This is a genomic window from Pseudoalteromonas sp. ECSMB14103 (assembly GCF_000813065.1).
GTDB lineage: Bacteria > Pseudomonadota > Gammaproteobacteria > Enterobacterales > Alteromonadaceae > Pseudoalteromonas > Pseudoalteromonas marina.
In genome coordinates this window covers 56,276-171,618 of record NZ_JWGY01000007.1, presented here as the reverse complement: position 1 = coordinate 171,618, position 115,343 = coordinate 56,276, and the positions used below count along the sequence as shown (strand labels likewise).

The following is a 115,343-nucleotide window of genomic DNA, read 5'->3' as shown; positions in this document are numbered from 1 at the left end:
GGCACAAGCGAATGTATCATCGTAAAAAGCGCCGCCCAGTAGCAGAAATTAATGTAGTACCTTATATCGATGTAATGTTGGTGCTGCTTATTATTTTCATGGCGACTGCACCACTAATTACTCACGGTGTAAAAGTAGATTTACCAAAAATGGAAGAATCTGATTTAGTTGATACAAAAGATACACCACCAATCATTGCGTCTATTGATGCTGAGGGTAAATATTACGTCAGTGTAGGTACTGATCCAGAGGAACCAATGGAAGCACTCGATGTAGCCGCTGTGATTAAATTGCAGTTAATGAAAAATCCAGATGTACCTGTAATGATTAAAGGTTCTGGTAAAGTTTCTTATCAAGAAGTGTTATTGCTAATGGATTTTTTGAAAAACGCAGGTGTGCCGTCAGTGGGATTAATGACCGAATCCTTTGAGGGGAATTAACTGGATGAGTAGTGCATTAGTAAAATCGGTGGTATTGCATTTAGGTTTGGGCGGATTGTTGTACGCGTCAGCTAACATTCATGCACCAACCCCTAAAGTAATGGAAGTGACGTTAAACACGGCTATACCTGAACCCGACAATGCTGTTTCTGCGGTAACAGTTGACCAAAAAATGGTTGAGCAAAAAATTGCTGAGCTACAAAAAAAAGAAAAAGATAAAAAGCGTGCTGAAGATAAGCGGATACGTGATTTAGAACGCAGGGCTGCTGATGCTCGCAAACAACGTGAATCTGAGGCTCGAAACATTAAAAAACTTGAGCGTGAACGCAAAGCCAAAGAGAAAGAAAAAGCGCAAGCTGAAGCTCAAGCAAAAAAGGCGCGTGAGATAGAGCAAAAAGAGCGTGCCAAAGCTAAGCAAGCAGAAAAGCAAAAACAAGAGGCTGAAAAGGCAGCAAAAGCCGCGGCAGATAAACGTAAGCTTGAAGAAGAAGCGCTAAAAAAAGCAGAAGCTGAACGTATTAAGCGTGAGCAAGAAGCTAAAGAGCGTGCAGCCGAAGCTGAACGTAAGCGTCAACAAGCATTACAAGAACAAATATTACAAGAACAACTTGCTAAAGAGCAGGCTGCACGTAGTAAAATACGCCAGCAACAAGTTGCGAGTGAAGTTGACAAATACCGTGCTTTGATTATGGCGCGTATCCAACAAAACTTGTTAATTGATGAAAAAATGAAAAACCAACAATGTCGAGTGAATATTCGTCTTGGCTTTAATGGTTTAGTTACGCAAGTTAAGTCTTTAGGTGGTGATAAGCTAGTGTGTGAAGCCGCGCTCAGAGCGGTTCGTATGGCCGACACATTACCTGTGTCTAAAGACAGAGACGTGTTTGACCAGCTAAAAAATATTAACTTAACAATCAAGCCAGAATTTTAAAGGAATGATATGTTCAATAAACTAAGAGTAGCCTGTGTAGTATTGCTACTAGGGTTTCAAGGCATTGCAAATGCTGCACTTGAAATTGTAATTACCGAAGGTGTTGATGGCGCAAGGCCTATTGCTATTGTGCCATTTAAATACACCGGAATAGGTCCGATCCCACAAAAACTAAGTGATGTGATTGCAGCTGATTTAGTCCGAAGTGGTAAGTTTAAGCCGGTTGATGTTGCGCAAATGCCACAACAACCAAGCGAGGACCAAGCAATTGATTATGCCTCATGGGTTAATCAAGGGGTTGAGGCCGTTTTAGTTGGCCAAGTTGAACAGCAAACCGATGGCCGATACTTAGTCCGCTATGAATTAGTGGATGTAATTCGTGGTCAAATCACGGGTGGTAACACCCAAATGATGTCTAATGGGCAATTAGTAAAAAGCCAAGACCACATTTTAGAAGCCAGAGAAAGCGTTATTTCCGAAAGTGGGTTTCGCCGCTATTCACACCGTATTAGTGATGTGATTTATGAAAAACTAACAGGCGAAAAAGGTGCATTTTTAACTAAAATTGCCTATGTGATTGTGCGTGACGAAGACGATAAGCCGTATCAACTCGTTGTTGCCGATTACGATGGATTCAACGAACAAGTACTTTTGCGCTCTAAAGAGCCGTTAATGTCACCCGCGTGGTCCCCAGATGGTACCAAGCTTGCTTATGTAACGTTTGAAAATCGTCAAAGCCAAATATATATCCAAGACTTATATACAGGTAAGCGAGAAGTGGTAGCCAGCTATCGTGGGATTAATGGTGCTCCGCAGTTTTCACCTGATGGTAAAGAGCTTCTATTAGTCCTTTCAAAAGATAAAACAGGTGCAACGGAAATTTATTTACTAAACCTGGCAACGCGTAAAGAAACACGCCTAACAAACCACCGTAGCATAGATACTGAACCATCTTGGTACCCAAATGGTCAAGATATAGTGTTTACCTCGGAAAGGGGTGGTAATGCTCAGATTTATAAGTTAAATTTAAAAACTGGCAGATCAAAGCGCCTAACGTTTGATGGCGATATGAATCTTGCAGGGTCAGTTACGCCTGACAGTAAAGAATTAGTGATGGTTAATCGTACGAACGGTAAGTACCATCTTGCTAAAAAAGAGCTAGCTTCTGGCGCGTTTCAAGTATTAACGCGAACTCGCTTAGATGAATCACCGAGTATAGCGCCAAATGGCTCGATGATAATATACAGCACGCTCCATAATAACAAACAGGTACTGGCGTTAGTATCGATGGACGGCCGCTTCAAAGCACGATTACCTGTGCTAGACGGACAAGTAAAGGCGCCAGCTTGGTCGCCATATTTACAGTAATGTTACTGGTTTACTCAAAATAGGAATCTACTCAATGCAACTTAATAAAATACTTAAAGGCCTGCTAATTGCTGTGCCAGTAATGACATTAGCAGCTTGTAGCTCGTCTTCAGATATCGACGAAGGTGCTGCAAACCAATCTAATCAACCTGCTGTTGAGCAAACAACTAGCAACGATACAGTTGAAGTAGCAACAATTTCGCCTGAAGAACGTGCTGAAGAACAACTTCGTCAAAAATACGAAGCACTTCGTCAAGAGCAAGTAATCTACTTTGATTTTGATAAAGCGACAATTGAAAGCAAATATGCTGATTTACTTCGCGCACATGCTGACTTCTTAGTAAAAAATCCATCGGTTAAAGTATTAATTGAAGGCCATGCAGATGAGCGTGGCACGCCAGAGTACAATATTGCACTAGGTGAAAACCGTGGTCAGTCAGTTGAAAAATACCTGCTAAGCTTAGGTGTATCAGCTAGCCAAATGTCAGTAGTGAGCTACGGTGAAGAAAAACCAATGGTTAAGTCTCGCACTGAATCAGCTTTCGCTAAAAACCGCCGTGCGGTATTAGTTTACTAAGATAAGAGATATTATGAAGCCGAAAATTATTTTGGCAGCAATGATATTGAGCGGGAGCACCCAGTTATGGGCTGCTCCCGCTCCTGTTTCAGAAGCTGCGAGTTCACAGTCAAGTATTGAGAAGCGCTTAGCGTCGTTAGAAAGTATGATGCAATCGCGTAATTTCTTGCAAGCCGAGTTACAACAGCAACTTAATTTACTTCAAGATGAAGTAAGTCAAATTCGTGGTGTGACGGAAGAGCAAAGCTATAAACTAGAAAAAGTACTTCAGCGTCAGCGTGAGCTTTATCAAGAGATTGAAAACCGTGTTAGTCAGGCGTATTCACAGCCTGCAGCAGTGCCTGCAACCGACTATGCACAACCTAATGACTCACAAGCATATAGCAGTGATTTATCTGAGAATGAGGCTTACGAGCGTGCTGTTGCACTTATAATGAAAGATAAACGCTACGACCAGGCTATTCCAGAGTTTCAAACGTTCTTAAAAACATATCCAGAATCTGTGTATGCGTCAAACGCACACTATTGGTTAGGTCAATTATTAACAATTAAAAACGATGGAGTTAAAGCGGTTGATCACTTTAGAGTGGTTGTAAACGAATATCCAAATTCAAATAAACGCCCAGACGCCATGTTAAAATTAGGCACGCTTTTAAAAGAGCAAGGACTGACAGACGAATCGTTAAAAATACTTAACGAACTTGTTACGCAGTACCCAAGTACAACGGCTGCAAAATTAGCCACAGATCGCCTGTCTAATTAATTGAATCAGCTCGATTAGACTGCTTTTTGTCATAAGCGGTCTAAAATTGGTCAACTAGGCATAAAAACTTAAAAAAAGAGACAATTTCGGTTGCACTCATTTTATAAATAAGTATTATAAGCGCCCGCAGCAAACGAATGGTTACCCCACTCAAAATGTTGCAAAAAGAGCGGGTCATTAGCTCAGTTGGTAGAGCAGTTGACTTTTAATCAATTGGTCGATGGTTCGAATCCATCATGACCCACCATTTTAAAATGGTCTTTTATCGGCGGATTTACGTAGTATTCAAAGTTGTAAAATTAGAGCGGGTCATTAGCTCAGTTGGTAGAGCAGTTGACTTTTAATCAATTGGTCGATGGTTCGAATCCATCATGACCCACCATTTTTATAATGGTCTACAACAACTTTAATACAGCAGTTATACCAGAGCGGGTCATTAGCTCAGTTGGTAGAGCAGTTGACTTTTAATCAATTGGTCGATGGTTCGAATCCATCATGACCCACCACTTTTAAAGTGTCTGGATCGGCGGATTTACGCATTTATATTATTGAATAAATTTATGAGCGGGTCATTAGCTCAGTTGGTAGAGCAGTTGACTTTTAATCAATTGGTCGATGGTTCGAATCCATCATGACCCACCACTTATTTTTAAGTGGTCATTTACTAAAGCATTAATTGAACTCAATAATCTAAAAATTATAGGATGGGTCATTAGCTCAGTTGGTAGAGCAGTTGACTTTTAATCAATTGGTCGATGGTTCGAATCCATCATGACCCACCATTCTATAAAACTCTAATCGGCGGATTCACGCAAGTAAGCTTTTAAGTTTATATTTGAGCGGGTCATTAGCTCAGTTGGTAGAGCAGTTGACTTTTAATCAATTGGTCGATGGTTCGAATCCATCATGACCCACCATTTTCATGGAAATATATATTTATTAGTTAACACCAAGAGCGGGTCATTAGCTCAGTTGGTAGAGCAGTTGACTTTTAATCAATTGGTCGATGGTTCGAATCCATCATGACCCACCATTTTTGCTTTGTAAGTAAAAACTGGAACATCGGCGGATCTACGCAAACACTATCTTTTTAGTACGTACAATATTAGAGCGGGTCATTAGCTCAGTTGGTAGAGCAGTTGACTTTTAATCAATTGGTCGATGGTTCGAATCCATCATGACCCACCATTTTTGCTTTGTAAGTAAAAACTGGAACATCGGCGGATCTACGCAAACACTATCTTTTTAGTACGTACAATATTAGAGCGGGTCATTAGCTCAGTTGGTAGAGCAGTTGACTTTTAATCAATTGGTCGATGGTTCGAATCCATCATGACCCACCATTTTTGCTTTGTAAGTAAAAACTGGAACATCGGCGGATCTACGCAAACACTATCTTTTTAGTACGTACAATATTAGAGCGGGTCATTAGCTCAGTTGGTAGAGCAGTTGACTTTTAATCAATTGGTCGATGGTTCGAATCCATCATGACCCACCATCTGCTACATTCTTTTTAAAATCCCATTCTTTTTTTTTATAAACAAGCTTAAGCAGTTTGCTGTTATTTATGTTTTTATTCTCGTATAATTCGCCGTAATTTATACACTGTAAATAAGTGGTCGAGAACATGAGTTTAGCGCAAACTATTATGCCTGAAGGCTATATTTTCCCTCCAAAGCCAGCACCGTTAACAAACGACGAGCAAGGCGAATACAAAGCACGTATTAAGCAATTACTTAAAGATAAAAACGCGGTACTCGTAGCGCATTATTATACTGATCCTGAAATCCAAGCCCTTGCCGAAGAAACTGGCGGTTGCGTTGCCGACTCTTTAGAAATGGCGCGCTTTGGTGCAAGACACGACGCTGATATGATCATCGTTGCAGGCGTTCGTTTTATGGGTGAAACTGCTAAAATTTTAACGCCAAACAAAACGGTTGTTATGCCAACACTTGAAGCAACATGCTCGCTAGACATCGGTTGTCCGATTGATGAGTTCTCAGCATTTTGCGACCAGCACCCTGAACGTAAAGTGGTGGTGTATGCAAACACCTCTACAGCGGTTAAAGCCCGTGCAGATTGGATTGTAACCTCATCGTGCGCGCTTGAAATTGTTGAGCACTTAGACGAGCAAGGCGAAAAAATTATTTGGGGCCCAGACAAGCACCTAGGCAGCTACATTCAAAAAAATACCGGCGCTGATATGATCATGTGGAATGGCGCATGTATTGTTCACGACGAGTTTAAAACTAAAGCATTGAAAGAGTTTAAGGCACTGCACCCAGATGCTGGCGTTTTAGTTCACCCAGAGTCACCTGCAGAAATAGTTGCACTTGCTGACGCCGTTGGATCTACAAGCCAGCTGATTAAAGCAGCGCAAACAATGCCGAATAAAAAGTTTATTGTTGCGACTGATCGCGGTATTTTTTATAAAATGCAGCAGCTATGCCCAGAGAAAGAGTTCTTTGCCGCCCCTACGGCTGGTGAAGGCGCCTCTTGTAAAAGTTGTGCACATTGCCCGTGGATGGCAATGAATGGCTTAAAAGCGATTGAGGAGGCTTTAATAGACCCTCAAGGTAAAGAGGTATTTGTAGATATGGACTTGCGTGAAGGTGCACTTAAGTCACTTAACCGCATGCTAGACTTTACGGCGAGTATGGCTAAATAGTTTTTAGCAAATGTAAAGTAACTAGACTGATATAAAAAACGGCTAAGCCTTATGGTTTAGCCGTTTTTTATTGAAAAAGTAAATAACTGCACGATTAATAGCCATTCAACAGTACATATTTAAAAAGGCCTTGCACCTGCGTAACCTATTTCATACTATAACGCGCTGTTGCTAGGCAACACCGTGGAGGAATGGCTGAGTGGCTGAAGGCGCACGCCTGGAAAGTGTGTTTAGGTTAATCCCTAACGAGGGTTCGAATCCCTCTTCCTCCACCATCATTCAATATTAGGACGCCTTTGGGCGTCCTTTTTTGTGCTTTAAATCTGCTGGGTGGTATTGTGGTTAGTAGGCGTATTATTTTTACGAGCATATTTTGCCGCATACATTCTTTCATCAGCTAAAGTAAAACATGCCTTATAATCTGTGCACTCACTGCTGCTAGCAATGCCAAAGCTTAAACCAGATTGCGGCCACGTTTGCTTTAGTTGAATATGCGCTTTATTAAGTGCTTTAGTTGTGTTGTCCGCCAATTTTTCTAGCTCGTTTAACGACGAAGCACAACACAAACATATAAACTCATCGCCTCCAGTTCTATACACATCTCCTAGGTTGGCCAGTTCTTTTTTAATTAATTCAGTGACATTGATAAGTAGTTTGTCGCCACTGGCATGCCCTAGTTGATCGTTTATTGATTTCATACCATCGCAGTCAATAAATCCTATTAAATAATAATGGCCTATGGAATTTAGCTTTTCTTGTAGTAATAAACGATTGCCTACTTTTGTGAGTGGGTCAATACGGGATTGCTCAAGGGCATTAATATAATCGTTTTGCTTTATTTTCAGCCATTCGGATAATGAAAGTAATATACAAATACAATCAATCGCGAGGGCAACAAGCACCCAAAGTTCAGCTGAAGCCGTTACGAATAAATTAAGGTGAGATAAAATAAAGACAACAAGTGATAGGCTGTAAACAATATTACCGGTTAAAAAGTACTTTGCTCTAAAATCGTTTAAGCTCAACATTTTAAAGCCGAGCACTAACGTTAGTACCACCCATATTGCTGCTAAAGTGTGTGCTAAATAAAATACCCAATGAAAGGGTAGTACTAGGTTTATAAAGCCACTAATAAAAGCGACATAAGAAAAATACTTTAAAAATTGGCTTATTCGTGTTTTTTCAACCGTATGAAAATTAAATAAGTAATAGGCAAAGGCGCTGGCTGAAGATATCGCAAACGAAAAAATATACATACCAAAATAATGCGAGTTTATGCTTTTAAAGCTGTAAAACACGCCAAAAACTCCAGCCGCAAACGCCCAACCAATTCCGTGTAAGCCAATATAACCTGCACAATATAACGCAACGTTTTGACCTGTTTTTAAATAAAGAATGAATGCCATGCAGGCAAGGGTGAGCATAATGGTGATGGACATTATACTGAGTGAATTTATAAAAAACTGCTGGTATATAAATGTAGGCTCATCTAAAAATGTTACACTCACTGGTTTGGCGTAATGACGTGCATTTAAATAAAGCCACAGTACGCCTTGAGAATTTGTTTCTAGGTTTAATTGAAACGCTTGTCCATGCATTATAATTGCTGACTGCGACAAATTACCCTGAGAAAAATCAGCAATTAAACGAATTCCCTGTGTATCTTGCCAATAAGCAAAACCACCATCTAGGTAGTTTGCTTGGGGTAATACAAACCAGCGCTCTTCATTCAGAGTCGACAGTGGTATTTTAGCAACAGCGGGTCCACGCATTCCAGATAAAGAAACAAGAGGGCTTTGCTTATTTTGATATGCACTGATTATTTGTTCACCCGAAACAGGTGACTTTATATTAACTTGTTGCCAAATAGCTGGCCCAATTTTTTTAATTTGTTCATCATTGAGCGATTGAGCTAATGTACTAAAAGACAATAGGGTCAACAATATACATAAATATAAACTAAATAATCTAAGCATACTCCCCCTTTAATTTGCTTATGTGCTTTTGTAAAAAATACTTTATAAGTATTTATATAACCATTTAATACCCAATATGTCAGTTTTTTAAGGTATTTCGGCTTTAGCTATTTTTAATATGTAATGCGTTTATTAGTTTTTGTTTTTCAATAGGTTTTGATACGTACCCATCAAAAAACTGTTCATAAAGTTGCTTTTGTTCAGAGAGTACATTGGCTGTAAGTGCAATAACTGTTTGTGATGCATCTATCCTTTTTATGGCTTTACACGCTTCAAAGCCATCCATTTTTGGCATTTGTATGTCCATTAAAATTATATGAGGTGATACCTTTTTGTATAAATCTATTGCTTCATAACCATTATTAGCAATGACTAATTTAGCACCTGTAGGCTCAAGAAAAGAGCTCACAATTATTTGGTTAATTTTATTATCTTCAGCAATCAAAATAACTTTATTACTTAGATCGGGAAAATCTAAATTTTCAGTATTATCATTGCTTGGTATTTTGTCAGCTTGTTCTAACGGTAGGTATACATAAAACTGGCTACCCACACTTTCTTCGCTTGTTACTTTTATGTCACCGTTCATAAGGTTTATTAGCGACTTCGTAATTGGCAATCCAAGCCCTGTTCCACCATATTCACGCGTGGTTGAAGACTCTGCTTGTTCAAATCGTTCAAAGAGCCTGTTTACAACATTTTTTGGAATACCAATACCTGTGTCTGAAACAATAGCGCAAACTTGTTCATCGTCAGTTAGTTTAAACTCAACCGTTACACCTCCTTTGTGTGTAAACTTAATTGCGTTGTATATTATGTTTAAAAACACCTGCCTTATTCTTACAGCATCACCACGCCAGTATTTATGATGAATCGTTGATTTAAATTTTAGATAAATATTCTTTTCTTGGGCAGGTACTAATAAATCAGACTCTAAATGATGAATTAATTCGTCTAGCTCAAACACCTTCTGCTCAAGAGAAAGTTTACCGGCTTCGATTTTAGAAAAATCCAGTATATCGTTAATAATAGTGGTTAATGAGCGAGTAGAGTAGAGTGCTTTTTTTAAGTAGTCTGTTGATTTATCATTCATCGGTTGCTCTTGCAGTAACTGCAGAGTACCTAAAATACCATTCATGGGTGTACGTATTTCATGGCTCATGTTCGCTAAAAATTCAGATTTAGTCTTAGAGCTTTGCTCTGCGAGTTCTTTTGCATGAGCAAGCGCGTGCTCGTGTTTTATTTGCTGCGTTAAATCAAACGCTATACCTAAAAAACCAACAACTTGAGCCCTGTTATTCAATAGCGACGTAACACTTAAGCTCACTTGAATATGCCTACCTTTAGAGTCTACATAGGTCCATTGATTAACATCGGGTTCTGTGGGGGTTGCTTTTACAATTAATGTTTCAAATCCAGGACTCACTATTTTATTGAGCTCAATACTCAGTTGTTTTGCTTTGCTTATCAGTTCTGTTTCTAAATGAAATATGCCACAGGTTTTTTTACCCACTACATCAAATGCCTTGTAGCCCAGTAACTTCTCTGCGGCAGGGTTAAACTCGGTGATTAAACCGTTTATGTCGGTAGCTATAATAGAGTAGCTAGCACTGTCTAAAATACTACGCTGTAGCATACTAATATCAGCTATTTGCTGAGTTCGCAGTTTTACATCGGTTTCTAGTTTTAAATTGGCTTGTTCAAGAATATTTTTATGTGCTTGTTCGGCTTCACGTCTTAAGTTTTCTTTTTGGGCTTTTCGAAAAAATTGTAACTGTATTGCAAGCACAACTAACATAGCAATGAGCGTTAAAAAAATACCATTCACGAGTGCTTGATACTGATAGGGCAAATGCAGGTTTTCTACAAACGGGTAAGAGCCATGCAACGTTATTTGCCACTCACGACCAATCACTTTAGTCACAGTGGATACTTTAAATTCAGTGTTATTTGCTGGATTGCCGTATGTAAAAAAGGCCACATCAGTTGCATCGTTGAGATCGCTAATGGTTAAGTAGTTTTCATCAATATCAAATAATGAGTTTAAAATATTGTCTATAAGCAAAGGGGAGTATGCCCAGCCATGCAGTGCTTCAAGGCGTTCATCGTTAGATGTAGGAGTGATCTTACTATTATAAATGGGTAATAAAATCAAAAAACCATGGTGAGCTTTCTGATCTGCTTGGACTAACGTAATAGGTGCAGATAATTGCGCATTATCTGCAAAAACTGCGCTTAATGCTGCACGTTTACGAATAGTTTCTGAGCCAATATCTAACCCTATTGCTTGTTTATTACCACTTTCAGGAAAAATATATTGGATCACAAAATGATCATTTTTGTTTTCAGAAAATGTTTTATAATTAAATAGGCTATCGGGGCGTTCGCTTTGTGCTTTATTTATAAACTCGGCAAGTTCGTTATGTGTTACTTTTTTTATGTACCCAACGCCGTTAGCACCAGGAAACTCTTGGGCGTAATCTCTTGCGTTTGAATAACTCTTAATTGCGGTGTAGTTTAAATTTTCTATTCCAATACCCTGTATAAACCCTTTGAGGCCAAATAACCCGTATTGATATAACTCCATTCTGTTATTTATGCCTACGGATAAACTGGTTAACTTGCTATTTAGCGCAGCTGTTACTTTTGAGTCTAAGGTTTGTTGATGCTGAATTTGTTGAAAGTAAGTTAAAACAATACCTGTAGTGAGGATTACAACCTGAAGTAAAGTACTTAATAGCACCCCTTTATTAGCTCTACTTTGCAAAGCCATTTAGCAATCCTTTTGTATTATATTTTTTGCGGCTGTATTACTGCCTAAGAGCTTTGAATATAGCATTTAATAGTTAAGTTACAAGCTAATAATTAACTAAACTCTTTGTTAAATAGTACGTTGCTTAATACTTTTATTTAGCGTGGGTTCCCAGTTAATACCGTATTTATAGGTATTTTTGTAATGAAAAAGGCTTTCTTTTAATCTATGCGTTAAAGCTTGCTGGTGATTTTTCGAAGTTTATGGGTAATTGTGTTACAACAATTAAATACAAAAGTTCTGGTTCATAACATGTATACACTTTCACAATGGCAATTAAACGGTCAATTTATACATATAAACGGGCATCAAATTTTTACTAAAACGGCAGGGAATACAAATAACCCCGCGCTTGTTTTAATTCACGGTTTTCCAAGCGCAAGCTGGGATTGGGAAGGTATGTGGGATGAACTTAGTAAACACTACTTTTTAATGACACTTGATATGCTGGGATTTGGGCTTTCGGATAAGCCATTTAAAGCGGATTATAAAATTGCAGAGCAAGCTGATTTATACACACATTTTTTACAGCGTTTAAATATAAGTAATGTACATATACTTGCCCACGACTATGGCGATACCGTTGCCCAAGAGCTATTAGCGAGGCAAGTGGCTAATCAAAGTGAAGTACATATACACAGTGTGTGCTTTTTGAATGGCGGGTTGTTTCCTCAAGCACATAAACCGTTATTTATACAAAAGTTGTTACTTTCAAAGCTGGGCTGGATAGTCCCTAAGCTAATGAGTAAGCAAAAGTTTGCCAAAAATTTAACCTCCATATTTGGTGCAAACACGCCACCCGCACCTGTAGTTATAGATACGCTTTGGGCGCTTTTAAATCACAATAATGGTTTACGTGTTATGCCAAAGCTAATTAATTACATTACACAGCGAAAGCAAAACGAGCAGCGCTGGGTTACTGCAATTATTAATAGCGATATACCGGTTACATTGATTGCAGGTGAGCAAGACCCAATATCAGGGAAACACATGCTCGAACAGTATGAAAAAATAATACCTAATGCCCACACACAAGGCTTTGCTGAGCTTGGGCACTATCCGCAAGTTGAAGATGCTAAGGCAATCACTCAGGCATATTTAAATTTTAGAAAGCAGATATAAAAAACGCGGCTATTGTAAAGCCGCGTTTATAAACTAAATAAAGTTATGCTAGTTACTTAGTATTTTTTCTTTGGTGCTTTTAGTTGCCTTTCAAATTCATCAGGAAATAAAATAGTGCCGTCGTCTTCCTCTGTCGGGAATACGGCAATAAGTAAGTCGTCTTCTTCAAGGCCAGGTGTCCATCGGCTGAACCAGTCATTAGTAGGGATTGCTTTAGGTGTGCATCCTTCCCAGTCGCCCGTTGCCCATGCTTGTGCAAATTCTCGTGTAGGCCATACAGGCACACAATCGTCATCTTCGTTAGTAAGCATTACACAGCCGTCGTCGTCATTTAAAATCCATACTTGCTTGTACTGTTGTACGGTTTCAAACATAAAAGCGAGACGCTTTTTGGCTCCAAGGCCTAAAATTACGTCGTGTTCTTCGGTTGCATTTACGCGTGTCATGATGGGCTCACTTTTGTTGCGGTCAATTTATATTTATAGCGTACAAGTATATCGAGTTATGTGACATCGTGTTGAAAACTTCACAATTATTTTTGTTATTTAGATCTGTTTTATGGGTTAGTCAGTATATTTTGAGCAAACATTCAAAATTGATCTTGAATGTTGCCTAAATGGCCGCACTTAGTATGCATACACTTAATCAAGGATTTATAAAATGAACACAGATTTACTTACACCATATCGATTAAATGACACGATTGAACTTAAAAATCGTGTATTAATGGCACCGCTTACACGTTGTATGGCTGACGAAAATTTAGTGCCAACGCAAGATATGGTTGAGTATTATGCTCGCCGCGCAGACACAGGTCTTATTATTAGCGAAGCGACAATTATTCGCCCAGACGGGCAAGGTTACCCAACTACGCCTGGTTTGTTTACACGCGAGCAAATTCAAGGTTGGAAAAAAGTGACCGACGCTGTGCATGCAAATGGTGGTAAAATGTTTGCTCAACTTTGGCATGTTGGCCGTGTAGCGCACCCTCATTTTTTTGATGGTGAAGTACTCGCACCTTCAGCAATTGGCGTAGAAGGTTCGGTACCCCGCATGCGCGAGCTGACTTACATCACGCCAAAAGCCGCGACAACTGACGATATTAAATCGTTAATTGCAGATTTTGCCAAAGCCGCCGAAAACGCAATTGAAGCCGGTTTTGATGGTGTAGAAATTCATGGCGCAAACGGTTACTTAATTGATCAATTTTTACATTATGAAGCCAATGTACGTGAAGACGAGTACGGCCAAACACCGCAAAACATGGCTCGCTTTGCACTTGAGGTTACCGATGCAGTTATTGCTGCAGTAGGTAACGAGCGTACAGCACTGCGTGTAACACCTGGCGCGTACTTTAATATGAGCGAAGATAACCGCGACAAAGCAGTATTTGACTACTTACTACCTGAACTTGAAAAACGAAACCTTGCTTACTTGCACGGTGGTATTTTTGACGACAGCACAACATTCGAATCGCTAGAAGGCAAAACTACATCAGAGTTTTTACGTGCGGGATACAAAGGAGTACTTGTTGGTGTTGGTAGCTACAGCTTTGAGTCAGCTAAAGAGGCAATTAATGAAGGTAAGTTTGATTTAATTGCGATTGGCCGCCCGCTAATTGCAAACCCAGATTATATTAGCAAAGTCACTAACGGCGAAGAGTTAGTGCCTTACAGCGACGAGATGCTTGCTGAGCTTAAATAACGTTTAGCAATTAAATAAAAAAAGACACTTAATAGCCTTATTAAGTGTCTTTTTTTTTACATATTTTCGCCATTATTTTCTCATATTTGTTTAATCTTTATGTCAATAAAACAAAGCGTTATTGTCATATTTAAAAATCATACTGTGCCCGTTTTCATAATAAACCATTAATAAAATCAAACGGGACAACAATGTACGCTTTAAAAAGTAAATCGATTTTGAGCATGGCCATTGCCATGGCGGTATCAACATCTGCTTATGCTAACGACGAAACCACTATTGAAGAAGTAACGGTTGTGGCAAAGCCAACTAGTTACGCTAATAATGTGATTGAACCTGCCATGTTAGAGCAGCAAAGCACGGTTTCAAGTGTGTTGTCAGTCATTGATAATTTGCCAGGCATTAGCATAAATGAAGGCGACGCATTTGGCGGTGACGATTGGTCTACCACAATTACGATGCGTGGTTTTAGTATTGACGGGAATCAGCAACAGTTAGGTATGACGGTTGATGGCATTCCTAATGGTGGCTCTAACTATGGCGGCGGTGCAAAAGCAAACCGCTACTTAGACTCTGAAAACCTTGCAACCGTTGAAGTAGGACAAGGCACGTCTGATATTAAATCGGCTTCACTTGAAGCACTTGGCGGTACATTTAACTTTGTCAGTAAAGCACCAAGCCTTGAAAAAAGCACTACTTTTGCTTACACGTCGGGCAGTCACGATGCTACACGATATTACTTAAAACACGAAACGGGTACATTATTTGATAACACCCAAGCTTACGTTAGTTACTCACAAACTGATACTAGCCGTTGGATTGGTTCGGGTAGCAATGGTGGTAAAGATAACCAGCACGCTGAAGCTAAATTTGTTACTACATTAACGGATTTAACCATTACCGGGCGTATATCATACGATGACGTAATCGAAACAAATTACAACAGCGTGAGTCTAGCCCAATTTGAGCAAACACCAGACTGGGATCAACTAACGTGGAATTGGACGGGTGTGCCGCATTTTGACCAAATGTTTGCAGAAGGTTGGGGTACACTTCGCGAAAATACGTTAGCATATTTAAAGTTTGAATACGCTATTTCGCCAACGTCATTACTTACTGTTAGCCCTTATTATCATAAAAATTCAGGACGTGGCGATTGGATCCCACCTTACCTAACAACCCCAGTTGATGAAAATGGTAACCCAACAACCGAAGGTGGCTCAAATGCCGGGTCTTACGGTTTTACCGACAGTGAAGGTAATCCGCTTGCACCCAACGCAGATTGTACAGCTAGCTTAAGCTGGCCATGGGAGTCTGGCCCGGTGTTAAACCCTGCGTGTTACGATGCAGGTGCAACACCGGTTATGTCGTATCGTCATACTCATTACAATAAAGATCGCTTAGGCGTAACAGCCCATTATGCCGCTACATTTGGTATGCACGACATAGAAGCGGGCTTTTGGTATGAACAAAGTGACCGCGACGAATCGCGCGATTGGCACAAAGTGATAGATGCACGTATTTATCACCACTACGACAGCACGCCTTACTGGACTCAATATAAAAATACCTTTGAAGCCGATACACTAAAATGGTACGCACAAGATTCAATGGCATTTGGCGATTTAACGCTTAACGTAGGTGTCAAAAAATACCTCGTTGATATTGAAAAGTTCGACCATTACCAAAATGCAACAACTGCAAAAGTAAATAGTGACTCAGATATACTGTTTAGTGGGGGTATTGTGTACCAGTTAAATAACTCAACAGAGCTATTTGCTAGTTATAGCGAAAATTTTGCAGCTATAAAAGATGGTGTGCTTGAGCGCGACAGCTCTGATTTATCAGCCATTGAGCCAGAAACAGCTGAAAATATTGACTTAGGTGTTCGTTACCAAAATGATGCTCTTAAACTCACTGCTACAGCTTATTCAATTGAGTTTGATAACCGTATTACCTTTATTGCACCTGGCAGTGATACTGGCGGCATTGACTATACCATTGGTACTAACGGCTCTTACTTAAATGTAGGCGGTATTGAATCACAAGGGCTAGAGCTTTCAGCAAGTTACATGCTTAGCCCTGAGTGGAGTTTTTACAGCTCGTATACAAATAATAACTCAGAGTACAAAGGTGATGCGCCAGGTTTTGAAGCGGGTGATAAGGTTATAGACTCAGTAGATGACTTATTTGTGCTTTCTACCGATTATTACAGTGGCGATTTTCGCTTTGGTTTGTCGGCTAAATATACCGGTGAGCGTGGCGACGTAGATAGCTACACTGTTCTTGATTTAAATGCGGGTTACGCAACACAAGTTGATGCAGGGCCATTTAAAGCTATCGATATTGCTTTTGTTGTTTATAACGTAACAGATGAAAGCTACTTAGCCGGCGGCACAGGTAATGGTTCAACTTACTTTATAGGCTCGCCTCGCACTGCGGCAGTTACCTTTACAGCTGCGTTTTAGGCAATCAATTACGTAAATAAAAGCCCGTCACTTTGATGGGCTTTTTATTTAACGTGAGGTGAAAAATTCATGCATAAAATATTAAAAGTATTATTGGCGAGCTTTATTTTATTTGCCAGCTCTGTGTGTGCGAGTGACGCAAACGTTGTGCTTGTGACCCTTGATGGCGTGCGCTGGCAAGAAGTATTTAGTGGTGCTGATAAAAACCTTATTAGTAATAAAGACTTTGTTAAACGGCCGAGCGACTTAAGTAATGAGTTTTGGAATGAAAATCCACACAAGCGTCAGCAATTATTAATGCCTTTTTTAACGCAAGTAGTGGCTAAACAAGGCGTAATTATTGGTGACAGAACAAAGGGATCTACAATGTCGGTTAGTAATCCGTGGTATTTTTCGTATCCCGGTTATAACGAAATCTTAAGTGGCGAAGTAGATGAAAATATTAACAGTAACGATAAAGTGTATAACCCAAATAAAACTATTTTAGAGCGTTTAGACGCGCAAGCTGAATTTAAAAACAGCACTGCGTTATTTGGTAGCTGGGATGTGTTTCCATACATTGTAAACACCAAGCGCAGTAACGTATATGTAAATGCAGGGTTTATGCCTATTGCAGAAGATTTATTTGCAGATGCCCCACTTTTAAATGCACTGCAAAAAGAAATTCCCAGCCCGTGGACAAATGTTCGATTAGACAGTTTTACCTATCGTTTTGCCAAAGCCTACATGTTGGCTAAACAACCGAAGTTGCTGGTAATTAGCTTAGGTGAAACAGATGATTTTGCTCACGATGGTCATTACGATGCTTACTTAAAATCAGCGAAACAAAGCGATGCATTTTTAAAAGACTTATGGCAAACCATTCAAAGTACCCCTGGTTATAAAAACAAAACAACGCTTATTATTACTACTGACCACGGCCGAGGGAGTCATGCAAGCGATTGGCAACACCATAGCTCTAAACAGGCCTTAGCCAATTCACCGCAAGGTAAAAGGGCATTCCCAGAGGGAATTGTTGGTTCTGAGCATATTTGGCTTGGCGCAATTGGCCCTGCCATTAAAGGAAATGGCCTAATAAAAATTAAAAATGTTAAACAAGCGCAAATTGCCGCTACAGTGCTTGCGGCACTTGGTCAGCAACCACATATAATTAACCCCAATATGGCACCCGCTATTAAAGAGATTTTAAAATGAAAATGCTATTAAACCCTATTTTATATTCAACGCTTGCGTTGGTTGTTAGTGCAAGCGCGATGGCTGCACCATCAAAAATATTGTTTGGTTCGTGCGGGCATCAAGACAAAGATATCCCAATATTCGACACCATAAATAAAGAGCAGGGCGATCTATTTATATTTTTAGGCGACAATATTTACGGCGACACCAATGACATGTCAGTGCTTGCTAATAAATATCAAAAACTAGGTGCAAAACCCGGCTTTAAAACCCTAAAAGAAAACACACCTATTATTGCAATGTGGGACGATCACGACTTTGGTCAAAACGACGCGGGGAAAGAATACCTTCACAAAGAAGAATCGCGACAAATTATGCTCGACTTTTGGGGCGAGCCTAAAAACACAGAGCGTAGAACACGCTCAGACGGTATTTATACCTCGTATATGTATGGTGAAGGCGAGCAAACGGTGCAAGTGATTATGCCCGATTTACGTTGGAACCGTGACACACTTAATCATGTAAGCGAGCTTGAATATTACACCAAGCGTAAATTAAACAACCAAGGGCCTTATAGCCCAACAGAAGTTAAAGGCGCATCAATGCTAGGTGAAGCGCAATGGCAGTGGCTCGAGCGCGAGCTTAAAAAACCTGCTGCTATTAAGCTTATTGCATCAAGCTTGCAGTTATTGCCTGATTTTACAGGCTGGGAGTCATGGGCAAACTTTCCAGAGGATCGAAATCGTTTATTTACGTTAATTAAAAAACATAAAGTAAATGGCGTGGTGATCATTAGTGGCGATACGCATTGGGGGGAAATATCTAAATACAATCAAAACCTAGATTACCCGCTTATTGAAATGACCAGCTCAGGTTTGACTGAAAAATGGAAAGACGTCAGCCCAAATAAGCATCGCGTGGGCGATTACACGCACAATGTAAACTATGGTGATTTAAGCATTGATTGGAAACAACCCGACCCAGCTATTTCTCTAAAACTCAAAGGCATTGACGGCAAGGTCATTATGCAAAGTAACTTTAGCCTTTCAAGTATTAGCCCTTATAAATAAAGCGCGATATAAATAATAAACGCACAGTGATTAAAAAGTGATTAAAGTAAGTTCTGTGCGTTTATTTTTTGTTAAGCTACCTTCTAACTTGCTGTTTTATTAACGTCATTTTCCCCTTATTGCTACCCCTATAATTGAAAATATCTTACACTGGTTTTACTTCAAGTAAGGACAGTGTCGTATGCTCAATATTATTCAATCAAACCGTATGGAAGCCCTGCAAGCACAGTTTCATCAACTGTTAAAGGTAAGCCCATTGCAAAGCCCTTTCGATAAAGAAGTGGTGCTGGTGCAATCTCCGGGTATGTCGCAGTGGCTAAAAATTGGCTTGAGTGAGCATTTAGGTGTGGCTGCTCAGGTTGATTTTCCGTTGCCATCGAGTTTTATTTGGCAACTATATCAGCAGCTATTACCTAATGTGCCTAAAGAGTCGGCCTTTAACAAACCTAACCTTGCATGGAAATTATTTTCAATTTTACCCACTTGTATTGACGAACCGCTTTACTTACCCCTAAAAACCTACTTAGAGGGCGATATTGATGGCCAAAAAACCTTTGCTCTATGTGAAAAAATAGCTGATGTGTACGACCAATACCTCATGTATCGACCGTATTGGATAGCAACATGGGATAGCGGCAATGATGAACTTGATGACGTAGATGTGACCATTGCACCATGGCAGCCTGATTTATGGCGCCGAATTGTAAAATTAAGCAAAGCGCTGGGCCAAAGCCAATTTCACCGCGCAAATATGCAGGGGCAATTACTTGCTGCGTTGGAAAGTATGGACAACAGCTTATTACCCAAACGCATTAGTTTATTTGGTATATCAGCCATTGCTAATTCTCAGCTTGATGTGTTTGAAGCATTGAGCAAAAAAACAGAGGTGTTTTTATTCTTTTTTAACCCGAGTGAGCATTACTGGGGTGACATAATTGACGAAAAAACAGCGGCCAAAATAAATGCTAAATACGCCAAAATGCCGCTAGTGGAAGCGCAGCAAAAAAAACAATCTAACCCAGATGAAGACTATTACTTTATAGGTAACCCACTTTTATCATCGTGGGGGAAGTTAGGTCGCGATTATTTTGAACAGCTAGTGCAACTTGATGCCCGTTGGATTGATGGCTTTATAGATGCGTTTGACACTACATTACTTGGGCAAGTACAAAGCGAAATTTATCAGCTTGCGTTTAAAGGGGAGTCGCTTACCGATAACAAAGAATGGTTTATAAACGATGAAGGTAAATTACCAGTAAGTGCAAACGATACCAGTATTACCCTTAGTGACTGCCATACACCGCTTAGAGAAGTTGAGCGATTACACGACTATTTACTTAATTTGTTTAACCAAAACCCTGCGCTTACCCCTAAAGACATTATTGTAATGATGCCCGATGTAGGCACATACAGCCCCTATATAGAATCTGTATTTGGTGGTGCGCAAGGCAGCCGCTATATTCCCTACGCGTTAGCTGATTTAGCCATAGAGCAAGAAAAACCAGTACTAAGCTCGTTTGCCAGCTTAGCTAACTTACCGTTCTCGCGGTTTGGCGTATCAGATATTTTAGATTTACTACAAGTAACCCAAATAGCCGAAAAGTTTGGCCTTGAAGCGCACGAATATGAACAAATACAATACTGGCTTGAACGCGTAGGCGTTAAATGGGGCATCAATGCCGAACATAAACACAGTTTTGATTTACCTGCCATTGAACTAAATACATGGCAGCATGGTTTAAATCGTTTATTACTGGGTATTGCCATGCGCGACGAGCAATGCCCATTTAATGGTATTTACAGCGCCGACGAAGTAGAAGGAATGGCACTTGATACGCTTAATAAGCTGGTAGATTTTATTGATGTGCTACAAACCTTTAAAGCCAAGCTTACCCCCGACGACACCCTGACCAATAAGGCACAAATTTTAAGCGAGCTACTTGGCGCTGTTTACGAGAGTGAAAGCGACGACAGTTGGGATTTATTAGTGCTGCAAAAAGTGCTTGAAGATATTCAAAAGCATCACGATAACGGCGACTACAATCAAGCGGTGTCGCAGCGCATAGTTAGCTATTTAATAAAACAGGGTATACAAGAAAAAGGCGTCGGTCAGCGGTTTTTAGTGGGGCAAGTAAATTTTTGTACGCTTATGCCCATGCGCGCCGTGCCATTTAAAGTAGTGTGCATGCTAGGTTTAAACGACGCTGACTACCCACGTAATGTGCAGCCTATTGGGTTTGATTTAGTACCACACTCTAAAAAACAAAAAGGTGACCGATCACGAAAATTAGATGACCGTTACCTATTTTTAGAAGCGCTACTTAGTGCCCGTGAAAATCTTTATATGAGCTATATTGGCCGCTCCTGCTTTGATAACCAACCCCGTATGCCATCAACCCTGGTGAGCGAGTTATTAGAATACATAGGGCGTAGTTTTACGCTGGGTGACGACTCATCTAAAGCATTACCGGCATGTTTGATTAGCCAGCAACACTTGCAACCCTTTAATAGCCACTACTACCAAGATAATAAAAATAGTACCGTGCTTAATGATCATAGTTATAACCCAATTTGGTTGCCAAATGAGCCCATATTACCAGAGCCAGTTAGCGCACTTGATGTAAAACCACCTGAACAGTTAGAGCTTGATGTATTTATACGCAGTGTTTGCAGCGCACAAGAGAGTTTTTACAATCAAACCTTGGGTTTACGTTTGCCGCAATTTAACGAAGTAGCAAAAGATGAAGAGCCATTTAGTATTGATGCGCTGCGCCGTTACTTTTATTTAGACGAAATATTAGAAGCCACAATTAACGATACGCCAATGAGTACTGAGCAAATTTTGCAACGCGGCGAGTTACCGCAAGCGAATGTGGGAAGTTTAGTTTTACAAAGCATGCAACACCGCGTTGACGCGCTTGCAGGGCAGGTGAAAGAGCAAATAAAAGCGGGTAAAAGTGAGCCTGTAGAGGTGTCGTTTAATATTCAAGGAACACAAATTCAGGGCTGGCTTAACCATATTTTTATGCAAAAACAGGTGTTTTACCGTAGCGCCAGTATTAAAGCCAAAGACATGATTAGAGGCTTTATTTATCACCTTGTGGCACAAAGTTTGGGGCATAACCTCGAAACGTTATTACTTGGGCTTGATAAACAAATTAGCTTTGCGCCTATGGGCAAAGCCGACGCTGATTTAATTTTGGCGGATTGGTTTGAATTATACAAAGCACTGCGTAAAGAGCCTGTGGCGTTTTATCCGGTAAGTGGATACGAATACATAAAAACCGGTGGCGATATGGCAAAAGCGATGAATAAATTTAGCCCGCAATACATAGGCCGAGGTGAAGGTGAAAACCCCTACATTAGATTAACGGTGCAATCACTTAACGACTGCCAAGACGAGTTTATTAGCTGGAGCGAAAAGCTACTCGCGCCGTTATATGAGCATGCTAAGGAGAGCGACCATGCAAGCGCTTAATCCACTTACTATGCCCCTTAAAGGGCAAAGTTTAATAGAAGCCAGTGCCGGAACGGGTAAAACGTATACCATTACCGGGCTATATTTACGCTATTTACTTGGTATGCAAATACCGGGTGAGCTTAATGCTCCTCTAAGTGTAGAACAGATTTTGGTAGTAACGTTTACCGACGCTGCTACTCAAGAAATCAAAGACCGTGTGCGTAACCGTATTATTGCAGCCAGAGATGCATTACTTGGGCAAAACCCAAACGATGAGTTAATTGAAGGGGTTATTGCTGCTATAGACGACAAACACAGAGCCTTTGATTTACTGGACGCTGCCGCAAAATCGATGGATGAAGCCGCTATATTTACGATTCATGGCTTTTGTCAGCGAATGTTAAAGCAACATGCGTTTGAATCAGGTGTGGCATTTAATTTAGAGTTTATTTTAGACGAGCGCGACATACTGCTCGAAACAATAAAAGACTTTTGGCGTTCGTTTGTTTATCCACTGAGTGAAGACAGAACCGATGCTATTTTAGAGGTATTTTCAGCACCCGAGTCTTTATTTTCTCAAGTAGCCAGTATTTTAAATAAAGCCAATGCGCACATAACACCGCAAATAAACTTAGATGATGTATGGCAAGCTCGTGATGAATACTTAACTCTCATCCCACAGTTTAAAAAAGATTGCCAAGAACACGCATTTACTGATGCTATTAAAGGCTCAGGCCTAAGTGGTGCTAAAACACCCGCTCGCAAAGCAAGCCTTGCAGCGCTTGATGCATTTTGTGCAAGCGGTGACGTGTTTTTTGAGTTTGGTACCAATAAGTATTCGTTTGAAATATGGAGTACCGAGAACTTAAGTGACACCACTAACTATAAAAAAAATCAGCCTTTGTTTACGCATCCGTTATTAAGTCAGTTTGATACCTTATCAGCGCTTAACAACACCATGAACCAAGGTTTAAAAATAGCGTTGGTACAAGAAGCTGCACGCTGGGTAAAATCAGCCATTGTTAAGCGAAAGCAAGAGCAAAGTGTGATCACCCCCGACGACTTACTCACTAATTTATACACTGCACTTAATAATGAGCAAGGTGATGTGCTTGCGCAAAAAATTGCACAGTTATTTCCGGTTGCTATGATAGATGAGTTTCAAGACACCGATCCGATTCAGTATGGTATTTTTAGTCAAATTTATGGCCAAGCCAATACTACACTTGCCATGATAGGCGATCCTAAACAAGCTATTTACGGTTTTAGAGGCGCAGATATATTTACGTATATAGGCGCAAAAAAGGCGGTAGACGAGCCTCAACAATTTACACTGGGCACTAATTTTCGCTCAAGCAGCGATATAGTAAACAGCGTAAATAGCCTATTTAGCAAACACGACAACAGTTTTATTTATAACGATGTTATTCCGTTTAACAAAGTGAGCGCTAAGGGTAAAAAAGCAGATGAATCGTTTTTAATTGATGGTAAACCGGCTAACGCCTTTGAATTTAACGTGTTTGTAGATGAAGCCGCCGATGAAAAAAATAAACCCACCAGTAAAGGATTAGGGCAAGCACACCTAGCCACTTACTTTGCTAATAAGATAGTCACTTTATTAGAACACGCTAAACAGGGCACTGCGTGCATTGGCAAAACGCCAATAAGTGCGGCAGACATATGTATTTTGGTACGTGACCGCGTTGAAGCGCAAATAATGAAAAAGGCTTTGAGCGAGGCTAAAATTGCCAGTGTATACCTATCCCGCGACAGCGTGTTTAGCCAAGAGTTGAGCCATCATTTACTTAATTTTTTAACTGCATTACATGGTCAATATGACGAGTCATTACTTCGTGGTGTGCTCGCAGGACCGTTATTTTGTTTAAGCTATAACGATGTATACGCACTTGCCGATAACGAAAACGCTTGGCAAGAGCACTTAAACTTTTTTGCTCAGCTTAGCCATATTTGGCATAAGCAAGGGGCAATGGCCATGCTTGAGCGATTACTAAGCCATAATCAGTTAAGTGCTAAATGGCAAGGTTTAGGCTACAACGTGGAGCGGTGGCTTACCGACTTTAGACACCTTGGTGAAATATTACAGCAAAAACAAATTGAGCTTGAAGGCACATTACGCTTACTGCGCTGGTTTGCGCAAAAGGTGAGTCAACAAGATGGCGAAACCGTACAGGTACGTTTAGAAAGTGATGCCAACTTAGTTAAAATTGTGACAATGCATGCTTCAAAAGGGCTCGAATATCCATTGGTATTTATGCCGTTTGCCAGTGGTTATCGTGAAACTAAAGAAGCGCTTTATCATAAAAATGGCAAACTTATTTATGATTTAAGTAAGGATGAAGACGCACTCCAGCAGGCTGAAAAAGAGCGCTTAGCCGAAGATTTACGTTTATTGTATGTAGCGCTTACGCGCGCAGTGCATTTTTGTGCGCTGGGTGTTTATAACATAGGGCAAGGGCAAAGTAGTCGGTTAGCAATTCAAAGTAGTGCGCTTGGGCATGTGCTGTTCTCAGAGCTCGAAATTTCAAGCAGCCAAATATGGCGAACACATTTAAGTGAGTTTTGCGACAAGCACACATTTATGTGTTATCAGCAATTTACCTCTGAAGAATTACGACAACAGGGAACCTTACAGTTTGCTAATACCGAGGCTGCTCAGCAAATTCTGAGTGTAAACAATAGTAAGGCGCACATAGAACGAGATTGGCGTGCAACCAGCTTTAGTGCATTGAGTTTTAAAAAGCACAGCGATGAATTAGCCCCAGGGCGAAGCGATGAAGATCACGAGAAAGACGAGTTTGCCGTTCAACAAGACGAACTCCCTTCACCTTTTAGTTTTCCTAAAGGGGCAAAGCCAGGAAGCTGTTTACACGAAATTTTTGAACAAATTGATTTTACAAGTCCAGTTACTCACCCCACAAACAGCGAGCAAAATTTGTCACAGGTAATTAAACGGGCCTTTGAAAAATATCACATTAGCGACACATGGCAGCCAATTGCCCAGCAGTGGGTGCTTGATGTACTAAATTGCCCATTGAATGCTCAAACTGATTTAAGTTTAAGTAAGCTATCGCCCAGTGACTGCTTAGTCGAAATGGAGTTTAATTTACCGCTGACCAGTTTAAGTGCCCCCAAGCTTAACGAAGTGCTAATTAAACACTTTGGCTTTGTACAAAGTAAGCTGGATTTTTCTCATGTTAAAGGGCTTTTAAAAGGCTTTGTGGATTTAATATTTTGCTACCAAGGGAAATATTATATTTTAGATTATAAATCTAATTACTTAGGTAATACGCCTAAAGATTATGAACCCGAGCAGCTAGAGCAAGCCATGAGCAGCCATCAATACCATTTACAGTATTTAATATATACCGTAGCGCTGCATAGGCTATTAAAGCAACGCATTAGTGACTACTCAATTGAGCGTCACTTAGGGGGCGTGTATTACACCTTTTTACGTGGCATGCCAGCAGGGCAAGGTGTTTTCTTTAATCAATTAACACTAGAGCAAGTAACTATCTTAGATGGCTTATTTAGCCAAGGAGCCATGTTATGAGTGAGTTAAATCAACAGCCGGGTTTATTTGACGCGCTAGAAGACAACGTTGAACAGGCGCCTTTAGCGCATGAGCAACAGGCAGTATCTAATAGCGTGGTTACTGAAGTGCCGTTACTGGATTATTTACTGGGCGAAAATAGAATACGCGTCGTTGATGTAAAACTTGCGCAGTTACTCTCAAATACGGATGAAAGAACACATAATGAGCTTTTTTATATTGTATTGTTGTTATGTATAGCCCAACAAAGCCAGCACAGTTGCTTAACATTAAACACCATAGACTGGGCCAATCCGTTTAATTTACGCCAAAGCGACTTTAATAAAGTTGAAGGGAATATTCCCACTACGTATAGCCCATTTGTGCAAGGGTTTAACCAACAAACCGCGTTAACCTACTTACAAAATCATCAAAGCGTTGGGGATGCCAAACCACTTCAGTTATTTGACCAACGCCTTTATTTTTCGCGTTTGGCAGCTTATGAGCACATACTTGCAGAGCGGCTATTAGCCATGAGTGAGCGAGCGCTTAATATTGATAGTCAAACTCTTACTGCTTTATTGCAGCATTATTTCCCAGAGCCCCCCGTGGACGACGTTGACTGGCAAAAAGTGGCGTGCGCCATTGCAGCAACTAAAGGGTTTAGTGTAATAACCGGTGGGCCAGGAACAGGTAAAACAACCACAGTAACTAAGTTGCTGGCTATATTGCAATCGCTTTACAAAGCAGCGCCATTAAGCATAAAGCTGGTGGCACCGACGGGTAAAGCTGCGGCAAGGCTAAGTGAGTCTATTTTAGGGGCTAAAAATCAGCTAAGTAGTATACCCGACGATATAAAAGCGCTGATCCCTGATACTGCGCAAACTATTCATCGCTTATTGGGGGTAAAACCTTTTACTAATAAATTTAGACACACTCAAAGCAATCCTCTGCACCTAGATGTGTTAATTATTGATGAAGCAAGCATGGTGGATTTATCGCTAATGGCGAAATTAATTGAAGCTTTGCCTGCTCATGCTCGATTAATACTGCTTGGTGATAAAGACCAGCTTGCCTCGGTTGATACAGGCAGCGTTATGAGCGATTTGTGCCAAGGGCTTGCACTTGGGCGCACACCAAACTACTCAAAGCAGCGGTGTGATGAACTAAATGCGCTTTGTTTTGATGATCAGCCTACATTAATATCGCAGGGAAATAGCCTATTTAAACTAGCCGATTGCATTGCCTTTTTACAACGCAGTTACCGCTTTGACGCTAAAAGTGGCATAGGGCAACTAGCATTGGCAGTTAATACAAATAATAGTGGCTTATTAAATTATGTAGAGCAGGAAAGTGTTGAAGGGCGTTTTAGTGATGTTATTTTGGATTACGACTTTATAGGTAAACCAATAGAAAACCTTGTAAATCGAGCAGCCAAACATTATGCACATTATTTAAATTTAATTGCCCAAGGTGAGAGTGTAGCCAAAGTGCATGCTGCGTTTGCAGGTTATCAATTACTGGCCGCAGTAAAAGAGGGCGACTACGGCGTTAATAGTTTGAATCAACGCATCGAACGGACCCTGCAGCAACAGGGTTTAATAAACGTAAACCCAAACCAGCGCCACTATAGTGGTATGCCTATAATGGTGAGCCAAAACGATTACCAATTAAAGCTATTTAATGGCGATATTGGTATTTTAATGAATGATGAAGCTGGGCAGCTTAAGGCTATATTTATTGACGAGCAGGGCAGCACACGTGCATTTTCACCGGCTCGTTTACCCGCACACGACAAAGTGTTTGCAATGACAATACATAAGTCTCAAGGGTCAGAATTTAGCTATACCGCAATGGTTTTACCGCCACTACAGCAGGCAAGTGTTGGGGTTAATCGCCAGCTTGTTTATACCGGAATTACCCGTGCTAAACATACTTTTGAGTTAGTTGCCGATAAAAAGGTACTGCAGTTAGCAATGAATAAAACTGTATCGCGCTCATCTGGTTTATATGAGCGGTTACAAGTGAAATAACCTTATGAAAACCTCATTTACAATAAATCGCATTACTACAAGTTTTGGCATATTTAGAGTAAAAGGGCTGTGGTGCACTCAATACGAAAACATCGATAGCGTAGAAATAACCTCGCTACAAATAATGGGAACAGACGGTTGGGTACGTATAAGTCACCAATATGAAGAAAACGCCCAGTGCATAGAAACGTTATTACCTGCACTATTACTGCATTTAAAAGCGTAAATGGGGCTTAAACAGTGATTTTAGTAAAATAGCCAGTTGTAAAGTTTGACTTATATGGAGGCTATATTAAAGTAATAAATGGTCCCAAATGTGTGTTAAGTGTTTACTTTACCATGTAAAAGTCTTGGTTTTGGTTGAACTTTAAGCAAATTATTTAACGCTAGGGCAAATTTCATTTATCACGTAGATAAATTAGCCTCTGCATTTATAAATTTCATACCTCGAGTATTAGTAAGGATATTAATGTTTTTTTCTAATAGTAAACAAAACGAAATAGCATCTTTAAAAGCAGAGCTTTACCCACTACAACAAGTTTGGGAAGGCCTTAATCGTGAAATGCTAGTAATTAATATTCTTTATGACGGACGAATCTCCCACGCAAACGAGCAGCTCCTTAATATGCTGGGCTATCGAGAAAATCATATTATTAATACTCCGCTTTTAGATATTATTTCTGAACATTCTCAGCACTCAGACGAGTACAAAAGCTTACAAAAAGCGATTAAAAAAGAGGGCCATTGGGGGGGCGCGTTACAATTTATTCGCCAAGACGGTCAAGTAGAGTGGTTACGTTTAATTGTTCACCCTGTAAAAGGAGAACAAGATCAGCTTTTATATTTTTCTATTTTTTGTACTGTATTAACCAAAACAATTTCAGCATCGCGTGAGCAAAGTGACACAATCAAGGCGATTTACCGATCAATGGCGGTTATTGAATTTGATTTAGAAGGACATGCATTAAAGGCTAATCAGCAATTTTTAGATGCAATGGGCTACAAAGAAAAAGAAATATTAGGCCAACATCACCGTATTTTTTGTGAGCGCGAAGAGTCAGAATCACAAGAGTATCAGGCCTTTTGGTCAAAACTCAGGCAAGGACAGTTTATAGCGTCTCGATTTAAGCGTGTTGATAAGCATGGCAACATTGTCTGGTTAGAGGCCTCTTACAATCCTATTTCTAATGATGCCGGAAAGCTTTATAAAGTAATGAAGTTTGCGACTGTTATTACGGAGCAAGTAAACCGAGAAATTGCGATTTCTCAAGCTGCCGAAATTGCCTACAGCACCTCAACACAAACAGATAAAAAAGCAGAACAAGGCGCTGAAGTAATTAAAGACACAGTGGCTGTTATGACAGAGCTTGCTATAAATATGGAGCAAGCGGCCAGCGAAATCTCTGCATTGGATCAACAATCTCAACAAATAGCGAGCATTGTGCAAAGCATTAGTAGTATTGCTGAGCAAACTAATTTACTTGCACTCAATGCAGCTATTGAGGCCGCCCGTGCTGGTGAGCAAGGTCGGGGGTTTGCCGTTGTAGCAGACGAGGTTCGTTTACTCGCATCACGTACATCTAAAGCAACAGAGGAAATTGTTGAAGTTGTACAGCGTAACCAATCGCAAACCCAAAACACGGTAGATGTAATCGAAAAAGGAAAAGAAAAAGCAGAGCAAGGCTTAGCTTTATCTAAAGAGTCGGGCAATGTGATGAGTGAAATACAAAATGGTGCTCAAGAAGTTGTAAATGCTATAGGGCAATTTACAAGCGAGCTTAAAGGTCAATAAAGTCAGTTAAAAATTTTTGCCAAGGCTAAACCACGTTTAGGCTTGGCAAAATAGATTGCACTCCTCAGCTATATTTTTTACAAACCCACCATATAATTCCAAAAAAGACAATTTTTAAATTATTGATTAAAAATAAATTTTGTTTTGATCCAATATAAATGATAATAAATTGTTGCATTTTTGTTCTTTGTTCCTAATACTGGTCATTGTCTGGACTGATCAGTCATACTAATTTGCTTAACTAAGTACATTACCTAAGGCAGGTAAAATAGAGTTATAACTCGCTGATAGTAGAGTCAGGTTATTTTCTCTAATGCTTAATATTGCAGATAAGTAAAAAAAGACACTAATAATGAATACCTTAACAAATAATATTTAACACACACATTAAGGAATTTTATGAACAACACACACACACACAAGTGGATAAAACCTCAGCATATAGTGGGCGCATGCCTTGCTATGCTAATGAGTTTTTCAGCTGCAAGTAAAGATCACAAAATAATATTAATTCATGGTTTGCAGGTATCTCAAATAACCAATAAATCAGGTAGCGACGTTGTAAATGATGGCGAAACATATTGGCAGTCGTATTGGAATAACAGAGCAGATGAACGAATTGATTGGCCTGCCTACGAGCGTGTTGAAGGTAAAATAGCAACAGATTGGGTTTGGCCTAAATTAAAGCAGTTATCTCGCTCAAACTTATGTGCTGATGGCTGTGTATTAGTGACACACTCTACTGGGGATTTAATTGCTCGCCATATTATTGATAACCAAGCAAACTGGTTAGAAAACGCAGGGCTTTCGCCACTCAATATTGTTGCTACATTTGATCTAGCCGGTGCTGGTGGCGGTAGTGAACTTGCTGATGTTGCTGTAAGCGCACTTACAGGTGCATCGTGGAATTTTGCTATAGATGCTGCACTTAGATGGTGGCTAGGAAGCGATGTTACCGAAGCGGTTGGCGTGTTACACGATTTAAAAGTAAATAATGCGCGTAAAATATCTCCATTTCCAGATGCGCGTACACCTCGTTTACGTTTTGTTGCCGACGGTAATGAATACTTAGGGATCACAGGCGCATTTTTAAAAGGTAATGATGATTCGGTTGTTGCGTCGCACTCATCATGTGGTGCAAGCTCTGCACGGTCATTTGGTAGCTGTAGTAGCAGTATTGATACTGATGGTCGATTAAAATCACAAAGTGATGCGGTAAATAGTTTTATGCCTAACCATTACCCTATGATGATGAGTGACAGCTACAGCCATAATGAAATTCATAATGCTCAGCGTAAAGGTAATGTAACCATTGCTATGAATAACATTAATGTCGACGGACAAAATGTTGGCTTTAATACATTTGATCAAACAACAGGGTCGTGGTTTTGGAAAAAGAACTACCGTTATATTAAAAACTCAAACACAACGAGTGCTTCTGCATTAATTTATAATGTGATCCCATAAACGTTAAATGTGCAGCTTAATTAAGCTGCACTTTTTATAAGGATTGAGCTATTAATGATAAAAAAAATCCTAGTAGTCGTTTCGGTAATGGCTTTACTGGCTTTATTAGTTTGGCCCTCTCAAGAAGAGGCTAAAGTTGAAGTCGCTGTTGTTAAGATAAAACAGCCTTTGCCCGCTGAGAGTAAATTAAACATACACGCAACTACTGCACACTTACCCGCTAAATCACCACCAAAACAAAAAGTAACAACAGATTATAATAGCAACTTAGCAAAAGCAGCAGAGCAGGTAGCTACTCAATACGAGCGTGCGCTTAAATATCCGCCATATTCACAACCATTGTCTGAATTTGATGAAGACCGTTTAAAACCTAATCAATTTTATCCTGTTGAAAGTCCAATAGACGACAAAGGAAATGCGGTTACAGTCAGCCTTAGTAAATATAGGTTTGTGTATCCAGAAGAAATAACATTAAAAGTCAGCGCAGGTGGCCTTAAAAATGTGAATGTAGAGCTTGCCAATACAGATACAAAAGAGACTGTAACAACCTATAAAAGTAATGCACAAGATGGCGAAGCCAATGTTATTTTTAAAGCTGAGGAAGACTATCCGCGAAATTTACAAATATTTGTTGAAGCAAATGTTGATGGAAAACAAATCCCTGTAGTGGCGCAAATTCAATATATGCCACCGAGTGCGACACTTATTGGTTTTGAGTCGGCATACCCACAAAGCGAAAACATGCTTATACCCGCCAATTTAAAAGTAGTAAAAAAGGGCTTGTACCGTATTCGGGCGAACCTTTTTACTGGCGACACACCACTTGCGCACTTGGTGAGTAAACAACGTTTAAGTGAAGGAAGCCAAACTATTGATTTAAAAGCGCACTGGTCAATTTTGCCGCAAGGCATGGCTGATATGCGTTTGAGTGGATTTGTAATTGAAAGGATGTCGCCAAGTCCTGGCGAGCGAAACAGTTTTGGTAACAGTGAAATTAGCCACTTTGATATAAATGACTTTCCTTTTGACAGTTTACAACAGCTGCCATACCAACCTAATGAGCAAGAAAAATTAAGCTTGGAGTTTTTAAAAGGATTAGCCGACGGTTAAACTAGTTTTGGGTTTGCTTTAATGCAAACCCAAAAATACAACTTAGTTAGCTTAAGTTAATTGTAACAACGCCAGCGTTTTCTTCGTCTGTATCGCTGTTGACAGGCACTTTAGGAATATCTGGCTTGTCGAGTGCAATATCGCCGCCATCAATCACTTCACCCGTTTTTAGGTTTTCAAAATCAAATAATTCAGCATCAGCTAAATGAGATGGAACAACATTTTGCATGGCTGTAAAAATACTCTCAATGCGGCCCGGATGATCTTTATTCCATTGCGCTAACATGTTTTTTGTATGTTTACGCTGCAAGTTTTCTTGAGAACCACACAAGTTACACGGAATGATAGGATAGCCTTGAGTAAACGCGTATTTGCTAATGTCTGCTTCTTTACAGTAGGCAAGCGGGCGGATAACCATATGCTCGCCGTTGTCGCTCATTAATTTAGCAGGCATACTTTTTAGTTTTCCACCATAAAACATGTTTAAAAACAGTGTTTCAATCATGTCGTCACGGTGATGACCAAGAGCAATTTTAGTTGCACCAAGCTCTTTAGCTGTGCGGTATAAAATACCACGGCGTAAGCGAGAACATAGCGAGCAGGTGGTTTTACCTTCAGGAATTATGTCGGTTACAATACTGTAGGTATCTTCTTCTACAATTTTGTACTCTACATCGAGTTTATCTAGGTACTCTGGCAATACATGTTCAGGGAAGCCGGGCTGCTTTTGGTCTAAATTAACAACTACAAGATCAAATTTAATGGGGGCAACACGTTTAAGGTGCTGCAGCATTTCAAGCATTGTATAGCTATCTTTACCACCAGAGAGGCAAACCATTATACGGTCACCTTCTTCAATCATGTTAAAGTCCATAACCGCTTGGCCAGTTAAACGGCGTAAACGCTTTTGTAACTTATTAAAGTTATATTGAGCTTTGGCTTGAGCTGAGTTAGACACTACGCCCCCTTAGTAAACAATGCAGCAAATTACTTGCTAGAAATAAAGGGGCGTATTATATGTTATTAGCATATCGGGAGCTACAGCAAAATTATTAATCTTTTGCCAGTGGGCTAACGTAGCCGTCTGGTTTTAGTGCTAATACATCGCAGTCTAGGCTATCTATTACATGCTCTGCAGTATTGCCAACTAGCGCAGCACTTAACCCAGTACGGCCAACAGTTCCAATAACCACTAATTCACTATTCAAACGATTTGCAATATCAGGAATTACATCTTCTGGTAAGCCTTCTTCAATAAAGCATTGCTCAGTAGTTAATGTAAATTCAGTAGCCAGTGCATTAGTTGATTCTATATGGTGTTTTTTAACTGATTCGTTGTAAAGACTTGGATTAAACTCTGGTATTTCAATAGCTATATTAATAGGGGTAGCAGGATATGCATTGACTAAATTAAGCTTTGCGTTAGCAAGTTCGCATAGAAATTGCGCGTCTTTGATTATACGTTTGTTTAACGCAATATGCTGATCATTCTCACTCACTGCGTTAACAGCAGCTAAAATATTACCATTTTCAGGCCATGCCATTTCTTTTACAAATAATACTGGAGTAGGGCATTTACGCACCAAATGCCAATCTGTAGGGGTAAATATCACCGATTTTAGTGCGCCATGTTGATGAGTACTTTTAATGACTAAATCGTAATTTTGATCGATAACTGTTTCAATAATGGCTTCGTAAGGGCGGTTATGCCAAACAACTAATGTTTCAATATTTAAGTTATTGTAAGGTGAAACTAAATCGTTGAGCCAGAGTTCGCGGTCTTTTAAAACGGCTTCGCGCATCGCTTCACGCTCATCGCCTGAAAGCATCGTTGTCATTTCATAAGAGAAGTCATAGACCGTCATGAATGCTGTAATTGTTGCGCCAGATTTTTTTGCCAGTTCGACTGAGCGCGCTAAACCATGTTGATCGTCTTTGGTAGGGTCAATAACCGCGAGAATGCGTTTAATTGTGTTCATGTGCTACTCCATTTATCTAACTGGTGTACTTTTAGTGTAACTCAAATACAAAACAGTTAAAGGCTTAGCACATAAATTGTTGTTCTATATCAAGGTATACCTATTTAACAATGGCTGCTGCTTTAGCGAGTGCATCATTATCTAAAATAGTAATAAACTTGCCTTCTACTTTAATTAAATCGGCTTTTTGAAAGCGACTTAATAAACGGCTAATGGTTTCTACTGTAAGGCCTAAGTAATTACCTATTTCACCACGGGTCATAGTAAACCTAAACTCTTTACGCGAAAAACCACGCTCACCAAATCGCTCAGACAAGTTATAAATAAAACTAGCTAGGCGTTCTTCTGCCGATTTTTTGTTAAGCAGTAAAAGCATTTCTTGATCGTAGGTAATTTCACTGCTCATTAAACGCATTATTTGCTGGCGTAGTTTAGGTAATTTACCTGCAAGCTCGTCAAGAGTGTCGAAGGGAATTTCGCAAATCATTGAGGTTTCTAGGGCTTGAGAAAAGCTCTGATGTGCCATTTTACTAATGGCATCAAAACCAACTAAGTCACCTGCTAAATGAAAGCCAGTAATTTGCTCATCACCTTGTTCAGACAAGGTGTATGATTTAAATGAGCCAGAGCGTACAGCATAAATCGCTTTTAGTGGTGCACCCGATTCAAATAAATAGTCACCTTTGTGTAATGGTTTTTTTCGCTCAATAATTTCGTCAAGCTTATCCATTTCTTGGCCATTTAACGAAAACGGTAAACACAATTGGCTTATGCTGCAGTTATTACAGCTAATAGCACAATTACCTTTAGCGCGACTTTGAGTGAAATCCATAATTTTATCCGTTTTAGTTTTTATATACAGGGGGAAATAAACCTGAAAAGGTTAATACATTTTAACATTAATGTACTAACTTGTCGGTTGCAATAATCAATAAGTAGATACCATACCAAATTATAACACTGCCTAATACTATTCGGGTCCAAGGATGATTTATAATGGTATTGAGTTTTTGCGCAGTGATCCCTACTGTGATCATGGCAGGAAATGTACCTAGTGCAAAACATAGCATAACCATTGCGCCATCAAATGCTGTGGGGCTCGTCATTGCCCAGGTTAGCGCTGAATAAACCAAACCGCACGGAAGCCAGCCCCATAAAGCCCCATAGCCTATGGCTTTTACTGTTGAGTCAACCGGCATTAAATATTTGTTAAGCTTAACAATATGCTGCCAAATAAGTGTTTTACCCACTTTTTCAAGCCATTGAAGTGTAGGTCCTAAGCGCATTATGTAAACGCCTACTAACAGCATAAAAATTGCTGCAATAAATGAAAGCGTTATAGAGAATGATGTGTTTTGTTTAGCAAATTGGCTGCTTATACCCGCAACGAGTGTGCCTGCAAGCATGTAACTTATTGCACGCCCTAAATTATAAGCAAATGAATAGGTAAGTGTTCTACGTTTGTCGCTGGCTAATTGTAACGAGCTGGCAATCCCTCCACACATTGCTATGCAGTGGCCGCTGCCAATCAAACCCATTAAAAATGCGCTAATGTATAAAGGGTCAATCATTACTTTTGTTATGCTGCTCTTTGTCATCTTCAAACAAAATACTGTGGCCTTGTTTGTTCAAATCAGAAAACTGCTCGCTTCTTACCGCCCAAAAAAATACACCAATGGCAATAAGCACAAACAATATGGCAATGGGGATCAAAATATAAATTATGCTCATAACTTTAATAGCCTTAGTGAATTACAAATCACAATAATTGAGCTGGCAGACATACCAATGACGGCCATCCATGGAGCAACTAACCCAAGTGCTGCAAGCGGTAATATTGAACCATTATATAATAAAGACAATGTTAGGTTTTGTTTAATAATACGCCGGGTCTGTTTAGCTATATTGAGTAAGTGATCAATAGACGCTAAATCGCTATTTAGCAGTACAACATCGGCGCTGTTTTTTGATATATCAGCGCCAGTTTCCATTGCAATAGACAAATGGGCACTTGCAAATACAGGGCTATCGTTTATGCCATCACCCACCATAGCGACCACCTCATTTTGAGATGAAAATGCTTCTACGGCTGTTTGTTTATCTTGTGGTGAGCAGCCAGATTGCACGCTATCTAAGTTCAATTGTTTAGCTACTTTTTTGCCCGCATCTGACGCATCGCCAGTAAGCATGTGGCAAGTTAATTGCTGCGCATGTAACGATTTAATTAAACTTTGAGCATCGTGCTTTACTTTATCGACAAAATAAAAACGTGCCACAACGTGTTTGTTTATATACAAACTGGCTTGCGCGTTTGTTTTTTTACTGTCAAACCAACCACTTTTACCTATAGCGTAGTGGGTGGTTTCATCTTGTGCACTAATCCCTAAACCTGCGTGCACTTCAATGTTATGAAGACTATGCTTTGCTGGAGTGTAGCCGTCAAATGCACTTGCAATCGGGTGCTCAGAAAAGCGCTCCAACATTGCTGCAATAGCCATTACATCATCTTTTGAGTAGCTGTTGTCGATAATATCTACTTCATCAAGGCTAAATTTACCTTGTGTGAGTGTGCCTGTTTTATCAAATGCAAATAAAGTTAGTTTTGAGAGGGTTTCAAGTACATGGGCTTGTTTAATTAAAATCCCCTTTTTGGTTAGGCTGGCAATTGCACAGGTTAGGGCTGTCGGTATTGCTAGGCTTAAAGCGCAAGGGCAGGTTGCGACTAATACTGAAATAGTAATCCAAAAAGCATGCTCGGGATCAATTTGATACCAACCAATGGCGGTCAACGAGGCAAATATCAATAAGCAAGCTACAAACCCTTGTGCTACTTTATCGGTTATTTCGACCAGCTTAGGCCGTTTTGTGAGCGCATTGTGTTGCAGACGAATAATTTGATTTAAAAGGGTGTTTTGGCCTATTTTATTTATTTTAATTTCAATAACACCGTCGTGGTTTACACAGCCGGCATACACATTATGGCCTATGAACTTGTTAACCGGTTGGTGCTCGCCGGTCATCATTGATTCATCAACCGTCGTTTTACCTTTAATGAGTTCGCCGTCGGCGGGAATGGTTTCACCTGCTTTAATAAGTACAACATCATTAAGTTTAAGCTTTTTAGCCGCAATAATGAGTTCTTCACCACTATCTGTAAGCGTGCGAGCTGTTAGAGGTAATAGCTTTTGAAGGTTTGCTGTGTATTCACTCGCTTTTAAACGCGCTCTAAATTCTAAATATTTACCTAATAATAATAAAAAGGTAAACATGCAAATAGATTCAAAATATACCTCACCAACTTGCATAACGGTTGCATAACAACTGGCTCCGTAGGCGCCAAAAATTGCTAAAGAAACAGGTAAATCCATATTAAGCTGTTTAGCTTTTAAGCCGTTAATTGCGTTGGTTAAGAAGGGCAGCGCACTATACAAAATAACAGGAGAAGCTAATACAAGGCTTATCCATCTAAAATACTGTTCAAAATTACTATCCATACCTGAAAACATGCCAAAATACATGGCAAATGCAAACATCATTACTTGCATGGTCATTAGGCCTGCCACACCCAAGCGGCGAATATACGCTTTTGCAGTTTGTTGTTTTTGTTGTGCTTCGGTATCGGCCTGAAATGGATATGCTTTGTAGCCTAATTTAGCTAAGGCGGTAATAACATCACTCAGTGGAGTCGCTGTTTTGTCCCATTGGATCATTGCACGGTTAGTTGAGGTGTTTACATCTACCCGTTTAACAGTGTTTAAACTCAATAATTGCTTTTCTATAAGCCACGCACATGCGGCGCACGTAATGCCTTCAACACTCAGTAATACCTCTGAAATATTGTTGCTTGTGGCTATAAATTCATCTTGAATATCTTCGTTGTCGTAACTTTTAATAAATGCCAATTGCTCAGGAACAAGTTGCTCTACTTTACCCGCACTGACTGTGCGGTATTTGTAGTAATCAGTCATTCCTTGCTCAACAATATTTTGCGCTACGGCCTGGCAGCCAATGCAACACATTGGCTGAGAGGTATGGTCTATTGTTACTGTGGCGCTAAATCCCTTTGGCACACTTTCAAGGCAATGAAAGCAAGAATTAGACATAATAATAACTACTTATAGTTAGGCGTAACTAAAACGGTTTCAACCGTAGGTAGGGTAATGTTTTCTTTTAGTTTCCATGTTTTATCGATAGGTTCAACAAAAATGGAATAGGCACCTTCAGTGTAATTTTCAAGAAGTGCGGTGAATTCTTTGTTTGCATTAGCTGTAAGTGTTGCTTCAAAGTCGTGTGCTTTGATTGTACGGTGGTAAAACGACACTTTTAAAGCCGATACATTACTGCTATCGCCTTTGGTAAATTTAAAACTCACTCGGTCGTTAGTTACGGCTAATTCACCATGTAAGTAAAGTGCTTTTGCTTTCTCAAACTTACTGAGCTCTAAATTAATTGCTTTACCTTTTTTATAGTAATCATCAACGACCATATCTGGGCCATTGCCAATTGCCGTTATTAGTAAAGTAATACAGCCAACAATAGCTGCTAGCGGGAAAAAAATTAAAAACCAAGGCCAAAAGTTTTTATACCACGGAGTAGGTTGCATAGTGACTCTAATATTAGTTTCGAAGAGGTTATTTTATAGTAATTGTACGTAAAAGACTAAAAAAAAGCCTCCAAGTGGAGGCTTTTTTGATCTGGATTAATCTATTGAATTTAATAAATTAATTTATAAACATTCTATTAACAGCGTGCTTATTTATCTTGCGATAAGTTGTAAACGTACGCAGTTAAAAGGTGGATTTTATCTTCACCTAAAATGTCTTTCCACGCTGGCATTACACCGGCACGACCGTTAAGCAGTGTTTCTTCAACGGCACGTTGAGAACCACCGTATAACCATATGTTATCGGTTAAGTTTGGTGCGCCAAACGGTAGGTTATGAGCAACAGAGCCTTTGCCGTCTGCACCGTGACACGCTGCACACATAGCAAACTTAGCTGCACCAGCGGCTGCATCTTTTTGGTTTACTGTACGACCAGAAAGGCTTAGCACGTGTGCTGTCATTTCTTTTATACCTTGTTCACCTAATGCTGCACCCCAAGGAGGCATAGCTGCAACACGACCAATTAGGAGTGTTTCTCTAATTTTGTCTGGTGTACCACCGTATAACCAATCTTTATCAGTTAGGTTAGGGAAGCCAATGCCGCCACGTGCATCAGAGCCATGACACTGCGCACAGTTTTGTGAGAACAAACGTTGACCAATTTCTAACGCTAATTGACCATCTGTTTGTTCATGCTCTGTGCCATTTTCAAGAGCTAGCTGCTGCGCTGCATCACCATCAATTTTAGATTGAACCAAATCTAAAACAGGTACTTTTGCAAGTCGGTTAAAAATAGGACCAAAACGCTCTTCTGCTGCTTCGTACTCTTTATCAAGCTTTACAAAACGGCCTTCTTCAGCTGCTAACTTAACGGCTTCTTTCGATTCCGCTAAAGAGGTAATACCCTGATTAGAGCTTGTCCATTTACCTAACCCTTCCCAGTTACCTAAACCTGGGTATGCTGCTAGGTAATAAACAGACCAAATAAACGTTGCGAAGAACATGTAAGTCCACCACTTAGGTAGCGGATTGTTCAGTTCGGTAATACCGTCATACTCATGCCCACAATCTTCACCTTCTTCAACACCAGCGTAGTTTTTTAAGTTCCACACTAATAGGCCAAAGATAATAAGTAAGCATGCTAGGGTTAAAACAATAACCCAAATACTCCAAAAGCTAGTCATTTTTCAGACTCCTTTTCCTCGTTAGAGAGTGTGTTGTTATGTTTTTTTTCATCTTCAAAAATGGCATTAGCAGCGTCGTCAAAACGATTTTTGGTACGCTTGCTGTATGCCCATACAACAATCACAATAAACAATACTAAAATTACCAGAGTTAAAATGCCTCTGTATGTTCCGTAATCCATAATAATTACTTCAAGTGCGTGCCAAGCTGTTGCAAATAAGCGATAAGGGCTTGCATTTCTGTTGCACCTTTACCGTCATTCATTGCATCAACTTTGGCAACGTCAGCTATTAGTTCTTCATCGCTACCGTAACCTAAACCCGGATGTTTTGGATTTTCTGGGTTAATAGCGAATGTATCACGGAAAATTTGTAGTTTTTTCAGAGTTAAGCTGGTATCAACTGTGTTCTCTGCTAACCAAGGGAAACCTGGCATATTAGACTCAGGAACCACATCACGCGGGTTCACTAAGTGAGCATAATGCCAATCGTCCGAGTAACGTTTACCAACACGAGCAAGGTCAGGTCCAGTACGTTTAGAACCCCATTGGAAAGGGTGATCCCATACTGACTCGCCTGCTACAGAGTAGTGGCCGTAACGTTCAACTTCGTCACGAAAAGGACGGATCATTTGTGAATGACAGTTATAACAACCTTCACGCACGTATATATCGCGACCTTCCATTTCTAATGCATTTAGAGGACGTAAGCCATCTACTGGTTTTGTTGTGTCGTCTTGGAACATAAGTGGAGTAATTTCAACTAATGCACCAAAGCTAATAGCAAAAACAGTCAGTATGGCCATAAGGCCAACGTTTTTTTCTACTATTTCATGTTTGTTTTGTGAATTTTTATTGCTCATCATCTCACTCCGTTATGCTAATTGTGCTTGCGCGTCTAACTTCAGTGATTCTTTTTCAGCTGAAATTGTACGGAAAACGTTATAAGCCATAACTAACATACCTGTTACGATGAATACACCGCCAACAAAACGCATTATGTAGAAAGGATGTGATGCTTCTAAAGACTGAACAAAGCTATACATTAATGTACCGTCAGCATTTACTGCACGCCACATAAGACCTTGCATTACACCTGAAATCCACATTGCAACAATGTATAAAACAACACCAACAGTGTGTAACCAGAAGTGTGTATTAACAAGCTTAATGCTGTACATACGACCTTGTGCAAATAGTGCAGGGATAAGGTGATAAATAGCACCAATAGAAATCATAGCTACCCAACCAAGTGCACCTGAGTGAACGTGGCCTACAGTCCAATCTGTGTAATGAGATAACGCGTTCACAGATTTAATTGCCATCATTGGGCCTTCAAACGTAGACATACCGTAGAAAGAGAGTGATACAACTAAGAAACGAAGTACTGGGTCAGTACGCAGTTTATGCCACGCACCCGATAAGGTCATTATACCGTTAATCATGCCGCCCCAAGATGGAACAAATAAGATAATAGACATAACCATACCTAAACTTTGCGTCCAATCTGGAAGTGCAGTGTAGTGAAGGTGATGAGGACCAGCCCAAATATAAAGAGATACAAGTGCCCAAAAGTGAACGACCGATAAGCGGTAAGAGTATACAGGGCGACCTGCTTGTTTAGGTACAAAGTAGTACATCATACCTAAGAAACCAGCGGTTAATAAGAAACCTACAGCGTTATGACCGTACCACCATTGAACCATCGCATCTACTGCACCTGCGTAGATAGAGTATGATTTAGTTAACGATACAGGCACTGCCATGCTGTTCACAATGTGCAATACTGCAACAGTGATGATAAAGCCAGCATAGAACCAGTTAGCAACATAGATATGCGATACTTTACGTTTAATTAAAGTACCAAAAAATACAACTGCATAAATAATCCAAACAACAGCGATTAAAATATCGATTGGCCATTCTAGTTCAGCGTATTCTTTAGAGCTTGTAATACCTAATGGTAAGGTAATTACTGCTAATACAATAACTAGCTGCCAGCCCCAAAATGAAATTGCGGCAAGTTTGTCTGAGAAAAGGCGCGTTTGACAAGTACGTTGCACGACGTAATAAGACGTCGCAAAAAGTGCACTTGTACCAAATGCGAAAATTACTGCGTTCGTGTGTAACGGACGTAGTCGAGAGTAAGTTAACCATGGTGTATCAAAGTTAAGTGCTGGCCAAGCTAATTGGGCAGCAATCAGAACCCCAATACTCATGCCAACGATGCCCCAAATCACTGTCATAATAGCGAATTGGCGTACAACTTTATAGTTATACTCAGTTTGTGATGCTACTGTTTGGCTCATTTTCTGGCTTCCGCTGCAATAAATGCGTTTAGAAATGAATTACCCACTTAAAAAGTGGGGCCTACTATTACTTCACAAGCATGTTACCTAAAACGTTCAAAGCATGAATGCTTCAGAAAACAAACTCGAGAAACCCTAATTTTTGCGAGGGAAATAATAAATTTTTTGGCCTAAAAAAGATAGGTCAATTACGTAATATTATGACATCAATCAAACTTTGTGGCTTTGTTGTCTATTTTTTGATTAGCTGAGTGCCTAAATTTGATTATTTAGTGGGCCATGCTTGTCATTTATAAGCTTGATTATTAGTATCTGCTTTTATTCGGAGCGAATTTTTATGAAAGCAACCCAATTATGTTATGTGTTTTTGCTACTTTTATTGTTGACCGCCTGTGATTTTGATAATCAAAAAGACGCAAGCATACATAAAAATTCAAACTGCGAACCTAACCAAGAATGTACCTTCCCAAATAAAGTGAAAGTGTGGCTCAGTGATCAATCTCTTTCACCTGAAACACCTTTTACAATTTTCAGCAAATTACCCAACAATACAAAAATCAGCCAAGCAAAATTGAAAGGCATAACTATGTACATGGGATTTATCCCGCAGCAGTTTGTACAGCGAGGGGATTTGTGGCAAAGCGAAACCATGGTTGGCATTTGCTCAGAAAACAATATGCTTTGGACCCTTGAATTAACTGTTATAAATACAATCACTTCAACCGAAGATACCCTTAACTATTACTTTTATGTTACCTACTAAAGAGCTTTAATAATATTACGAATTAACCAGTTAACCGATCACGTTTTATCCCAAATTTGTTGTTTACCTAAGCTTATAAACTTTTCTTTTTGATAGGTTCAAACTTGAACCTGTAATGCCAATGCGCAGCAAAACGTAATTAATTAAATGCACTAACCCTTTAGTCATTAGTGCTAAAATTTCAAAAAATACATCTAAAACTAATTTTTTAATTAGTCCTGTCAAAAGTGTGTAGTCAAAAAGTTAAGCTTTCTCAAATGCCGTATTTGTTCCAGCCAACTAATTTGATTTATAACCATAGTTAATATCAACATCTCACATTATTCATATAGTGTAGACCAAATTTTGAGCTGTTATACCCAAGCAAAATAAGCGAACTTATTATTCACTATGAACCAAAAGCTTTTCTTATGAGTTAGCAACTTTCAGGTGCTTTTACCTTTTTAATAATGGGGTGTGATTAAGTTGTTAATACCTGAATTATTGCTAAACAACAGGTGTAATTACATTTGATTACAAAGTAGAGGTGTTTGATTTCATCTGTACTTTAATTGTATAAAAATTATTTTAACTTATTAATTTTAAATTGTATTTTTATATTAACAATGAAACAAGTAGTAACCTTTGTACCTTTTTTAGGTTGGTCTTTTTTGTCTTTGTCAAAAACCACTCAAGCGTTAAGTTTTCGTTCAGTTAAGTGCGCTTAAGTTGCCTGCCGACTCATTCTTCTTATAACAAATGAGTTTTACCAATCTTGGTAAATTCCAACAAGTAGGATTCTTTCATGACTAAATCGACTCTTGGTCTAGCTGTTGTAGCAGCCATCCCAATGTTTTCAAGTGTACATGTACTAGCAGCAGACGAAGCTGCAAATTCAATCGAAAAAATTCAGGTCACGGGTTCACGTATCAACCGTACTGATATGGAAACAGCCAGTCCAATTACCGTTATTGGCGATGACTTTATTGCAAAAAGTGGTTTCACTTCTGTTGCCGATATTCTCTCAACTCAGCCATCTGCTGCGGGTATAAGCCTTGGTGCTTCAAGTAATAATGGTTCAGGTGGTTCTGCAACTGTTAACTTACGTGGCATGGGGTCACAACGTACCCTAGTGTTATTAAATGGTCGTCGTATGGTTTCTTCTGGAACCGGTGCAGACTCTTCGGTTGATTTAAATACCATTCCTGTTGCAATGATCAAATCAATTGAAATCTTAAAAGATGGTGCATCAGCTGTGTATGGATCTGATGCAATTGCTGGTGTTGTTAACATTATCACTAAAAAAGATTTTGAAGGTACTGAGCTTAATGTTGAAGGAAGTCGCACAACTAAGGGTGATGGTAACAACTACGGTACTAGCTTATTACACGGCATGCAGGTTGCCGATGGTAACTTAGTTGTTGGTACACAGTTTTCAAGCCGTGGCGAGGTGATCCAATCAGATCGTAGCTTTGTGCCTGCAGGGCAGTCTTCGTTTATTCCACAAGGTACGCTAGGCGGTAAAACATACGAAGGTAATGGTGAGTTTGCAGATAGAACAACATCGTACGACTTTACTACATCGAGTTATGCACAAACACCAAACGATCTGTACAGTTTATTTACAAGCTTTGATAAAGAGCTAGACGCTGATACCACATTCAATGTTGACCTTATGTATACACGCCGTGATTCATCACAGCAATTGGCACCTCAACCAGCCAGTGTAGATTTACTTACAGCAAACCTTGATAACGAATACACCAATGCGTTTATTGTCGACGGTGAGCTTGCCGATTCGCTAGAGTATCGCAGAAGAATGGTTGATGCTGGCCCACGAATATACGAGCAAACAACAGACACATACCGTGCATCAGTGGCATTACAAGGTGTCTTAGATAACGATGCAAGCTGGGATGTAAGTGCTACATACGGCAGAAACGATTCTAAAGATAAAGTACAAAACTCGATTAATGCAAGCCAAGTAGAGCAAAGTATTTACGCAAACCAAGCAATTTGGTTTAGTGGTGATGCACTTAGCCGTGACTTTTTAACTGCTAACGATTCTATTTACACTGAAAGCAATGAAGGTGGAAATGAGCAGTTTATCTTATCTGCAGGTTACAGCGCACTTACTGATAACGATATTGGTTACGCAATAGGTATAGAGAACCGTTTTGAAAGTGGTTTTTACACACCCGATTTAATTACACAATTGGGCCAAAGTACAGCAGCACAGCAAGATCCTACTGAAGGTGACTATTCGGTACAATCTATCTACTTTGAAACATCGATGCCGGTATTAGAAGTCGTGACACTTGAAGGGGCTGCACGTTACGATAATTACTCTACCTTTGGTGGTGAAACAACCTGGAAACTGGGTGCTACATGGGATGTAACAGATTCATTTATGGTTCGTTCTGTACTAGCCACCGGCTTTAGAGCGCCAAACGTTGCTGAACTATTTGGTGGCAACTCGGGCTCTTACGATTACCTAGCCGATCCATGGGGTAACGAGCAAGACGCACAAATTTTGGTAAATTACACTAGTGATGCAGACTTACAAGCAGAAGAAAGCCGTTCGTTTACATTTGGTATGGTGTGGGAAGTTGTTGATGGTTTATCTACAACACTTGACTACTGGAAGTTTGACATTACAAACGCCATCACGCGTTTAGATGTACAAAACGAAATGAACAACTGTTTTGCGGGCGACACGCAATCGTGTGATTCGGTAAATATTACCCCAGCGGGTGATTTATCAAACTTAAGCTCTGCATTAACTAATGTTGGCTCTCAAAAAACGTCAGGTATTGATTGGAACATTGGTTATACCGCCGATAACTACCGTATTAACTTAGATACAACCTACTTGGTTGAATTTGAGCAAGATGATATTGATTACACGGGGACTATTGACGGTAACATTGGTGGCTATTCTAAAATCAAATCTAACTTATCTGTAAACTACGATTTGTCTGATGCGTTTAGTGTGCTTTATAACGCACGCTTTATTCGTGGTATGAGTGGGGACTACTACGGCGAGTCGTTCAGCACAGATAATATTGTTTATCACGATATTTCAATGACGTACAACCTAAATGAGTCACTAAAAGTGACAGGTGGTATGAATAATATTTTTGATAAAGAGCCAGAAGAAGTACTTGGCGGAAATGACATGGGCACCGTACCTGAGATTTACGACGTAATTGGTTCACGAGTATTCGCAAGTATTAACTATAAGTTTTAACTGCAAACAAATACTTTAACCAAGGTTTAAGTTACATATTTAAACTAGTAAGGCTCCGTGTTTACGGGGCCTTTTTTATTGAACAAATTACTGGAGGCAAGTAAACTAAAACGAATAGAAAAAGGAGAGTTGATTGTTAAAACAAGACGAAAATTTATCTTTTGTCATTGAGCCCGAGTTAAATGCGCGTTCAGAGCAGCGTATTGATCTGTACTTTTCTATTCCTAACGAAATGGGAATAAACCCTAAAACGCTGAGCGAAGAATCTTACTTCAACAATCAGTTTAAATCTCACTTAGCTTACAACGCTAACAATATTCACTTGCCATTAGTACGAAGCCGTTTTGTAAGTAAAAACAAAGGTGAACAGCAAGACTACAGGCAAAATCTAAACTTATTTTGTTACCAAGTGCGTTTAGCGCTCGATGCTGATATTAAGGATGCGCTTAAGTTAAGCGAGGCAGAAGAGTTTTATAATCGTGCAAATGAATTATTTGAGCAAAGTGAAGGCCTATTAAAAAAGCTACGCCGTTATACGCCCGATGACGAAAAGTTACTGCCGTTTTATACAAACGCTGATAACTACCTGAGTTGGCACGTTGAGCAATCATTTTTAAAATTACTAGATGAAGGCCCGCGCAGTAGCGATTTTGCTAAAGAGCGGAACGACCTTTTGCAATTTTGTAAAAGCGAAAACGTGTACAGAGCAGATAAAAACTATAACTCTGAAACCACCCTTCAAGACGCTAATCGAATCACAAATAAAATGCGTTTATTGCAACGCTTAATTGAGCATGGAGTAATACTTCAGCGCAATACTCGCTTTTTAAATAGTTACCTAAAGCGCTTGGTAAAGGGGACGGTAACGGCGGTTATTATGGCGTTTGTGATGCTGGTAATTCTTAATGCACGTTCCAGTTTTACAGAGGTAACAGCGACTCTCATTTTGATACTGGGTGTAATTTATGGTTTGCGTGAAATTTTTAAAGAAGATATCACCCGTGTAATTTGGCGCGCAATAGTTCAAGGGCGGCCAAAATGGCGATTTACCTTTAAAAATAGTATTACCAAAGACAAAATAGCCAGCCAGTTTATTTGGCTTGAGTACACGCGTTTTAAAAAAATACCGAAAGAAGTTCAAACCATTTTTTCAAAACGTCGCCAGCAAAACAAACAGGCTGCGCAATGGCTGCACTTTGCGAGTGAAACGCGCGTGTCGGCCAAAGAGTTTTTACCTGGATACGATACGTTGCAGCAAACACTGCAATTTAACCTAGCGCCATTTGCCCGTTATTTAAAACGTGGTGAAGGTAAGCTTTACCATTTAGATAGCAATAAAATATCAAAACAAGCCGTTGAGCGACGTTATCAATTAAATTTGGTATTGGTGCACACAGAAGGTGATAAAACACTTTATCAGCGTTATAAAATTACCTTAAATCGCAGTAAAATAGTCAACATTGAGCTCATTTATTCTAAAAAATAAAAAAGGGGGATAGACCACAGTCTATCCCCCTTTTTATACTCGATTTTATTGAGTTAAGCCGTGCTTACTGTATAAAGTCACTTTGTCTGAAACGAGTGTAATCTCTATATTTTTAGACTCGTCGCCCCAAACACAGTTAGTATGAAGTGTTTTTTCTACGCAGTTGTCAGCGCTACCTAATACAGCCTCTACTTCAGCTTTATCCATACCAATCTTAATTTTTTCGTAGTTTTCTACTGTTACTTTAGAGCATGCAGCCAGGCTTAGTGTAGCTGCAATAATTAGGAGTTTTTTCATTGTTGTATCCTATTAAGTATTAATGTTTAAATTTTCTAATTTGGACAATCATGCCCATGCGAGGGTGGTCAAAGTAATGAATTTCACCACTTATTACACGTTTAAATTGTGAAAACCGTGATGACTCTACATCACCACTTTGTAGTTTTTGGCTAATATCAAAATCTGCAGTGATAAATAAATAGTGACGCAAGTGAATTTTAAATAACCCTTCTAATTCCCATTTACTAGTTGATTCATCGGGGTCGTTAAATAAGCTAGGTTGGGGCTCTAGTAAACTAACAAAGTCTGGATTTGAATAGCGCGGCACATCAAAAACACGTGTTTTGATAAGCTCACCGGCAAATAAGTGCATGCTTGGCGCACGTGATTTACTTTTTGCCTCAAAACGCCATCCAGTATGTAAAATAGGCGTTAAGCCTTTACGGTCTAGTTGCTCAAACTGCGTTTTAAATTGTAACTGCTCTGGGGCAAGTAAGTAGGGTTGCTCCATGGTATCAAGTGGCGGTGCCACAGGTGTAACAGGCAATGTATCGTAACTTTGAACATAGTCGGTGCTTGCATCGCAAACACCCGAGCGTGGATTGTCGTTAACGAGCGAATCCGTAAATGAACGCTTTTGAAAACGTGTATCGCCATCAATACAGGCTTGCATGGCTTGTTCGGTATAAAGTGGCGTTAATAAATCAAGCGTGTTTTTATCTTCAATAGCCTCGTGTTTTAAACTAAAGTCTTCTTGTAAATAGGGGGCTGGGCGCTGTTTAAATATCAGCACCTCAGCTTCAAACCAACGCTCTGCAACTGCAGTGCTGCTAAATAAGCAACATAAAACTACCAGCGATTTTTTTAGCAACATTAATGGCTAACCTTTTTTTCGAAATCTGCAATCATAGCAGTGACCATTTTTAAGCGTTCGCGGGCATTTGCCTCACTAATAGCGAAGCGCAATTTATTTGCGCCTTCCATTTTATAAATATGCGGTGCACTTTGTATCAGCCCAATAATGAAGCTAGGATTAACCTTGGTATTTTGGCTAAATTCAAAGTAGCCGCCTTTAGGGTTTGCCTCTATTTTTGTTATCCCTAAATTACTGGCTTGCATTTTAAGTTGTTGCAAACTAAATAAGTTTTTAGCTGCATCAGGTAATAAACCAAATCGGTCTATTAGTTCTACCTGTAACTCATCAATGTCGCCTAGGTTAGCACAACTAGCTACACGCTTGTACATACCTAATCGTGCATTTACGTCATGTATATAATCATCAGGCAGTAATGCAGGCAGTTTTAAGTCAACTTCGGTTTGTTTTTGTAAGAGGTTTTCAAGAGTAGGTTCTTTACCTTCACGTAGTGCGTTTACTGCTTGCTCAAGCATCTCCATATACAAGCTAAAGCCAATAGTTTGCATTTGCCCAGATTGATCGTCACCCAATAATTCACCTGCACCACGAATTTCTAAATCGTGTGTAGCAAGTGCAAAACCAGCACCTAAATCTTCCAATGATTCAATTGCTTGTAGACGTTTGCTGGCATCTTTTGATAATGCTTTAGGGTCGCCTGTGAGCAAATAGGCATATGCCTGATGGTGGCTTCGGCCTACACGACCACGCAATTGGTGTAATTGTGCTAAGCCTAGTTTGTCGGCTCTATCCATAATAATGGTATTTGCTGTGGGTACGTCAATACCGGTTTCGATAATGGTTGTACACACAATTACATTGTATTTTTGGTGATAAAACTGGGTCATTATTTGCTCAAGCTCTTGCTCGCGCATTTGCCCATGAGCGGTAATTACATTTGCTTCAGGTACCCATTCACTTAATTCTTGCGCCACGCGTTCAATTGTTTCAACGTTATTGTGCAAAAAGTACACTTGGCCACCACGTTTAATTTCACGTAAAATGGCTTCGCGAATAAGCTCTACATCACGTTGGCGAACAAATGTTTTAACCGCCAAGCGTTTCGCCGGTGGAGTAGCAATAATAGATAAGTCGCGCATGCCACTCATTGCCATATTGAGCGTTCGAGGAATAGGTGTTGCGGTAAGCGTTAAAATATCGACATCTGCACGTAGCGCTTTAATTTTTTCTTTTTGGCGTACCCCAAAACGATGCTCTTCATCTACGATGAGTAGCCCTAAATCGTTAAATTTAATGTCTTGCTGAATAAGTTTATGGGTACCAATAACAATGTCTAGCTTGCCATTCGCCATATTTTCTAGAGTGTCTTTTTGCTCTTTGGTTGAATTAAAACGAGAAAGCACACCCACTTCGATAGGAAAGTCAGCAAAACGGTCTTTAAAATTCTCATAGTGTTGCTGCGCAAGCAGGGTAGTGGGCACTAAAATGGCAACTTGTTTACCATCGTTAACAGCAACAAAAGCTGCACGCATGGCGACCTCGGTTTTACCAAAGCCTACATCACCACACACTAAACGATCCATCGCTTGTTTTGATTGCATGTCGCCTAATACTGCTTCAATTGCATTACGCTGGTCGTCGGTTTCTTCAAACGGAAAGCTTTCACTAAACTGGCGATAGGCTTGTCCGTCTAGAGTAAATTTATTGCCTGGTTTAGCTTGGCGCTGTGCGTATATATCAAGTAACTCTGCGGCTACATCACGAACTTTTTCTGCAGCACGTTTTTTTGCCTTTTCCCACGCATCAGAGCCGAGCTTATGCAGTGGTGCACTGCTTTCTTCGCCGCCTGAATAACGGCTAAGCATATGTAGTGCCGACACAGGCACATACAATTTAGACTCACCGGCGTATATTATGGTCACAAATTCTGTAATTACACCTGCTGCATCAATAGTTTGTAAACCTTGATAGCGGCCAACACCGTGGTCAAGATGCACAACAGGCTGACCTTCTTTAAGCTCGGCTAAGTTACGAATTAGAGCGTCTTGGCTTGCTTCGTACTTATGTTTACGGCGTCTGCGCTGCGAGACTTTAATACCTAGCAGCTCTTGTTCGGTAATAATTGATAATGAAGGTTTAGAGCCAAGCACAACGCTTTGCTCAAGCGGACTTACAATTAAGCCTACATCACTATCGCTTTGGGTAAATTGTTCAAAGGTATCAAACTCTTTAAACTTTAAACCGCTGGGTTTTAAAATATTGAGTAAAGACTCACGTCGACCATCCGACTCAACGCTCAGTAATATGCGACTTTTTTTCTTTTTTTGTGCTGTAACGTAGTCTATGAACGCCGCATAGGGCTCGTGTTGTTTATGATCTATTCTTATTGCAGGTAATTCACATACGGATAAATTTTTATTACCCGCTTTTGTGCCCAGCTTGGCAAGCGATAAACGAATACGCGCAAATTGCCCTAAGTTAGAAAACAGCTCTTCAATTGGCTGATATAAGGCATTTGGTTCAAGTAGTGGGCGCAGAGGGTCCACTTTACGGTTTTCGTAACGAACATTAACATCGTGCCAAAAATTATCCGCAGCGTGTTCCAAATCGCCTAACTGCATAACGGTTGTATTATCAGGCAGGTAGTCAAAAATAGTGGCTAGGCTTTCAAAAAATAACGGCATGTAGTATTCAATACCAGCTGGCCAGTTTCCTTTACTAACTTGCATGTAAACAGAGTCTTGCTCTGAACTTGCACCAAATTTTTCACGGTAACCAATCCTGAAACGCTCAATATCTGACTCATTTGTTGGAAATTCATGCGCTGGCAGCAGTTCAATTTTCTCTACTTTTTCATCAGAGCGCTGCGTTTCCACATCAAATAGACGAATGGTGTCTAATTCGTCATCAAAAAAGTCGAGCCTAAATGGGTGCGGACTACCCATAGGGTATAAATCGACGATTGAGCCACGAATTGCGTACTCACCATGTTCCATAACTTGTTGTACGTTTAGGTAACCGGCTTGCTCTAAGTTTTGCCTAAAATTATGTGTGTCGAGTTTATCGCCTACTTTAAAGTTTATTGTCGAACCATAAATAAACGAGGCCGGAGCGGTTCGCAGCATAAGCGTAGACACAGGCACAATTAATACGCTTTGCTGTTCTTTTTTTAGGGTATTTAATGTAGCTAAACGCGCAGAAATAATATCTTGATGAGGAGAAAAATGATCGTAAGGCAAGGTTTCCCAATCAGGAAATACCATTACCGGATTATTAGGTAATAAATATTCGAGCTCTGTTTCAAGGCGCAGCGCGCTGGGGGTGTCGGGTGTAACAATTAATACTAAGTTCTCTTGCTGTTTAACACCTTCGGCAATGGCAATACTTAAACCACTTCCGCTTAGCTGCCCCCACTGAATTTTATCTTTTTGAGATTTTACCCAAGGCAAGGCTGCCCATTGCTCAAACGCCATTTATTACTCCATTTGATTGGCCCTTAACAGGTAAGAGCCATTCTTTTAGTTAGTCGCGGTATATTTTTGTAAGGTCGCTGTAGTGATCAATTCGGCGATCACGCAAAAACGGCCAGATACGTCTTACGTTTTCTGAGCGTTTTTGATCAACTTCTACCACTAATATTTGTTCATCGATGTTGTTAGCTTGCGCTAAAAACTCACCCTGAGGACCCGCAATAAAAGAGTTACCCCAAAATTGAATGCCGCTGCTATGTCCGCTTGGGTCGCTCTCGTGGCCAACACGATTACAGCTAATCACCGGTACTCCATTTGCGACCGCATGGGCACGTTGACTAATAACCCATGCATCTTTTTGGCGTGTTTGTTCATTTTGGTCGTCATTGGGATCCCAGCCAATAGCGGTTGGGTAAATTAATAGCTCAGCACCAGCCATAGCCATCAAACGCGCGGCTTCTGGAAACCACTGATCCCAGCATACCAACACGCCTAATTTACCTACCGATGTTTGAATAGGCTCAAAGCCCAAGTCGCCTGGGGTAAAGTAAAACTTTTCGTAAAAACCAGGGTCATCAGGTATGTGCATTTTGCGATATTTACCTGCAATACTACCGTCTTTTTCAAGCACCACTGCAGTATTATGGTACAAGCCTGTTGCGCGCTTCTCAAACAGTGACGCCACAATCACAATATTGAGCTCTTTAGCGAGTTCACCTAAGGTGTTACTGCTTGGCCCAGGTATGGTTTCTGCCAGGTCAAAGACATCAACGTCTTCGGTTTGGCAAAAATAAAGGCTACGATGAAGCTCTTGTAAAACAACAAGCTGAGCCCCTTTTTGAGCGGCTTCACGAATGGCTTTTATTGATTTAGCCATGTTTTCATCGGCGTTATCGTTGTTGCTTTGTTGCACTAGAGCAACGGTTAATTTTGCAGGGCTTGTCATTGTGCTGCTCCAGCTAAAAATCCACGCGGTAATTGCATTGTAATACAGTGAAGGCTACCAAATTGCTCAATTATAGGCTGGCAATTCACGCCAATAATAGTGTGCTGCGGATACGCTATTTGAACCTGTGCTAATGCACGGTCGTCGTTTACATCGTTGTATGTAGGCACAAGCACTGCATTGTTAATAATTAAGTAATTGGCATAGGTTGCAGGTAAGCGTGAATTTTCATCGTCATACGCTGCCTTAGGCCACGGTAGTTCAACTAAAGTATATGGGGTGTTACCTGCTGTTTTAAAGCTTTTTAATTGGTTTTCCATTGCTTTTAGTGCGGTGAAATGCTCGTCATTTTCATCATCACATTGTACGTATACAAGCGTATTGTTTGGTGCAAATCGTACTAGGGTATCAATGTGGCTGTCGGTATCGTCGCCAGCTAAATAACCGTGATCGACCCATAAAAAATCGGTGGCACCTAAATGCGTTTTTAATAAGGTTTCTATGTCTTGGTTCGATAAGTCAGGGTTACGGTTTTTGTTAAGCAAACATTCGCTTGTTGTTAGCAATACGCCGTGCTCGTTTATCTCAATACCGCCACCTTCAAGCACCATATCTAGGGTTTGGTAATCATTGTTTGCATGGCTTAGCTGTTCAACAACCGCTTTATTAATTTGGTTGTCGAGTGCGCTTTCAAATTTGTTGCCCCAACCATTAAATGTAAAATCATAGACCTTTAATTTGGTCTCATCATTAATATTTGCACATGTTAGTGGGCCATGATCGCGCGCCCAGGTGTCATTAGTGGGTGTTACAACAAAATGAACACGCTCTAAATTAATATTGGCTTGGTTAAGTAGTGCAGTGATATGTGCTTTTAAGGCTTCGTCGTGAGCAACAACAACTAAAAATTGGTAGTGTGTTATGTGCTTTGCAAGCTCAACATAGACAGGCTCAACACGGGTAAGATTATCGGCCCAATCGGTATGTTTATGTGGCCAAGTTAGCATTACAGCGTCTTGCTCAGCCCATTCAGGTAAAAGTCTAAAGTTCATGGCATTTTTATACAAATAGAGATACTACTAGTTTAGCAGTTGTGCTACTTCTAAGTCACTTGAAAAATAGGTTTGCTTTGCCATATAAACTGTATTGTAAAACCAATTATTCAGAGCTTGAATCGTCTAATGGTTGCTCTAGTTCTTGGCGTTTTTTTAGTTGGCGCGTTTGCGCATGTAAACTTGCTCTTACTATTAATTCTTGATCAGTGTTTCTGATGGATGTAAAAAGCACTGTGTATTGGTAGTGGTCGTTATCTTGTTTTTCTATGGCAACCACTTCAGTGTAGCAGTAAACAGCCGATGCCTCATGATGCAAAAAAAGTTTTGTCCTAAACGATTGGCCAATAGAATACACATCTGACGACGTAAACTTAATACCTCCGCCGCCATAGCTATCGCAGTGTATTGCATTTTCTTGCGCTTGTTCTGAGGCCAAAATATGGCTCATAATTAAATCTATTTTTCGCGATTGCGCCTGCAAAAATGCAGCAAGCTCTTGGGCTACATCGCCTAAGTTTCGAAGTGGACGTAACGAGCTTTGTTCAAGCTCACTCACTTCATTAGCTAATCTAAAAAGAGGCGGGATATCATCGTCAAGTGCTAGCTGAGATTTAGGTACTTGCTCATTAGATACAGCAAACAAATTAACCCTAATGCTCTCGTTTATTTGAAAATACTCTTCAAACTCGCTTAATCTTTGACTATTCATAATTATCTCCACGACGTGTTATTTTAAATAGTAGCGTTGTGAGGGGTAAATTGCTAGCAGTTAAAAGGGCTAAATACATTGTTTACACGCGGTTTTTAGCAATAAAAAAGCGGTCAAACTCTTCCTGAGAATGGCCGCTTGGGTATTGATTTTATAATTTGCGCTCGTTATTTAAGTAGAGCGGCTAATTCATGTAAATCTTTCACAACGTGATCAGGTTTTTTCGCAAGCGGATATAACGCTTTCCCTGGGCGTGCAATAAAAGTTGTTTGTAAGCCCGCTTGTTTAGCGCCCGCTACATCCCAACCATGTGCAGCAATCATCATAGCCTCGTTCGGCGCGACGTTTAACTTTTTAAGTACCCATTCGTAGGCACGTAAATCAGGTTTATATATTTTTATATCTTCAATGCTGTAACGCGCGTCAAAATATGACAATAAACCTGCGTTTTCAAATTGAGTTTTAACGCCTTTATTTGACGAATTAGTTAAGCTTACTAACTTATAGCCCTGTGCTTTTAGTTTTGCCAGTCCGTCTTTCACATCGCTATGTGGAGGTAATGATAAAAGCGGTGTAACAATGGCCGTTTTAGCTTGCTCGTTGGTAATTTCAATATTGTTATTATTTGCCACCATAGCAAGCGAAGCCACACCAATTTGGCCAAAATCGTGATAATCACCGGTCACTGTATCTACTAATGAGTTATGTAACATGGTTGAAAACCAAAGAGGCAGTAAATCTTCTCTGCCACCCAACGCTTTACCAATCGAGGCGCGCATACTTGTTAGATCAAGCAGAGTCTCGTTTACATCAAAAATAAGTACTTTTGGTTTTTCTTTACTTTCTTCAGCGTTCACTGAGCTACTCAGTAAGCTTGCGCCAAGGGCAAGTGTAAGACTTATTAGCTTTAATGATTTTAATAAAGGCATTATTTATTTTCTCCATCAAGTGCGGTCATTACATCACTTGGCTCAGCGCGAAGTGTGTAGTCTTCGTTTAAAAATGCATAAGTGATTACACCTTCTTGGTTAATCACGTAAGTGGCAGGAAGGGGAAGTTGGTATGTTTTATCGCCGTAAGTGTGTTCAAAATCAATACCAAACCCGGTGTATAATTCTTGAATACGTTTATCGAGTGTAAATAATAAGCCAAATTGCTGTGCAACCTTATTACCAATATCTGAGAGCACATCAAACTCAAGCTCATTTTTTTGGGCAGTTGTTAAGGTTTGATCTGGTAGTTGAGGAGAAATTGCCACCAATTGAGCGCTCTTAGTTTTAAACTGAGGTAAAAAATCGTTCAGTGCTTTTAATTCTAAATTACAATAAGGGCACCATGCGCCACGGTAAAAACTAACAACGACAGGGCCTTTATTTAATAAATCGGCCAATTCTATATCTTTGCCTAGGTGGTTTGCCAAAATAAAGTTTTCTATTTTATCGCCAACCTGTAAGGCGTTATTTCGTATGTGCTGAGCAATTAATTCTTCGTTTGTTGTATTCATTAATGCTAAAACGTCTGCGGGTAAATTAGCTTCTTTTTGAACATTAAATGCATCTATTTGTGCCTTTAAACTCATGGCTTAGTCTCATCAATTATTAAACTTGGTCAAAATTATATGGTTTTAAATATTTAAATAAACATTGCAAAACTGAAAGCTTCATTCGAAAATATTAAACATTAAAAAGACATTGTGGGTTTTTATGTATAGTTTAAGTGACCTAGAAACGTTTATTGCCGTGGTTGAAAATAAAGGGGTGCTGGCAGCTGCTCGTGAACAGCGTTTATCACCTGCAACAGTTAGTCACCGTTTAAGTAAATTAGAGCGAGAGCTCGCTACAGTGCTTGTGTTTAGAGATAGCAGAAGAGTGCGCTTATCACCCGCGGGAGAAGTATTTTACACCCGCATAGGTGCCATAATTGAAGCATTACGTGATGCAGAGCACAGTATTGGCGCACGTAGTTCATCGGTAAGTGGGTTATTAAGAGTAACCATGCCACCTTGGGTTTTCTCTAAATATGTAATGCCTAGGCTTAATGAATTTGAGCATGCTTTTCCAGATCTAAAACTAGACTTTTTAATAACCGATCAGTTTGTAAACGTAGTTGATGATGCGCAAGATGTCGCTATTCGTGTAGGGCAATTAAATGATTCAGGTTTGCTTTCTCGTAAAATAGTCAATAACAGTCGTGTATTATGTGCTGCGCCTAGTTATATAAAAAAGCATTCAATGCCAACAACCATCACTGAGTTAGAAAAACATTTTTGGGTCTGTCTGCCATGGCAACGCCAATTAAAGCTTTATGATGCCCAACAAAAAATTCACACGTTTAATGCACAAACGCGCTTTACCATTTCAAATTCAGACAACATGACCCAGGCTGCCATTGCGGGCCACGGCATTGCTATAAAGTCTAGGCTTGCAATAAACGATGAGCTAAAAAATGGCACATTAGTAGAGGTGATGCCTAACGTACTTGCACAAAGCGATGCCCCTGTATGGTTTTTACGGCCACAAAATAGCTTAACAACCCGAAAAACAGATGTGTTTTTTGACTTTATGAAATCGTTATTCGCACGCACTGATTAATCGCATATAAACGCGTTTAATTAAAACCATAAACAAAAAGCCTGTAAGCTCTGCAATAAACGCAATGATTATTGCGGTGATAATTGCTGCGGTAATTGAGTCTGTTTTTAAAATTATTTGCCCTTCAAAACGTTGCCATACTTGCTGTTTTATAGTGTGAAGCTCGCTACGCAGTGTAAACAGATAAGGCGAGTTTGAAAATTCATCAACAGCCCTCGCCAAAGTTTGCTGACGCTGGTTGAGAGTTTGAATATGATTGGCACCTTCTCCCACAATTTCATCGCCTAAATTTTCATAGTGCTTTATTAACTTAGCAAGGTCGTTATTGAAGTATTTTTTAGCGTCTTTTTGAAAAGGCGCTATTGCATTATTTGCCTCCACTAATTGTGCGTTTAGTGCTTGGCCAAAATCACTCACAAACGCGGGTATTTGTACGCCTAAAAGTAGCCCGCAAGCAAAAAAACTCAGTCGGATATAGTCTAAAATTTTACCCATTAATTCTCCTAATAAAAAAATATGACATTTATACAACTAAAAATTTACATTTAACTAGTTTTTTATATTCAAAACTCGTAATCTTACGCTAACAATAATAACAACAGGTGTTTACTAAAGATGACCAAAAAGAATAAATTTGCGTCAACATTTGTTGATATTTCAAGCCAACTTAAACGCTTTGTTTCACGCATAGTTCAGCCCGATGATGTAGACGACATTGTGCAAGAAACATTTATTAAAAGCTACGAGGCTGATTTAAAACAAGATATTCAATATACCCGTAGTTACATGTTAAAAACCGCTAAACATTTAGCATTAAACCATGTTGCTAAGTGGGACAACAAATTTAATGATTCGCTAGATGACGACAGTGAATTACCTGTGTTGCTAAAGTCAATGCAGCTCGAAGATGAATACACGTCAAAAGAACGTTTTTTACTGTTTTGTAAAGCAACTGAGCAGTTAAGCCCATCAACCCGTAAATGTTTTATACTTAAAAAAGTATATGGCATGAGCCAAAAAGAGATCGCAAGCGAGATGCAGCTTAGTCAGAGTACTGTTGAAAAACACATTGCTAAAGGGTTATTAAAAACCATGCTTTATATGCGCGAACACGATCAAAGCCAAGTGGCAAAAACTAAGCACGACAATTCTCTTCATCCGTTAACAGTAAAGAGGGTTGCAAAATGAGCAATGTTCATCAATTTACTTCAAAAGATTTAATATTAGAAACAGCTTGTAACTGGATCAGCGCCATTGACCGCGGCTTATCAAAAGATGAAAAAGAGCAGTTTACATTGTGGATGATGCAGAGCAACGCCCACCAAGATGCGCTTTACGAGCTAGCCCACTTATGGGATGAAATATCTGTTTTAAACGAGCTCAGTAATTTATTCCCTCATCGTAATAGTAAACAACCCAAAAAAAGATGGCTGGTTTCAACGTCTATTGCAGCCAGTTTATTTGCAGCACTTATGGTATGTAGTTATCTATTAATCAACTTAGAAAATGGCTACAGCCAACAATTAGCAAAAGTTAATTACACTAAAATTTATAAAACTAAAGTTGGCGAGCAAGCAACTTACGCATTACCCGACGGCACTATTGTGCAGTTAAATACAAATAGTTTATTAGAAGTTGCCTACAGCAAAGGCCGCAGACAGCTATTGCTCAACAGAGGAGAAGGGCGTTTTAACGTTGCTAAAGATGCATCTCGCCCATTTAGTGTAATGGCTGGCAATAAGAGTTTTACAGCATTGGGTACAGTGTTTAATGTTCAGCGTAATACATCTTCAGATTTAGAACTGGTGGTAACCGAAGGCAAAGTAATGATCACCGATCCGAGTGTGGCGGTGGATGCCAGTGACTTTAAAGCATACCAGTCAGCTGACAAAAACGCAGATAAAATTCGCCAAATTAATGCCAATATAGTTACATCTGGCGAAAAAGCCGTTATAGAAAAAAGCATTACCAAACCAATTACCCAGCTTTCTATTGATGATGTTGAACGTGACTTAGCATGGCAAAATGGCATGCTTGTTTTTAATGGTGAGCCGCTTAGCGATGCCTTAAACGAAGTGAGCCGTTATACTTCTACACGTTTTAAATTATCGTCTGAAGAGCTTGCGTCTATTAAAGTAGCGGGTGTTTTCAAAGCAGGTGATGTGGCTGGGTTGCTAGAAAGTTTACACACTAACTTTTCTATTAACCATGAACGCCAAGGTAAACACACAGTTACGCTTACGCAAAATACAAAATCATAAGAAGCAGCTATGCAAATCAGACATATGTTAGATAAAGTTGCATCTTTAAATCCTGCACGTAAAAAAAAGATTAAAAAAAAGAAACAAAACCATAGAGGATTTTTGTTTGCCAGCTGTTTATATACAGTGCGCAGTAACCAATTGCATTTATTAAGTGGTTTATGTGTGTTTGCACCAGCTATGTTTAGCTTAAATGTGCAAGCCGCAAGTCAAACTACCGGGCAAATGGTGCAATTTGATATAAAAGCGCAGCGAGCAGACAAAGCCTTAATTGAATTTGCTAAACAAACCAAGCAAACCGTGGTGTTTTCATACGAGTTAGCTAAAGAGTATGAAGCAAATTCTGTCTATGGATTCTATACCAAACTAGATGCACTGGAGGCATTATTGGTGGGGACTGAGCTCGATGCGGTTGTTGATCAAAATGGATTACTGAGTATAAAACTCAAACAAATCAACAGGAATGATAACAACATGATGAAGCTTTCAGCAGTCAGTGCAGCAGTATTACCGGCATTACTGGCGGTAAATTCTCAAGGTGTAAATGCAGCAGAAGACGTTGCTCAAGACAAAATCGAAAAAATTGCAATTGTCGGTAGCCGTGTAGCAGGGCGTTCGGTTGAAGATTTACCCGTTCCGGTCGATATTTTAAGTGCTGAAGCACTTGAAAATACAGGACAAACTGAAGTGGGCCGTATGCTACAAGCTATTGCGCCTTCATTTAACTTTTCAAGTTCATCTATTAGCGACGGTACCGATGCATTAAGACCTGCAACATTACGTGGTTTAGGTCCCGATCAAACATTGGTGTTGATCAACGGTAAACGTCGTCATCAAGCTAGTATTATCCATATTAATACCTCGGTTGGTCGTGGTACTGCCGGTACCGATATGAATGCTATACCGGCATCTGCTATTAAGCGTATTGAAGTACTTCGCGACGGTGCGGCTGCTCAATATGGGTCTGATGCAATTGCTGGTGTTATCAACATTGTATTAAAAGATGGTAGTGAAGGTGGCAAAGCAGCCATTAACTATGGTGAATACTCTGAAGGTGACGGCGAAACAGTTAACGTTGACTTCAACAAAGGGTTTGCACTGGGTGACAATGGTTACTTAAACACAACGATTAACTACCGTGACCGTGCGCCAACTAATCGTGCAGGTTTGCATGGTTCATGTCAGTTTTACGGCTGTGAAGAACTTAGCGATGGTACTTTGTTAGCCGGCGATCCGCGTGAATTAACAGCTGATCGTAACACATTTAGAATCGGTGACGCTGATTCACAACAGTTTGGCTTAACGGTAAATACTGGCTACGAGTTAGGCGATGGCGAATTATATGGTTTTATTACGTATTCAACACGTGATAACGAATCAGCCGCATTTTTCCGTCATAATGCTAATGCGGGTGGTAACCCAGTATTGCAAGATGGCGACGCAACAATCCCACTTGGTTTCTTACCAAAAATAAACACCACCATTGATGATATTTCTTACAACTTTGGTTACAAAACAGAGTTTGATAACGATTCAAGCCTTGATTTATCGTACACGTACGGTGAAAACAGCATCGACTACACAACAAGCGATACAATTAATGCGTCATACGCTAACTTTTTGCGTTACGAACAAGGTTTAAGCGCTGCAGATATTCGTACTACTATCCCGCGCGAAGCATACGCATATGGTATGGAACTATCGCTGCAAACAATTAATTTAGATTTCACTAAAAACTTTGATGACTACTCACTTGCGATGGGTGCAGAGATGCGTACTGATGAGTATCGTATTTTAGCCGGTAATGAGTATGCATATCGTGATTACGATACAAATAATGGCGTAAGTATTTACAGCGGTTTAAGCGGCGGTGTTGGCAGCGAAAATGCTTCTGGTGGCACGCAAGGCTTTGGTGGTTCGTCACCTGCATCTTCAGTAGATGAGTCACGCGATGTAATTTCGTTTTACTTAGACGCTGAAGCATATGTTATTGAAGACGTTATTTTATCTGGCGCACTTCGTTACGATAACTACAAAGGCTTTGGTGATACGGTTAACTTTAAGTTAGCAGGTAACTGGGCAATTACAGACGATATTTCATTACGTGGCGCATTAAGCTCAGGCTTTAGAGCACCTTCTATGCAACAGCTTTACTTTAACAACATTAGTACACAGTTTGTTGTAGGTCCAAATGGCACATTAGTAGCCGAAGAAGTGGGCACATTTAGAAACGATTCAACACTGGCGCAAAGTTTAGGTATTCCAAAACTTAAAGAAGAAAAGTCTCAAAACCGTAGTTTAGGTATTGTTTATAACGTTACAGACAGCATTAACGTAACAGTAGATTACTACTCAATCGATATTGATGACCGAATTGTTATTAGTAACCGTTTAGGTAAAGGGCTGTCTACTAGTTTAGACGCAGCGCTTGTTAGCTCTGGTGCAGGTGCTGGTCAGTTTTTCTTAAACGGCGCAGACACTGAAACCAGCGGTATAGATTTTGTTGCAACATATAACACTGAAGGATTTGGCGGCACACTTGATTTTACCCTTGCTGCAAACTTTACAGAGACTGAAGTTGTTTCGTTATTTACACCTTCTGGCTCAGGTCTTGAAACTGTGCCGGTAGAAAGTGTGTTTTCAGATCAAGAAATTTCGATTATTGAAGAGTGGCAACCAGAAGATCGTATTAACCTAAGTGCGCTTTACCAAAACGAAGATTGGACCGTTAATCTGTCGCTTAATCGCTTTGGTGAATACACAGTTGAAGACGGTGGTCGTCAAACTTACGGTGCCGAAATATTAACAGACGTAAAAGTTAATTACTTCATTAACGAAAACCTATCTGTGAATGTAGGCGCTAATAATTTGTTTGATGTATACCCAGACAAAAATGAAATTGGCAACTCTCGTACAGGCACAATTGTAGATGCTAACGGCAATACCGTTGTAAGTAGTAACGGTGTGTTTGAATACTCTCGTCGTTCAGCACCTTTTGGCTTTAACGGCGCGTACTACTATGTAGGCGCAGAGTACCGTTTTTAATAAATAACTCTCCCTTTCGTTATTTAACTCAAAGGGCCGCAAGGCCCTTTTTTTGGGTTTATATTTAAGACTAATTAGCTAACAGGTTTTAGTCAGAAACCAAGCTAATAGCGTAGTTGTCGTACTCTTTAATGCTGTTCATCACAGTCATCAGTGTGTTGTGCTTGCTGTTTTCATCTGCTTTTATAAGCACAGAGCTTATTTTATATTTAGCTGCAAACATGGCTAAGTTGTTCGACACTTGCTCCAAGTCAATTAACCTCCCTGAAAAGTAAACGCCGTTATTTGCATCAATACTGAAAACCGCATTTTTACTTTGTTTTTCAATACTTGGTTTGTCTAATGGGCGATTTAATTCAATGGCGACGGGTTTAACAAATGAGGTAGTAACAATAAAAAATATGAGCAGTATGAACACAATATCAAGCATTGGGGTCATGTCTACGTCGGCGTTATTTTGCAGTTTAGCTGTTTTATTTTTCATATTGGACCTTACTATTTTAATTAAAGCTGCGGCGCCACAGCGAGGTTTTTAGGATCCTATTAACAAAACTAGCACAGCTGAAAAATAATACAGTTAAATAAATATTCTAATAACATTAAATATTTGTATGAATTATGTTCTAACATGTAACTTAAACAGGTTAAATGATTTTAAAGCAATAAAAAACCCAGCCTATCGCTGGGTTTGTATGGGGAATAATTTACTGAATAGCTAAAATACAATTCAGGTTATTTAGCTTTTTTGCATACGGCTCATTTCAGCATGACAGCTTTGCATTGTAAGAAGTGTTGCAGCAAGCGCGGCTTCACAATCTGCGGGTTGTGGCTTATCCATCGCTTCTTTAATTTCTGCTAGTGTTTTGTCTTCAACTTCTTCCAGCTCGCTTACATACGTGCTGTCGTTGTTTGAGCCAAATGTAGTAAGAAGTGCGGTGTATGCTCTGCGCGCTTCTACAGCAAATGAAGAGCCTTCCTCTCGCTCACCTTGCTCGTTAATAGCATAGGGTTGCAGGCGTTCAACGCTGACTCTGCGTGCGTCAATCATGCGCTGGAATAATGCTCCGATAGCAGGGTCTTTTATATTTTCTTGTGCTTTTTGGTAAAAATCGATACCGCTGTTCATTACTTGAATGATGTCTGAAATATGATTAGCGTCTGTTCCTTGAAGGGTGTTCATAATGACCTCTTTAATGTTATGAATGAAACTTATCATAACTAAAGCAAGGGCCATTCCATTTTAAAAAGGTAATTTAAGTTGCTGATATTTATATTTATATTTTGCTTATTAAAAATGGCTAGGCGAAAATACAATATTACGCCTAGCAAATCTTACAAATAACCGTGTAATAAGTTTATTTTAGCTCATCAGCGACTTCAGCTACTTTTTGGCGAAGCCAAATATGGCTTGCATCCCTGTGTAGCAGTGGGCTCCAGATCATATCTAACTCAAAAGGAGGAATAGGAAATGGTGGCTCTAAAATTTTAAGGCCGGCATCGTCTAAATAAATATTTGCGGCCTTTGATGGCAAAGTGGCCACTAAATTTTGCTCTTTTGCCAAGTGAATGGCTACATGGTAATTACGTGTAAATGTGGCAATATTTCGGTGTTTCCCAAAGTGAGCAAGTGCTTCATCAACCCAACCTAGCTTTTGCACATCTTTAGGGTCCATACCAACACCCACACCAAACCCCGTTTTACTCACCCATATATGGCGCGCTTTAAGATAGCTATCAAGGCTGAAGTTTTCAATAATTGGGTTGTCTGCTTTTACAAGGCAGCAAAAGCTGTCTTTCCATATACGTTTGTGGTGAAACGATTGTGGCAGATTTTCAAAGCGGTTGATTGCCATATCTACTTTACCATTTTCAACATCATGAAAGGTCACGTCACTTGGCGTAAGTATATCTAACGTTGTATCTGGGGCTTCTTCGTGCAGTTTGCTCAGTAGTTTTGGTGCAAGTGTGCTTGCTGCATAGTCACTGGCCATTATCCTAAATACACGTTTACTTTGGCTGGCTTCAAACTCTCTATTTGGTGCGAGTGTTTCTTCAAGTGTCATAAGTATGCCACGAATGACTGGCTGTAACTCTATGGCACGCTCTGTTGGTACCATACCATCGCTGGTTCGAACTAAAATAGGATCATTAAAAAGGTTTCGAAGGCGCTTTAGGCCGTTACTCATGGCCGGTTGAGTAATGCTAAGTTGATTTGCTGCGCGTGTAACGTTGCACTCTCGAAGTAGCGTATCGAGGTATACAAGTAAATTTAAATCTATTTTGCTTATATTCATGTGTGTGTCCTTGCGCTTACCAGTGATGGATAAAACGCTGTGCTGTCGGGTACGGGTAAATATGATTTATTAGGCCATTTTTTATATTTTGTTGGGCCTGCTTCCAAAAGTTAACATCAATCAGTTCAGGGTGTGTGCTTATTAAAAACTGTTTGTATGTTGGATTGGGTGTTACAAATGTGCAAAGTTGCTCCGGAAAAACGTCTTGCGGGGCAACAGAGTAAGTTTGTTCATCCATTAAGTAATCATCGTAACTTTTCGCTTTAGGTAAAGCTCTAAAGTTCATGTCTGTTAAATATTGTACTTCGTCGTAATCATAAAAAATAATGCGCTTATGTTTACTTACGCCAAAGTTTTTCAATAGCATATCACCAGGAAAAATATTAACCGCTATCATTTCTTTTAATGCTTGGCCGTATTCCTCTATTGCATCTGCAGCGCTTTCGTCGTCAGCATTTTCCAAAAATAAGTTTAGTGGCGTCATACGGCGCTCAATATACAAATGTTTTATGATCAGCCAATCACCTTCAATGACCATCGACGAGCCAATCGTTTTGTGCAGTTGCTCAAGTAAATTACTATCAAAGCGCGCCAAAGGGAATACGACGTTTGAATATTCTATTGTATCGGCCATTCTCCCAACTCGGTCATGGCTTTTTACGAGTTGATACCTTTTCAAAACTGTATCGCGGCCAAATGGTTTACTCTCACCAAATTTGTCTTTAATGACTTTAAATACATAACCAAAAGAAGGCAGGGTAAACACCATCATCACCATACCTGGAGTACCTGGTGCAATGGTAAATTCGTCATTCGAATGCGTTAAATGATTTAAAAATTCTCGATAAAACTCGGTTTTTCCCTGCTTATGAAAGCCTATAGCGTTATAGAGTTCCGCCATAGTTTTATTGGGCATAAGCTCATTTAAAAAGCGTACCAGCGCAGAAGGCGCGTGCGTTTCAACCATAAAGTAAGCGCGGGCAAAACCAAAAATAACACGCATCTGTGAAGACTTAGTGAGTAGGGCATCTAAATATAAGCCTTTATCTTCGTGATGAAGAACAGCAATTATAAACGGCTGAACACCACTTTCAGATACAACCCGTCCCACTATGTAAGCTGCTTTATTGCGATAAAACGCGGTATGTAAAATATCAAAGCGCATTTTCCAGGGTTGATGATGAGTGTCGGGGGCTTGCTTATAAAATGCTTTTACTAGCAGACGAATATCGCGTTCTAAATCAACAAAAGGTGCTTTAAAGTCAAAGTGGTTAATAATGCGTTTAATTGTGGGTTTAAGACCATCAACAACCGGAAAGTAACTTCGGTATTCTGACTCAACAGGAACCGATGGCGCATCTTTTAGGGTGGCTTGTACAAATATAAAATCGTTATGAAAATAGCGTCTATGGTAAAGCCTGCAAAACACCGAATTATAAAATGTTTCAGCAAGTTCAGCCTGAGGGTGAAAGCACAAGAACCCTTGGTATAGTTTTTTAACTTCAAGCCAAAGGGTTTCGTCAAGTTCGTGCGAAGGATGGTCTTGCTTTAAGGTATGTATTGTTTCGTTAACACGTTCATCGTAATAACTAATACGTAAACGGCTAATATCATTAATTGCTTGCCAGTCTTGTTTGGCAAAGGCAAGGGGCGCTTGAGCGGTTATTTTTTGAAAAAGCTGATAGTGCTTTTTAAAGCCAGTTAAAATTAATTCAGCAATACTACGTGGCTGCATTAGCACTCCTTAATTGACGCTAGAGTTTATACTCTATTTTGTTAAGGGTATGTTATTTTAAGTTTAAAACCAAGCTAAATTAATTAGGGCTAAATTAATCGATAAACTAAAAGTGCAAATTGTAAGTTAAGTAATATGTTTCTAATTACTTTTTTTGTAACGTTCGATTTTTTTCTCAAGCTTTTTAATGCGTTTGGTGACTGTAGATACTTCTTTTTTATATTCTTTATTTATTAGCTTCAGTTTTTTGGTAATGTCTTTTGCAATTCGCTTCTTATCGTCGTCAGCCAGAATATGATTTAGGCGTTCCTTTTGCTTGTATTCATTACGTTGTTTGTTTCTGTCGAGAATAGCAAGCTTATGGTTGTTACTGCGTAGCTCTGCCTCTAAGCCTTTTAAAAGCTGTTCTCGTTCAAGTGCATTTAATTGTTTTGAATAATCAACATCAGGACCTGACTCTGTGACATTAGCGGTAGTCACCTTATAAGCTGTCGCTTGGTTATCGCAAGGGAACTGAGAAAAGGTTGTGCCTTTTTCGGTCACGCATTTGTAGTAGGTAGTTGCGTTGCTGTGTGTACTCAATAAAAGAGTACCAAGCACAATAAAAAGGTAAGTAGGTTTAGTCATAATAGCCATCCATGAACGTATTTTTTTGCTAAGCAATTAACGTGTTATAAAACTATAACCTAGCTTGGCATTATCGCAAGCTAGGTTAACATCATGACTATTCAGAGAAGGTTTTTAGCTTTTTAATACTTTGTACTAAAAATGGGATATCTAAGCGTTGTTCAATAGAAAACCCCTCAGCGGCAGAAATATTTTTAAAGTTACCATCTGAGTCTATTAAAGTGATTCTATCTTTTTTATATGCAATTACAACACCTTGGCTGTAGTTAACACCCATGTCATCTTTTTTCTTGTATAAGTTTACACCGAGCATTGTTTGCTTAGCAATGGCGCTACAATTTAAGTATTTTCCAACGCTTGTTGTAATTAAATCGCTAGGTTGGATAAGCCCATTTCCTTCAGCAATATTCTTATCAGAAGTATATAAGGTAGATGTAGTGATTACTTCAGCGTTATCGCTTGCTAAACTAAAGGCAAAAACATGCGAGTTGTTTCGTGGCGCTTGCTCGGCAGCACCATTAATAACTCTAATGGCATTATTGGTGTGAGCTTGATCATTAATAAAGCTAAGGCTATCAATACCCATAACTTCAATACTACGGCGCTGGCTTTGCCATGCAGGCAGTATTTGTTCTTGTAAAATAGCGGCTTTGTAAAATGAAGGTAAACCATATACTAAACCAAACAGCGTATCGTCATGGTTAGTAGATTGTAAAAACAGTTCTGTTTTATGAAGCTCTTTGTGGTTATTTGCAAACTCAACTAGTTGTGCATCAGTTTCAAATACAAATATGTCTACATTAGCCTGAGTAAAGTCATCACACTTTACCAGCGGAGCCGGTGGCTGATAATTAATATTTTGGTTATTAATTTTTACGCTATGAGCTTGGTTATAAGTTTCTATATCTAGTAAATCGTTTTTAGCCAATAAGCTTTTAGCAGTTGTTGGGTACGAAAGCGGCAACACATTGTCTTGCTTGGTAATATCAAATTTTAAGTTAGCGTCTGCCCAAATATGAATGCTGTGGCTAAAAGCAAAACAGACTACTAAAAACGAAATTGCATAGCGTGCAAATTTAAACTGTTTTAAGCGTGCCAAATGGTGCCAAGTATAATTGCTTACCACTAATTGAAAACCTAAAATCAATAGCACAATACCGCCCGCAAGAAACGTAGTAAGCGCTGGAGAAGTGGTTAAGCGGTTCCAAAGTAAGGAAATGATTTCAGGCAGGGCTGAAGGGTTTAAATGATAACCCAGGTTAACATATACATAGGCGTCTAACGTTAATAAAGACGCGCCACAGGTTGCAATAACAGCGGCCATGCCACGAATATGGCGTGGGTAAGGAAACACTAAACTTAAAGGAAATACCGTCAGCACAAACGCCAAGAAGGCAATAAAGCTAGTATGGCTAAGCCATGTTACTAGCATGTATGTAATGCCCATAAAGCTTGTTGGTGGCGAGTCAGCAAATAAATAGCTTAAGCTAATTAGTAGCGCTAAACCTATGTTGGCAAAGGTAAACCAATGCCCCCAACTTAGCAACTGACTTGCTTTTGATGAAAACTGATTGTGCTGCGATAAATTCATGCGTTTATTTAACCGACTGTGAAAGTGCTTTTGCAAAGTTCTCAGTTACAGCTTGTCTTTTCCCTGTTGGTACATGCTCTTTTAGGATATGCGTGATAGAATTTCCTAAACACATAAGACTTAAATCAACCGGTGCTTTGTGTTGAGTTAGCACATCAATAAGCTGGTCGACGATTTGTTCTACTTCTTCATTAGAGTATTTTGATAAGATTGGCATCAGTTGGTTCAATAAAATAGTTATATTCCCGTATTTTAACACTTGAGGCGTGAAAAACAAAGATGACAACAGACGTTAAAAAATTAGTCGTTCATTATGTAGACAAAAAAGATGACGATACGCAAATTCACCTTCGCAACGACGAAATGATCATTAATGATAAAGTCGCTGTTTTTATCGAACAATTACACCATGCATTCACGGGCAAGCCAGGTAAAGGTTACTGTGCCTTTAGTGGCGAGAAAAACAGTATTGTTGCGTCATCAATGCAAAGTTACCGCAATAACGAGCTGGGCTTTTGGCATTTAACTGAGCAAGCATCTACCGTATTAAAAGAAGAGCTAGATAAATACGCATTTAACGAAACAGGCTACTTGGTATTTTGTCATTACCAGTACGTAGCTACGGATTACATGTTAATTGCCATGATTAATATTAAAGAGCATTACTCAATGACCTCTGAGCTTGATTTAGCAGCATCGCGTCATCTTGATATTTCTCGTATGCAGTTAGCAGCGCGTATAGACTTAACTGCTTGGGATACACAGCCTGAGGATAATCGTTATATTTCGTTTATCAAAGGCAGAGCAGGGCGAAAAGTTGCTGACTTTTTCTTAGACTTTTTAGGCTGTGAAGAAGGTGTTGATCCTAAACAACAAAGCCAAGTTATGCTAAATGCAGTAGAAGATTACCTATCTGAGCAGCAGTTTGATAAATCAGAAAAAGACGATTTACGTAAGCAGGTTTTTGATTACTGTAACGATTGTGTAACGACCGGTGAAGAAGCAAGCGTAACTGAACTATCAGCGGCTATTTCAAAAGGCGATGACAGTCCGTTTGACAGCTTTTGCAAGGACCAAAGTTACGATTTAGAAGAAACGTTCCCAGTCGATAAAAAAACCGTGACCAGTATGGTTAAATTTTCAGGCTTAGGCGGCGGTGTGAGTGTAAGCTTTGAGCGCAAGCATTTAGGTGAGCGTGTAACCTACAACGAAGCAACAGATACGTTAGTAATTAAAGGTATTCCACCAAACCTTAAAGATCAACTGCAACGCTTTATGGAAAGTGAAGGCGAATAAGCCAAGCATTCCCACAATAAAGAGATTTAAAGCGTGATATTTATATCGCGCTTTTTTATTGCCTGTTACGCCAATAGTTAATTTAAAGCTAGCGAGCAGACCTTTTAAACCTGCTATGCCACTGTTTAGTAGTTACTTGTAAACGTTGAGCTTGCTCACGTTAGAAGCGCAGCTTCTTGTTACTTATAATTTAAAAATTACCGCCGAGGTATTTTGCTAAACCTTAAAGATCTTATTTGCACAAAGAGAAGAGAATGAGGAGCAAATGAGCAGAAAAACAAATTTAAGCCGTATTTTCACTTCTCTAAAAGCGCAGCGTCTCTAAACCTCTTTGTGAATATTTGTTTTCAAAATAAAAACCCGTTGCTTAAAAGCCAGTAAGCAGTCCGTTTAAAGGCGCTATGCTTAAGTGTAAGTTGATTTTGTAAACGTCGAGCTTGCTCACTTGTGAAGCGTAGCTTCAAGCCTTAAAGATCTTAATTGCACAAAGAGAAGAGAATGAGGAGCAAATGAGTAGACAAACAAATTTAAGCCGTATTTTCACTTCTCTAAAAGCGCAGCGTCTCTTAATCTCTTTGTGAATATGTGTTTTTCAGAATAATAATCTGGTGTTCAAAAGCCAGCGAGTACTCCGTTTAAACGTGCTATGTAACTGTTTAATATTTACTTGTAGACGTAGAGCTTGCTCACGTTAGAAGCGCAGCTTCTTGTTACTGTATTTTGTTCTAAGTGAAAGCATTACTGATTTAAAACAAAAAAGCCCCGCTATTTAAAATAGCGGGGCTTTTAAATTAAGCGTTATTTACTAATCAGCGCTTAACGTTTTTGTCATTGCAGAACTTGCACGACCAGCAGGTTTAATTGAACCTGGGCGTAAACCACTATCAGGGATAAGTTCACGTTTATCGTGAGCCATAGCCACTGGTACATGTTTTACTTCACTATCTGCTGCTGGAGCAGGTTGTGCCATTGGTGCACTTGCGTGTCCTTTAGTGATCACTGTTTTAGAATTTAAAGTTGCCTCAGCCGCTTTTTCAACTACTGGTGCTTCTTTAGCTTCTACAGGCGTCTCTGTAGTCTCAACCGGTACCACTTCAGCTTCTAAAGCAGGTTCTTCAGTTTTAACTGATTCTTCAACTTTCACTGGTTCTTCAGCTTGCACTGGTTCTTCAGTTTGCACTGGTTCTTCAGCTTGCACTGGTTCTTCAGTTTGTACTGATTCTTCAGTTTGTACTGGTTCTTCAGCTTGCACTGGCTCTTCAGCTTTAACTGGTTCTTCAGTTTGCACTGGTTCTTCTGCTTTAACTGGTTCTTCAGTTTGCACTGGTTCTTCAGCTTTTACTTGCTCTTGAGCAACTTCAACTTTAGCTAAATCTTCAACAGCAACTGCTTGTTCAACCTGTTCAGAAGCGTCAACAGCCGTTTCTTCCGATTTAGCCTTAAGTTCTGCTTCGTACTCTGCAGCAGCTTGGTCAGCAACCGGTACAAAAGCAGGGGCTTCATCAGATTTAGCTTCAGCACTTTCACCTTCAGGGCGGCGACGACGCTGACCTGATGCACGAAGATGGCGAGGAGAACGACGCGAACGTGTACGCGTTTGCTCTTCTTCAGTTGCTACAGTTTCATCTTTCGACTCAACAGTCTCTACTTTTTCTTCTTTTACAGGTGTAGGCTTTTCAGCGGCTACTGGCTTTTCTTGAGCTTCAGGCTTTGCTTGAACCTGCGGCTTTTCTTCTACTGCAGCTGTTTCAACAGAAGTTTGTTCAGTTGCTTGTAGTTGCTCAGCATTTTCGTCTTGAATACGTACTTTCTTACGAACGTTACGACGTTGACGACGAACCTTAGGCTTATGCTCTTTAGGTGCTTCTGCAGCATTCGTATCAGCATTTGCTTTTGCAGGCGCATCTGCCGCTTTAGTTTGATCTTTATCTGCTTTGTGCTCAGGGCGCTTACGAGAGTTAGAATTACGACGACGCTTGTTGCGGTTTTCGTTCTTCTCTTGGTTCTCGTTTGCTACCGGTGAATTAGTTTTTGTTTCTACTTCATCAGTATTGCGTTCTGTGCGTTGTTTAGAGCGTGGGTTATTACGACGACGTTGATTGTTATTACGACGGCGGTTATCGTTTCCACGACGTTTATTATTACGTGCTTCTTCTTGCTGCTTTTCAACGGCTTCTTTTTTCTGCTCAGGTGTTTCGCTAGCAAAAATAGATTTAAACCAGTTAGCAAGTGCAGTAAATAATCCCGCTTCTTCTTTAGCGGCTACCGCTGCAGGTTTAGCTGCTGGAGCCGGCGCTGCTTGTGGAGCAGGGCTTGAAGGCATAACAACACCTTTTAGCATAGGCTCTTCACGAACAGGTGCTGCAGGCGATTTTGACATTTCAAACGCTTCTGGTTCAGGCGCAACAACTTGCTCGTAACTTACTGTTTCAAGTGTTTCGTCTTTACGTAAGCGCATTACTTCGTAGTGTGGTGTTTCCATGTGTTGATTAGGAATAATCACTACATCACATTTGTGATGCTTTTCAATACGGTGAACACTACGGCGTTGTTCGTTTAACAAGTAGGCGGCAACAGCAACAGGTACTTGTGCATTTACTTGAGAAGTGTTGTCTTTAATTGCTTCTTCTTCAATTAAACGAAGGATAGACAGTGCAATCGACTCATTAGAGCGAACCGTACCTTGGCCACTACAACGAGGACACACACCTTGGCTTGCTTCACCTAACGAAGGGCGTAGGCGCTGACGCGACATTTCAAGTAAACCAAAGCGAGAAATTTTACCAATTTGTACACGAGCACGATCTGGGCGCGCAGCGTCTTTTAAGCGGTTTTCTACTTCACGCTGGTGACGTGGCGGTGTCATATCGATGAAATCTATAACAATCAAACCACCTAAGTCGCGTAAACGTAATTGGCGTGCAATTTCGTCAGCTGCTTCAAGGTTAGTATTAAGTGCTGTTTCTTCAATATCGCCGCCTTTTGTAGCTTTAGACGAGTTGATATCGATAGACGTAAGTGCTTCAGTAGGGTCAATAACAATTGAACCGCCTGATGGTAAACGCACTTCACGTTGGAACGCAGACTCAATTTGGCTTTCAATTTGGTAGTGTGTAAATAACGGTGTGTCGCCTTGATAAAGCTTAACGCGGCTCATAAAATCAGGACGAAAACGCTCAATATGCGCTTTAGCTTCTTCAAAAACACGTGGCTTATCAATTAAAATTTCGCCAATATCACGACGTAAATAATCACGAATCGCACGGAAAATTACGTTGCTTTCTTGGTGAATTAAAAACGGCGCTTTAGCACTGTCGGCAGCTTGTCTAATAGCTTCCCAGTGAACTAATAACGCTTTTAAATCGTAATTTAATTCTTCAAACGATTTACCAACACCCGCAGTACGCACAATTAAGCCCATACCTTTAGGTAGTTCTAAACGGCTGAGTGCTTCTTTAAGTTCGGTACGCTCATCACCTTCAATACGGCGAGAAATACCGCCAGCACGAGGGTTGTTAGGCATAAGTACCAAGTAACTACCAGCAACACTAATAAAAGTTGTTAACGCTGCGCCTTTTTGGCCACGTTCTTCTTTATCAACCTGAATTATTACTTCTTGGCCTTCTTTGATCACGTCACGAATATTCGGACGACCATTAAAGGTGTAACCAGCAGGGAAGTAAGTGCGGGCAATTTCTTTTAAAGGAAGGAAACCATGACGATCAGCACCGTAATCAACAAATGCTGCTTCTAAAGATGGTTCAATGCGTGTGATTTTGCCTTTATAAATATTGGCTTTTTTCTGTTCGTGACCTGGGCTTTCTATATCTAAATCATATAGGCGCTGGCCATCAACCAGTGCTACGCGCATTTCTTCTTGCTGCGTTGCATTGATTAGCATACGTTTCATATTGTTACTCTATTAAATTATGTCGCTGACATGACGATGTTTTCTCGCCTGTTCAGTTGTTCCTATTTTTAGAATGTGCAGCCTCACGACTGGGTCTTTAACGGAACGGCTCTGTATTTTCGTAAGCAGTATTTTTAAATGCTGGCAAACAATAGCGTACTAAACGCTATTAAATTCTTAATGGTGTTAAAACTGTCGGCTTTTCAGCTACGTCTACAAGTTTTACCCAGAAGTCGGCCTGTCATATCAATCTTATTAAATGTCATTCATATTAGGCGCGTAGGGCTCATTAAGTGGGTGAGCAATACAGTGTGATGTATCGCTAAATCCTGGTTTAAGAGCAAAATTCGCTGCCGATGTTAATGAATACTTATTTATTAGATTTTTTTAGTTCTAAATAAGCTGCTTTACGGTACTACAATAATTGAGCAGTTGCTGAACGGCGCTTTTTACGCCGTCACTATCAGACAAATTATCTGTTCATTGCTTTTTCAATCGCATTAAAAACCACTTCATGTTCAAACTTAACCTGCAATATATTACGCGCATTGCTGTTAGTTGACCGCACGTGTTTACTAGGTATGTATAAAAGCTTTGGAAAACTTAACTCGGATCTGTATGATCGGCTACCCAGAATGTGCATCACGAATGTTTTAATGTGTTAAGTTAAAAAGCACCGTTGTTATTTGCAAATACTAAATATTTGCGCTGCTGATTATCCCACTATTATAACAGTGTTAGCAACTAAATTATTTTACTTAAATCAGTGATTAGGCAATGTCAGAAAAAACCGGCTTACAAGTATCTTTTGTCACAATCAACGAAGACCATTTAGGTCAGCGAATTGATAACTTTCTTATTACCCATTTAAAAGGGGTGCCTAAAAGCGCAATCTACAAAATTCTTCGTAAAGGCGAGGTGCGTGTAAATAAAAAGCGTATTAAGCCAGTATATAAATTACAGTTAGACGACATCATTCGTATCCCACCTATAAAAGTGGCAGAGCGCGAAGAGTTTGTGCCTTCAAAACTAGATAAAGTAACGCGCCTTGAAGACGATATTTTATTTGAAGACAAATACCTCATTGTTATAAATAAACCATCAGGCATGGCTGTTCATGGCGGCAGTGGTTTAAGTTATGGCTTAATAGAAGCGCTGCGCGTACTTCGCCCAGAAGAGCGCAACCTTGAGCTAGTACACAGGCTTGACCGCGATACATCGGGGTGTCTACTAATTTCAAAACGCCGCTCAGTTTTAACATCGTTACACGAGCAACTTCGTGAAAAAACCATGGAAAAAAACTATTGGGCGTTAGTTGATGGCCAGTGGGATGGTAAAACTAAAAACGTAACCGAAGGCCTGCGCAAAAACACGCTTAAATCGGGCGAGCGCGTTGTTCGCGTAGACAATGTTGAAGGCAAGCCGTCGCATACTCGTTTTAAAGTACTAGAGCGTTTTAACGAATGTTCACTTGTACAAGCGTCGCCGGTGACAGGGCGAACACACCAAATTCGTGTACACACCCAATGCAAAGGGCATCCAATTGCATGCGACGATAAATACGGTGACCAAGCGTTTGACGCAGGAATGCGCAAAGTAGGTTTAAATCGCTTATTTTTACACGCGCACGATTTAAGTTTTTATCACCCTAAAAACGAAACCACTATGCGTGTAGAAGCACCCCTTGATAAAGCCCTTAGCAGTTGCTTATTAAAGTTACGCGCAGCTAAAGAGTCTTAATGTATGGCCAGTAATCAATACAAATTAGTTATTTTTGATTGGGACGGCACCATCATGGACTCAATTGGCAAAATAGTTAACTGTATTAAATGCAGTGCACAATCTTTAAATATTGCACCGCCAAGCGACACCGCAATAAAAAATATTATTGGGCTGTCGCTTGAAAAGGCAATTGAGGTGCTATTCCCCAGTTACCCAACAAAGCAAACCGCACTAATTAATGCATACAAGGCACATTATAAAGTTGACCCAACACCTACACCTGTATTTAATGATGTAGCAAACGTACTCAATGCCCTTAAACAAAACGGGGCAGTACTTGCTATTGCAACAGGTAAAGGAAGAGACGGTTTAGAACGCTTATTAGATCAAAGCCAGCTGAGGCATTTTTTTAGTGCCACCCGCACAAGTGACGACGCACAGTCTAAACCCTCACCCGATATGCTTTATCAATTATTAGCGGAGCTTGGCGTAAGTGCCAACGAAGCTGTAATGATAGGTGATACACAAATTGATATGGCAATGGGTAGGGCAGCAAACATGGACCGAATAGGCGTTACTATGGGTGTACACAATGCACAGCAATTAAGTGAGTATGACCCAATTGCAACAGTCGATAGCTACCAACAGTTGCAACAGGTTTTAATAGGCTAACACTTAAAGCAAGCGTTATTTGGTTTGAAGGCTCAACACATCAACATTAAACTCAGCTAATAATTGGCTGAGTTTAATGAGTGGCAATCCAATTAAACTATTGGGATCGTCACCGCTTAGTTTTTCAAATAAACAAATGCCGAGTCCTTCACTTTTAAAGCTACCAGCACAATTATAAGGCTGTTCTGCATCGCAGTAAGCGCTAATTTGTGCTGTAGTGAGTGTTTTAAAAGTCACATTAAATGGTTCAACAAGGCTTCTACTTTGCCCACTTTGAATATCAAAAACACATAATCCGGTTAAAAAAGTAACTGTTTGGCCACTAAACAGGCTCAATTGCTTTACGGCGTTTTCTTTAGTGTGCGGCTTACCTAAAATTTGGTCATTAAACACAGCCACTTGATCAGAGCCAATAACTAAACCTTCGTTAAAATGTTTAGTAGCTTCAGTAGCTTTAAGTTCACTTAAACGCTTAACTAACTCATTGGGTGTTTCGTTTTCAAGTGCTGATTCGTCAACATCGGGTGAAAAGGCTTTAAACGGTAAATTAAATTTTTGTAATAAAGACTGCCTAAAAGGCGAGCTTGAGGCTAAAATAAGCGAGTGCTTCATGAATGGTTTTCCTAAGATAAATCAGATTGAGTTAGGATAAATCAGATCCGTGAGTAAAACACGTGAAAAACCTAGTAAAAATGGTTTTTTACTTTGACTAACAAACTAACTATCTATATGATGCAGCCCCTATGCAAAAGGTAAAAATCCCCTTCACTCTTCATCCTGGGAAAGCAGCGCAACACCGTTTATCATACGATGGTATTGTACCGCTTGAAAAACTGACTCGTTTACGAGGTGTTGTACAGGAAGAAGTAGGTGAAATAGCGGTAAAAATTCAGTGCAAAAACGATGAGCAAGGTTTAGTTGTGATTAGCGGCAATTTGTCCACACACGTTACTGTAACTTGTCAACGTTGTAATGATGATTTAGGGTTGGATTTGGATCAAGACTTTATGTATTCGCCAATTGGTTTGGATGCTGAGTCGGATGATCTTCCAGAAGACTACGATGAAGTAGCGCTTGATGAAAACGGTGAAATTAACGTGTTTGAGTTAATCGAAGACGAATTAATTTTAGCGGTGCCATTAGTGCCTACACACAACGAAGCTTCGTGCAATTACTCGTCAAAGCCTGCCAGCTTTGGTGTTTTAAAAGCGGAAGATGATAAACCAAATCCATTTGATATTTTGAAACAACTTAAGAAAGATTCTTAGGAGAAGACTAATGGCTGTACAAAAAAGCAAAAAGTCTCGTGCAAGACGCGGCATGCGCCGTTCACACGATGCGATCAACGGTCCAACTTTAACAGTTGACCAAACTTCAGGTGAGACTCATCGTCGTCACCATGTAACTGCTGACGGTTACTACAAAGGCGTTCAAGTAATTTCTAACTAAGAGATTGCTTTGATGCTGAATAATCTAACCATAGCGTTAGATATGATGGGGGGCGATTACGGCCCCCGTTCATCTATTCCTGCTGCTGTTAGTGCAGTAAACGCTCACGCCAACCTTACACTTATACTGTGTGGTAACGAGCAAGTTATATCTAAAGAACTCGAATCCCTCGATTCTTTATCTCACCCAAGACTCATAATTCGTCACTGTAGTGAAATAGTCACTAATGCCTGCGAACCTGCTGTTGCTGTTCGTTCAAAAAAAGATTCCTCAATGCGCGTTGCCCTTGATTTAGTTAAATCAGGCGAGGCTCAAGCATGCGTAAGTTCAGGTAATACTGGCGCATTATTTTTTATGGCGCATTACGTATTAAAAATGTTACCCGGTGTAAAACGTCCCGCACTTATTTCATCGGTACCTACAGAGCGTAAAAATCCAGTGTATTTGCTCGACCTAGGCGCCAACGTACATTGCGATAGCGAAATACTCTACCAATTTGGCTTAATGGGCTCAGTGGTTGCAGGCCAAGCACTTGGTTGTGATAACCCACGGGTAAGTTTGCTAAACATTGGTGCCGAAGACATAAAAGGCCACGACGATATAAAACATGCCGCACAATTAATGCAGCAAAGTCCGCATATAAATTATATTGGCTACAGTGAAGGCAGCGATATTTTTACAGGCAAGGCCGACGTTATCGTATGTGAAGGGTTTGTTGGCAACGTTGCCCTTAAAACCTGTGAAGGCATAGCCAAACTTATCATGAATAAGTTCTCAAAAGCCCTCGAAAAACACCTTATATATAAATGTATGGCGTTTATGCTAAGCCCAATCATAAAAAAACTCTATAAAAGGGTGAACCCCGACCAGTATAACGGTGCTTCTCTGGTAGGATTGCGCGGTATTGTCGTTAAAAGCCATGGAAATGCCTCAGCTAAAGCATTTCAAGCAGCAATCGATGAAGCGGTAAAAGAAGTTGAACGCCAACTTCCCACTAAAATAGCCGCTATTTTCGAAAAAACACATTCTAAAGACACGGTGGCCAATCAGTAAATTGATGTGCCGTGTATTTCATTATTTATTTGTTTAATTAAAAAGAGCAAAGTATGGCACAAAAAATTGCACTTCTATTCCCAGGTCAAGGTTCGCAAAGCGTAGGTATGTTACAAGCGCTTTTAGAAACCTCTGACATTGTAAAATCAACGTTTGCAGAAGCATCAACCGCATTGGGATACGACTTAGCAGCGTTAGTTCTTAACGGTCCAGAAGAAAAACTAAACGAAACCCACCGAACTCAACCTGCATTATTAACAGCAAGCGTTGCGATTTATCGCGACTGGTTAGCTAAAAACCCAGACGCCGATGTTGTCATGGCAGGGCACAGCTTAGGTGAATATTCAGCACTGGTATGCAGTAACGTAATTAGTTTAAGCGAAGCTGTAAAATTAGTAGAAAACCGTGGCTTGTACATGCAAGAAGCCGTACCAGCAGGTGTGGGCTCAATGGCCGCTATTATTGGTTTAGGCGACGACGAAATTAAAGCGGCGTGTGCAGCATCAGCACAAGGCGAAGTTGTATCGCCAGTTAACTACAATTCACCAGGTCAAGTTGTAATAGCCGGGCATAAAGCGGCAGTGGATAGAGCATCAGTAGCCTGTAAAGAAGCGGGCGCAAAACGCGCATTACCGTTATCGGTTAGTGTGCCTTCGCACTGCGAACTGATGAAGCCGGCAGCAGAAAAACTGGCGAATGATTTAGCCGCTTTAACATTTAATACACCTAAGTGTGATGTAATCAATAATGTAGATGTAAAAGCAGAAAGTTCAGCTAACGCGATTAAAGATGCACTTGTGCGTCAATTATACAGCCCAGTACGCTGGACAGAAACCGTGCAAGCTTTAGTGGCGCAAGGTGTAACGCAAAGCTACGAATTTGGTCCGGGTAAAGTATTAACAGGCCTGGCAAAACGAATTGATAAAGCAATGGTATGTGGCTCAGTAAACGACGCCGCTTCAATTGATACAGCTAAATAAGAGTAAAAAAATGTCTAACTTATTTTCTTTAGAGGGCAAAGTTGTCCTAATTACAGGCGCAAGCCGTGGTATTGGTAAAGCAATTGCAACTATGCTGGTTGCACAAGGCGCAAAAGTCGCTGGTACAGCAACAAGCGAGTCAGGTGCGGCTAACATTAGTGACTATTTAGGTGATAACGGTAAAGGTTATGCATTAAACGTCACCGATCCTGCTTCAATTGAGGCTACTTTGGCAGCAATAAAAGCCGACTTAGGTGATATTGACGTACTAGTAAATAACGCAGGTATCACGCGCGACAATTTACTTATGCGAATGAAAGAAGCCGAGTGGGACGATATTATCGACACCAACCTAAGCTCTATTTTCCGTTTGTCTAAGGCAGTATTACGCCCAATGATGAAGAAAAAGAACGGCCGTATCATTAATATTGGTTCGGTAGTAGGCACTATGGGTAATGCTGGGCAAGCTAACTACGCTGCGGCTAAAGCGGGTGTTATTGGTTTTTCTAAATCACTAGCACGTGAAGTTGCCTCGCGCGGTATTACAGTAAACGTAATTGCACCGGGTTTTATCCAAACAGATATGACCAACGAGCTAACCGATGAACAAAAAGCAGCCACTTTAGCTAATGTACCTGCGGGTCGTTTAGGTCAACCTGACGAAATTGCAGCTGCAGTGTGTTATTTAGCATCTGACGCTGCTGCGTATGTATCAGGCGAAACTTTGCATGTAAATGGCGCGATGTATATGGTTTAATAACCATATAGCCATTACAAGAGTAAAATTAAGTTTGCATAATTCACTAAAAAACATTGAATTATTTGTGAACTTGCTTTAAACATACTTGAAATTGCTATTAAAATAAGCGATAACAGGGAAAACACACACTCAGAGGTTTGACCAGACAATTATTTACGGTCAGATCATTGAATCAGAGAATTATGCGGCGTAAACTACCCCGCAATCTGAAAATAACGCATTGGCGTTTTAATAAAGGAAAGAAGAATGAGCGATATCCAAGAACGCGTAAAAAAAATTATCATTGAACAACTAGGTGTTAAAGAAGAAGAAGTTAAAAACGAATCTTCTTTCGTAGATGACCTAGGTGCAGATTCTCTTGATACTGTAGAACTAGTAATGGCTCTTGAAGAAGAGTTTGACACTGAGATCCCAGACGAAGAAGCTGAAAAGATCACTACAGTTCAAAGCGCAATCGATTACGTAACAGCTCACGCTGAGTAATCAATTGTGTATTAAAGGCAGCATTCGCTGCCTTTAATCTATGTATCCAAACCACCTCAAAGTTCATGATTCAAAAATCAAACCTTAACTCCCCAAATTTAACTAACATTAATTTTGTTTGCGTTATGTGTTGTCAAACAAGTTTGAGACTCGCACTTTGAGGTTGCTTGGGTATGATGATCCCCTTGTGAATCTAATTGGATTAAAAAACCATTTAAAAATTAAAATGGTTAAAATTTTAATAAAATTATAAATATCCCTTATTGGAGGCAAACCGTGGCTAAACGTCGTGTCGTCGTAACTGGCTTAGGAATGTTGACGCCGCTAGGCAATGATGTTCAATCAACCTGGCAAGGCTTATTAGATGCTAAAAGTGGTATACAAACAATAACACACTTTGACACATCAAAATTTGGAACAAAGTTCGCTGGTTTAATCAACGACTTTGATGCATCGGCTTATATGCCACCAAAAGATGCAAAAAAAATGGATTTATTTATCCAATATGGTTTAGCAGCGGGTGTTCAAGCCTTTAAAGATTCAGGTTTAGAAATCACAGAAGAAAACGCAACGCGCATTGGTGTTGCTGTTGGTTCTGGCATTGGCGGCCTAACACTAATTGAAGAAAACCACGTTAAGTTACTTAACAGTGGTCCACGTAAGCTATCTCCATTTTATGTGCCTTCTACCATTATTAATATGATCTCGGGTCATTTATCAATAATGTACGGACTACGTGGCCCTAACATTTCAATTGTAACTGCGTGTACGACAGGTTTACATAATATTGGCCATGCAGCACGTATGATTGCCTACGGCGATGCCGACGCAATGGTTGCTGGCGGTGCCGAAAAAGCGTGTACACCTATTGGTATGGGTGGCTTTAACGCAGCACGCGCATTATCAACACGTAACGACGACCCACAAGCAGCGTCGCGCCCGTGGGATAAAGACCGTGACGGTTTTGTACTTTCTGATGGTGCTGGTGTTGTAGTTGTTGAAGAATACGAACACGCAAAAGCACGTGGCGCAAACATTTATGCCGAGCTAGTTGGTTTTGGTATGAGTGGCGATGCATTCCACATGACATCCCCTCCAGAAGACGGCGCAGGCGCAGCCCTAGCAATGGAAAACGCATTAAAAGATGCGCAAGTAAATGCAGAGCAAGTAGGTTACATAAACGCTCACGGTACGTCGACCAACGCTGGCGATAAAGCCGAAACTGCTGCAGTTAAATCTATTTTTGGCAATGCAGCAAAAGACGTAATGGTTGGCTCGTCTAAATCGATGATGGGTCACTTACTGGGTGCAGCGGGCTCAGTTGAATCAATCGTGTCGATATTGTCGCTAAAAGATCAAAAAGTGTCGCCTACTATCAACCTTGATAACCCAGATGAAGGCTGTGACCTAGATTACATTGCGCATACAGCGCGCGATGCAAAACTAGATTACTCACTGTGTAACTCATTTGGCTTTGGTGGTACTAATGGCTCGTTGCTATTTAAAAAGGTATAATCTTTTTTAACAACGAACCACTTTATAAGAGCTCAGTTGTTTAACTGGGCTTTTTTTATATGCAAAAAATAATAAATAATACGCAAACAATCATAAATGCCAGCCAATTAAACGCCGTTAGCATAACCGACAGAGGCTTAAACTATGGCGATGGTTTTTTTACAACAGCAAAAATTGTAAATGGGCAAGTTGAATATTGGCACCACCACAAAGCTCGCTTAGCTGAATGTGCTGAGAGATTAGCCTTTCCTGAACTCGACTTTAGCCATTTAGAGCAACACATACACAATCAAGTAAAACAAAAGCAAACGGGCGTGTTAAAAATACTCGTAACACGCGGTGAAGGCGGGCGTGGATATAACTTACCAAGCGAATGTAATTTAACAATTATAGTAAGCGTGCTTGAATACCCTGCAAACTACAATGCACTTGCAGAGCAGGGGGTTAGCCTTGAAATAAGCCCAATTAAATTAGCTGCGCAGCCTTTACTTGCGGGGCTAAAAACCCTAAATAGGTTAGAGCAAGTACTCATTAAAAAAGCCATGCAAACGCAAAATTGCGAAGACGTACTTGTGCTTGACTACAACAACCAGGTAATTGAAGCCTCAGCAGCTAATATATTTGCCATTAAACACGGTAAAGTATTTACACCAAAGCTCAATGAATGCGGTATAAAGGGCGTTTATCTGCAAGCGTTATGTGATAAATTAACGGTTGAGTTTAAACACATTACAGTAAACGATTTAACCAAGGCCGATGCTGTATTTGTATGCAACAGCTTAATGCATGCAGTACCTGTTAAACGCATAGAGCAACAGTGCTTTAATGTAGCGTACAGCAACGCATTGCTAACTAATTTATTAGCCAAGGAGGCTTAGTGTTAAAAGTTATTTTATCAGTCGCTTTTTTAGCGATTATTAGCACAGCTATTGGCTATCAGCAATTGCAGGCAACCCTACAAAGCCCGCTAAATATAAGCGAAAGCACTCAATTTGAGGTAAAAAAGGGCACCGGTTTTAATAAATTATGCCAGCAATGGCAAGCAAAAAACTGGGTCGAAAGCTGCTGGCGTTACCAAGTTATTGCAAAGCTAGACCCCACACTAACCGATTTAAAAGCCGGGCTTTACGAGCTTTCAAATACCAGTGTTATTAATAACATAAAAAAAATAAACCAAGGTCAACAAATCAGCTTTAGCTTTACCATTATTGAAGGCCAAGCGCTGCGTGATGTATTAGCAAATATTAAAAATGCGCCTAATTTAAATAACGATCTAAAGTTAGACGAGTTAGGTAAGCAAATTATAAATGAAGAAACATTGTTAGAAGGCTGGTTATTTCCAGATACTTACCACTACCAGCATAACGATACCGCAAGCAGTGTATTAAAACGCGCCGCACAAACCATGCAACAAACACTAAGCGATGCATGGCAAAAACGCGCTAACAATTTACCTTACAACACCGCGTACGAGGCACTAATAATGGCCTCAATTATTGAAAAAGAAACCGCAGTAGCCAGCGAGCGCCCGTTAATTGCTTCGGTTTTTGTCAATCGGTTAAACACAAAAATGCGCCTTCAAACCGATCCAACCGTAATATATGGCCTGGGTGAAAACTTTGACGGCGATATTAAATACAAAGATTTACGCAATCACACGCCATACAATACCTACCGTATTGATGGATTACCGCCAACGCCAATAGCTATGCCATCAAAAGAAGCTATTTTAGCTGCGGTAAACCCGCCACAAAGCGACTATGTTTACTTTGTAGCAAAAGGCGATGGCAGCCACCAATTTTCTACCACGTTAAAACAACATAACGCGGCAGTTAAAACCTATATTTTAAATAAAAAGAATTAACGTGTTTATGAAACCAAAATTTATAGTAGTAGAAGGCTTAGAAGGCGCGGGTAAATCAACCGCTATTTCACTTTGCCAAGACTTTTTAAACAAAAAACAAATAGAATACATTAACGTACGCGAACCTGGCGGCACGCCATTGGCCGAGTCGTTACGCACCTTAGTAAAAGCCGAACACGAAGAAGAAATAGCCTTCGAAACCGAGCTGCTTATTATGTACGCCGCACGTTCGCAGCTAATGCATAACGTAATAAACCCTGCGCTTGAGCAAGGTAAATGGATATTAGCCGACCGTCACGACTTATCGTCGCAGGCGTATCAAGGCGGCGGGCGCGGTATTAGCTCAAATACACTAGCGTCGTTATCGTCTATGGTATTAAAAGGCCTAAAGCCCGACTTAACCATTTATCTCGACATAGACCCAGTAATTGGCCTTGAACGTGCTAAAGGGCGAGGTGAACTTGACCGAATAGAGCAAGAAGCTATTGAGTTTTTTCAGCGTACACGCATGCGCTACCTAGAGCTTGCAAGCGACGACAACTCTATTAAAACCGTAGATGCCAATCAAGAAATTGATAAAGTACATCGCGATATCACAAACGTATTACGTACTTTTTTTGAAGAGCTAAAATAACATGTCTCTACCTTGGCTATATGAAACTCAGCAACACTTAGCACAAAGCTTTCGTGGTCAGCGTTTTCATCATGCCCAATTGTTTTGTGGCCCTGTGGGTGTAGGTAAGTTTGCCTTAAGTGACGAACTAGCCAATGCCTTGTTATGCCAAAATATTACCCAGCAAACAGCCGCACCAAACAGTATTTTAGCGCCATGTGGGCAATGTAAAAGCTGCTCGCTTAACCTTGCGGGTACACACCCCGACAAGCGCATAACCCAGGTAGACGGCCAAAGTATTGGCGTAGACGACATACGCGCCATTAGCGATTTTATGAACCACTCAGCGGCGCAAAATGGCAACAAAGTAGTGGTAATAGAAAACTGCGAAAAAATGACCATGGCAGCGGCTAACGCCTTGTTAAAAACGCTTGAAGAACCAAGCAATAGCCGGTTTTTAATATTAACCACAAGCCAACCTGCGCAATTGCCAGCCACTATTTTAAGCCGATGCACTAAAACCGACGTAAAAGTAACAAGTACACAACTAGCGCAGCAATGGCTTGAGTCGTTACAAATACAAAATTACTCTTGGCTACCGCTTTTTTATAGCCAGCCATTACAAGTAAAACAGTGGCAAGAGCAAAACCAGCTACAAAATATAGATACCCTCTATAAGTTTGCAACTGAGTTTAAACAAAGCCATAATTTCAAAGCGTTAGTCGATATAATAAATAAACAACCTGAGCTGGTTCGTATATTTACTTTGTTTTTAAGCGAGCAATTAAAACAGCAATTATTACAAGGCATGAGCTTTGAAGCGTATCAAGAAGCGCAACAAGCACTCAGCGAATTTTTGCAAAATAATACAAAAATTCTCGGCCTTAATTTACCGCTCGCTGTATCGCGATTAGCGTACATTTTACGTAATAAATAAAAGGATTAACCATGCAAGAGCTATTAGTAGATATAGACGACCTAGACGAATTATATCGCTGTTACATGCCTTACTTAAAAAAAGGCGGCTTATTTGTGCGTACTAACATGCGTTACGAAGTAGGGCACTCGCTGGCGTTACGTGTAACCCTTCCCGACGCACTAGAAGACGACATAGTCACTGGCAAGGTTGCGTGGATCACCCCACAAGGCGCACAAAGCTCAAACCCGCCAGGGATTGGTATTAGCTTTTTAGACGACAAAACAAACCTAAACGCCAAGATCGAAAAACTACTGGGGACTATGTTAAACTCCGGTAATCCAACTTACACCATGTAGTAAAAAACAGGCCCAATTTTGATTGTAGATTCGCATTGCCATTTAGACCGTCTTGACTTTGATAAACTCGATTTAAACCTAGACCAAGTGCTAGACCAAGCACGGGCCAAACAGGTTGAACACTTCTTATGTGTAAGCGTTACGCTTGACCAATTCCCAAGTATGCTTGATAAAATTAAGCACTACGACGATGTATCGGCCTCGTGTGGCGTGCATCCGCTCGATCAAAAAGACACGCTTAACAAACAGCAATTAATTGATTTAGCATCACACAATAAAGTAGTTGCCATAGGCGAAACAGGCCTAGATTACTACTACGCAAAAGACACACATGCTGTGCAGCAAGCAAGTTTTGTAGGCCATATTGATGTGGCTAACGAACTACAAAAGCCGCTAATTATTCATACACGCGACGCCCGTGCAGACACAATTAACCTAATGCGCGAGCACAATGCCGAAAACTGTGGCGGCGTATTGCATTGTTTTACAGAAGACTGGGACATGGCTAAAAAAGCCATCGATATGGGCTTTTATATTTCTATTTCAGGCATTGTCACGTTTAAAAATGCAGTAGAGCTTAAAGACGTGGTAAAGCAAATCCCACTCGACAGACTACTAATAGAAACCGATTCGCCGTATTTAGCACCCGTACCGCACCGTGGGCAAACTAATCAGCCTGCTTACGTGCAAGATGTTGCGTATTACATTAGTGAGTTAAAAGGCATTAGCTTTAACGAACTAGCTAAAGCCACCACCGATAACTTTTACTCGCTATTTAAATTAGCAACTAAAGGCTAATAATATGACGACTCACGCGGCGCAACTTCCTATGTTACTTATGGGGCCAATGGTGCGCCGCGCTGAGCAAACAGGCGTATGCATAGTATTTGCAACGTCAACGCCCGCACAGTGCCAAATTAATATACTCAATACGCAAAGTGTCAGCGAACAAAAAACCATTACACTAGGCGAACACCTTTATTTACACTTTATAGTTGTAAAACCGGCAAGTAGACCTTTTGCGCTCGACACTTTACTAGCGTATCAATTAATAATAAATGGCAATGAGGTTGACCTATCAGCTTGGGCTTACAGTAACCAAACAGCCCCAGCATTTGTTATACCCAATAAACTAAATAGCATATTACATGGCTCGTGCCGAAACGCGCATCACCCCGCAAAAGACAGCCTAGTAACCTCAAGCCAATGGCAAAACACTCAACGCAGCCAAAATACGCCCGGCGCACAATTACTGCTGTTAAGCGGCGACCAAGTTTACGCCGACGATGTAGCTGGGCCTATGTTACTGGTTATTCATCAACTTATTGAAAAAATAGGTATTTATAAAGAGCAACCTATGGCGTTGCCACTGCCTAACAAAATTGATGAACAGCTATACAACAGGCACCATTTTTTACCCAAAACACCGTGGCAAAAGCGCTCAAAGCTGGGTGTGGGTTATTGGCTTAAAAAAGACGAGCCGCATTTTTCAAGCGTAAAAGCATTTAATCACCTTATTCACTTTGAAGAATTTATAGCGCTTTATTTACTTAATTTAAGCGCCGCTGCCTGGCAATGTGTTGATTTACAAAACGCGCATTACACGGGGCAAAACCCAGAGCATCAACGTATTTTTAATGCCGAAAAATCGGCGTTAATTGGCTATGCTAAAGGGCTGAATGAAGTAGAAAAATTATTTGCTAATGTGTCGACGTTAATGATGTTTGACGATCACGACGTAACCGACGATTGGAACCTCACCGCAGGGTGGGAGCAAGCCATCAACCAAAACCCAAGCAGTAAACGCATAATAAATAATGGGCTTATAAGTTACTGGTTGTTCCAAGGTATGGGTAACGATGCGCTAACAAAAACAGGCGTGTTAATACCGCCATTTAAACAAAGCTTAAGCGCTAATAACCAATGGCAATTTAAAGCGTTTGATAAACCCCTAAACGAATTTAACCATTGGCATTACGAGTTAACTACAACACCCAAAGTTGTGGTGCTCGACACCCGCACACACCGCTGGCGTAACGAAAGTAACTTTAATGAGCCATCAGGCCTGCTCGATTGGGAACGCCTTACAGAGCTTGAAGAAAGCCTACTAAGCCACGATAAAGTAATTATAGTATCGCCCGCGCCGGTATTTGGTGTTAAATCAATAGAAGCCATTCAAGCGGCTTTTAATATATGCGGCCAGCCACTGATGGTGGATGTAGAAAACTGGATGGCCCACGAAGGCTCGGCTAAAAAACTACTCGACACTTTTAGACGCACCGACACCCCAAACGAAACCCTTATTTTATCGGGCGATGTGCATTACTCGTTTTGCTTTTCGGTGCAAAAGCGCTTTGGCGATCACCCAAACAGAATATGGCAGCTCACCGCAAGCGGGATAAAAAACGAATTCCCGCGTAAGTTAATAAACGTACTAGACAAACTCGACTCTATTTTATACGGCCCCAAAAGCCCGCTTAACTTTTTCACCAAACGCTGGCACATGGAAGTAGACAAACACCAAACCCTAGGCGAAGGCCAAAAGTATTTAGTAAGCGATTCCGCAATAAGCCTAATAACGTTAGATAACGGCGACCTATCCCGCTATCAACTCATCCACGGCGACGGCCACACCACCGAATTCGACTTAGAACACAAATAAAGCCCGGCATTGCCTTTATTGTAGAAGTAGAGCTTGCTCACGTTAGAAGTGCAGCCTCTTGTAAAAGATCAAGTGCATAAAGAGAAACAAATTGGTGAAGTCTTTTAAGCGAGCTGTTCTGGTCTAACATCATTGGATACTTAATTTTTCAGACATAAACGTAAATCAATTAAGAAAGCGATATGAGGTTAGGTTTACTCATTTACTCCTCACTCATTTCTCTTTGTGCAATATATTTTGCCTAAAAGTCGTTTTTATATAAACCAACACAGCGTTTACAAACTAAGGTAAACATTAAGTTTGTAAACGCTGAATTTAATGTCTACCAGCTATACGTTGCACTTAACGTATATTGCTCACCTCGCCCTGGTGTGCCGGGTATTTCTTCAAACGATTCATCCCACACATTGTCTGCAGCTAACGTAATAAATAAATTATTAATAACGGTTGGCGTAATTTTTAGCGACACTTGCGTAAATAATGCGGTGTCTTTGCTACTGCGCAGTGCGTTTTCGTGCTGTTTACGCCACTCGTTATCAATCCTCATTTCTATTAGGTCGTTTGGTGTCCAAATTGCACCTAAGGTAACACGGTGATCAGGAAAATTTAACGCGTAAAAGCTGGCGTCGATATCTGCATCACCATAGTTTTCTGACTTATTTAAGTAGGTGTAGCTTGCAATGAGTTCGGTTGTATCAAAATACTTAGTCGCAAAAAATTCAACGCCGGTGGCGTCTATGTCTACCGGATTAGCAAAGCGGGCAGAGCTAGAGTCAAAACTAAAAGTCCAATCGGTTAGGTTGTTATCCTCTCGGTAAAAAACTGCTGAATTAAGCTGCCAGGTTTGCTCTTGTATTAAATAGCCAAGCTCTAGGTTTTTAGTTGTTTCGCGCTCAAGGTTGTAATTACTTCTAAATAACCCGCCTTGATCACTGCCACCAATAGCGGTGTAGCCTGCAACTTGGCTCGCTTGCGCATACGATAAGTAAACGGTTTGCTCAGAGCCATCACTGTTTTGAGTGTTTAGTGAAATATCGCCAATGAGCGATAACTCAGAGTCATCTCGGTTTGTGTCGTCAAAAGCCGCACCTAGGCGAAGTGTTAATAGCTGGTTTTGTTTAAGGTCGATTTTATATTCAGGTAATACGCTCAGTTTGTAATAAGTGCGTGAGGTAAAATTATTCTCAAGTGTGGTCGACTCTATTTCATCTTCAATATATTGCGCTGAATAATTTACTGCAAACGCGGTGTTTTGTGCATGGCTTCCTGATACCGCAATCGATTTTACTTTAGTTTCATGAAAGGCTTCAAAGGCGCTTGGATTCTCACGAGAAAATACATAATGGTCGTTGTGTTTTCTGTAATAGGCCGACACCTCAAAACGGCTATTGTCAGCGTAATTTTGCTGGTGGTTAAGCATGAGTAAGCGGGTTTCTAGTTCTTCTGTTTCGTTTACGCCAAATGGTGTGTACATATTTGGCCAACCAAAAAACTTTTCTTGTGAGCCATACAGCACATCGGTTTGCGAATCCGAACCTATTAACTGTATGCGCGCAGAGGCGCGATTAAAATCGTGATCGCCGTTTTCTATTGAGCCGTCACTTTGTGAATGAGAATATTCGCCCTCAAAGCCAAGCTGCCAATTTTTAGCATCATCAATTTCTGTGCTTATTCCTGCGTAAATACTTTGTAAGTTAAAGTTGTTTGTACCTGTGCCTACAGAGACATTGCCGCCAGTTTTGATGGGTTTAAAACCAAACGAAATCGATCCCACAGAGCTGTTCATACCGTTTAAGGCATTGTCGGCTCCGGTTAAAACGTAAGGTCCAGTTAGCATTTGCGGTGCAATTGGGAGCTCAGCAACGTAATGACCTGTTTGAGGGTCGAGTAGGGTAGCACTGCCGACTCTAAACCCTGTGTTTTCGAAAATACCACCACGAATTGTTACATCAGCCTGGGCTTCTGCCATATTACGTGATTGTAAATCAACACGAGGGTCGTATTCTAAATTAGAGACGGGGGAGTCAAAGGTGCCAACAGGTAATTTATTTGCCGTGGCCGATGCCTCAACAGTAATTTGTTCTATTGCTGTTTCGGTGTTGCTTGTAGCTTGCGCATAAGAAAAAGGTGTAACGCTGCACAGCAGTGCAGAAAATATAAAATGCTCAGTGCGATTCATGGTGTATCTCATAATGTGTTTAGGCACTAATAAAAACTATATAAAGCGGGTGGGCTAGCTTAACTTAGTCAGTGCAATTTTGTGCGCTATTGTACAGTAATTATAAAAATCTGCATTTGATAATCATTTGTATAATTAACGCGTTACAATACACATGTATTTTTAATTAACTTTATTGAGTTAGATAAACGATGACAGTTCAGCAACACAATAAACTCTATTTTGCCGGCGGCTGCTTATGGGGCGTGCAAGAATTTATGAAGCATTTACCCGGCGTTATAACAACGCAAGCAGGGCGTGCAAACGGCGCAAGTAATACCACGCAAGGAGAATACGATGGTTATGCCGAGTGTGTAGAAGTAACGTTTGACTCAAGTGTTGTTTCACTCAATCAACTGTTTGACTATTTTTTTGAAATTATTGACCCCTATAGTATTAATAAGCAAGGGGAAGATGTAGGCCCTAAATACCGGACGGGCATTTATAGCAAAAGCCAAAACCATTTAAATATTGCACGCAATTATATAAATAAGCGCAGCGATGCCGATAAAATTGCGGTAAAGGTGGAGCAGTTAACCAATTACGTACCAAGCGATCCAGAGCATCAAGACCGGTTAACTAACCACCCAGATGATTACTGCCATATACCACTAGATTTATTGTATAAATATAAATTGTAAACTTGATGCTCAATGCTATGTAAGTAATTAGAAGCTATTACTTCTCGCGCAAGCAAGCTTAGCGCATACAAAATAAACACCCACAAAAAAGCTCACATTTTGTGAGCTTTTTAAAAACTAACTTTAAACTTATTGCTGCTTTTGCGGCGGGAAGTTACTTAAAATATTTGCGACTGTTTTTTTAATTGATGCTTCGCGTTGCTCAGGTGTTTGTTTTTTCTTTAATCGGCCTTCTTTAGCACCGCGCCATATTAGTTGATTAGATGCACTGTCTACAATATCGATAACCAATGTACCCACTTCGTATTCACGCGCTGTTGTGTCTCGTTGAAAACCAGTACCCCAGTAACCCCAACGGTTACTGTAACCAGTATTAAATGTATCTACTTCTAATTCTTTATCTACCGACGCATGATAGTTAACAAGTACGTCAGCTTGGGCTGGATCTACTAATGTCATACCAAGGGTGTTTGTAAGCTCATTATTTACCGCAGTACGCACGCGTTTTTCCATTAAACCGTTAATTTGGTAGTTGTTGGTGTCTTTAGTTAAACTCGCGTTTTCTACCCAAGCAAATGTTTTAAAATTACTAAAGTTAGCTGATTTATCGTAATCCCAATCTGGGGTTTGAGTACAAGCGGTAAGTAGTGCTAGTGCTGCAACAATAAGTATATTTTTCATTACGTTTGCTCCAATAAAATGCATTACCTTAAAATAACACACCTTATATAAATGTGTATTATTAAAAGGTTCTAAAAATTAGTTTAGTGTGATGAACATGAATGACTAATTAATGCTAATTAGCCACTCAAAAATTTAATGCTCTACTTCTATCCAATCTTTTTCATCTACCCAGTTTTGTGCGCCATCTTTTACCGAACGAATCGGCACAATGTAGTCACAACTTATTTGCGGCTTAACTGAGGCAAATATTGGCACAAAGCCAAAGCTTAGTGCTGTTTCTATAATTGCTTTTTGGTTTTGCGGGTCAATGTCGGCCGCTTCATCAATATAAATAGGTATACGGTACAGGTTTTGTTCCTGATCGCTTAATAAGTAACGAATAAACAACATGCCACACAATAACTTAATAGTAATACGTGTGCCATTTGAGCCGGCTGAGTCTATTTTTTCAAAGTGTTCGGTTTCGCCAGCGCGGTTTACCACTTCAAAACGGATGTCAAATAAATCGGTAAGCGTTAAGCCTGCTTTGTCTGATGCAAGTTTTATTAGGTGATCTTTTGCTTCGTTTACCGCGCTTTCGCTGTAGGGTTCTTGGCTTAATAAATCAAGGGTGTCGCCTTGTTCAAACTGATGCGACGTGCTGATAATGGTATCAATACTATCAACCAGCATTTTGCGTGGTATTACGTTAATTTTAAACGCTTGAAGGTTAGAAATACGGTGCTGGCTTATGCCTTTATTAAAGCTGTTCATTTCGCGGCGAAGGCGGTCTAAGTCTTCACGCAAGCCCTTAATCGTGGCGGCTACTTCGGTCAGAGCTACACGGCCTTGGCGCTCAACCGCATCGCGTTCGTTATCAAGGTTATGAAATGCGCTAATTAACTTTTGGTATTTAGTAAATTCGTCGGTTTCGTTATCGAACTTAGTAATGCCTGCGTTATATACGTGCAAATAGGTATTACGCACGTTTATATCAAAGTTGCGAAGCTCTTGGCAGTCTTTATTAAAGTGATGTACTAAGTCACTTAGGTTATCAAAATCGACCGTTATATCAATCATGTACGGGGTCACTTTACCGCTGTATAAATCAAGCGTGTGATCAATTCGCTCACTTTTAACTTGGCGAAGGCGCTCGGTTTGGCGATTAATTTGTTCTTGCTTAGATTTAATTAACGAGCGTCTGTCTGCAATTGAGCCACTATTTTTTTGAATGTCTTGCAGGTAATCGTCAACTTGTTCGCGCTCTGCTAATAATTGCTCTTTTAGCATGGCTTGCGCGTCTACCGACTGCTGCATTACTTCAAATTGCTCTAAACGTTTTAGTGCTCCCTCAAGACTCATTAACTCGCCGTAAAGTGCGTCTTTTTCTTTTTGTTTATCGGCAACATTGGCTGCCACTTCGCGCTGTTGTTTAAACTCTTTTAACGCGTGTTCAAGCGCACTTAACTGCGCGGTTAATTGCTCTTTGTTTTCGCCGCTTTGCATTTGTACTGGCGAAAGCTTTTTAAGTTTAATACTTGCGCCTGGCAAAGTAAGCACACCGCCTTTAACGTTATCGCTTAATAATGATAAAAATTCCCCAAAGGCGTCTTCGTCATCAATGGTTATATCGCCATTAGTGGTGGTGGCAAACGAGAGTAGGTCGGGGTTTAAAATGCGTGATATTTCTTCCACTTCTTTAAGCGATAGGTCTTCGCGCATACGGGTGAACAAATTAAACTCAAGGTTTTTAAGCTGCAGTTTTAAGCTTTTAATTTGTTTTTGCGTTTCGCTAATGCGGTAATCAAGCGTGTGCAAGCTTTGCCCTTGTGCGCTGGTAATAGAGTGCGAAAGCGACTCGTAGTCTTGCTTAAGTTGGCCAAGGTTGGTTTTAATTGTGGCTTTATTTACCAGTTCAAACTCGCTTTTAAGGGCGCTGTAATCTAAAAACCATTGCTCAATTTGAGTTTGTTTGCGCTCTATATCGCGCGATTGCTGTACGTATAGGCTTTGTTTTTGCTCAAATTCGTGCTTTTCGTGTTCAATGTCTTCAAGTGCTATACCAAGTTCATTAAGCTGCTCTTCTTGGTAGGTGTCAAAGTCAATGAGTGCTTGGTCAATTTTAGGCGCGTACGCTGCTAATTTACCTTTAAGCACGGTTTGATTTTCAAGCATTGATTCAAGTGCGCTTATTGGCTCTTGCATTGATTCAAGCGCTTTTAATTCGCGCTTAGCCCGGTTTACTTTGTCAAACGAGCGACGCCATACTTCGTAAAAATCAACCTTTGAGTTTGACATATGGCGCTCAAACACTCGCAGCATAAAGCGTTTAACATCGCTTGCGCCCAATTTGTGTAAGTTAAGAATACGTCTAAAAATTTCTTTATAAATGGCGGAGTCTTGCACGTTATTAAGCGGGATCATTTTTAAATTAATGTCGCCGTCAAAGGGCGTTGCGCCGCCGGTAAGCAGGGCGTTTAGCTCTTGTGCTTTTAACTCAATAGGATTGTAATTAAGCGACTTTAAATGATTAAACAGCTTGGTAAATTTAATTATGGTATTACCTTGCGTGTACTGTTCTAAATCGAGCTTGCCCTGATAACAAAAGTACTGGTGCGCGTAACCGGCTATTTTACCCAGACCCGCTACACCAATAACCACCGAGCCATGAGGGAGGTTGGCTTCTAGTAAAATGTACGACTGATCCGATGAAAAATAAAACTTACGGGTTTCATCTAAATCGTGCCCGTCCCATTCGGTAAGGCGTAAATCGTTTATAAGCGGAAATTGCAGGGCGTTAATAACCGAGCTTTTACCGGTATTATTTGGCGCACAAATAGAGCTGCTTTTATCAAGCGGGATCACACACTTTGCATAACCTGCGGTATTAAGTAGGGCGAGTTTACTCAGTCCGTATAAGTTGTTCATTGCTCGTCCTCCGTCATGTAGGTTTCTTCGTTTACTTCCATTAATGCATCAATGTAGCGGTGAATAGGTGCTTGTAGCATAAAGCCGCCTTCTACTTCACGGGCAAGGCCTAAACGAACCATACGTAGGTAAACATCTTTTCGTAAATCTGAGCCCGAAAATATCTCAAGCTGATCAAACAAGTGCTTGTTTATTTGCACTAAGGTTTGCATCAGTTCTAAATCGTTTACTTCATCAAACAGGGCGCGCATTGGGTCTTTACCGGTATTGGCAAAGTGCTCAATTAAAATGTAAATAGTGAGTGCGATAGCGCGCGATATTTTACCCATATTTGGCGTACTTTCGTCGCTGGCAAAATAGTAAAAGCCACGGCTATCGTGTTTTAAATCATGGCCTAATGCGGTAAATAGTGCGCTGTAAGATTCAATGTGTTGGTCGAGTTCTTGCCACATTACGTTGTCTTGTTCGCAAATGTGGTAACCCGCAGTTAATTTTTTATTGATTGCTTGCAGGTGAGTGAGTTCTTCTAGGTTTATATGTGTCATGGTAATTACTTATCTGCCTCAGTATTAGGCTGAGTTGCTGAATCTGATGCCTGAGAATTAAATGGGTAAAGTGAAAAGTGTTGGCCGGCAATTTTAACTCGGGCTTTTTCATCGCTTTGGCTAATTTTAATGTCGCTATCACTGACTAATTTTTGATATAAAAAGAGCATTTCGTCGGCGTCTAAGTCGGGATAGCTTTCATCTAAAAACTGCAGCAGCGGCTGTGGTTTTTTACGTTTTTTGTTAAAGCGTTTAGCAAAGCTTGTTTTTACATCGTTGTAGTCAGGAATGTTAGGCGTTACAAATGCGGGTACATCTTGTTGTTCGGGAAGTTGATATTCTTCGTGTTCAAATTCTACCAAGCTTGCCATGTACGCGATAATATGGCGTTGTTGCCCAAGCGAATAACGCTGAGAGTCGGTTACAAAATTAGGTTGTACAGCGCTTAGCATGTTATCTACGCCATTTTTACGCACAAGGCCGAGCACTTTGGCCGCTTGGCGTGTAACTAAGTTATTTCGGCGTAGCTCTTCGCGCAGGGGCATGAGCATATCGGCACTTTTACGTAAACTCTCTCGGCCCATTAGGTTCATTTCGAGTATGCGAGTTCGTAGCTGTTCAAGCATACGTTTGTCGGTGTATGCTTTACCAGAGCGTTCAATAAATTCGATTTGTTTACTGATTTGCTGCTCTATTATTGTAAAGCAGGCATGAAAATCGCCCCTAATATCGACCATTTCAAGCATGGGCTCTATGTATTCATCAAAGGCTTCGATTACTGATTTGTAGCGTTTTTGTAGTGATTGCACCGCATTGTTTGATTTCGCTTGTTCAACAATATTTAAAATGGCGTTTTCGTTGTGCGCGTAAAGTTTCATTATTTTACGTACCCGATCATCCATAATACGGCTAAATCGGCGTAAATCGTCAAAGTCTTCCATGCTACCAGCGTTATCTAAACGATTACCTAAACGGGCAAGATCGTCTACTAACACGCTAATTTCTTGTGCTAAGCCCAAATGCTCTTCTTGCAGTAAAAAAGTAGCAAAGTCAGCAATTGCACGGTTAATTTCAAGCTGTGATGATTTAGCCAGTGGAATTAAAATATCTTGATTGAGCAAACGGTTTGTTTCTTTGTAAATGCGCTCGTTGTTCCACGTGGGTTGTTTTTGTTTTATCGCATTTTGCACGTCTTTTAGGCTAAAGTCGGCCATTTTAAAACGTTTAAATAATAGCTCTAAAACTGCCCAATGTTCGCTAAGGGTATTTAGTCGCTTTTTAGCTGGGATCATAAGGTGTTACAACATCCTAGTAATTTATTATTGAGAATTTAGAAGCGTCTCATTATTACGTATTCTAATTAATCTAGCCTGTATATGGTATTCGTTTTTAAGACTATTTAATAATAGTTTTTGTATAGCCGCAGTGCTAACATTCGCGCCGAAAATAGGCACGTCGAGAGGGACTTTACGTGTGTTCTTTAAAACAATATCAAAGGTTATTTAATACCCATGGTTTCCACGATTATTCTAACCCTGATAGCGATCGGATTTTTATTGATTGTTATAGAAGATATCATCCATGTAAATAAAGCTAAAACCACGCTTTTTTTTGGCACGCTTTGCTGGATCCTCCTGTTTATTTTCCCTTTGCATGGGCAAAGCCCAGAGCAAGTACAAGAACTCCTTAACGAAAATATTTTAGAGATAGCATCGCTGTGGTTGTTTTTAATGGCCGCCATGACCTTTGTTGCTTATTTAAATTCAAAAGGGTTTATCGAAAATATTGTGCACAGAGTAATGCCAACAAGTATTAGCGAACGCAAGCTGATGTTTTTGGTTGGGGTATTTGCCTTTTTGTTTTCGTCGGTTTCAGACAACGTAACGGCTACGTTAATATCGCTTGCTGTAGTTATGTCGTTAAAACTACCGCCTAAAAAGCTTATAAAATATGCCACACTTATTGTGTTTGGTGTTAACTCCGGTGGTGTGTCGTTAATTACCGGTGACGTAACAACCTTAATGATATTTTTAGATGGCAAGGTAACCATTGCTAACTTATTACTGCTTATTGCGCCAGCATTTATTAGCGTTATGCTGTTAGCAGCAATGCTAAGTATTGGCATGAAAGGGGATGTAACCTTTTCAAAATCTGGAAAAAAACGCATAGAAAAAACCGATATCACCATTGCAGTTATTTTTGTATCTACAGTTATAAGCATACTTGCGCTGAGTGTAATTTACAGTGTACCGCCTTTACTAACTTTTTTATGTGGTTTATCAATCATGTTTTTAGTGGCGCAATTTTTAATGCGCAAAAAAGACATAAACAAAAACATTATCGACTACGTACGCGACATAGAATACGACACCTTACTGTTTTTCGTCGGGGTTTTATTATTGGTAGGTGCATTAAAAGAGATTGGAATGCTAAGTAAGTTTACCGACCTTTACACCGTTATGGCGCCACAGTACGCTAACTACTTAATGGGTATTTTGTCGGCCGGGGTTGATAACGTACCGCTCACTGCTGCTTTACTAAAAGCTAATATAGTGATGAGCCAGCAAGATTGGTTATCGTTTACTTATGCAACCGGTGTTGGCGGGTCAATGCTAATTATTGGATCGGCTGCTGGTATTATTGCTATGAGTAAAGTAAAAGAGCTAACTTTTATGAGTTACTTACGTTTGTCGCTCTATTTGTTAGTAAGTTATACCGTGGGTTATGCGGGCGCGTATTACATGGGCGGGTTTGTTTAAGTTTTGCTTAACAAACCGCATTAAAACGCTTGACAGCTAGACGTCTAAACGTTAACTTTCAAACCCCACTTTATAGTGGGGTTTTGTTTTATTAGCCATTGGTTAATACAACATTCAGAAGAGGTGCGATACTTAGGTATTTAATGGTAGGTGACGAACGCCCATAACCATTAAAGAGGGAAGTACTCGCCGAGAAAACCAACGTTACGTCGATGTTGTTTTTCGGTTTATGGGGCTGAATCCTCAAAACTGTCACCAATCTAGGTGGAGAGCTTCTGGCAGTGGATTTACCTTCAAGCATTCACTTGCCAAGTTCTTCTTGTTTTATCGCGGTTTGGATACCGCAAAAGGAGACTAAATGACTACCCAATCAGTGCCGCAAACAGTATCGGACGTTAAATCAGATTACATCGTTGCCAAATTTGGCGGAACCAGTGTGGCTAACTTTGATGCGATGAGTCGTTGTAGCGAAATTATTGTTGCCGATAAAAGCGTGCGTATTGTCGCTGTGAGCGCCAGTGCCGGCGTAACTAATCATTTGGTTGCACTGTGTAAATCAAGCATTACCCCAGAGCTGCGCCAAGAACAAATTGACGGCGTGCTAGCCATTCAACAGGCTATTTTAGATGAGTTATCGCTTGATGCCGATTTAGCCGTAGGTTTTAACGAAACGTTAAAAGCATTCCAAACGCTAGCGCTTGAAACACTGACAACTGATCAGCAGCACGATGAGTTACTTAGCTTTGGTGAGCGTTTATCGTCGTATTTATTTGCGCAAGTGCTGCGTTTAAAAGGCTTAAATGCCGATCGCTTTGATGTACGCCAAGTACTTAAAACAGATAGTCAGTTTGGAAAAGCAACGCCAAATGTAAGCGCAACTGCACAAGCTGCTAAAGAATATTTGATCCCACTGTTAGATGACCAAGTTATTGTAACCCAAGGTTTTGTTGGCAGTGACGAATTTGGACAAACAACAACGCTTGGCCGTGGTGGGTCTGACTACAGTGCCGCTTTACTTGCTGAGGCAATAAACGCCAAAAGTGTACATATTTGGACTGATGTTGTGGGTATTTTTAGTACCGATCCGCGATTATGTGTAAAGGCATCTCCGATTGCTCGTTTAAGCTTTGATGAAGCTGCTGAAATGGCTACCTTTGGTGCAAATGTATTGCATCCAGCTACTATTTTACCTGCTAGCCGTAGTCATATTAATGTGTTTGTTGGTTCAAGCCGCGAGCCTGAACGTGGTGGTACGTGGATAGAGCGTGAAAAATCGCAGCAACCAGGAATTCGCGCGGTAACCCAACGTAAAAATCAAATTTTGCTCACCCTTAAAAGCCCTGAAATGCTATTGGCTAGTGGCTTTTTAGCCCGTGTATTTACTATTTTAAGCGAGTTTAATATATCGGTTGATTTGGTAACTACGTCTGAAATTAGTGTAGCAATAACGCTTGATAATGCGCCTAACGCGTCGCGCCCAGAGCTCGACCAAGCGTGTTTAGATAAGCTTGCTGAATTTTGCCATGTATCGGTTGAAAACAACTTAACACTAGTGGCACTTATTGGCTCTGAGATTCAACTTCGCCAACACGAAATGAACTTAATGCAGGTATTAAGTGATTTTAATATTCGCTTAATTTGTCATGGAGCAAGTAAGCACAACCTATGCTTTTTAGTCGAACAAAGTGAATCTGATAATGTGGTTCAGGCTATTCATAGCCGTTTGTTAGAAGTTTAACTAGCAATACCAATTCGCAATAATACTTAATCATTTTTAGGGGCTAAAGGTGTCGCTATCTGTGTTAAAAAATTCTCATTTAGAACAACTAAATAACGAATTTTTGCCTAGCTATCACCACGTTTATCTATCCTCAAAATAGATCACTTAATTTAGCGGATTGGTAGAAGCGAGACATCGGTTAACACAAAGCACCGCCAGTCGGTGCTTTTTTTATGCACTAAGGTTAAATCAAACGTCTCTGTTTGCGTGTTTACCACTTGGCTGCTTGCGGCCAAGCTTACTAAGGTTAATTCGTTAAATACGTTGGGGCTAAGTAATTTGGCAATAGGGCGACTAGTTGCTTTAGCTAATGACTCTTTTAATGTCCAAATTCTAAAAAAGGTATTGGCTTGGCTTTGCGTATTAGGTTGAGACGTAATTAATGTAACTTCGTCTGTGTGGTAAAAATGCTTGGCTAGTTTTTCAAACGGGCGCGTTAAGCTAATTTTTTCAAGGTCGAAGCCAAACGTCTCGCTTTCTAAATTTAAAGCAACCCCAACAAAACCATGAGAGTGCGATATACACGTATTAATAACGCACTCGTTAATATGCAGCTCTAATTTAGCTGTGGATTGGTTAAAACTTGTGTTAATGGCATTTAATGGCACATTTGAAAATTCAGGGTGGGTGGTTTTCACAAGCAATTTTAAAAGTAAGCGGCTTGCTACATATTCTTTTTTAGCTATTTGGTTTTTACGGCGGTTAATAACGGTTAATTCAAATTCGCTGAGTAAGCTCGCCAAGTTGTAATTAGCCAAACTAAGTGTATTAGCGTCGAACAACAAAACGGTACTTTTGCCTTTAGGTAAATTGGCAAAATCTGTTGGCGTTATGGTTAAGGCGTTATTAAAAAAATGTGCGGTCATATCAGCTCAAAAAGTAAAAAGTCGTTGTTATTGTGAGCAGTTAACGCGACAAACAAAGGCTGAATACAATTTTATTACTCAGCTGGCATTAAATATGGTTTAATTCACAACAATCAAAATAATAACAGATTTGTAGATGTATGGCACAAATGCGTGATGGGTTTCAAAGCCGACTTGGTTTTGTTTTAGCCGCTGCTGGCGCGGCAGTGGGTTTGGGTAATATTTGGGGGTTCCCTACACAAGCTGCTAATCATGGCGGTGGAGCATTTTTACTCGTCTATTTTCTGGTTATCTTTTTATTGGCATTACCGGCACTATATACCGAGCTGTATTTAGGCCATAACGCACAAGCAAACCCGGTAAAAGCGCTGGGTAACGCATGGCAAGATAGCAACCGTAAAATAGGTGCAGCTGCGGGCTATATTGGCCTTGCGGGCGCTGTAGTCATGTTGAGCTTTTATTCAATTGTGGCAGGGTGGATGCTGTCGTACGCAATTGAGCCTGTTACAACGTTTGTTGGTTTACACAGTGTGAGCGAGTTTTTACACAGTGACTCGCAAGCCCGTAATTTTGTATTTACACCATTAATGCTTATTTTAACGGCCTGCATTATTTTAAAGGGTGTTAAATCGGGTATTGAAACCTGGTCGCGCCGACTGATGCCTATGCTATTGGTGTTACTTGTTGCGCTAATTGCTTATATAGCCACCTTGGATGGCGCAAGCGAAGGTTTTGCAGCGTATTTAATGCCTAACTTTAGCCAAATACTCGATCCAAATTTAATTATTGCCGCTATGGGACAAGCGTTTTTTTCGTTGTCGTTAGGGGTGGGGTGTATGATGATTTACGGCTCGTATTTACAGCCTGATGCCAATTTGCCAAAACTAACGGCAAGCGTTGCATTACTTGATACGAGCGTTGCATTTTTAGCTGGTTTACTTATTATTCCGGCTATTTATGTTGCACAGCATAATGGCGTTGAGGTATTTAGTGGCGGTAAATTAATAGGTGAAGGGCAGCTTATATTTGCCATTTTACCTGAGTTATTTAATACCATGGGAGAAATAGGGTTACTGGTTGGTTTATTGTTTTTTGTTTTGATGTCGATAGCGTCTGTGACCTCGACTATTTCGTCTACTGAAATTCCGGTTGCGTTTTTAGTTGAAAACCACAATGTAAACCGCACTAAAGCCACGTGGTTGGTAAGCTTAGTGGTTTTAATATGTGCGAGTGCAATTATAGTAAACTTTGATTGGTTATTTGGTTTAGTTATTATGGTGTTTACTCAGTACCAACTTCCGTTAATGGGGTTATTTTACTTTATAACGGTTGGCTGGATGTTCAAACGAGGTAATAAGTTACACCAAGCTAGCACCGGCGCGCATTTTTGGTTTGCCCAGTATATTCGTTTTGTATGCCCAATATTAATGACCTTGGTGTTTGCAAACGTCGCGTTTGGTTAATGACTTAATGCAACGAGACTAAAAAGCCTCCGTCGGGGGCTTTTTGCATTTTAAAATGCTGATCGTGATATTTAAAATATTGATATAGCTTACTTACGCCTAGCTGCTTTTTTGTAATGTTGAATATTCGATGAAGATAGGTACCAACATCCACTGTTTCAGAGAGTCCAGTTTTTGCATGTTGTGTGTTCTCAACGGCTTCTTTCACCAGTGCTAAATGGTAGGTATCAACAGAGGCAATACTTTTATTTTTTACTTTGGGTATGGTGTTTTGTTTACCTAAAATATAAAAATCATCAAAATAGTGTTTAGCGCTCGCTGTATTATTACCAAACCCTATTACTTTTTTACCATTTCGTCTTAAAAAGTGTACTAGCGCCGCAAAGTCAGAATCAGATGACGCTATTGCAAAAGTGTCAATCGGCGAGACATACAATGACTCCATAACCCCGACAGTTAACGCAATATCGGCAGCATTACTTTTCGATTTTACAAGTTTTTCTTGGTACACCATTTCTATAGCAAAGCGCGAGCATATATTCACCCAAGGTTTTAGCTGTACAGCCCCAAAGTTGCCATATGCTTTTTTAACCTCAATATGTTCAAACTTAGCCATTATTTGCTCTATATATTTATGGCTTATATTTTCTGCATCTATGAATAACGCTGTTTTTTCCATTTAAACACCTGCTAAAAAAGCCATTAAATATAACTAATTGATACCACTGCAATGCATATTTTGGCAAGTGTAAATGGCTATAAATGTTAATTTTTAAAAACGGAGTTAGTAAGCGGTTTACCCTGTTCAACCTCAAGAGCATTTGTAATGGTGGTGTTTGCTATTTCGGTGAGCGCTTCTTGAGTAAAAAAGCCTTGATGCCCGGTGATCAGAACATTTTTAAAACCAACTAAACGGGAAAATATATCGTCTTGGTTTATTTCGTCGCTGTGGTTTTTAAAAAACAGTTCGGATTCTTGCTCGTATACATCTAGTCCTAAGTAACCTAGTTTTTGTGTTTTAAGTGCTTGTATGCAGGCTTTGCTGTCGAGTAATGCACCACGTGAGGTGTTGATAAGCATAACGCCGGGCTTCATTTTAGCGAAAGCATGTTCATCGATTAAATGATGGGTTTGATCGTTTAGTGGGCAATGCAGCGAAATAATATCGCTTTGGGTAAGTAACGTGTTTAGGTCGGTAATGGAGTAGTTACCCGGTATTGCATTTGGGTCGCACACTAAAACGTTTGCGCCAAATCCATTGAGTATATTACACAGTGCTAAGCCAATTTTTCCGCACCCAATAATGCCCACTGTTTTGTTGTGCAAGTTAAAGCCAAGTAACCCATTTAGATCAAAGTTGTCTTCGCGCACGCGGTTGTAAGCTTTATGTGTTTTTCGGCTCAGTGTAAGCATAAGCGCAATACAATGCTCAGCTACGGCTTCGGGACTGTATGCTGGTACACGCAAAACATGAATGTTATGTGCTTTTGCCGCATCTAAATCAACATTATTAAAACCGGCACAGCGCAGTAATATAGTATTTACACCTTGGGCTGCTAATAGCTTTATAACTTGAGCATTAACTGTATCGTTTACAAATACACACACTGCATTGTAATTGCTTGCTAACACCGCTGTTTGCTCGTTAAGCGATTGCTCAAAATAGGTTATTGCTAAGCTATTATGAGTTGCAATACTCTGTTCAAAAAAAGGTTTTTCGTACTTTTGCGCGCTAAAAAAAGCAATGTTCATGGTATGGCTCCAACAATTTGGTGCGTTTAAAATAGTAAACCTGTTTAAATTAAACTACGTTACTGCCATGTGCTCAAGTAGCGATTACTTTTTATTTATAACGCTGTGCGTCTATTTAAAGCAGACATAATGGGTGTTGCTTTTATGTCACTTGATTCAACGGCTTTCTGTAGGTGTGTTTCGATAACCTGTTTAAGTGTTTCAGGTTTAGTACGAGGTGCATAGCGTGCGACTAATTGCCCCTGTGAGTTAATTAAAAACTTTGTGAAATTCCATTTTACTGCACGGTTTTGTGAAATACCGCGGGTATGGCATTTTAAATAGCTAAATAAAGGGTGAGCGTCTGGGCCATTTACCATGACTTTACCAAATACTTTAAACGAAACACCAAACTGCATTTGGTAAAAGTCTCTGATAGCTAAATTATCAAGTGGCTCGTTTTGCCCAAACTGGTTACATGGGAATGCAAGTACCGTTAAGCCACGATCCTTGTACTCTTGGTATAGCTTTTCGAGAGCATTTAATTGCATTGAAAAACTACATTTACTGGCTGTATTGACAATGAGTACGGTTTTGCCTTTTAACTCGCTTAAAGAAAAATTCTCACTGTTATAAAGTGGTGCATTAAACTGATAAATACTATCCATTGGTTACCTACTTAATTTCCAATTGGTGGAAATTTTACAAAGACTTTCATTCGCTTTTTTGTTGGCCGGTTGACATAATCGGGACCTAGTTTCTAAGTTAGCAGTTAAATAGGTCATTTTTATGTCAATGAAAGTCGCATTTATAGGTTTAGGCGTAATGGGTTACCCAATGGCGGGGCATTTAGCCAATAAAGGGCATAGCGTATGTGTATTTAATCGTACGCAATCAAAGGCGCAACGTTGGGCTGAACAATATAAAGGAAGCGTTGCAGATACCCCACGCGAAGCTGCTCAAGGCGCTGATATTGTATTTATGTGTGTGGGTAACGACGATGATTTACGTTCTGTAGTTTATGGTGACAATGGCGTTTTGGCGGGTATGTTACCGCATACCATATTAGTTGATCACACTACAACCTCTGCAGAAGTTGCCCGCGAAGTAGCTGCAAAAGCGGCGCTACAAAATATTGACTTTATTGATGCGCCAGTGTCCGGCGGACAAGCCGGAGCAGAAAATGGCGTTTTAACGGTAATGGCTGGTGGCAATGAAGCCGTATTTGCAAAAGTACAGCCTGTAATGGCGGCGTTTAGCCGTTTTAGCCAATTGTTAGGCGGCGTAGGCTCGGGCCAGCTTTGTAAAATGGTTAATCAAATTTGTATTGCCGGTGTTGTGCAGGGTTTAGCCGAGGGCTTACATTTTGCTAAGCAAGCAGGCCTTGACGGTGAAAAAGTAATTGAAACCATATCAAAAGGCGCTGCAGGGTCGTGGCAAATGGAAAACCGCTACAAAACAATGTGGGCAGGTGAGTACGAGTTTGGTTTTGCCGTAGATTGGATGCGCAAAGATTTAGGCATTGCGCTTGATGAAGCTAAAAACAATGGTGCGACGTTGCCAATGACTGCAACAGTCGACCAATATTACGCAGATGTACAAGCACTTGGTGGCGGCCGATACGATACTTCAAGCCTACTTGCACGAATAGAGGCGCTGCATAAAAAATAACTATGTATGTGTTTTAAATTAAATAGGTTTCGCGTTTAACGTGTAGACGCGAAGTTTGCTTGCTTGACGGGCAAAACCCGTAAAGTGATTTATTCACAAAGAGGGAAAGAGGCGCTGCGCTTTTAGAGGCAGTGATAGTGCTAAAAAGGTTGTTGTTGGTCTGTATGTTTTCTCATTTTCTTCTCATTTGTTCTCTTTGTGCAAAAGTTTTTTATTTTAAAAGCTACGCTTTCGCGTTAGTAAGCTTAAGGCCTATCGGCTGAGTAAAAATTATTGCTTGTTTTGTAGACGCGAAGCTTGCTAACGTGAAGGGCAAAGCCCGTAAGGGATTTATTCACAAAGAGGATAAGAGGCGCTGTGCTTTTAGAGGCAGTGATAGTGCTAAAAAGGTTGTTGTTGGTCTGTATGTTTTCTCATTTGTTTCTCTTTGTGCAAAAGTTTTTTATTTTAAAGCTTCGTTTTTAACATCAGCAAGCTCTACATCTTCCGCTAAGGTGTATATATGGGTTTTGCTTTTAGATGCGCTGCTTGCTTGCGTGATGGGCAAATCCCGTAAGTGATTTATTCACAAAGAGGATAAGAGGCGCTGCGCTTTTAGAGGAAGTGATAGTGCTAAAAAGGTTGTTGTTGGTCTGTATGTTTTCTCATTTACTTCTCATTTGTTTCTCTTTGTGCAAAAGTTTTTTATTTTAAAGCTACTCTTTCGCGTTAGTAAGCCCAACGCTTATCGGCTAAATAAAAATTATTGCTTGTTTTTAGACGCGAAGCTTGCTTGCGTGACGGGCAAAGCCCGTAAAGTGATTTATTTACAAAGAAGATAAGAGGCGCTGCGCTTTTAGAAGGAAAGATTAATTAAAAGCTGTTTTTGGCTTATGTTTGCTCATTTACTCCTCATTCACTTCTCTTTGTGCAAATGTTTTTATCTTAAAAGCTACGCTTTTCACGTGAGCAAGCTCTACGTCTACCGCGATGGTGTAGATATGGGTTTTACTTGTAGACGCGAAGCTTGCTTGCGTGATGGGCGAAGCCCATAATAATTTAAACAAAAACGCGACGCTTTAGTAATTAAAGCGTCGCGTTTTTATATGCGCTATACAAATAAACTAAAAGAAAATTACATGCTCTGCGCGTAGTTATAAAGCGCTTTTAAAATGGTCAGGTTCTTTTCACTGTCGTCGTGTTCATGTGCCAAGTTTTCAAGGGTGATCATAAAATCTTGTGCGCTAATTGAAGGTTGATCTTCCCCATGCATTAACTTGTTTTGGCAATACTGGCGCCATTGGTCAAGCTCTTGCTGGTTTAGCGTTTCAGGCCAATTGCGTGCACGGTATCTAAACAGTAATGTATTGAACTTTTTATCTTCAAAATCTAAATTTAAACCCGCTAGCTCGTCTGGTTTAGCATCGCGAATAATCGCAAATTTAGCTTTATCGGCGTGGCTGGTAAAACCATCGTAAAGTAAGTAATCAACGTTAGTGGTTGCGCTGTAATCGCCTTGCTCGTTAAACACCTCAGTGACTTTATCGCGAAGCTCGGTATTGGCTTTTAAAATAGCTAAATTAGCCAGGCACTGCTCGCGGTCAATTCCTAAACGGGCTGCGTTTTCAGGCAATAATGTTTTTGCAGGCGCTAAAATAGGGCACTTGTTTAAATGCACCAGTTTTAAGCCAACAGGTAAATCGCCCTCGGCTAAATCTACGCGTTTGGTGTATAAACGTTTACGTAATTCTTCTACATTTAAATCAAGTAACACTTGCGGGCTTTGGGTTAAATCAAAACAAATAACCGCGTTTTTATTGACCGGATGAAAGCTCATAGGCGCCACCCACGTTGTACAACCTTGCGTTGCAGGAATACGCGATGATGTATGTACCAGCGGCGTCATGTTAAATACATCAACCAACTCGCCAAGCGCTTTTTTATTCCGCAACCCATAAAAGAAGTTATAAAGCTTTGGCTGTTTTTCTTTTATTAGTTTAGCCAGTGCAATAGTGGCGGTTACATCGCTTAGCGCATCGTGCGCAGCAGCGTGTTCAATACCATTAGCTACTGTTAAATGCTCTAACTTAAAGCTTGGGCTACCGTCTTCTTTTAACGGCCATTCAATGCCTTCAGGGCGAAGCGCATAACACGCACGTACCAAATCAATAATATCCCAGCGGCTATTATTGTTTTTATATTCACGCTCGTACGGGTCGTAAAAGTTACGATAAAAGCTATAACGGCTAACTTCGTCATCAAAGCGAATACTGTTATAACCAGCCACACAGGTGTTTGGCGAACTAAATTCGGCATGAATTTTTGCTATAAACTCAGCCTCAACCAAGCCTTTTTTCATTGCCTCTTGTGGCGTTATACCGGTAATTAAACATGCCTCAGGGTGGGGCAAGTAATCCGCTTGCGGCTTACAATATTCAATAAGCGGCTCGCCAATAATGTTTAAATCAAGATCGGTACGAATACCTGCAAATTGGCTCGGCTTATCCTTTTGAGGGCTCGCCCCCCAAGTTTCATAATCGTGCCAATAGATTGTTGCTTGATTCTCTTGATAGCTTTCATTATTCATTCTATGTCTTAGCCCTTTATGTTTACGGGTTATTAGCGCTACTCAGTTTCTTTTTGTATTTTCGAGTTTCTTGTAATTGGCGCATTGTGTGTATAGTATCGTGTATAAATTTTTTGCTAACTGTGTATAAAAAATTAAATGGCGATCAGTGACACCAAATTAAGAAAGCTGCTAGGTAAAAATCAAACACCGTGCGTATTATCGCATAGAGATAGTTTAAGTGTAAGGGTATCAGCTAAGGGGACTATAACTTGGCAATATCGTTGCCGTGTAGATGCTAAGCAGGTAATTATTACGCTAGGGCGTTATCCAGGGCTTAGCATCAAAGAAGCACAAAACTATATACCGCTGTTTCAAAATTGGTTAAGCCAAGATAAAGATCCACGCCTAGAACTTAAGCTTATGCGTAACAATGCCAAGGGCTTGCCTACAATGGCAGAAGTTGCTGCAACGTGGCTAGATAAAAAAGTACCCGACCTAAAAGAAAAAACACAAATTTTATACACAAACCAAGTCAGCAAATGGATTGTACCAATACTTAATGATAAAAATATGCCACTTGATTTAATGACCATTAAAGATTGGATAACTTACTTTGATGAAGTGAAAGCACAAGGTAGTGCTAAAACAGCCGGTACTATACTAGTACGTATTAAGTCGATTATTGGTTGGGCTGAAAAGCGAGGGGAAGTAAAACCATTTAACCCTGTGCTCACATTAAATGTAAATGATATCGGTGAACAAGCATCGGTTGGCCAACGAGTTATGCGCTTTGATGAAATTGCAAAGCTTTGGATACAAATAGAAAGCTCAAAGGCTACTCCAGCAACTAAAGCATGCCTTCAGCTAATTTATATAACAGGAGCAAGGCAATCCGAGGTTCGTTTAGCTAAGTGGGAGCATTTCGACTTTGACAACAATATTTGGACAGTACCATCGGAGAATTCAAAAACAAATAAATCTATCCGCAGGCCAATTTCAGCCAAGATGAAAAGCATACTAGATACGCTTGCAATGGTATACGGCCGTAATGGATATTTAATACCAGGTAGCAATCCACACAAAGCAATGACCACCCACAGTATTAATCGTTATTGCTGTCGAATGTGGGAGCACTTATTTGCAAAATACAAAATGCCTAAGTTTTTACCACATGATGCCCGCCGATCACTTTCAACACTACTAAGCGAAAATGGTGTAGCGCCGCATGTAACCGAAAAAATGTTAGGCCATACAATGCGTGGTGTAATGGCGGTATATAATAAACACGATTGGATAAAAGAGCAGACCACAGGGTATGAGCTTTATTGTGTATTAATAGAAAATGCGCTTAAAGCTGAATTATATAGTAAATGATGTCCTACAAGACATGAATACACACGTAGATACATAAAAGTTGACATAGCCGTCAATAGGTTTAAAATTCATTGTAGGATTATTTTTTATAATAACCTAATGATACAACGGCATTAAGGAGCTTATTATGGCTACCACGTCATTTGAAAAAAACTTTGTAGTAACCGATCAAAGAGCTATTCAATCGTTCAGAGAAAACTGCAAAAAAGCCCATAAAGTTACAACAAATAATCGTAACCATGAGGCGGATAGAGTAAAAGGAATTGCGTTATTAAGACAACGGTTGTCCAGCTCTCAGAGCTAATAAAGGAGTTTGATGCACCCCAACTACATCAACTCCTTTCTAGTTTTTGTAGTACAAAAAACACAGATGTTGAAGCATTCCTAACCGATACAAATAAAGCTATTCGCCTAGAAAATGCGTCTAAATCACGAACCTATTTAATATTGGATGATGGTAGCGGCCAAATACTTGCCTATTTTTCACTGTCTATCAAAGAAGTCTCCCTAAATCAAAATAACGAAACTAAAATAAGTAAAGGTCTGCGGAAAAAGCTTGACGGAATTTGTAAAAATAGTGAACGTGTAAACGCCTACCTTATAGGCCAGATAGGTAAAAATGATTCAGTAGCAAATAATCAAATAAACTTATCGTATATTCTCGAAGAAGCCTACACAATAATAGACAAAGCAAACCAGCTTGTGGGTGGCCGAGTAATAATACTAGAATGCGAAAAAGCTGAAAGATTAGTCGCGCTATATCAAAAAAATGGGTTTAATATTCTTATAGACAACCCCGCAGAGCGTCTTATAACAATGTATATTTGTGTTAGGTAGAGTAAATAATACAGAAGATGAATCCATGAAAAACACATCACAATTTTTGCGTTTATTAGATGAAGATATAAAAGCGGGGAATGTTAAAAAAATATCTAGCTCAGTATTTAATAGAATAAGCGCTATTAAGCAAAAGGCGCATTTAGCCAGAACCGAACAAGATGACTGCAAGCCCGTTAATTAACGGGTTTTTTAATATCTATAACTTTATTGGAATCGTTTTTCTATTTTTTAATTAATAAAGGATTAAACATGGATGCAACGCTTATTACGACTATTTGTAGTGTATTTATTGCTACTTGTGCTCTTATAGTTTCACTACAACAAACAAGATTGGCTAGAGAGCACAACAAGCTTTCAGTGAAGCCTTTGCTCTCAGATATTATGCACCGAGGTTTTATTGAAAAAGAATTTACCTACGATATTAAAAATAATGGCCTAGGGAGTGCAGTAATAACATCTTTTCAATTGATTTGGGATGAAGAGGAAATAACAAGTTCGAAGTTATTTGAAAGAATACGGCAGTCTCTATCAGTTACTGATGAGTTTGGATTAGGTCAATTTGGTGAAAACAGTACTTTAGCTAAAGATGAAGTAAAAAAGCTAGTTTATATCAAAGTTAGACAAGATGTATCAAGTGATAATGCTTCTGAGAGATACACCGCTATTCATGATGACTTACTTGCCAACTTAAGAGTTCATATAAATTATCAGTCAATGTATGGTGATAACCTCTTCTTTGAAACAAATACAAGCACAATTCAAGATGAATTAAAGCTGTTAACTAAAGATGGTAATTAAATATCTACGCTTAACTGATATGATTTTTTTGAGCTATGCTTAGTTTTTATTTTAACTAAAGAGTAAGAGCTATGTCTGTAAAGGTAAATATGGGTGGATTAAAAAAGCTAGCGAAAAATATAGAAAATTTAGACGGTAAGCAGTTAACCATGGCAGATACAATTAATGACAGCTTTGTATCTAGCTGCTCATCTTTTAATAGCTTTGATGAGCTATTAGGAGCAAGCCCATTTGATGCTTCAACAGCAAAAGAGTTCGAGGCGATAGCCGATGATGAGTGGGATGCATATATAGCTAACAATACAAATTTTAGTTCATGGGAAGAAATGAAAGGAAGTGCATTGCGTCTATATATAAAAAATCAAGTAGGTAAAGGGCTTTAAAGCTAACTATTAGCTAAGGTGAAATTATGATTGATTTGAAAGGTGAAATGATTGAATACTTATTAGGTTTAAATAAAGAAACTTATACGATTAGTGATTTTGATGGTCGATATAATAATGAGGATCAAGATTTCATCTATGCGTTTAACAGCCTTGTTGATGAAAGAAAGTTTACTTCTATTCATGACCGAAACTTAAAAGTAACATTTTCAGCTGACGGAAAACCGAATATCACAGCCCATCAATTTATAATACATTAAATCATGAAGCCCACAAAAAAGTGGGCTAACGCTTAAATATCTACTTTTCTTTATTTCCTGAGTTTAATAAATCTTGAGATAAGTTTTCTAACTTTTTTACAAAAATATCCCAGTTGTATCCCGCTACACCACCAATTGTTACATACCCTAAAGTGGCTCTAACAGGGTCTGACTCATTTGCAATATCGCCAGTTAAAACGAGCAACCCGCTTTGGACTATTGCAAATACAAGGCAACCTACTAGAGTTGCGAGTAATGGTGCAAGAAAATATCCCCAAATATGTTTAGAGTTAAATGAGCAATTAATGGCGTAATGTCTATGGAATGACGTAATACTCAAAATAGCGCTGCCTAACAACGCACCTACTATTGTAAAAAATAAAAAAGGAACTTGAGCTGGTACTTTAAACCCTTCATCTAAATGCCAAAGGTTTAAAATTGATGAAAAGCCTGTTAGCCAACCATCTACCAGCAACCAAATAGCGAATAGAGAATACGCCAGAGTGTAAAGAGGAACTAACCAAATTTCTTTGCCTATTTCTTCATTGTTGTTACTTTGGTTAGGTATTATATCGTTGTTAATTTGCTCAGGCTCAGCCATACACTTCTCATTTGATTGCTATTTCGGTTATGAGGATACATAATAATTACTATAAATTATAGTTGGCTACATTATTAGCATTGAATTTATTTAATCTCACTTGTCTAAAAATGTGCATCGGAAGCAATAAAGAATAAAAAATGAGTCAAACAAATTTAAACTACTCTTGGCCTGCTGACTTTCCAGAAGACATTCCCGAAAGTTGCGAACCAATTCCGGCTGAAGGTTTTGTATACCGTTTAGTACGTACAATTCCACCTACAGAGGTGGATTTTCAAAAACATAGAGATGAAAAGCCAGATTACGCTTATTTAACAAAAGATCTGCCTTTATCTTATGGAATGTCTTTTTTTACTACATTATCTAAATTAAAGCGCAAAACAGGTAATTACCCCGCACCAGAGCAGTACGAAAGTTGGCAGATGGTCTGTGGTGAGCTGGTTCCTGAGCTGGGAGTTATTAAAGAAAAGTCAGGACATGTTACTTTGTGGGCTCAAGATGGAGCTAAGCCCCACATATACATTAAGGAAGAGGTTATAGAAGCATGAAGACTTTACCAAATGATACCTTCTTAGGTCGGCTTACAATTTTTGAAATATATGATGAGTTTTATGGTCCTAAGTGCTTTTCTGTAAAAGATGAACTTCAGCAATTGTATCTTGTATATTGGAGTGGCGATTATGATAACGGAAGATGCTCAAAATGGGTTTACATGCCTGTATCAAAGAAAATTTTAGATGAATTACTACGCGAAGAATATACATTTAAAGAAGCTTATAAAAAATCTAAACGTCTAATGCTTATCTCAACCTATGCCAGTGAAGATAAAAAAACAGATATCATTCATTTGAATGACGAAAATTTGAGTTTAGCAAACTTACCTCCAGATGATTTTGCAATTTACGCGGATGAAATTCAGTCAATCGATCCTGAGGCTCAGTGGGATTTTAATTTAAGAATCGCTAAGCATAAGAATGGGAAAGGCTCACCTTCCGATAATGCAGTAACGAAAGTACTAGACGCTTTTGGTGAGATTATTCGAAGCTTAATGAAGGATGCTAAAAATAGAAAGCCTTCACTTTTCCCTTTAACCGCAGGGTATAGCTCATTTGATGTGAAGTTAGGTTCGAGTAACCAAGAGCGAGCAGCAGTAGCAATTGAGCTACTAGAAACTCTTTTAGCAGATGAAAATGAATTGGAAAATAGATTAGCAGAATATGAAATTGATCCTTATAGATTAAAAAACTTACTCGATATTGTTAGCTTAAATAAATTAAACTTAACTCTAAAATCGAAAACTTCAGATACTCTTAAAAAACCAATTTTGATAAATTCTGCAGGGCTAAAGCCAATATTAGATAAACTTGAAAAAAGTACAGTTAGAATAATAGACTCAAATAAAGTACCACAAGCAAATTATCTAGACAGAGTTGTTATTATTGTTAAGCACAGAATAGATGGTGGAGAACTGAAAGAAAAATTTATTGATGGTATTAGTTCTCAA

The 115,343-nt window shown here is 39.9% G+C and carries 100 protein-coding genes, 11 tRNA genes and 1 riboswitch (2 of these 112 running past the window's edge); of the genes, 68 read left to right on the top strand and 43 right to left on the bottom strand.

Translation table 11 applies throughout. The features are described 5' to 3' along the window. From tolQ to RF53_RS12830, 18 genes are all read left to right on the top strand, one after another. Positions 1-25: the 3' end of a protein TolQ gene (gene tolQ / locus RF53_RS12915; RefSeq protein ID WP_006794475.1), read on the top strand. It extends 680 nt beyond the left edge of the window; only the last 25 of its 705 coding nucleotides appear in the window; the start codon falls outside the window, past its left edge; its stop codon occupies positions 23-25. Then, positions 12-440, top strand: coding sequence for a protein TolR (gene tolR / locus RF53_RS12910; RefSeq protein WP_006794474.1), 429 nt, complete (start codon positions 12-14; stop codon positions 438-440). The genes tolQ and tolR overlap by 14 nt, the downstream gene beginning before the upstream one ends. Positions 441-444: 4 nt before the next feature. Continuing rightward, positions 445-1,371 (top strand): cell envelope integrity protein TolA, encoded by a 927-nt coding sequence (gene tolA, locus RF53_RS12905; RefSeq protein WP_006794473.1) that lies wholly within the window; start codon positions 445-447, stop codon positions 1,369-1,371. A 9-nt stretch (positions 1,372-1,380) separates the two neighbouring features. Next, positions 1,381-2,739 carry a Tol-Pal system beta propeller repeat protein TolB gene (tolB, locus tag RF53_RS12900; RefSeq protein ID WP_010557248.1) on the top strand — a complete coding sequence of 453 codons (1,359 nt, stop codon included), beginning with the start codon at positions 1,381-1,383 and terminating at the stop codon, positions 2,737-2,739. Between the two features lie 34 nt (positions 2,740-2,773). Further along, positions 2,774-3,316 carry a peptidoglycan-associated lipoprotein Pal gene (pal, locus tag RF53_RS12895; RefSeq protein ID WP_008131978.1) on the top strand — a complete coding sequence of 181 codons (543 nt, stop codon included), beginning with the start codon at positions 2,774-2,776 and terminating at the stop codon, positions 3,314-3,316. A 13-nt stretch (positions 3,317-3,329) separates the two neighbouring features. Continuing rightward, positions 3,330-4,079: a tol-pal system protein YbgF gene (gene ybgF / locus RF53_RS12890; RefSeq protein WP_008131976.1), complete on the top strand. Its 750-nt coding sequence runs from the start codon at positions 3,330-3,332 to the stop codon at positions 4,077-4,079. A gap of 171 nt (positions 4,080-4,250) precedes the next feature. After that, positions 4,251-4,326, top strand: a tRNA-Lys gene (locus RF53_RS12885). Between the two features lie 59 nt (positions 4,327-4,385). Then, a tRNA-Lys gene (locus RF53_RS12880) sits at positions 4,386-4,461 on the top strand. Positions 4,462-4,509: 48 nt separating this feature from the next. After that, a tRNA-Lys gene (locus RF53_RS12875) sits at positions 4,510-4,585 on the top strand. A gap of 60 nt (positions 4,586-4,645) precedes the next feature. Next, positions 4,646-4,721: transfer RNA gene (locus tag RF53_RS12870), tRNA-Lys, on the top strand. A gap of 64 nt (positions 4,722-4,785) precedes the next feature. Beyond that, positions 4,786-4,861: transfer RNA gene (locus RF53_RS12865), tRNA-Lys, on the top strand. A gap of 59 nt (positions 4,862-4,920) precedes the next feature. Continuing rightward, positions 4,921-4,996, top strand: a tRNA-Lys gene (locus RF53_RS12860). A 40-nt stretch (positions 4,997-5,036) separates the two neighbouring features. After that, a tRNA-Lys gene (locus tag RF53_RS12855) sits at positions 5,037-5,112 on the top strand. A gap of 79 nt (positions 5,113-5,191) precedes the next feature. Next, positions 5,192-5,267 (top strand) — tRNA-Lys (locus RF53_RS12850). 79 nt (positions 5,268-5,346) lie between these two features. Further along, positions 5,347-5,422 (top strand) — tRNA-Lys (locus RF53_RS12845). A gap of 79 nt (positions 5,423-5,501) precedes the next feature. Beyond that, positions 5,502-5,577: transfer RNA gene (locus RF53_RS12840), tRNA-Lys, on the top strand. Positions 5,578-5,706: 129 nt separating this feature from the next. Then, the gene (nadA, locus tag RF53_RS12835) at positions 5,707-6,747 is read left to right on the top strand and encodes a quinolinate synthase NadA (protein WP_039037912.1); all 1,041 of its coding nucleotides are present in this window, start codon (positions 5,707-5,709) and stop codon (positions 6,745-6,747) included. 185 nt (positions 6,748-6,932) lie between these two features. Next, positions 6,933-7,022: transfer RNA gene (locus RF53_RS12830), tRNA-Ser, on the top strand. Positions 7,023-7,064: 42 nt separating this feature from the next. Here RF53_RS12830 and RF53_RS12825 read toward each other — a convergent pair. Next, positions 7,065-8,723 carry a GGDEF domain-containing protein gene (locus RF53_RS12825; protein ID WP_039037911.1) on the bottom strand — a complete coding sequence of 553 codons (1,659 nt, stop codon included), beginning with the start codon at positions 8,721-8,723 and terminating at the stop codon, positions 7,065-7,067. Positions 8,724-8,826: 103 nt separating this feature from the next. Continuing rightward, a complete protein-coding gene (locus RF53_RS12820; protein WP_039037910.1) occupies positions 8,827-11,496 on the bottom strand; it encodes a CHASE domain-containing protein in 2,670 nt (889 codons plus the stop codon). A gap of 291 nt (positions 11,497-11,787) precedes the next feature. Here RF53_RS12820 and RF53_RS12815 point away from each other — a divergent pair, with 291 nt between their 5' ends. Continuing rightward, positions 11,788-12,657, top strand: coding sequence for an alpha/beta fold hydrolase (locus tag RF53_RS12815; protein ID WP_039037940.1), 870 nt, complete (start codon positions 11,788-11,790; stop codon positions 12,655-12,657). A 56-nt stretch (positions 12,658-12,713) separates the two neighbouring features. Here the strand turns inward: RF53_RS12815 and RF53_RS12810 are convergent, their stop codons facing one another. Continuing rightward, a complete protein-coding gene (locus RF53_RS12810; RefSeq protein ID WP_010557274.1) occupies positions 12,714-13,103 on the bottom strand; it encodes a DUF2750 domain-containing protein in 390 nt (129 codons plus the stop codon). A 214-nt stretch (positions 13,104-13,317) separates the two neighbouring features. On the opposite strand from RF53_RS12810, the gene RF53_RS12805 reads away from it, so the two are divergent. The 11 genes from RF53_RS12805 (at position 13,318) to RF53_RS12755 (ending at position 32,487) form a co-directional block, all read left to right on the top strand. Continuing rightward, a complete protein-coding gene (locus tag RF53_RS12805; protein WP_039037909.1) occupies positions 13,318-14,361 on the top strand; it encodes an alkene reductase in 1,044 nt (347 codons plus the stop codon). Between the two features lie 191 nt (positions 14,362-14,552). Continuing rightward, positions 14,553-16,829 carry a TonB-dependent receptor domain-containing protein gene (locus RF53_RS12800; protein ID WP_039037908.1) on the top strand — a complete coding sequence of 759 codons (2,277 nt, stop codon included), beginning with the start codon at positions 14,553-14,555 and terminating at the stop codon, positions 16,827-16,829. 69 nt (positions 16,830-16,898) lie between these two features. After that, entirely contained in the window at positions 16,899-18,023 is a 1,125-nt protein-coding gene (locus RF53_RS12795) for an alkaline phosphatase family protein (RefSeq protein WP_039037907.1), read from the top strand. Then, positions 18,020-19,075, top strand: a complete 1,056-nt coding sequence (locus RF53_RS12790) for an alkaline phosphatase D family protein (RefSeq protein ID WP_039037906.1) — start codon at positions 18,020-18,022, stop codon at positions 19,073-19,075. Before RF53_RS12795 ends, RF53_RS12790 begins: the two co-directional genes overlap by 4 nt. A 181-nt stretch (positions 19,076-19,256) precedes the next feature. Beyond that, positions 19,257-22,553, top strand: coding sequence for an exodeoxyribonuclease V subunit gamma (gene recC, locus RF53_RS12785; RefSeq protein WP_039037905.1), 3,297 nt, complete (start codon positions 19,257-19,259; stop codon positions 22,551-22,553). Beyond that, a complete protein-coding gene (gene recB, locus RF53_RS12780; RefSeq protein WP_039037904.1) occupies positions 22,540-26,106 on the top strand; it encodes an exodeoxyribonuclease V subunit beta in 3,567 nt (1,188 codons plus the stop codon). The genes recC and recB overlap by 14 nt, the downstream gene beginning before the upstream one ends. Then, entirely contained in the window at positions 26,103-28,118 is a 2,016-nt protein-coding gene (gene recD, locus RF53_RS12775; protein WP_039037903.1) for an exodeoxyribonuclease V subunit alpha, read from the top strand. Before recB ends, recD begins: the two co-directional genes overlap by 4 nt. Before the next feature lie 4 nt (positions 28,119-28,122). Continuing rightward, complete coding sequence (locus tag RF53_RS12770; protein WP_039037902.1) at positions 28,123-28,344, top strand: hypothetical protein; 222 nt, start codon at positions 28,123-28,125, stop codon at positions 28,342-28,344. A 243-nt stretch (positions 28,345-28,587) separates the two neighbouring features. Beyond that, positions 28,588-29,910 carry a methyl-accepting chemotaxis protein gene (locus RF53_RS19695; protein ID WP_039037901.1) on the top strand — a complete coding sequence of 441 codons (1,323 nt, stop codon included), beginning with the start codon at positions 28,588-28,590 and terminating at the stop codon, positions 29,908-29,910. Positions 29,911-30,309: 399 nt separating this feature from the next. Continuing rightward, complete coding sequence (locus RF53_RS12760) at positions 30,310-31,377, top strand: hypothetical protein (protein ID WP_010557284.1); 1,068 nt, start codon at positions 30,310-30,312, stop codon at positions 31,375-31,377. Positions 31,378-31,431: 54 nt separating this feature from the next. After that, positions 31,432-32,487, top strand: a complete 1,056-nt coding sequence (locus RF53_RS12755) for a hypothetical protein (protein WP_082014441.1) — start codon at positions 31,432-31,434, stop codon at positions 32,485-32,487. Positions 32,488-32,533: 46 nt separating this feature from the next. Here the strand turns inward: RF53_RS12755 and ttcA are convergent, their stop codons facing one another. From ttcA to ccoN, 11 genes are all read right to left on the bottom strand, one after another. Continuing rightward, entirely contained in the window at positions 32,534-33,445 is a 912-nt protein-coding gene (ttcA, locus tag RF53_RS12750; protein WP_008126427.1) for a tRNA 2-thiocytidine(32) synthetase TtcA, read from the bottom strand. A gap of 94 nt (positions 33,446-33,539) precedes the next feature. After that, positions 33,540-34,466 (bottom strand): universal stress protein UspE, encoded by a 927-nt coding sequence (uspE, locus tag RF53_RS12745; protein ID WP_039037900.1) that lies wholly within the window; start codon positions 34,464-34,466, stop codon positions 33,540-33,542. 100 nt (positions 34,467-34,566) lie between these two features. Further along, the gene (locus RF53_RS12740) at positions 34,567-35,298 is read right to left on the bottom strand and encodes an FNR family transcription factor (RefSeq protein ID WP_006794303.1); all 732 of its coding nucleotides are present in this window, start codon (positions 35,296-35,298) and stop codon (positions 34,567-34,569) included. 67 nt (positions 35,299-35,365) lie between these two features. Then, a complete protein-coding gene (locus RF53_RS12735; RefSeq protein WP_039037899.1) occupies positions 35,366-36,037 on the bottom strand; it encodes a sulfite exporter TauE/SafE family protein in 672 nt (223 codons plus the stop codon). Next, entirely contained in the window at positions 36,030-36,197 is a 168-nt protein-coding gene (ccoS, locus tag RF53_RS12730; RefSeq protein WP_006794301.1) for a cbb3-type cytochrome oxidase assembly protein CcoS, read from the bottom strand. The genes RF53_RS12735 and ccoS overlap by 8 nt, the downstream gene beginning before the upstream one ends. After that, positions 36,194-38,569: a heavy metal translocating P-type ATPase gene (locus RF53_RS12725; RefSeq protein ID WP_039037898.1), complete on the bottom strand. Its 2,376-nt coding sequence runs from the start codon at positions 38,567-38,569 to the stop codon at positions 36,194-36,196. Before RF53_RS12725 ends, ccoS begins: the two co-directional genes overlap by 4 nt. 8 nt (positions 38,570-38,577) lie before the next feature. Further along, positions 38,578-39,069 carry a FixH family protein gene (locus RF53_RS12720; RefSeq protein WP_006794299.1) on the bottom strand — a complete coding sequence of 164 codons (492 nt, stop codon included), beginning with the start codon at positions 39,067-39,069 and terminating at the stop codon, positions 38,578-38,580. A gap of 149 nt (positions 39,070-39,218) precedes the next feature. Then, entirely contained in the window at positions 39,219-40,253 is a 1,035-nt protein-coding gene (locus tag RF53_RS12715) for a c-type cytochrome (RefSeq protein WP_008126414.1), read from the bottom strand. After that, on the bottom strand, positions 40,250-40,435 hold the full coding sequence (locus RF53_RS12710; RefSeq protein ID WP_006794297.1) for a CcoQ/FixQ family Cbb3-type cytochrome c oxidase assembly chaperone: 186 nt from the start codon (positions 40,433-40,435) through the stop codon (positions 40,250-40,252). The genes RF53_RS12715 and RF53_RS12710 overlap by 4 nt, the downstream gene beginning before the upstream one ends. A gap of 5 nt (positions 40,436-40,440) precedes the next feature. Next, positions 40,441-41,115: a cytochrome-c oxidase, cbb3-type subunit II gene (ccoO, locus tag RF53_RS12705; RefSeq protein WP_006794296.1), complete on the bottom strand. Its 675-nt coding sequence runs from the start codon at positions 41,113-41,115 to the stop codon at positions 40,441-40,443. 12 nt (positions 41,116-41,127) lie between these two features. Continuing rightward, the gene (gene ccoN / locus RF53_RS12700; protein WP_006794295.1) at positions 41,128-42,561 is read right to left on the bottom strand and encodes a cytochrome-c oxidase, cbb3-type subunit I; all 1,434 of its coding nucleotides are present in this window, start codon (positions 42,559-42,561) and stop codon (positions 41,128-41,130) included. A 337-nt stretch (positions 42,562-42,898) separates the two neighbouring features. Here ccoN and RF53_RS12695 point away from each other — a divergent pair, with 337 nt between their 5' ends. From RF53_RS12695 to RF53_RS12685, 3 genes are all read left to right on the top strand, one after another. Beyond that, entirely contained in the window at positions 42,899-43,324 is a 426-nt protein-coding gene (locus RF53_RS12695; RefSeq protein WP_010557291.1) for a hypothetical protein, read from the top strand. 784 nt (positions 43,325-44,108) lie between these two features. Then, positions 44,109-46,553: a TonB-dependent receptor gene (locus tag RF53_RS12690; protein WP_039037897.1), complete on the top strand. Its 2,445-nt coding sequence runs from the start codon at positions 44,109-44,111 to the stop codon at positions 46,551-46,553. Positions 46,554-46,686: 133 nt separating this feature from the next. Beyond that, positions 46,687-48,039 (top strand): hypothetical protein, encoded by a 1,353-nt coding sequence (locus tag RF53_RS12685; RefSeq protein ID WP_039037896.1) that lies wholly within the window; start codon positions 46,687-46,689, stop codon positions 48,037-48,039. Positions 48,040-48,084: 45 nt separating this feature from the next. Here RF53_RS12685 and RF53_RS12680 read toward each other — a convergent pair whose 3' ends face one another. The 8 genes from RF53_RS12680 to RF53_RS12645 all read right to left on the bottom strand — a co-directional run bounded on the left by RF53_RS12680 (position 48,085) and on the right by RF53_RS12645 (position 56,951). Continuing rightward, positions 48,085-48,336, bottom strand: coding sequence for a hypothetical protein (locus tag RF53_RS12680; RefSeq protein WP_008126398.1), 252 nt, complete (start codon positions 48,334-48,336; stop codon positions 48,085-48,087). A gap of 19 nt (positions 48,337-48,355) precedes the next feature. Then, a complete protein-coding gene (locus RF53_RS12675) occupies positions 48,356-49,192 on the bottom strand; it encodes a peptidoglycan binding protein CsiV (RefSeq protein ID WP_039037895.1) in 837 nt (278 codons plus the stop codon). Further along, entirely contained in the window at positions 49,192-52,665 is a 3,474-nt protein-coding gene (gene mfd / locus RF53_RS12670; RefSeq protein WP_039037894.1) for a transcription-repair coupling factor, read from the bottom strand. The genes RF53_RS12675 and mfd overlap by 1 nt, the downstream gene beginning before the upstream one ends. 49 nt (positions 52,666-52,714) lie before the next feature. Beyond that, complete coding sequence (locus tag RF53_RS12665) at positions 52,715-53,608, bottom strand: carbon-nitrogen hydrolase (protein WP_039037893.1); 894 nt, start codon at positions 53,606-53,608, stop codon at positions 52,715-52,717. Beyond that, positions 53,605-54,660, bottom strand: a complete 1,056-nt coding sequence (locus RF53_RS12660) for an agmatine deiminase family protein (RefSeq protein WP_039037892.1) — start codon at positions 54,658-54,660, stop codon at positions 53,605-53,607. The genes RF53_RS12665 and RF53_RS12660 overlap by 4 nt, the downstream gene beginning before the upstream one ends. Positions 54,661-54,766: 106 nt before the next feature. Then, on the bottom strand, positions 54,767-55,372 hold the full coding sequence (locus RF53_RS12655) for a PilZ domain-containing protein (RefSeq protein WP_006794671.1): 606 nt from the start codon (positions 55,370-55,372) through the stop codon (positions 54,767-54,769). A 167-nt stretch (positions 55,373-55,539) separates the two neighbouring features. Beyond that, positions 55,540-56,301, bottom strand: coding sequence for a haloacid dehalogenase type II (locus tag RF53_RS12650; RefSeq protein WP_039037891.1), 762 nt, complete (start codon positions 56,299-56,301; stop codon positions 55,540-55,542). Then, the gene (locus tag RF53_RS12645; protein WP_039037890.1) at positions 56,301-56,951 is read right to left on the bottom strand and encodes a peroxiredoxin-like family protein; all 651 of its coding nucleotides are present in this window, start codon (positions 56,949-56,951) and stop codon (positions 56,301-56,303) included. Before RF53_RS12645 ends, RF53_RS12650 begins: the two co-directional genes overlap by 1 nt. Before the next feature lie 124 nt (positions 56,952-57,075). Here RF53_RS12645 and RF53_RS12640 point away from each other — a divergent pair, with 124 nt between their 5' ends. Next, complete coding sequence (locus RF53_RS12640) at positions 57,076-57,963, top strand: LysR family transcriptional regulator (RefSeq protein ID WP_010557299.1); 888 nt, start codon at positions 57,076-57,078, stop codon at positions 57,961-57,963. On the opposite strand, the gene RF53_RS12635 is transcribed toward RF53_RS12640, so the two are convergent. Next, on the bottom strand, positions 57,943-58,458 hold the full coding sequence (locus tag RF53_RS12635; RefSeq protein ID WP_008126381.1) for a DUF2937 family protein: 516 nt from the start codon (positions 58,456-58,458) through the stop codon (positions 57,943-57,945). The two genes, RF53_RS12640 and RF53_RS12635, sit on opposite strands and share 21 nt — an antisense overlap. Positions 58,459-58,578: 120 nt before the next feature. On the opposite strand from RF53_RS12635, the gene RF53_RS12630 reads away from it, so the two are divergent. From RF53_RS12630 to RF53_RS12620, 3 genes are read left to right on the top strand one after another with little or no spacing between them, the layout of a single operon-like run. Beyond that, a complete protein-coding gene (locus tag RF53_RS12630) occupies positions 58,579-59,151 on the top strand; it encodes an RNA polymerase sigma factor (protein WP_006794666.1) in 573 nt (190 codons plus the stop codon). Further along, the gene (locus tag RF53_RS12625) at positions 59,148-60,224 is read left to right on the top strand and encodes a FecR family protein (RefSeq protein ID WP_010557301.1); all 1,077 of its coding nucleotides are present in this window, start codon (positions 59,148-59,150) and stop codon (positions 60,222-60,224) included. The genes RF53_RS12630 and RF53_RS12625 overlap by 4 nt, the downstream gene beginning before the upstream one ends. 9 nt (positions 60,225-60,233) lie before the next feature. Next, entirely contained in the window at positions 60,234-63,269 is a 3,036-nt protein-coding gene (locus tag RF53_RS12620; protein WP_039037889.1) for a TonB-dependent receptor plug domain-containing protein, read from the top strand. An 88-nt stretch (positions 63,270-63,357) separates the two neighbouring features. Here RF53_RS12620 and RF53_RS12615 read toward each other — a convergent pair whose 3' ends face one another. The 7 genes from RF53_RS12615 to RF53_RS12585 form a co-directional block, all read right to left on the bottom strand. Then, positions 63,358-63,753: an ExbD/TolR family protein gene (locus RF53_RS12615; RefSeq protein ID WP_006794662.1), complete on the bottom strand. Its 396-nt coding sequence runs from the start codon at positions 63,751-63,753 to the stop codon at positions 63,358-63,360. A gap of 252 nt (positions 63,754-64,005) precedes the next feature. Next, positions 64,006-64,449, bottom strand: a complete 444-nt coding sequence (locus tag RF53_RS12610) for a ferritin-like domain-containing protein (protein ID WP_008126367.1) — start codon at positions 64,447-64,449, stop codon at positions 64,006-64,008. A 175-nt stretch (positions 64,450-64,624) separates the two neighbouring features. Then, positions 64,625-65,563 (bottom strand): LysR family transcriptional regulator, encoded by a 939-nt coding sequence (locus RF53_RS12605; protein ID WP_006794660.1) that lies wholly within the window; start codon positions 65,561-65,563, stop codon positions 64,625-64,627. Positions 65,564-65,579: 16 nt separating this feature from the next. Beyond that, a complete protein-coding gene (gene aceK / locus RF53_RS12600) occupies positions 65,580-67,298 on the bottom strand; it encodes a bifunctional isocitrate dehydrogenase kinase/phosphatase (protein WP_039037888.1) in 1,719 nt (572 codons plus the stop codon). Positions 67,299-67,439: 141 nt separating this feature from the next. Next, complete coding sequence (locus tag RF53_RS12595; protein WP_010557304.1) at positions 67,440-67,925, bottom strand: DUF4124 domain-containing protein; 486 nt, start codon at positions 67,923-67,925, stop codon at positions 67,440-67,442. Positions 67,926-68,022: 97 nt separating this feature from the next. Beyond that, positions 68,023-69,516: a DUF3413 domain-containing protein gene (locus RF53_RS12590; RefSeq protein WP_039037887.1), complete on the bottom strand. Its 1,494-nt coding sequence runs from the start codon at positions 69,514-69,516 to the stop codon at positions 68,023-68,025. A 4-nt stretch (positions 69,517-69,520) separates the two neighbouring features. Beyond that, on the bottom strand, positions 69,521-69,733 hold the full coding sequence (locus RF53_RS12585) for a DUF1414 domain-containing protein (RefSeq protein ID WP_006794656.1): 213 nt from the start codon (positions 69,731-69,733) through the stop codon (positions 69,521-69,523). A 62-nt stretch (positions 69,734-69,795) separates the two neighbouring features. On the opposite strand from RF53_RS12585, the gene yejK reads away from it, so the two are divergent. After that, positions 69,796-70,812 (top strand): nucleoid-associated protein YejK, encoded by a 1,017-nt coding sequence (gene yejK / locus RF53_RS12580; RefSeq protein ID WP_006794655.1) that lies wholly within the window; start codon positions 69,796-69,798, stop codon positions 70,810-70,812. Positions 70,813-71,617: 805 nt separating this feature from the next. On the opposite strand, the gene rne is transcribed toward yejK, so the two are convergent. Continuing rightward, positions 71,618-74,722, bottom strand: coding sequence for a ribonuclease E (gene rne, locus RF53_RS12575; protein WP_039037886.1), 3,105 nt, complete (start codon positions 74,720-74,722; stop codon positions 71,618-71,620). A 777-nt stretch (positions 74,723-75,499) separates the two neighbouring features. On the opposite strand from rne, the gene rluC reads away from it, so the two are divergent. Next, positions 75,500-76,462 (top strand): 23S rRNA pseudouridine(955/2504/2580) synthase RluC, encoded by a 963-nt coding sequence (rluC, locus tag RF53_RS12570; protein WP_039037885.1) that lies wholly within the window; start codon positions 75,500-75,502, stop codon positions 76,460-76,462. A gap of 3 nt (positions 76,463-76,465) precedes the next feature. Next, on the top strand, positions 76,466-77,116 hold the full coding sequence (locus RF53_RS12565) for an HAD-IA family hydrolase (RefSeq protein ID WP_039037884.1): 651 nt from the start codon (positions 76,466-76,468) through the stop codon (positions 77,114-77,116). A 15-nt stretch (positions 77,117-77,131) separates the two neighbouring features. On the opposite strand, the gene RF53_RS12560 is transcribed toward RF53_RS12565, so the two are convergent. Further along, positions 77,132-77,728, bottom strand: coding sequence for a Maf family protein (locus RF53_RS12560; protein WP_039037883.1), 597 nt, complete (start codon positions 77,726-77,728; stop codon positions 77,132-77,134). Between the two features lie 131 nt (positions 77,729-77,859). Here RF53_RS12560 and yceD point away from each other — a divergent pair, with 131 nt between their 5' ends. The 14 genes from yceD (at position 77,860) to RF53_RS12490 (ending at position 89,770) form a co-directional block, all read left to right on the top strand. Then, positions 77,860-78,384: a 23S rRNA accumulation protein YceD gene (gene yceD / locus RF53_RS12555; RefSeq protein WP_008126337.1), complete on the top strand. Its 525-nt coding sequence runs from the start codon at positions 77,860-77,862 to the stop codon at positions 78,382-78,384. A 10-nt stretch (positions 78,385-78,394) separates the two neighbouring features. Continuing rightward, positions 78,395-78,565: a 50S ribosomal protein L32 gene (gene rpmF / locus RF53_RS12550; RefSeq protein WP_004587686.1), complete on the top strand. Its 171-nt coding sequence runs from the start codon at positions 78,395-78,397 to the stop codon at positions 78,563-78,565. Between the two features lie 12 nt (positions 78,566-78,577). Next, a complete protein-coding gene (gene plsX, locus RF53_RS12545; protein ID WP_039037882.1) occupies positions 78,578-79,618 on the top strand; it encodes a phosphate acyltransferase PlsX in 1,041 nt (346 codons plus the stop codon). Between the two features lie 53 nt (positions 79,619-79,671). After that, positions 79,672-80,598 carry an ACP S-malonyltransferase gene (fabD, locus tag RF53_RS12540; protein ID WP_039037881.1) on the top strand — a complete coding sequence of 309 codons (927 nt, stop codon included), beginning with the start codon at positions 79,672-79,674 and terminating at the stop codon, positions 80,596-80,598. Between the two features lie 10 nt (positions 80,599-80,608). Next, on the top strand, positions 80,609-81,355 hold the full coding sequence (gene fabG / locus RF53_RS12535) for a 3-oxoacyl-ACP reductase FabG (protein ID WP_039037880.1): 747 nt from the start codon (positions 80,609-80,611) through the stop codon (positions 81,353-81,355). A gap of 249 nt (positions 81,356-81,604) precedes the next feature. Further along, positions 81,605-81,841, top strand: a complete 237-nt coding sequence (gene acpP, locus RF53_RS12530; RefSeq protein ID WP_006792304.1) for an acyl carrier protein — start codon at positions 81,605-81,607, stop codon at positions 81,839-81,841. 276 nt (positions 81,842-82,117) lie between these two features. Continuing rightward, positions 82,118-83,356, top strand: a complete 1,239-nt coding sequence (gene fabF, locus RF53_RS12525; protein WP_006792303.1) for a beta-ketoacyl-ACP synthase II — start codon at positions 82,118-82,120, stop codon at positions 83,354-83,356. Positions 83,357-83,415: 59 nt separating this feature from the next. Continuing rightward, on the top strand, positions 83,416-84,234 hold the full coding sequence (gene pabC / locus RF53_RS12520; RefSeq protein ID WP_039037879.1) for an aminodeoxychorismate lyase: 819 nt from the start codon (positions 83,416-83,418) through the stop codon (positions 84,232-84,234). Further along, positions 84,234-85,220: an endolytic transglycosylase MltG gene (mltG, locus tag RF53_RS12515; protein ID WP_039037878.1), complete on the top strand. Its 987-nt coding sequence runs from the start codon at positions 84,234-84,236 to the stop codon at positions 85,218-85,220. The genes pabC and mltG overlap by 1 nt, the downstream gene beginning before the upstream one ends. A 7-nt stretch (positions 85,221-85,227) precedes the next feature. After that, positions 85,228-85,854 carry a dTMP kinase gene (tmk, locus tag RF53_RS12510; RefSeq protein WP_039037938.1) on the top strand — a complete coding sequence of 209 codons (627 nt, stop codon included), beginning with the start codon at positions 85,228-85,230 and terminating at the stop codon, positions 85,852-85,854. Position 85,855: 1 nt separating this feature from the next. Further along, positions 85,856-86,770, top strand: a complete 915-nt coding sequence (locus RF53_RS12505; RefSeq protein WP_039037877.1) for a DNA polymerase III subunit — start codon at positions 85,856-85,858, stop codon at positions 86,768-86,770. 11 nt (positions 86,771-86,781) lie between these two features. Further along, positions 86,782-87,108: a PilZ domain-containing protein gene (locus RF53_RS12500; protein ID WP_006792298.1), complete on the top strand. Its 327-nt coding sequence runs from the start codon at positions 86,782-86,784 to the stop codon at positions 87,106-87,108. Between the two features lie 18 nt (positions 87,109-87,126). Then, positions 87,127-87,906 (top strand): TatD family hydrolase, encoded by a 780-nt coding sequence (locus RF53_RS12495; RefSeq protein ID WP_039037876.1) that lies wholly within the window; start codon positions 87,127-87,129, stop codon positions 87,904-87,906. A gap of 4 nt (positions 87,907-87,910) precedes the next feature. After that, the gene (locus tag RF53_RS12490; RefSeq protein WP_039037875.1) at positions 87,911-89,770 is read left to right on the top strand and encodes an alkaline phosphatase D family protein; all 1,860 of its coding nucleotides are present in this window, start codon (positions 87,911-87,913) and stop codon (positions 89,768-89,770) included. A gap of 322 nt (positions 89,771-90,092) precedes the next feature. On the opposite strand, the gene RF53_RS12485 is transcribed toward RF53_RS12490, so the two are convergent. After that, a complete protein-coding gene (locus tag RF53_RS12485; RefSeq protein ID WP_039037874.1) occupies positions 90,093-91,949 on the bottom strand; it encodes a TonB-dependent receptor plug domain-containing protein in 1,857 nt (618 codons plus the stop codon). Between the two features lie 191 nt (positions 91,950-92,140). Here RF53_RS12485 and RF53_RS12480 point away from each other — a divergent pair, with 191 nt between their 5' ends. Next, positions 92,141-92,629 (top strand): peptide-methionine (S)-S-oxide reductase, encoded by a 489-nt coding sequence (locus tag RF53_RS12480; protein ID WP_039037873.1) that lies wholly within the window; start codon positions 92,141-92,143, stop codon positions 92,627-92,629. A gap of 129 nt (positions 92,630-92,758) precedes the next feature. Here RF53_RS12480 and RF53_RS12475 read toward each other — a convergent pair whose 3' ends face one another. The 4 genes from RF53_RS12475 to RF53_RS12460 form a co-directional block, all read right to left on the bottom strand. After that, the gene (locus RF53_RS12475) at positions 92,759-93,310 is read right to left on the bottom strand and encodes a DUF4136 domain-containing protein (protein WP_039037937.1); all 552 of its coding nucleotides are present in this window, start codon (positions 93,308-93,310) and stop codon (positions 92,759-92,761) included. Between the two features lie 135 nt (positions 93,311-93,445). Further along, on the bottom strand, positions 93,446-96,220 hold the full coding sequence (locus RF53_RS12470; RefSeq protein ID WP_039037872.1) for a hypothetical protein: 2,775 nt from the start codon (positions 96,218-96,220) through the stop codon (positions 93,446-93,448). Continuing rightward, positions 96,217-96,765 carry a condensin complex protein MksE gene (locus RF53_RS12465; protein ID WP_039037871.1) on the bottom strand — a complete coding sequence of 183 codons (549 nt, stop codon included), beginning with the start codon at positions 96,763-96,765 and terminating at the stop codon, positions 96,217-96,219. Before RF53_RS12465 ends, RF53_RS12470 begins: the two co-directional genes overlap by 4 nt. Before the next feature lie 5 nt (positions 96,766-96,770). Next, positions 96,771-98,057, bottom strand: coding sequence for a hypothetical protein (locus RF53_RS12460; protein WP_039037870.1), 1,287 nt, complete (start codon positions 98,055-98,057; stop codon positions 96,771-96,773). 219 nt (positions 98,058-98,276) lie between these two features. On the opposite strand from RF53_RS12460, the gene nhaD reads away from it, so the two are divergent. Both nhaD and lysC read left to right on the top strand, forming a co-directional pair. Next, a complete protein-coding gene (gene nhaD / locus RF53_RS12455) occupies positions 98,277-99,524 on the top strand; it encodes a sodium:proton antiporter NhaD (RefSeq protein ID WP_033020049.1) in 1,248 nt (415 codons plus the stop codon). A 110-nt stretch (positions 99,525-99,634) separates the two neighbouring features. Continuing rightward, positions 99,635-99,807, top strand: a riboswitch (Lysine riboswitch). 75 nt (positions 99,808-99,882) lie between these two features. Further along, the gene (gene lysC, locus RF53_RS12450; RefSeq protein WP_039037869.1) at positions 99,883-101,262 is read left to right on the top strand and encodes a lysine-sensitive aspartokinase 3; all 1,380 of its coding nucleotides are present in this window, start codon (positions 99,883-99,885) and stop codon (positions 101,260-101,262) included. A 152-nt stretch (positions 101,263-101,414) separates the two neighbouring features. Here lysC and RF53_RS12445 read toward each other — a convergent pair whose 3' ends face one another. Further along, the gene (locus RF53_RS12445; protein ID WP_039037868.1) at positions 101,415-102,170 is read right to left on the bottom strand and encodes a 4'-phosphopantetheinyl transferase family protein; all 756 of its coding nucleotides are present in this window, start codon (positions 102,168-102,170) and stop codon (positions 101,415-101,417) included. Positions 102,171-102,310: 140 nt separating this feature from the next. On the opposite strand from RF53_RS12445, the gene RF53_RS12440 reads away from it, so the two are divergent. Further along, a complete protein-coding gene (locus tag RF53_RS12440) occupies positions 102,311-103,633 on the top strand; it encodes a sodium-dependent transporter (RefSeq protein ID WP_008130843.1) in 1,323 nt (440 codons plus the stop codon). 4 nt (positions 103,634-103,637) lie between these two features. Here the strand turns inward: RF53_RS12440 and RF53_RS12435 are convergent, their stop codons facing one another. From RF53_RS12435 to RF53_RS12425, 3 genes are all read right to left on the bottom strand, one after another. Next, complete coding sequence (locus RF53_RS12435; RefSeq protein ID WP_039037867.1) at positions 103,638-104,312, bottom strand: NYN domain-containing protein; 675 nt, start codon at positions 104,310-104,312, stop codon at positions 103,638-103,640. An 86-nt stretch (positions 104,313-104,398) separates the two neighbouring features. Continuing rightward, positions 104,399-105,385, bottom strand: a complete 987-nt coding sequence (locus RF53_RS12430) for a 2-hydroxyacid dehydrogenase (protein WP_039037866.1) — start codon at positions 105,383-105,385, stop codon at positions 104,399-104,401. A 95-nt stretch (positions 105,386-105,480) separates the two neighbouring features. Continuing rightward, on the bottom strand, positions 105,481-106,032 hold the full coding sequence (locus tag RF53_RS12425) for a glutathione peroxidase (protein ID WP_039037865.1): 552 nt from the start codon (positions 106,030-106,032) through the stop codon (positions 105,481-105,483). Positions 106,033-106,153: 121 nt separating this feature from the next. On the opposite strand from RF53_RS12425, the gene RF53_RS12420 reads away from it, so the two are divergent. After that, positions 106,154-107,035 (top strand): NAD(P)-dependent oxidoreductase, encoded by an 882-nt coding sequence (locus RF53_RS12420; protein WP_039037864.1) that lies wholly within the window; start codon positions 106,154-106,156, stop codon positions 107,033-107,035. 1,114 nt (positions 107,036-108,149) lie between these two features. On the opposite strand, the gene sbcB is transcribed toward RF53_RS12420, so the two are convergent. Continuing rightward, complete coding sequence (gene sbcB, locus RF53_RS12410; protein ID WP_039037862.1) at positions 108,150-109,601, bottom strand: exodeoxyribonuclease I; 1,452 nt, start codon at positions 109,599-109,601, stop codon at positions 108,150-108,152. 138 nt (positions 109,602-109,739) lie between these two features. Here sbcB and RF53_RS12405 point away from each other — a divergent pair, with 138 nt between their 5' ends. From RF53_RS12405 to RF53_RS12385, 7 genes are all read left to right on the top strand, one after another. Beyond that, a complete protein-coding gene (locus RF53_RS12405; protein ID WP_039037861.1) occupies positions 109,740-110,957 on the top strand; it encodes a tyrosine-type recombinase/integrase in 1,218 nt (405 codons plus the stop codon). A 127-nt stretch (positions 110,958-111,084) separates the two neighbouring features. Then, positions 111,085-111,261, top strand: coding sequence for a hypothetical protein (locus tag RF53_RS19470; protein ID WP_158649127.1), 177 nt, complete (start codon positions 111,085-111,087; stop codon positions 111,259-111,261). 143 nt (positions 111,262-111,404) lie between these two features. Next, positions 111,405-111,794 carry an acetyltransferase gene (locus RF53_RS12400; RefSeq protein ID WP_200888052.1) on the top strand — a complete coding sequence of 130 codons (390 nt, stop codon included), beginning with the start codon at positions 111,405-111,407 and terminating at the stop codon, positions 111,792-111,794. A gap of 25 nt (positions 111,795-111,819) precedes the next feature. After that, positions 111,820-111,978, top strand: coding sequence for a hypothetical protein (locus tag RF53_RS19465; RefSeq protein ID WP_158649128.1), 159 nt, complete (start codon positions 111,820-111,822; stop codon positions 111,976-111,978). A gap of 68 nt (positions 111,979-112,046) precedes the next feature. Further along, positions 112,047-112,595, top strand: coding sequence for a hypothetical protein (locus RF53_RS12395; protein ID WP_039037859.1), 549 nt, complete (start codon positions 112,047-112,049; stop codon positions 112,593-112,595). A gap of 71 nt (positions 112,596-112,666) precedes the next feature. Next, on the top strand, positions 112,667-112,978 hold the full coding sequence (locus tag RF53_RS12390; protein ID WP_039037858.1) for a hypothetical protein: 312 nt from the start codon (positions 112,667-112,669) through the stop codon (positions 112,976-112,978). 26 nt (positions 112,979-113,004) lie between these two features. Continuing rightward, complete coding sequence (locus RF53_RS12385) at positions 113,005-113,238, top strand: hypothetical protein (RefSeq protein WP_039037857.1); 234 nt, start codon at positions 113,005-113,007, stop codon at positions 113,236-113,238. 40 nt (positions 113,239-113,278) lie between these two features. On the opposite strand, the gene RF53_RS12380 is transcribed toward RF53_RS12385, so the two are convergent. Continuing rightward, positions 113,279-113,839, bottom strand: coding sequence for a hypothetical protein (locus tag RF53_RS12380; protein WP_200888051.1), 561 nt, complete (start codon positions 113,837-113,839; stop codon positions 113,279-113,281). A 140-nt stretch (positions 113,840-113,979) separates the two neighbouring features. On the opposite strand from RF53_RS12380, the gene RF53_RS12375 reads away from it, so the two are divergent. Both RF53_RS12375 and RF53_RS12370 read left to right on the top strand, forming a co-directional pair. Beyond that, on the top strand, positions 113,980-114,387 hold the full coding sequence (locus tag RF53_RS12375) for a hypothetical protein (RefSeq protein ID WP_039037856.1): 408 nt from the start codon (positions 113,980-113,982) through the stop codon (positions 114,385-114,387). Next, positions 114,384-115,343: the 5' portion of a DUF6575 domain-containing protein gene (locus tag RF53_RS12370; protein WP_039037855.1), read on the top strand. Its footprint extends 336 nt past the window's final position; only the first 960 of its 1,296 coding nucleotides appear in the window; its start codon is at positions 114,384-114,386; the stop codon falls past the right edge of the window. Before RF53_RS12375 ends, RF53_RS12370 begins: the two co-directional genes overlap by 4 nt.

Coding starts and splice junctions, on each gene's coding strand:
- recB (WP_039037904.1), top strand. CDS start 22,540: ATGCAAGCGCTTAATCCACTTACTATGCCCCTTAAAGGGCAAAGTTTA.
- fabD (WP_039037881.1), top strand. CDS start 79,672: ATGGCACAAAAAATTGCACTTCTATTCCCAGGTCAAGGTTCGCAAAGC.
- RF53_RS12760 (WP_010557284.1), top strand. CDS start 30,310: ATGAACAACACACACACACACAAGTGGATAAAACCTCAGCATATAGTG.
- RF53_RS19465 (WP_158649128.1), top strand. CDS start 111,820: ATGAAAAACACATCACAATTTTTGCGTTTATTAGATGAAGATATAAAA.
- RF53_RS12665 (WP_039037893.1), bottom strand. CDS start 53,608: ATGACAAGCCCTGCAAAATTAACCGTTGCTCTAGTGCAACAAAGCAAC.
- ybgF (WP_008131976.1), top strand. CDS start 3,330: ATGAAGCCGAAAATTATTTTGGCAGCAATGATATTGAGCGGGAGCACC.
- uspE (WP_039037900.1), bottom strand. CDS start 34,466: ATGAACACAATTAAACGCATTCTCGCGGTTATTGACCCTACCAAAGAC.
- RF53_RS12675 (WP_039037895.1), bottom strand. CDS start 49,192: ATGTTGCTAAAAAAATCGCTGGTAGTTTTATGTTGCTTATTTAGCAGC.
- RF53_RS12590 (WP_039037887.1), bottom strand. CDS start 69,516: ATGAATTTATCGCAGCACAATCAGTTTTCATCAAAAGCAAGTCAGTTG.
- RF53_RS12650 (WP_039037891.1), bottom strand. CDS start 56,301: ATGCCTTTATTAAAATCATTAAAGCTAATAAGTCTTACACTTGCCCTT.
- recD (WP_039037903.1), top strand. CDS start 26,103: ATGAGTGAGTTAAATCAACAGCCGGGTTTATTTGACGCGCTAGAAGAC.
- RF53_RS12430 (WP_039037866.1), bottom strand. CDS start 105,385: ATGAACATTGCTTTTTTTAGCGCGCAAAAGTACGAAAAACCTTTTTTT.
- RF53_RS12390 (WP_039037858.1), top strand. CDS start 112,667: ATGTCTGTAAAGGTAAATATGGGTGGATTAAAAAAGCTAGCGAAAAAT.
- RF53_RS12405 (WP_039037861.1), top strand. CDS start 109,740: ATGGCGATCAGTGACACCAAATTAAGAAAGCTGCTAGGTAAAAATCAA.
- RF53_RS12560 (WP_039037883.1), bottom strand. CDS start 77,728: ATGAAGCACTCGCTTATTTTAGCCTCAAGCTCGCCTTTTAGGCAGTCT.
- fabG (WP_039037880.1), top strand. CDS start 80,609: ATGTCTAACTTATTTTCTTTAGAGGGCAAAGTTGTCCTAATTACAGGC.
- RF53_RS12735 (WP_039037899.1), bottom strand. CDS start 36,037: ATGATTGACCCTTTATACATTAGCGCATTTTTAATGGGTTTGATTGGC.
- RF53_RS12440 (WP_008130843.1), top strand. CDS start 102,311: ATGGCACAAATGCGTGATGGGTTTCAAAGCCGACTTGGTTTTGTTTTA.
- RF53_RS12655 (WP_006794671.1), bottom strand. CDS start 55,372: ATGAATAGTCAAAGATTAAGCGAGTTTGAAGAGTATTTTCAAATAAAC.
- RF53_RS12605 (WP_006794660.1), bottom strand. CDS start 65,563: ATGAATATAAGCAAAATAGATTTAAATTTACTTGTATACCTCGATACG.
- RF53_RS12815 (WP_039037940.1), top strand. CDS start 11,788: ATGTATACACTTTCACAATGGCAATTAAACGGTCAATTTATACATATA.
- RF53_RS12790 (WP_039037906.1), top strand. CDS start 18,020: ATGAAAATGCTATTAAACCCTATTTTATATTCAACGCTTGCGTTGGTT.
- RF53_RS12770 (WP_039037902.1), top strand. CDS start 28,123: ATGAAAACCTCATTTACAATAAATCGCATTACTACAAGTTTTGGCATA.
- RF53_RS12710 (WP_006794297.1), bottom strand. CDS start 40,435: ATGGATTACGGAACATACAGAGGCATTTTAACTCTGGTAATTTTAGTA.
- recC (WP_039037905.1), top strand. CDS start 19,257: ATGCTCAATATTATTCAATCAAACCGTATGGAAGCCCTGCAAGCACAG.
- RF53_RS12620 (WP_039037889.1), top strand. CDS start 60,234: ATGCAAATCAGACATATGTTAGATAAAGTTGCATCTTTAAATCCTGCA.
- RF53_RS12470 (WP_039037872.1), bottom strand. CDS start 96,220: ATGAACAACTTATACGGACTGAGTAAACTCGCCCTACTTAATACCGCA.
- RF53_RS12690 (WP_039037897.1), top strand. CDS start 44,109: ATGACTAAATCGACTCTTGGTCTAGCTGTTGTAGCAGCCATCCCAATG.
- plsX (WP_039037882.1), top strand. CDS start 78,578: ATGCTGAATAATCTAACCATAGCGTTAGATATGATGGGGGGCGATTAC.
- RF53_RS12800 (WP_039037908.1), top strand. CDS start 14,553: ATGTACGCTTTAAAAAGTAAATCGATTTTGAGCATGGCCATTGCCATG.
- tmk (WP_039037938.1), top strand. CDS start 85,228: ATGAAACCAAAATTTATAGTAGTAGAAGGCTTAGAAGGCGCGGGTAAA.
- ccoO (WP_006794296.1), bottom strand. CDS start 41,115: ATGAGCAATAAAAATTCACAAAACAAACATGAAATAGTAGAAAAAAAC.
- RF53_RS12720 (WP_006794299.1), bottom strand. CDS start 39,069: ATGCAACCTACTCCGTGGTATAAAAACTTTTGGCCTTGGTTTTTAATT.
- pal (WP_008131978.1), top strand. CDS start 2,774: ATGCAACTTAATAAAATACTTAAAGGCCTGCTAATTGCTGTGCCAGTA.
- sbcB (WP_039037862.1), bottom strand. CDS start 109,601: ATGAATAATGAAAGCTATCAAGAGAATCAAGCAACAATCTATTGGCAC.
- RF53_RS12725 (WP_039037898.1), bottom strand. CDS start 38,569: ATGTCTAATTCTTGCTTTCATTGCCTTGAAAGTGTGCCAAAGGGATTT.
- RF53_RS12485 (WP_039037874.1), bottom strand. CDS start 91,949: ATGAATCGCACTGAGCATTTTATATTTTCTGCACTGCTGTGCAGCGTT.
- RF53_RS12420 (WP_039037864.1), top strand. CDS start 106,154: ATGTCAATGAAAGTCGCATTTATAGGTTTAGGCGTAATGGGTTACCCA.
- rluC (WP_039037885.1), top strand. CDS start 75,500: ATGTCAGAAAAAACCGGCTTACAAGTATCTTTTGTCACAATCAACGAA.
- RF53_RS12805 (WP_039037909.1), top strand. CDS start 13,318: ATGAACACAGATTTACTTACACCATATCGATTAAATGACACGATTGAA.
- ccoS (WP_006794301.1), bottom strand. CDS start 36,197: ATGAGCATAATTTATATTTTGATCCCCATTGCCATATTGTTTGTGCTT.
- RF53_RS12500 (WP_006792298.1), top strand. CDS start 86,782: ATGCAAGAGCTATTAGTAGATATAGACGACCTAGACGAATTATATCGC.
- RF53_RS12755 (WP_082014441.1), top strand. CDS start 31,432: ATGATAAAAAAAATCCTAGTAGTCGTTTCGGTAATGGCTTTACTGGCT.
- mfd (WP_039037894.1), bottom strand. CDS start 52,665: ATGGCGTTTGAGCAATGGGCAGCCTTGCCTTGGGTAAAATCTCAAAAA.
- RF53_RS12480 (WP_039037873.1), top strand. CDS start 92,141: ATGACAGTTCAGCAACACAATAAACTCTATTTTGCCGGCGGCTGCTTA.
- RF53_RS12465 (WP_039037871.1), bottom strand. CDS start 96,765: ATGACACATATAAACCTAGAAGAACTCACTCACCTGCAAGCAATCAAT.
- RF53_RS12640 (WP_010557299.1), top strand. CDS start 57,076: ATGTATAGTTTAAGTGACCTAGAAACGTTTATTGCCGTGGTTGAAAAT.
- RF53_RS12695 (WP_010557291.1), top strand. CDS start 42,899: ATGAAAGCAACCCAATTATGTTATGTGTTTTTGCTACTTTTATTGTTG.
- RF53_RS12820 (WP_039037910.1), bottom strand. CDS start 11,496: ATGGCTTTGCAAAGTAGAGCTAATAAAGGGGTGCTATTAAGTACTTTA.
- tolA (WP_006794473.1), top strand. CDS start 445: ATGAGTAGTGCATTAGTAAAATCGGTGGTATTGCATTTAGGTTTGGGC.
- nadA (WP_039037912.1), top strand. CDS start 5,707: ATGAGTTTAGCGCAAACTATTATGCCTGAAGGCTATATTTTCCCTCCA.
- RF53_RS12795 (WP_039037907.1), top strand. CDS start 16,899: ATGCATAAAATATTAAAAGTATTATTGGCGAGCTTTATTTTATTTGCC.
- tolR (WP_006794474.1), top strand. CDS start 12: ATGTATCATCGTAAAAAGCGCCGCCCAGTAGCAGAAATTAATGTAGTA.
- RF53_RS12635 (WP_008126381.1), bottom strand. CDS start 58,458: ATGGGTAAAATTTTAGACTATATCCGACTGAGTTTTTTTGCTTGCGGG.
- RF53_RS12395 (WP_039037859.1), top strand. CDS start 112,047: ATGGATGCAACGCTTATTACGACTATTTGTAGTGTATTTATTGCTACT.
- RF53_RS12460 (WP_039037870.1), bottom strand. CDS start 98,057: ATGATCCCAGCTAAAAAGCGACTAAATACCCTTAGCGAACATTGGGCA.
- rpmF (WP_004587686.1), top strand. CDS start 78,395: ATGGCTGTACAAAAAAGCAAAAAGTCTCGTGCAAGACGCGGCATGCGC.
- RF53_RS12630 (WP_006794666.1), top strand. CDS start 58,579: ATGACCAAAAAGAATAAATTTGCGTCAACATTTGTTGATATTTCAAGC.
- nhaD (WP_033020049.1), top strand. CDS start 98,277: ATGGTTTCCACGATTATTCTAACCCTGATAGCGATCGGATTTTTATTG.
- tolB (WP_010557248.1), top strand. CDS start 1,381: ATGTTCAATAAACTAAGAGTAGCCTGTGTAGTATTGCTACTAGGGTTT.
- aceK (WP_039037888.1), bottom strand. CDS start 67,298: ATGCAGCCACGTAGTATTGCTGAATTAATTTTAACTGGCTTTAAAAAG.
- RF53_RS12810 (WP_010557274.1), bottom strand. CDS start 13,103: ATGACACGCGTAAATGCAACCGAAGAACACGACGTAATTTTAGGCCTT.
- RF53_RS12615 (WP_006794662.1), bottom strand. CDS start 63,753: ATGAAAAATAAAACAGCTAAACTGCAAAATAACGCCGACGTAGACATG.
- RF53_RS12740 (WP_006794303.1), bottom strand. CDS start 35,298: ATGGATTTCACTCAAAGTCGCGCTAAAGGTAATTGTGCTATTAGCTGT.
- RF53_RS12660 (WP_039037892.1), bottom strand. CDS start 54,660: ATGAACTTTAGACTTTTACCTGAATGGGCTGAGCAAGACGCTGTAATG.
- RF53_RS12715 (WP_008126414.1), bottom strand. CDS start 40,253: ATGACTAGCTTTTGGAGTATTTGGGTTATTGTTTTAACCCTAGCATGC.
- RF53_RS19470 (WP_158649127.1), top strand. CDS start 111,085: ATGGCTACCACGTCATTTGAAAAAAACTTTGTAGTAACCGATCAAAGA.
- RF53_RS12610 (WP_008126367.1), bottom strand. CDS start 64,449: ATGAACACCCTTCAAGGAACAGACGCTAATCATATTTCAGACATCATT.
- RF53_RS12625 (WP_010557301.1), top strand. CDS start 59,148: ATGAGCAATGTTCATCAATTTACTTCAAAAGATTTAATATTAGAAACA.
- RF53_RS12645 (WP_039037890.1), bottom strand. CDS start 56,951: ATGAGTTTAAAGGCACAAATAGATGCATTTAATGTTCAAAAAGAAGCT.
- pabC (WP_039037879.1), top strand. CDS start 83,416: ATGCAAAAAATAATAAATAATACGCAAACAATCATAAATGCCAGCCAA.
- acpP (WP_006792304.1), top strand. CDS start 81,605: ATGAGCGATATCCAAGAACGCGTAAAAAAAATTATCATTGAACAACTA.
- RF53_RS12445 (WP_039037868.1), bottom strand. CDS start 102,170: ATGACCGCACATTTTTTTAATAACGCCTTAACCATAACGCCAACAGAT.
- RF53_RS12825 (WP_039037911.1), bottom strand. CDS start 8,723: ATGCTTAGATTATTTAGTTTATATTTATGTATATTGTTGACCCTATTG.
- RF53_RS12565 (WP_039037884.1), top strand. CDS start 76,466: ATGGCCAGTAATCAATACAAATTAGTTATTTTTGATTGGGACGGCACC.
- RF53_RS12505 (WP_039037877.1), top strand. CDS start 85,856: ATGTCTCTACCTTGGCTATATGAAACTCAGCAACACTTAGCACAAAGC.
- rne (WP_039037886.1), bottom strand. CDS start 74,722: ATGAAACGTATGCTAATCAATGCAACGCAGCAAGAAGAAATGCGCGTA.
- RF53_RS12490 (WP_039037875.1), top strand. CDS start 87,911: ATGACGACTCACGCGGCGCAACTTCCTATGTTACTTATGGGGCCAATG.
- ccoN (WP_006794295.1), bottom strand. CDS start 42,561: ATGAGCCAAACAGTAGCATCACAAACTGAGTATAACTATAAAGTTGTA.
- RF53_RS12380 (WP_200888051.1), bottom strand. CDS start 113,839: ATGGCTGAGCCTGAGCAAATTAACAACGATATAATACCTAACCAAAGT.
- yejK (WP_006794655.1), top strand. CDS start 69,796: ATGACAACAGACGTTAAAAAATTAGTCGTTCATTATGTAGACAAAAAA.
- RF53_RS12585 (WP_006794656.1), bottom strand. CDS start 69,733: ATGCCAATCTTATCAAAATACTCTAATGAAGAAGTAGAACAAATCGTC.
- RF53_RS12475 (WP_039037937.1), bottom strand. CDS start 93,310: ATGAAAAATATACTTATTGTTGCAGCACTAGCACTACTTACCGCTTGT.
- RF53_RS12595 (WP_010557304.1), bottom strand. CDS start 67,925: ATGACTAAACCTACTTACCTTTTTATTGTGCTTGGTACTCTTTTATTG.
- RF53_RS12435 (WP_039037867.1), bottom strand. CDS start 104,312: ATGGAAAAAACAGCGTTATTCATAGATGCAGAAAATATAAGCCATAAA.
- RF53_RS12680 (WP_008126398.1), bottom strand. CDS start 48,336: ATGAAAAAACTCCTAATTATTGCAGCTACACTAAGCCTGGCTGCATGC.
- RF53_RS12375 (WP_039037856.1), top strand. CDS start 113,980: ATGAGTCAAACAAATTTAAACTACTCTTGGCCTGCTGACTTTCCAGAA.
- RF53_RS12425 (WP_039037865.1), bottom strand. CDS start 106,032: ATGGATAGTATTTATCAGTTTAATGCACCACTTTATAACAGTGAGAAT.
- lysC (WP_039037869.1), top strand. CDS start 99,883: ATGACTACCCAATCAGTGCCGCAAACAGTATCGGACGTTAAATCAGAT.
- yceD (WP_008126337.1), top strand. CDS start 77,860: ATGCAAAAGGTAAAAATCCCCTTCACTCTTCATCCTGGGAAAGCAGCG.
- RF53_RS19695 (WP_039037901.1), top strand. CDS start 28,588: ATGTTTTTTTCTAATAGTAAACAAAACGAAATAGCATCTTTAAAAGCA.
- RF53_RS12385 (WP_039037857.1), top strand. CDS start 113,005: ATGATTGATTTGAAAGGTGAAATGATTGAATACTTATTAGGTTTAAAT.